The sequence below is a fragment of the Mesorhizobium sp. Pch-S genome (genome assembly GCF_004136315.1).
Classification (GTDB): domain Bacteria; phylum Pseudomonadota; class Alphaproteobacteria; order Rhizobiales; family Rhizobiaceae; genus Mesorhizobium.
Genome location: NZ_CP029562.1, coordinates 853,532 through 968,874 on the forward strand (window position 1 = coordinate 853,532; position 115,343 = coordinate 968,874).

Annotated in this window: 94 protein-coding genes and 1 pseudogene (2 of these 95 running past the window's edge); 37 read left to right on the forward strand and 58 right to left on the reverse strand. The window is 63.5% G+C overall.

Annotated features, from left to right (window positions below):
• The 8 genes in view from paaA to paaZ are tightly spaced (at most 38 nt apart) and all read left to right on the forward strand, a layout consistent with a single transcriptional unit that may run on beyond the window.
• On the forward strand, positions 1 to 64 hold the 3' end of the coding sequence (gene paaA, locus C1M53_RS04040; RefSeq protein WP_129411067.1) for a 1,2-phenylacetyl-CoA epoxidase subunit PaaA. 935 nt of this gene lie to the left of the window's left edge; the window shows 64 of its 999 coding nt (coding positions 936–999); its start codon lies beyond the left edge, outside the window; its stop codon occupies positions 62 to 64.
• Positions 65 to 82: 18 nt separating this feature from the next.
• Entirely contained in the window at positions 83 to 496 is a 414-nt protein-coding gene (locus tag C1M53_RS04045; RefSeq protein ID WP_129411068.1) for a hypothetical protein, read from the forward strand.
• Positions 493 to 777: a 1,2-phenylacetyl-CoA epoxidase subunit PaaB gene (gene paaB / locus C1M53_RS04050; protein WP_054313507.1), complete on the forward strand. Its 285-nt coding sequence runs from the start codon at positions 493 to 495 to the stop codon at positions 775 to 777. Before C1M53_RS04045 ends, paaB begins: the two co-directional genes overlap by 4 nt.
• Entirely contained in the window at positions 777 to 1,538 is a 762-nt protein-coding gene (paaC, locus tag C1M53_RS04055; protein ID WP_129411069.1) for a 1,2-phenylacetyl-CoA epoxidase subunit PaaC, read from the forward strand. Before paaB ends, paaC begins: the two co-directional genes overlap by 1 nt.
• Positions 1,539 to 1,545: 7 nt before the next feature.
• Complete coding sequence (paaD, locus tag C1M53_RS04060) at positions 1,546 to 2,049, forward strand: 1,2-phenylacetyl-CoA epoxidase subunit PaaD (protein WP_129411070.1); 504 nt, start codon at positions 1,546 to 1,548, stop codon at positions 2,047 to 2,049.
• 7 nt (positions 2,050 to 2,056) lie between these two features.
• Positions 2,057 to 3,130: a 1,2-phenylacetyl-CoA epoxidase subunit PaaE gene (paaE, locus tag C1M53_RS04065; protein WP_129411071.1), complete on the forward strand. Its 1,074-nt coding sequence runs from the start codon at positions 2,057 to 2,059 to the stop codon at positions 3,128 to 3,130.
• The gene (locus C1M53_RS04070; RefSeq protein WP_245488437.1) at positions 3,120 to 3,887 is read left to right on the forward strand and encodes a Phenylacetic acid catabolic protein; all 768 of its coding nucleotides are present in this window, start codon (positions 3,120 to 3,122) and stop codon (positions 3,885 to 3,887) included. The genes paaE and C1M53_RS04070 overlap by 11 nt, the downstream gene beginning before the upstream one ends.
• 38 nt (positions 3,888 to 3,925) lie before the next feature.
• Positions 3,926 to 5,986, forward strand: a complete 2,061-nt coding sequence (gene paaZ, locus C1M53_RS04075) for a phenylacetic acid degradation bifunctional protein PaaZ (protein WP_129411072.1) — start codon at positions 3,926 to 3,928, stop codon at positions 5,984 to 5,986.
• 95 nt (positions 5,987 to 6,081) lie between these two features.
• On the opposite strand, the gene C1M53_RS04080 is transcribed toward paaZ, so the two are convergent.
• Positions 6,082 to 6,672, reverse strand: a complete 591-nt coding sequence (locus tag C1M53_RS04080; protein ID WP_129411073.1) for a hypothetical protein — start codon at positions 6,670 to 6,672, stop codon at positions 6,082 to 6,084.
• Between the two features lie 121 nt (positions 6,673 to 6,793).
• Complete coding sequence (locus C1M53_RS04085) at positions 6,794 to 7,252, reverse strand: Lrp/AsnC family transcriptional regulator (protein WP_129411074.1); 459 nt, start codon at positions 7,250 to 7,252, stop codon at positions 6,794 to 6,796.
• A 152-nt stretch (positions 7,253 to 7,404) separates the two neighbouring features.
• On the opposite strand from C1M53_RS04085, the gene C1M53_RS04090 reads away from it, so the two are divergent.
• Positions 7,405 to 10,839: an indolepyruvate ferredoxin oxidoreductase family protein gene (locus tag C1M53_RS04090; protein WP_129411075.1), complete on the forward strand. Its 3,435-nt coding sequence runs from the start codon at positions 7,405 to 7,407 to the stop codon at positions 10,837 to 10,839.
• Positions 10,840 to 10,847: 8 nt separating this feature from the next.
• Here the strand turns inward: C1M53_RS04090 and C1M53_RS04095 are convergent, their stop codons facing one another.
• The 11 genes from C1M53_RS04095 to C1M53_RS31595 all read right to left on the reverse strand — a co-directional run bounded on the left by C1M53_RS04095 (position 10,848) and on the right by C1M53_RS31595 (position 32,100).
• Entirely contained in the window at positions 10,848 to 11,444 is a 597-nt protein-coding gene (locus tag C1M53_RS04095) for a TetR/AcrR family transcriptional regulator (protein WP_129411076.1), read from the reverse strand.
• 24 nt (positions 11,445 to 11,468) lie between these two features.
• Positions 11,469 to 12,779 carry a phenylacetate--CoA ligase PaaK gene (paaK, locus tag C1M53_RS04100; RefSeq protein WP_129411077.1) on the reverse strand — a complete coding sequence of 437 codons (1,311 nt, stop codon included), beginning with the start codon at positions 12,777 to 12,779 and terminating at the stop codon, positions 11,469 to 11,471.
• Between the two features lie 74 nt (positions 12,780 to 12,853).
• Positions 12,854 to 13,294, reverse strand: coding sequence for a hydroxyphenylacetyl-CoA thioesterase PaaI (gene paaI / locus C1M53_RS04105; protein ID WP_129411078.1), 441 nt, complete (start codon positions 13,292 to 13,294; stop codon positions 12,854 to 12,856).
• Entirely contained in the window at positions 13,291 to 14,040 is a 750-nt protein-coding gene (gene paaG / locus C1M53_RS04110) for a 2-(1,2-epoxy-1,2-dihydrophenyl)acetyl-CoA isomerase PaaG (protein ID WP_165358313.1), read from the reverse strand. The genes paaI and paaG overlap by 4 nt, the downstream gene beginning before the upstream one ends.
• A gap of 229 nt (positions 14,041 to 14,269) precedes the next feature.
• Positions 14,270 to 16,408: a cellulose synthase gene (locus C1M53_RS04115; protein WP_129411079.1), complete on the reverse strand. Its 2,139-nt coding sequence runs from the start codon at positions 16,406 to 16,408 to the stop codon at positions 14,270 to 14,272.
• A 199-nt stretch (positions 16,409 to 16,607) separates the two neighbouring features.
• Positions 16,608 to 18,917, reverse strand: a complete 2,310-nt coding sequence (locus C1M53_RS04120; RefSeq protein WP_129411080.1) for a cellulose biosynthesis cyclic di-GMP-binding regulatory protein BcsB — start codon at positions 18,915 to 18,917, stop codon at positions 16,608 to 16,610.
• On the reverse strand, positions 18,914 to 21,109 hold the full coding sequence (bcsA, locus tag C1M53_RS04125; RefSeq protein ID WP_129411081.1) for a UDP-forming cellulose synthase catalytic subunit: 2,196 nt from the start codon (positions 21,107 to 21,109) through the stop codon (positions 18,914 to 18,916). Before bcsA ends, C1M53_RS04120 begins: the two co-directional genes overlap by 4 nt.
• A gap of 164 nt (positions 21,110 to 21,273) precedes the next feature.
• On the reverse strand, positions 21,274 to 22,221 hold the full coding sequence (gene bcsN / locus C1M53_RS04130; protein WP_165358037.1) for a cellulose biosynthesis protein BcsN: 948 nt from the start codon (positions 22,219 to 22,221) through the stop codon (positions 21,274 to 21,276).
• Between the two features lie 219 nt (positions 22,222 to 22,440).
• Positions 22,441 to 23,379, reverse strand: coding sequence for a sensor domain-containing diguanylate cyclase (locus tag C1M53_RS04135; protein ID WP_129416015.1), 939 nt, complete (start codon positions 23,377 to 23,379; stop codon positions 22,441 to 22,443).
• A 178-nt stretch (positions 23,380 to 23,557) separates the two neighbouring features.
• On the reverse strand, positions 23,558 to 30,940 hold the full coding sequence (locus tag C1M53_RS04140) for an autotransporter-associated beta strand repeat-containing protein (RefSeq protein WP_129411083.1): 7,383 nt from the start codon (positions 30,938 to 30,940) through the stop codon (positions 23,558 to 23,560).
• Entirely contained in the window at positions 30,913 to 32,100 is a 1,188-nt protein-coding gene (locus C1M53_RS31595) for a hypothetical protein (protein ID WP_165358038.1), read from the reverse strand. Before C1M53_RS31595 ends, C1M53_RS04140 begins: the two co-directional genes overlap by 28 nt.
• Positions 32,101 to 32,429: 329 nt before the next feature.
• Here C1M53_RS31595 and C1M53_RS04155 point away from each other — a divergent pair, with 329 nt between their 5' ends.
• The 8 genes from C1M53_RS04155 (at position 32,430) to C1M53_RS04190 (ending at position 42,574) form a co-directional block, all read left to right on the forward strand.
• On the forward strand, positions 32,430 to 34,160 hold the full coding sequence (locus C1M53_RS04155; protein ID WP_129411085.1) for a winged helix-turn-helix domain-containing protein: 1,731 nt from the start codon (positions 32,430 to 32,432) through the stop codon (positions 34,158 to 34,160).
• A gap of 268 nt (positions 34,161 to 34,428) precedes the next feature.
• A complete protein-coding gene (locus C1M53_RS04160) occupies positions 34,429 to 35,994 on the forward strand; it encodes an ABC transporter substrate-binding protein (protein ID WP_129411086.1) in 1,566 nt (521 codons plus the stop codon).
• 129 nt (positions 35,995 to 36,123) lie between these two features.
• A complete protein-coding gene (locus C1M53_RS04165; RefSeq protein WP_129411087.1) occupies positions 36,124 to 37,113 on the forward strand; it encodes an ABC transporter permease in 990 nt (329 codons plus the stop codon).
• Positions 37,114 to 37,122: 9 nt separating this feature from the next.
• Positions 37,123 to 38,037: an ABC transporter permease gene (locus C1M53_RS04170; RefSeq protein ID WP_129411088.1), complete on the forward strand. Its 915-nt coding sequence runs from the start codon at positions 37,123 to 37,125 to the stop codon at positions 38,035 to 38,037.
• A complete protein-coding gene (locus tag C1M53_RS04175) occupies positions 38,037 to 39,914 on the forward strand; it encodes an ABC transporter ATP-binding protein (RefSeq protein WP_129411089.1) in 1,878 nt (625 codons plus the stop codon). The genes C1M53_RS04170 and C1M53_RS04175 overlap by 1 nt, the downstream gene beginning before the upstream one ends.
• A 32-nt stretch (positions 39,915 to 39,946) precedes the next feature.
• The gene (locus tag C1M53_RS04180; protein WP_129411090.1) at positions 39,947 to 41,128 is read left to right on the forward strand and encodes a M20 aminoacylase family protein; all 1,182 of its coding nucleotides are present in this window, start codon (positions 39,947 to 39,949) and stop codon (positions 41,126 to 41,128) included.
• A gap of 31 nt (positions 41,129 to 41,159) precedes the next feature.
• A complete protein-coding gene (locus C1M53_RS04185; protein WP_165358039.1) occupies positions 41,160 to 41,918 on the forward strand; it encodes an SDR family NAD(P)-dependent oxidoreductase in 759 nt (252 codons plus the stop codon).
• Between the two features lie 38 nt (positions 41,919 to 41,956).
• A complete protein-coding gene (locus C1M53_RS04190; protein WP_129411091.1) occupies positions 41,957 to 42,574 on the forward strand; it encodes a cupin domain-containing protein in 618 nt (205 codons plus the stop codon).
• Here C1M53_RS04190 and C1M53_RS04195 read toward each other — a convergent pair whose 3' ends face one another.
• The 8 genes from C1M53_RS04195 to uxaC form a co-directional block, all read right to left on the reverse strand.
• On the reverse strand, positions 42,575 to 42,910 hold the full coding sequence (locus tag C1M53_RS04195; RefSeq protein ID WP_245488438.1) for a cupin domain-containing protein: 336 nt from the start codon (positions 42,908 to 42,910) through the stop codon (positions 42,575 to 42,577).
• Positions 42,911 to 43,029: 119 nt separating this feature from the next.
• A complete protein-coding gene (kduD, locus tag C1M53_RS04200; RefSeq protein ID WP_129411093.1) occupies positions 43,030 to 43,794 on the reverse strand; it encodes a 2-dehydro-3-deoxy-D-gluconate 5-dehydrogenase KduD in 765 nt (254 codons plus the stop codon).
• Entirely contained in the window at positions 43,791 to 44,636 is an 846-nt protein-coding gene (kduI, locus tag C1M53_RS04205) for a 5-dehydro-4-deoxy-D-glucuronate isomerase (RefSeq protein ID WP_129411094.1), read from the reverse strand. Before kduI ends, kduD begins: the two co-directional genes overlap by 4 nt.
• Before the next feature lie 22 nt (positions 44,637 to 44,658).
• Positions 44,659 to 45,432, reverse strand: a complete 774-nt coding sequence (locus C1M53_RS04210) for a FadR/GntR family transcriptional regulator (protein WP_129411095.1) — start codon at positions 45,430 to 45,432, stop codon at positions 44,659 to 44,661.
• A gap of 10 nt (positions 45,433 to 45,442) precedes the next feature.
• Positions 45,443 to 46,723 (reverse strand): TRAP transporter large permease, encoded by a 1,281-nt coding sequence (locus C1M53_RS04215; protein WP_129411096.1) that lies wholly within the window; start codon positions 46,721 to 46,723, stop codon positions 45,443 to 45,445.
• A 4-nt stretch (positions 46,724 to 46,727) separates the two neighbouring features.
• Positions 46,728 to 47,288 (reverse strand): TRAP transporter small permease, encoded by a 561-nt coding sequence (locus tag C1M53_RS04220; RefSeq protein ID WP_129411097.1) that lies wholly within the window; start codon positions 47,286 to 47,288, stop codon positions 46,728 to 46,730.
• Positions 47,289 to 47,339: 51 nt separating this feature from the next.
• Positions 47,340 to 48,266 carry a TRAP transporter substrate-binding protein gene (locus C1M53_RS04225; RefSeq protein ID WP_129411098.1) on the reverse strand — a complete coding sequence of 309 codons (927 nt, stop codon included), beginning with the start codon at positions 48,264 to 48,266 and terminating at the stop codon, positions 47,340 to 47,342.
• Positions 48,267 to 48,400: 134 nt separating this feature from the next.
• Positions 48,401 to 49,810, reverse strand: a complete 1,410-nt coding sequence (gene uxaC / locus C1M53_RS04230; protein WP_129411099.1) for a glucuronate isomerase — start codon at positions 49,808 to 49,810, stop codon at positions 48,401 to 48,403.
• Between the two features lie 210 nt (positions 49,811 to 50,020).
• On the opposite strand from uxaC, the gene C1M53_RS04235 reads away from it, so the two are divergent.
• From C1M53_RS04235 to C1M53_RS04245, 3 genes are read left to right on the forward strand one after another with little or no spacing between them, the layout of a single operon-like run.
• Positions 50,021 to 51,481, forward strand: coding sequence for a mannitol dehydrogenase family protein (locus tag C1M53_RS04235; protein ID WP_129411100.1), 1,461 nt, complete (start codon positions 50,021 to 50,023; stop codon positions 51,479 to 51,481).
• A complete protein-coding gene (uxuA, locus tag C1M53_RS04240; protein WP_129411101.1) occupies positions 51,482 to 52,678 on the forward strand; it encodes a mannonate dehydratase in 1,197 nt (398 codons plus the stop codon).
• Complete coding sequence (locus tag C1M53_RS04245; RefSeq protein WP_129411102.1) at positions 52,675 to 53,766, forward strand: Gfo/Idh/MocA family oxidoreductase; 1,092 nt, start codon at positions 52,675 to 52,677, stop codon at positions 53,764 to 53,766. The genes uxuA and C1M53_RS04245 overlap by 4 nt, the downstream gene beginning before the upstream one ends.
• Before the next feature lie 35 nt (positions 53,767 to 53,801).
• Here the strand turns inward: C1M53_RS04245 and C1M53_RS04250 are convergent, their stop codons facing one another.
• The 5 genes from C1M53_RS04250 to C1M53_RS04270 are packed head-to-tail and all read right to left on the reverse strand — an operon-like array spanning position 53,802 to position 59,336.
• A complete protein-coding gene (locus C1M53_RS04250; RefSeq protein ID WP_129411103.1) occupies positions 53,802 to 54,404 on the reverse strand; it encodes a dual specificity protein phosphatase in 603 nt (200 codons plus the stop codon).
• A 10-nt stretch (positions 54,405 to 54,414) separates the two neighbouring features.
• Positions 54,415 to 55,530 (reverse strand): MBL fold metallo-hydrolase, encoded by a 1,116-nt coding sequence (locus C1M53_RS04255; RefSeq protein WP_129411104.1) that lies wholly within the window; start codon positions 55,528 to 55,530, stop codon positions 54,415 to 54,417.
• Complete coding sequence (locus C1M53_RS04260) at positions 55,518 to 57,251, reverse strand: iron ABC transporter permease (RefSeq protein WP_129411105.1); 1,734 nt, start codon at positions 57,249 to 57,251, stop codon at positions 55,518 to 55,520. Before C1M53_RS04260 ends, C1M53_RS04255 begins: the two co-directional genes overlap by 13 nt.
• Before the next feature lie 14 nt (positions 57,252 to 57,265).
• Positions 57,266 to 58,231 carry an ABC transporter substrate-binding protein gene (locus C1M53_RS04265; protein ID WP_129411106.1) on the reverse strand — a complete coding sequence of 322 codons (966 nt, stop codon included), beginning with the start codon at positions 58,229 to 58,231 and terminating at the stop codon, positions 57,266 to 57,268.
• A 34-nt stretch (positions 58,232 to 58,265) separates the two neighbouring features.
• Positions 58,266 to 59,336, reverse strand: coding sequence for an ABC transporter ATP-binding protein (locus C1M53_RS04270; protein WP_129411107.1), 1,071 nt, complete (start codon positions 59,334 to 59,336; stop codon positions 58,266 to 58,268).
• A 194-nt stretch (positions 59,337 to 59,530) separates the two neighbouring features.
• Between C1M53_RS04270 and C1M53_RS04275 the strand changes: the two genes are divergently transcribed.
• Positions 59,531 to 60,547 carry a LacI family DNA-binding transcriptional regulator gene (locus C1M53_RS04275; RefSeq protein ID WP_129411108.1) on the forward strand — a complete coding sequence of 339 codons (1,017 nt, stop codon included), beginning with the start codon at positions 59,531 to 59,533 and terminating at the stop codon, positions 60,545 to 60,547.
• Between the two features lie 51 nt (positions 60,548 to 60,598).
• Here C1M53_RS04275 and C1M53_RS04280 read toward each other — a convergent pair whose 3' ends face one another.
• Entirely contained in the window at positions 60,599 to 62,629 is a 2,031-nt protein-coding gene (locus tag C1M53_RS04280) for a TonB-dependent receptor (RefSeq protein WP_245488439.1), read from the reverse strand.
• A 366-nt stretch (positions 62,630 to 62,995) separates the two neighbouring features.
• Here C1M53_RS04280 and C1M53_RS04285 point away from each other — a divergent pair.
• Positions 62,996 to 63,783: pseudogene (locus tag C1M53_RS04285) on the forward strand (IclR family transcriptional regulator).
• A 10-nt stretch (positions 63,784 to 63,793) separates the two neighbouring features.
• Here C1M53_RS04285 and C1M53_RS04290 read toward each other — a convergent pair.
• Both C1M53_RS04290 and C1M53_RS04295 read right to left on the reverse strand, forming a co-directional pair.
• Positions 63,794 to 65,068: an NtaA/DmoA family FMN-dependent monooxygenase gene (locus tag C1M53_RS04290; RefSeq protein ID WP_129411110.1), complete on the reverse strand. Its 1,275-nt coding sequence runs from the start codon at positions 65,066 to 65,068 to the stop codon at positions 63,794 to 63,796.
• A complete protein-coding gene (locus C1M53_RS04295; RefSeq protein ID WP_129411111.1) occupies positions 65,065 to 65,889 on the reverse strand; it encodes an ABC transporter ATP-binding protein in 825 nt (274 codons plus the stop codon). Before C1M53_RS04295 ends, C1M53_RS04290 begins: the two co-directional genes overlap by 4 nt.
• 175 nt (positions 65,890 to 66,064) lie before the next feature.
• On the opposite strand from C1M53_RS04295, the gene fepB reads away from it, so the two are divergent.
• The 3 genes from fepB to C1M53_RS04310 all read left to right on the forward strand — a co-directional run bounded on the left by fepB (position 66,065) and on the right by C1M53_RS04310 (position 69,109).
• Entirely contained in the window at positions 66,065 to 67,027 is a 963-nt protein-coding gene (gene fepB, locus C1M53_RS04300) for a Fe2+-enterobactin ABC transporter substrate-binding protein (protein WP_245488440.1), read from the forward strand.
• Between the two features lie 16 nt (positions 67,028 to 67,043).
• On the forward strand, positions 67,044 to 68,078 hold the full coding sequence (locus tag C1M53_RS04305; RefSeq protein WP_129411112.1) for an iron ABC transporter permease: 1,035 nt from the start codon (positions 67,044 to 67,046) through the stop codon (positions 68,076 to 68,078).
• A 74-nt stretch (positions 68,079 to 68,152) separates the two neighbouring features.
• Positions 68,153 to 69,109 carry an iron chelate uptake ABC transporter family permease subunit gene (locus C1M53_RS04310; RefSeq protein WP_245488441.1) on the forward strand — a complete coding sequence of 319 codons (957 nt, stop codon included), beginning with the start codon at positions 68,153 to 68,155 and terminating at the stop codon, positions 69,107 to 69,109.
• Positions 69,110 to 69,207: 98 nt separating this feature from the next.
• Here C1M53_RS04310 and C1M53_RS04315 read toward each other — a convergent pair whose 3' ends face one another.
• The 3 genes from C1M53_RS04315 to C1M53_RS04325 all read right to left on the reverse strand — a co-directional run bounded on the left by C1M53_RS04315 (position 69,208) and on the right by C1M53_RS04325 (position 73,440).
• Positions 69,208 to 70,359 carry a GNAT family N-acetyltransferase gene (locus C1M53_RS04315; RefSeq protein ID WP_129411114.1) on the reverse strand — a complete coding sequence of 384 codons (1,152 nt, stop codon included), beginning with the start codon at positions 70,357 to 70,359 and terminating at the stop codon, positions 69,208 to 69,210.
• Complete coding sequence (locus tag C1M53_RS04320; protein WP_129411115.1) at positions 70,356 to 71,351, reverse strand: sterol desaturase family protein; 996 nt, start codon at positions 71,349 to 71,351, stop codon at positions 70,356 to 70,358. The genes C1M53_RS04315 and C1M53_RS04320 overlap by 4 nt, the downstream gene beginning before the upstream one ends.
• 160 nt (positions 71,352 to 71,511) lie before the next feature.
• Positions 71,512 to 73,440 (reverse strand): heparinase II/III-family protein, encoded by a 1,929-nt coding sequence (locus C1M53_RS04325; RefSeq protein ID WP_129411116.1) that lies wholly within the window; start codon positions 73,438 to 73,440, stop codon positions 71,512 to 71,514.
• Between the two features lie 108 nt (positions 73,441 to 73,548).
• Between C1M53_RS04325 and C1M53_RS04330 the strand changes: the two genes are divergently transcribed.
• Positions 73,549 to 74,796 (forward strand): cellulase family glycosylhydrolase, encoded by a 1,248-nt coding sequence (locus tag C1M53_RS04330; RefSeq protein WP_129411117.1) that lies wholly within the window; start codon positions 73,549 to 73,551, stop codon positions 74,794 to 74,796.
• A 12-nt stretch (positions 74,797 to 74,808) separates the two neighbouring features.
• Here the strand turns inward: C1M53_RS04330 and C1M53_RS04335 are convergent, their stop codons facing one another.
• Together C1M53_RS04335 and C1M53_RS04340 are read right to left on the reverse strand one after the other, a co-directional pair.
• Complete coding sequence (locus C1M53_RS04335; RefSeq protein ID WP_129411118.1) at positions 74,809 to 76,230, reverse strand: phenylacetate--CoA ligase family protein; 1,422 nt, start codon at positions 76,228 to 76,230, stop codon at positions 74,809 to 74,811.
• Positions 76,227 to 77,318, reverse strand: coding sequence for a glycosyltransferase family 4 protein (locus C1M53_RS04340; protein ID WP_245488442.1), 1,092 nt, complete (start codon positions 77,316 to 77,318; stop codon positions 76,227 to 76,229). The genes C1M53_RS04335 and C1M53_RS04340 overlap by 4 nt, the downstream gene beginning before the upstream one ends.
• A gap of 183 nt (positions 77,319 to 77,501) precedes the next feature.
• Between C1M53_RS04340 and C1M53_RS04345 the strand changes: the two genes are divergently transcribed.
• On the forward strand, positions 77,502 to 78,953 hold the full coding sequence (locus tag C1M53_RS04345) for an oligosaccharide flippase family protein (RefSeq protein WP_129411120.1): 1,452 nt from the start codon (positions 77,502 to 77,504) through the stop codon (positions 78,951 to 78,953).
• A gap of 26 nt (positions 78,954 to 78,979) precedes the next feature.
• Here C1M53_RS04345 and C1M53_RS04350 read toward each other — a convergent pair whose 3' ends face one another.
• From C1M53_RS04350 to wecB, 3 genes are read right to left on the reverse strand one after another with little or no spacing between them, the layout of a single operon-like run.
• The gene (locus C1M53_RS04350; protein WP_129411121.1) at positions 78,980 to 79,783 is read right to left on the reverse strand and encodes a WecB/TagA/CpsF family glycosyltransferase; all 804 of its coding nucleotides are present in this window, start codon (positions 79,781 to 79,783) and stop codon (positions 78,980 to 78,982) included.
• Positions 79,780 to 81,099, reverse strand: coding sequence for a UDP-N-acetyl-D-mannosamine dehydrogenase (wecC, locus tag C1M53_RS04355; RefSeq protein ID WP_129411122.1), 1,320 nt, complete (start codon positions 81,097 to 81,099; stop codon positions 79,780 to 79,782). Before wecC ends, C1M53_RS04350 begins: the two co-directional genes overlap by 4 nt.
• Positions 81,092 to 82,246: a UDP-N-acetylglucosamine 2-epimerase (non-hydrolyzing) gene (gene wecB, locus C1M53_RS04360; RefSeq protein ID WP_129411123.1), complete on the reverse strand. Its 1,155-nt coding sequence runs from the start codon at positions 82,244 to 82,246 to the stop codon at positions 81,092 to 81,094. Before wecB ends, wecC begins: the two co-directional genes overlap by 8 nt.
• 247 nt (positions 82,247 to 82,493) lie before the next feature.
• Here wecB and C1M53_RS04365 point away from each other — a divergent pair, with 247 nt between their 5' ends.
• Complete coding sequence (locus tag C1M53_RS04365; protein WP_129411124.1) at positions 82,494 to 83,876, forward strand: hypothetical protein; 1,383 nt, start codon at positions 82,494 to 82,496, stop codon at positions 83,874 to 83,876.
• A gap of 50 nt (positions 83,877 to 83,926) precedes the next feature.
• Here the strand turns inward: C1M53_RS04365 and C1M53_RS31985 are convergent, their stop codons facing one another.
• Complete coding sequence (locus tag C1M53_RS31985; RefSeq protein WP_245488443.1) at positions 83,927 to 84,583, reverse strand: hypothetical protein; 657 nt, start codon at positions 84,581 to 84,583, stop codon at positions 83,927 to 83,929.
• A gap of 4 nt (positions 84,584 to 84,587) precedes the next feature.
• Here C1M53_RS31985 and C1M53_RS31990 point away from each other — a divergent pair, with 4 nt between their 5' ends.
• The 3 genes from C1M53_RS31990 to C1M53_RS04380 are packed head-to-tail and all read left to right on the forward strand — an operon-like array spanning position 84,588 to position 88,044.
• On the forward strand, positions 84,588 to 85,331 hold the full coding sequence (locus tag C1M53_RS31990; RefSeq protein WP_245488444.1) for a hypothetical protein: 744 nt from the start codon (positions 84,588 to 84,590) through the stop codon (positions 85,329 to 85,331).
• A 38-nt stretch (positions 85,332 to 85,369) separates the two neighbouring features.
• Positions 85,370 to 86,935 (forward strand): GumC family protein, encoded by a 1,566-nt coding sequence (locus C1M53_RS04375; protein WP_129411125.1) that lies wholly within the window; start codon positions 85,370 to 85,372, stop codon positions 86,933 to 86,935.
• A 2-nt stretch (positions 86,936 to 86,937) separates the two neighbouring features.
• Positions 86,938 to 88,044, forward strand: coding sequence for a glycosyltransferase (locus C1M53_RS04380; protein ID WP_129411126.1), 1,107 nt, complete (start codon positions 86,938 to 86,940; stop codon positions 88,042 to 88,044).
• A gap of 51 nt (positions 88,045 to 88,095) precedes the next feature.
• Here the strand turns inward: C1M53_RS04380 and doeB are convergent, their stop codons facing one another.
• From doeB to C1M53_RS04430, 10 genes are all read right to left on the reverse strand, one after another.
• Positions 88,096 to 89,136 carry a N(2)-acetyl-L-2,4-diaminobutanoate deacetylase DoeB gene (gene doeB / locus C1M53_RS04385; RefSeq protein ID WP_165358040.1) on the reverse strand — a complete coding sequence of 347 codons (1,041 nt, stop codon included), beginning with the start codon at positions 89,134 to 89,136 and terminating at the stop codon, positions 88,096 to 88,098.
• Entirely contained in the window at positions 89,094 to 90,272 is a 1,179-nt protein-coding gene (doeA, locus tag C1M53_RS04390; protein WP_129411127.1) for an ectoine hydrolase DoeA, read from the reverse strand. The genes doeB and doeA overlap by 43 nt, the downstream gene beginning before the upstream one ends.
• A gap of 39 nt (positions 90,273 to 90,311) precedes the next feature.
• Positions 90,312 to 91,304: a cyclodeaminase gene (locus tag C1M53_RS04395; protein ID WP_129411128.1), complete on the reverse strand. Its 993-nt coding sequence runs from the start codon at positions 91,302 to 91,304 to the stop codon at positions 90,312 to 90,314.
• Positions 91,301 to 92,281: a hydroxyectoine utilization dehydratase EutB gene (gene eutB, locus C1M53_RS04400; protein ID WP_129411129.1), complete on the reverse strand. Its 981-nt coding sequence runs from the start codon at positions 92,279 to 92,281 to the stop codon at positions 91,301 to 91,303. The genes C1M53_RS04395 and eutB overlap by 4 nt, the downstream gene beginning before the upstream one ends.
• A 5-nt stretch (positions 92,282 to 92,286) precedes the next feature.
• The gene (eutA, locus tag C1M53_RS04405) at positions 92,287 to 93,066 is read right to left on the reverse strand and encodes an ectoine utilization protein EutA (protein ID WP_129416019.1); all 780 of its coding nucleotides are present in this window, start codon (positions 93,064 to 93,066) and stop codon (positions 92,287 to 92,289) included.
• The gene (gene ehuD, locus C1M53_RS04410; protein ID WP_129411130.1) at positions 93,063 to 93,722 is read right to left on the reverse strand and encodes an ectoine/hydroxyectoine ABC transporter permease subunit EhuD; all 660 of its coding nucleotides are present in this window, start codon (positions 93,720 to 93,722) and stop codon (positions 93,063 to 93,065) included. The genes eutA and ehuD overlap by 4 nt, the downstream gene beginning before the upstream one ends.
• On the reverse strand, positions 93,722 to 94,381 hold the full coding sequence (gene ehuC, locus C1M53_RS04415) for an ectoine/hydroxyectoine ABC transporter permease subunit EhuC (protein WP_129411131.1): 660 nt from the start codon (positions 94,379 to 94,381) through the stop codon (positions 93,722 to 93,724). The genes ehuD and ehuC overlap by 1 nt, the downstream gene beginning before the upstream one ends.
• 169 nt (positions 94,382 to 94,550) lie before the next feature.
• Positions 94,551 to 95,402 carry an ectoine/hydroxyectoine ABC transporter substrate-binding protein EhuB gene (gene ehuB, locus C1M53_RS04420; RefSeq protein WP_129411132.1) on the reverse strand — a complete coding sequence of 284 codons (852 nt, stop codon included), beginning with the start codon at positions 95,400 to 95,402 and terminating at the stop codon, positions 94,551 to 94,553.
• A gap of 82 nt (positions 95,403 to 95,484) precedes the next feature.
• Complete coding sequence (ehuA, locus tag C1M53_RS04425; RefSeq protein ID WP_129411133.1) at positions 95,485 to 96,270, reverse strand: ectoine/hydroxyectoine ABC transporter ATP-binding protein EhuA; 786 nt, start codon at positions 96,268 to 96,270, stop codon at positions 95,485 to 95,487.
• Between the two features lie 268 nt (positions 96,271 to 96,538).
• Positions 96,539 to 97,924 (reverse strand): PLP-dependent aminotransferase family protein, encoded by a 1,386-nt coding sequence (locus tag C1M53_RS04430; protein ID WP_129411134.1) that lies wholly within the window; start codon positions 97,922 to 97,924, stop codon positions 96,539 to 96,541.
• A gap of 84 nt (positions 97,925 to 98,008) precedes the next feature.
• Between C1M53_RS04430 and C1M53_RS04435 the strand changes: the two genes are divergently transcribed.
• The 4 genes from C1M53_RS04435 (at position 98,009) to C1M53_RS04450 (ending at position 102,633) form a co-directional block, all read left to right on the forward strand.
• Complete coding sequence (locus tag C1M53_RS04435) at positions 98,009 to 98,497, forward strand: Lrp/AsnC family transcriptional regulator (protein WP_129411135.1); 489 nt, start codon at positions 98,009 to 98,011, stop codon at positions 98,495 to 98,497.
• Positions 98,498 to 98,620: 123 nt separating this feature from the next.
• On the forward strand, positions 98,621 to 100,114 hold the full coding sequence (locus C1M53_RS04440) for an NAD-dependent succinate-semialdehyde dehydrogenase (protein ID WP_129411136.1): 1,494 nt from the start codon (positions 98,621 to 98,623) through the stop codon (positions 100,112 to 100,114).
• Positions 100,115 to 100,143: 29 nt separating this feature from the next.
• Positions 100,144 to 101,523 (forward strand): aspartate aminotransferase family protein, encoded by a 1,380-nt coding sequence (locus C1M53_RS04445; protein WP_129411137.1) that lies wholly within the window; start codon positions 100,144 to 100,146, stop codon positions 101,521 to 101,523.
• A gap of 9 nt (positions 101,524 to 101,532) precedes the next feature.
• Positions 101,533 to 102,633: an alcohol dehydrogenase family protein gene (locus C1M53_RS04450; RefSeq protein ID WP_129411138.1), complete on the forward strand. Its 1,101-nt coding sequence runs from the start codon at positions 101,533 to 101,535 to the stop codon at positions 102,631 to 102,633.
• Here the strand turns inward: C1M53_RS04450 and C1M53_RS04455 are convergent.
• The 8 genes from C1M53_RS04455 to C1M53_RS04490 form a co-directional block, all read right to left on the reverse strand.
• A complete protein-coding gene (locus C1M53_RS04455; RefSeq protein WP_129411139.1) occupies positions 102,630 to 103,685 on the reverse strand; it encodes a dipeptidase in 1,056 nt (351 codons plus the stop codon). The genes C1M53_RS04450 and C1M53_RS04455 overlap by 4 nt on opposite strands.
• Positions 103,686 to 103,774: 89 nt before the next feature.
• Complete coding sequence (locus C1M53_RS04460; protein WP_245488445.1) at positions 103,775 to 104,947, reverse strand: serine hydrolase domain-containing protein; 1,173 nt, start codon at positions 104,945 to 104,947, stop codon at positions 103,775 to 103,777.
• Positions 104,948 to 105,047: 100 nt separating this feature from the next.
• The gene (locus C1M53_RS04465) at positions 105,048 to 106,064 is read right to left on the reverse strand and encodes a porin (RefSeq protein WP_165358042.1); all 1,017 of its coding nucleotides are present in this window, start codon (positions 106,062 to 106,064) and stop codon (positions 105,048 to 105,050) included.
• A 31-nt stretch (positions 106,065 to 106,095) separates the two neighbouring features.
• Positions 106,096 to 106,950: an ABC transporter ATP-binding protein gene (locus tag C1M53_RS04470; protein WP_129411141.1), complete on the reverse strand. Its 855-nt coding sequence runs from the start codon at positions 106,948 to 106,950 to the stop codon at positions 106,096 to 106,098.
• Entirely contained in the window at positions 106,947 to 107,792 is an 846-nt protein-coding gene (locus C1M53_RS04475) for an ABC transporter ATP-binding protein (protein ID WP_129411142.1), read from the reverse strand. Before C1M53_RS04475 ends, C1M53_RS04470 begins: the two co-directional genes overlap by 4 nt.
• Positions 107,789 to 108,715, reverse strand: coding sequence for an ABC transporter permease (locus tag C1M53_RS04480; protein ID WP_129411143.1), 927 nt, complete (start codon positions 108,713 to 108,715; stop codon positions 107,789 to 107,791). The genes C1M53_RS04475 and C1M53_RS04480 overlap by 4 nt, the downstream gene beginning before the upstream one ends.
• A 92-nt stretch (positions 108,716 to 108,807) precedes the next feature.
• Entirely contained in the window at positions 108,808 to 109,884 is a 1,077-nt protein-coding gene (locus tag C1M53_RS04485; protein ID WP_129411144.1) for an ABC transporter permease, read from the reverse strand.
• 3 nt (positions 109,885 to 109,887) lie between these two features.
• The gene (locus C1M53_RS04490) at positions 109,888 to 111,528 is read right to left on the reverse strand and encodes an ABC transporter substrate-binding protein (protein ID WP_207213117.1); all 1,641 of its coding nucleotides are present in this window, start codon (positions 111,526 to 111,528) and stop codon (positions 109,888 to 109,890) included.
• A gap of 384 nt (positions 111,529 to 111,912) precedes the next feature.
• Between C1M53_RS04490 and C1M53_RS04495 the strand changes: the two genes are divergently transcribed.
• Both C1M53_RS04495 and C1M53_RS04500 read left to right on the forward strand, forming a co-directional pair.
• Positions 111,913 to 112,770 carry a MurR/RpiR family transcriptional regulator gene (locus C1M53_RS04495; RefSeq protein WP_129411146.1) on the forward strand — a complete coding sequence of 286 codons (858 nt, stop codon included), beginning with the start codon at positions 111,913 to 111,915 and terminating at the stop codon, positions 112,768 to 112,770.
• 25 nt (positions 112,771 to 112,795) lie between these two features.
• A complete protein-coding gene (locus tag C1M53_RS04500) occupies positions 112,796 to 113,590 on the forward strand; it encodes a TetR/AcrR family transcriptional regulator (RefSeq protein WP_129411147.1) in 795 nt (264 codons plus the stop codon).
• Positions 113,591 to 113,596: 6 nt separating this feature from the next.
• On the opposite strand, the gene C1M53_RS04505 is transcribed toward C1M53_RS04500, so the two are convergent.
• Both C1M53_RS04505 and C1M53_RS04510 read right to left on the reverse strand, forming a co-directional pair.
• Positions 113,597 to 114,463: a carbohydrate ABC transporter permease gene (locus C1M53_RS04505; RefSeq protein ID WP_129411148.1), complete on the reverse strand. Its 867-nt coding sequence runs from the start codon at positions 114,461 to 114,463 to the stop codon at positions 113,597 to 113,599.
• A protein-coding gene (locus C1M53_RS04510) for a sugar ABC transporter permease (protein WP_129411149.1) crosses the window boundary here: on the reverse strand, positions 114,460 to 115,343 show its 3' portion. The gene runs 13 nt beyond the window's last position; 884 of the gene's 897 nt are visible here — the last part of the coding sequence; the start codon falls outside the window, past its right edge — the gene reads right to left on this strand; the stop codon is at positions 114,460 to 114,462. Before C1M53_RS04510 ends, C1M53_RS04505 begins: the two co-directional genes overlap by 4 nt.

Genomic DNA, 115,343 nt, shown 5'->3' on the forward strand with positions numbered 1-115,343 from the left:
CGACGCACTCACCGCCCATGCTGAAAAACATGCCGTTCGCAAGACGCCGGCGGCAGCAGCGTAAACCGCGATGGAGCGTACAATGGCACCCTCCCCGATCCTGAAGACACTGCTTCTGATCTGCGTCGCCTTCTTCCTGTGCATGGGTGCAGCCCATTTCCTTGGCCTCAAGGTGCCGGTGCTGTTCATCTATTTCGACACGCCTTTCTATGCCTATCAGGATCGCATCATCTCCTTCACCCTGGTCACCTATGCAGCACTGTTCTTCGCTGCCTCGCGTGACCGCGCCGTGGTGCCGTTCGCGTTGATCTCGATCTGGGCGACGGTGATCGGCCTTGCCTACATCAACCAGTCCAGCGAACTCGCCGAGGTGCTGAACGGAAGCAGCACCACGATCTACTGGCTGCAGACGGCTGCACTTGCCGCTCTGGCGGTGGTGCTGACGGGACTGTTCATGAAAGAGCGCGGCTCGAGCGCACAAAGGAGCCTGACATGACAAGCGAATGGCCCCTGTGGGAAGTCTTCATCCGCGGCCAGCATGGCCTCAATCACAGGCATGTCGGCAGCCTGCATGCGCCGGATGCCAAGATGGCGATCCACAATGCCCGCGACGTCTACACGCGCCGCAATGAAGGCGTGAGCATCTGGGTGGTGCGCTCGTCCGATGTGGTGGCCAGCGCGCCGTCCGACAAGGGCCCGCTGTTCGACCCCGCCAATTCCAAGGTCTACCGCCACCCGACCTTCTTCGACGTCCCGGACGAAGTGGGCCATATGTGATGAGCACGACTGCTACCGCCACAGCGGAATTCGCGCTGCGCATGGGCGACAACTGCCTGATCCTCGGCCATCGTGATTCCGAATGGTGCGGGCATTCGCCGGCGCTCGAAGAAGACATCGCGCTGGCAAACACCGCACTCGACCATGTCGGCCAGGCGCAGTTGTGGCTCGGCCTTGCCTGCGAGATCGAAGGCAAGGGCAAGACGGCCGATACGCTTGCCTTCCTGCGCGACGCCTCCGGCTATCGCAACATTTTGCTGGTCGAGCAGCCGAATGGCGATTTCGGCCGCACCATCATGCGCCAGTTCCTGTTCGATGCCTGGCATCTGCCGATGCTGAAGGCGCTGACCAACTCCAGCGACAGGCGCATTGCCGAGATCGCGGAGAAGGCGTCCAAGGAGGTCGCCTACCATCTCGAGCGCAGCACCGACCTGGTCGTGCGCCTTGGCGATGGAACCCGCGAAAGCCAGGGCCGGATGCAGTCGGCGCTGGATTTCCTGTGGCCATACACCGGCGAGATGTTCCTGGGGGATGCGCTGGACGAAGAGCTGGAGACTGCAGGCGTAGCCCCCGCACCTGCTTCGCTACGACCAGCATGGGATCAGCATGTCGGCCGCACGCTGGCCGAGGCGACGCTCAAGGCACCGGACAGGAACTATGCCCAGAAGGGTGGCAAGCGCGGTGTGCATTCCGAACACCTCGGCTTCATCCTGGCCGAAATGCAGTTCCTGCAGCGCGCCTACCCCGACGCGAAATGGTGAGGCCACGATGAACGTCGCCGCCATCTCTCGCCCTCGCCTCAGCCAGATCTGGTCGTGGCTGGCCGATATCCCGGATCCGGAAATCCCGGTCATCTCGGTCATCGACCTCGGCATCATCCGCGATGTCGCCTGGCGTGGCGACACGCTGGAGGTGACGGTGACGCCGACCTATTCCGGCTGCCCGGCTACCGGCGTCATCAATTTCGAGATCGAACGGACCCTGATCGAACACGGCATCGAGAAGCTCGAGCTCAAGCGTCAGCTGTCGCCGGCCTGGACCACTGCCTGGATCAGCGCCGGGGGCCGCGAAAAGCTCAGCGCCTATGGCATCGCCCCGCCCCAGGAAGGCACCGCGGCCTGCGCCGGAGCGCTCAAGCCCCTCACCGTCTCGTGCCCGCAATGCGGCTCGACGAAAACCGAGCGCGTCAGCCAGTTCGGATCGACACCGTGCAAGGCGCACTATCGCTGCACCGAGTGCCTGGAACCCTTCGATTATTTCAAGAGCATCTGAGGCGCCGATGGCCCGCTTCTTTCCCCTTGAGGTCACTGACGTCCGCCGCGAGACCCGCGACGCCGTCGTGGTGACGCTCGCCCCGCGCGCAGAAGACCGTGAAGCCTTCGACTTCACGCAGGGCCAGTATCTTACCTTCCGCCGCTCGTTCGACGGAGAGGAGCTGCGGCGTTCCTATTCGATCTGCGCCGGCAAGGATGAAGGACAGCTCAAGGTCGGCATCAAGCGTGTCGACGGCGGCGCCTTCTCGACCTGGGCCAATGAGGAACTGAAGGCAGGCGACGCGCTGGAGGCGATGGCGCCGATGGGCGCGTTCCACGTGCCCCTGCAGCCCGACGTGAGCCGGCATTATCTCGGCTTCGCCGGCGGCAGCGGCATCACGCCGGTGCTGTCGCTGATCAAGACGACGCTGGCGCGAGAACCCGGATCACGCTTCACGCTGATCTACGGCAACCGCTCGATCAACTCGATCATGTTCCGGGAGGAGCTGGAAGACATCAAGAACACCCATCTCGGCCGCTTCAACGTGGTGCATGTGCTGGAAAGCGAGGCGCAGGAGATCGACCTGTTTTCGGGACGCATCGATGCCGAGAAATGCGCGCGCCTGTTCAAGGGCTGGGTCAACATCGCCGCCATCGACATGGCCTTCATCTGCGGGCCGGAGCCGATGATGCTGGCGATCGCCGCATCGCTGCGCGAACACGGACTGCGCGACGACCAGATCAAGTTCGAGCTGTTTGCCTCGGCGCCGCGCCGTGCAAAGCATGTCGTCAAGACCGCCGTAGACGGCGCCAAGGCAGAGACCTGCAGGGCGACGATCACGCTCGACGGTTCCACCCGCGTCATCGAGATGGCGAAGAAGGGAGAAACCATCCTGGAGGCAGCCTTGGCGGCCAGCCTCGATGCTCCCTATGCCTGCAAGGCAGGTGTCTGCTCAACCTGCCGCGCCATGGTCCTGGAGGGTGAGGTGGAGATGGAGACCAACCACGCGCTGGAAGACTACGAGGTGCGCCAGGGCTATGTGCTGACCTGCCAGTGCCATCCTTTGTCGGACCATGTGGTGGTGACCTATGACCAGTGATCCGACCGATACGATGTCGCTGGACGACTATCTTGCCCAGGGCGGCAAGCTGACGACACCGGAAAACGCGCCACCGCGCTATCGCGGCGAATTGCTGCGCTTGATGGCGACCTTCGTCGACAGCGAGCTGGCGGGTGCCGCCGGCTTTGCCGACATCATCAACCAGGGACCCGGCATCAAGGAGCGCATCGCGGCCTCGCGTATCGTTCTGGAGAAACTCGACCATGCCGAGCGGGTGCTTGCCGTGATGGGCGAATTCGGCGCCGACATTTCACGCTACGCCAGCCATCATCCCTGGACCGCGCGCGTCGCCCGCGACAGCGACCTGGGCTCGGCCCGCCATGGCTCGGACATGCGGCTGGCCGTGCTGCACTATCCGCTGCAGAACTGGCTCGATGCGGTGGTGATGAACGTGCTGATGGGCCGGGCCGTCATTATCCAGCTCGACGAGTTTTCCAGGCTGTCCTACCAGCCGCTGGGCGACATCTTCCGGGCGATCCTGCCACGCGAGCGCCGGCATACGGAACTCGGCGAAGAGGGCTTGCGCAAGCTGCTGCAGGACACGATCAACAAGCCTGCCATCTTGACATCGATCGCCTACTGGCGCCCTCGCGTCGCGGCAAGCTTCGGCGCCGCCGCCTCCCAGCATTTCGACACACAGAAGAAGTTCGGCCTGCGTCATACCGGCAACGCGGAACTCGCCGCCGAATGGGCGCGCCAGGTCGACAGTTTGCTGGGCGATATCGGCCTGCGCTGATCCCCTGCCCGCCTTTCACAGTCATCGAGGAGCCAGCCATGAACGCGCCCGTCAAAAATGTCCGCCAGCTGGAATCCTACATCGCCGGGCAATGGGTCCGCGGGGCTGGCAAGGCGGTGCCCTTGCTCGATGCCGCCACCGGCGAGCCGGTGGCGCTGATCGACGCCAGCGGCATCGACCTCAAGGCCGCGCTGAGCTTCGGCCGTGAAACCGGCAACCCGGCGCTGCGCAAGATGAGCTTCCACGAGCGGGCACTGATGCTGAAGGCGCTTGGTCAGGCGCTGATGGAAGCCAAGGAAGAATTCTATGCGCTGTCGACGGCGACAGGTGCTACCCGCACCGACAGCTGGATCGACATTGAGGGCGGCATCGGCACGCTGCTTTCCTACGCATCGAAGGGCAGGCGCGAGCTGCCCAACACGCAAACGCTGGTCGATGGCGACGTCGAGCTGCTGTCGCGTGACAACAGCTTTTCCGGCCAGCACATCTTGACGCCGCTGGAGGGCGTGGCGGTCCACATCAATGCCTTCAACTTCCCCTGCTGGGGCATGCTGGAGAAGCTGGCTCCAACGCTGCTCGCCGGCATGCCGGCGATCGTCAAGCCGGCCAGCCAGACCGCGTATCTGACCGAGCTGATGGTGCGCCGGATCATCGACCTCGGCATCCTCCCCAAGGGCGCGTTGCAGCTTGTCAGCGGTTCGCTCGGCGACCTGCTCGACCATGTCGACTGCCAGGATGTGGTGACCTTCACCGGCTCGGCGGCGACCGGGCGCAAGCTGAAGGCCCATCCGGCGATTGTCGAAAACTCCGTGCGTTTCACCATGGAGGCAGATTCGCTCAACGCGGCGATCCTGGGACCGGATGCCGTTGCAGGCACGGATGAATTCGATCTCTTCGTCAAGGAAGTGGCGCGCGAGATGACCGCCAAGGCCGGGCAGAAGTGCACCGCCATCCGGCGGGTGATCGCGCCGCGCGCCAGTGTCGACGCGCTCGTCCAGGCGCTCGGCGATCGACTGGCCAGGACCCCGCTCGGCAATCCCGGCGAGGAAGGCATCAAGATGGGACCGCTGGCAAGCCTCGCGCAACGCGACGAGGTTCGGGCCCGGATCAGGGACCTGCAGGGCGACGCCGAAATCGTCGCCGGCGATCCGGACCGGCCGAATGTCGCCTCCGGCGATGCCGAAACAGGCGCATTCCTCAGCCCGGTCCTGCTCTATTGCGACAGGCCGGATGCGGCGAAGGCGGTTCATGATGTGGAGGCCTTCGGACCGGTCAGCACCATCATGCCTTACGAAACCGCCGGGGAAGCGGCCGTGCTGGCGCGGCGTGGCAAGGGCAGCCTGGTGGCATCCGTGTTCACCAACGACCCGACATTCGCACGCGATACCGTGCATGCGCTGGGGCCGTGGCACGGCCGCGTCATGATCGGCAATCGTGCGAGCGCGAAGTCGTCGACCGGCCATGGCTCACCCTTGCCGGTACTGGTGCATGGTGGACCCGGCCGCGCCGGCGGTGGCGAGGAACTCGGCGGCATGCGCTCGGTCAAGCACTACATGCAACGCACGGCAGTACAGGCAGCGCCCTGGCTGCTGTCGGAAGTCACCGGCCGCTGGATGCAGGGTGCGAAGGCCAGGCACGACACCATGCACCCCTTCCGCAAGTCACTCGCCGAACTGGAAATCGGCGACCAGCTGGTGACCGGCACGCGCACGGTGACGCTGGAGGACATCGAGCATTTCGCCAGTTTCACTGGCGACACCTTCTACGCCCATATGGACGAGGAAGCGGCCAAGGCGAACCCATTCTTCGAGGGACGCGTGGCGCATGGCTACCTGATCGTCTCCTTCGCCGCCGGCCTGTTCGTCGACCCGGCGCCGGGCCCTGTGCTGGCCAACTACGGCGTGGACTCGCTACGCTTCCTCACGCCGGTCAATCCGGGCGACACGCTGCAGGTGACGTTGACGGCCAAGCAGATCAACCCGCGCGAGACCGAAAACTATGGCGAGGTGCGCTGGGATTGCACGGTAACCAACCAGGACTCGCAGGTGGTGGCGCAGTACGACGTGCTGACCATGGTGGCGAAAAGCTGGCCGCAGTAGTTACGGCCAATTCCCAGCCTCACGCCACCTGCCGAGCGTCTCGACTGCAGGCTCGTTTCGGTCGATGCAATGTGGTTGGGACAGGCCTCCGCCTGTCATCGCGTAGGCTTGGGCAGATCGGCTTTTGCGAGCGCCGCTCTCTGTCCCGGTCTGAGCTGTTTCAGGCCGCGAAGAAAGGCCGTCGCGTTTTCGTCGCCGTAGGCCCGCTGGCTGATGGCAAACAGCAGAACGCCGCTCTTTCCGGAGGCGTCGCTGTATGGCGCATAGCGGTAGGCATTCCACTCGACGATTGCCTCGCCCTTGGAATCCTTGCCGCTGAGGATGAAATCGAGCACCACCTCTTTGGTGGCATTGTTCTGCAGGACTTCGAAATTGACGAGAGGATCGCTGGCCTTTCGCTTCTTGAGCATGTCGACCTGCGCACCGACAGCCTCGCCAACCGTGACCCCGCCCGTCACAAGCTCGACAAGCAGCATCTGGTCGTAACTCTCGACGCGCTGGCCCGCGGGCACGTATTCCTGCTTGGTGTAGTTCTGCGACGGCTGGGAGGTCCATGCCAGCCGATACGATTTCCCATCGAACGCGATGGGCCCCGGAACACCCAGAAAATCGGCAACTTCGGCGGCGGCCGGTGCTGCGATCATGACGATCGCGAGGAGCGCTGCGACGGGCAGTGGAAATCTCATGATCGTTCTCCGTGTGCCAGGGCGGTGTGGATCATATGCTGCCGCGCTGCGGGGGACCAACAGTCCGTTTCAGCGAGGACAGGTTGAATAACCCCGGCCTGGATCGACCTGGCCGCCGCTATCACACCGGCACCTGCCCGTGCACCTTGATGTCCTTCAGCACCAGGTTGGTGCGCACATGGGCAATGCCGGACAACCTGAACAGGAAGTGTTCGAGGAAGTCGTTATAGGCGTCCTTGTCGCGGCAGACGACATGCAGGTGGTAGTCAGCCTCGCCGGTGGTCGAAAAACACTCCAGCACCTCGGGCCGTGCCGCGACGCGCGAGACGAAAGTGGCGACATGATCCGCCTCGTGCCGCGACAGCATGACATGCACCACGGCCGAGAAACTCAAGCCGGCCTTCACCGGATCGACGACCGCGCCATAGCCGGAAATGATGCCGGCTTCTTCCAGCGATCTGACCCGCCGCCAGCAGGCGGACGCCGACATGCCCGCCTTCTCCGCCAGTTCCTGATTGGAGATGCGCGCATCCTGCTGCAGCAGCCGCAGCAGAATCCGGTCCGGTTCGGTGAGTTGCATTGAAAACGCTTTCCTTCGGTCAATTCTACCAATCTGATAGCCCAATTCGGTAGAGTCTACCATATTGTGCGTGCACAGAGGTGAGACTGACAGGATATTTCAAGCGGCAAGCGTAGACTGAACTGGATGGTACCCTTTCGGGAGATCCGGCCGTGGCTGACGCTGCCCCCTCGCTTGCCGACTACAATCTCAACGACCGCTACACGAACAGGGACGGCCGCGTCTTCCTGACCGGCACGCAGGCACTGGTGCGCATCACGCTTGACCAGGCGCGGCGCGACAAGGACCGCGGCCTGAACACCGCGGGCTTCGTTTCCGGCTATCGCGGCTCGCCACTCGGCGGCGTCGACCTCGAACTGTGGCGAGCCAAGGACCTCGTCAAACAGCACGGCATCGAATTCCTGCCTGCGGTAAACGAGGATCTCGCCGCGACTGCCGTGCTCGGCTCGCAGCAGGTCGAGACCAATCCGGAGCGGACGGTCGAAGGCGTGTTTTCGATGTGGTATGGCAAGGGACCAGGCGTCGACCGCGCCGGCGACGCGTTGAAGCACGGCAATGCCTATGGCTCCTCGCCGCATGGTGGCGTGCTGGTGGTGGCCGGTGACGATCACGGCTGCGTGTCGTCCTCCATGCCGCATCAGTCCGATGTCGCCTTCATGGCCTGGTTCATGCCGACCCTGAACCCTTCCTCCGTCGGCGAATATCAGGCCTTTGGCGAATATGGCTATGCGCTGTCCCGCTTCACCGGCATGTGGGTCGGTTTCAAGGCAATCTCCGAAACCGTGGAGAGCGGCCAGTCGGTGGAAATCGTTGCCGACCGGCAATTCCAGAAACCCGACTACGCGCCGCCGCCTACCGGCCTGCACTATCGCTGGCCTGACCTGCCTGGCCCGCAGATCGAAGAACGCATGGAAGCCAAGAAGATGGCCGTCTATGCCTTCGCCGATGCCAACCCGATCGACCGGCGCGTCTACGACATAGCCGACGCAAGTTTCGGCATCGTCACCACTGGCAAGGCTCATCTCGACCTGATGGAAGCGCTGCGGCTGCTCGGCCTTGACGAGAAGGCCTGCCGCAAGCTCGGCATCGACATCTACAAGGTCGGCATGGTGTGGCCGCTGGCGCGCCGCGACGCGCTGGAGTTCGTGAAGGAAAAGAAGGAGATCCTCGTCGTCGAGGAAAAGCGCGGCATTATCGAAAGCCAGCTCAAGGAGTATTTCTACGACTATCCGGGCCACAAGCCGCACTCGATGGTCGGCAAGCGCGACGAGGATGGCAACCGGCTGATCTCGTGGATCGGTGAGCTGTCGCCGCGCATGCTGGCGCCGATTGTCGCCAAGCGGCTGGACATGGTGTTTCCGAACCTGCGCCTGCTCGACCGAGCGGCATCCCTGCTGCCGGAATCGGAACGGCTGATCCAGGTGCCGGGCGCGGCGCGCACGCCCTATTTCTGTTCCGGCTGTCCGCACAACTCGTCTACCAAGGTGCCGGAAGGCTCCAAGGCGCTGGCCGGCATCGGCTGCCATTTCATGGCAAGCTGGATGGACCGTGAAACGACATCGCTGATCCAGATGGGCGGCGAAGGTGTGAACTGGGCGGCGTCCTCGCTGTTCACCGGCAAGGGCCATATCTTCCAGAACCTCGGCGAAGGCACTTATTATCATTCCGGCTCGATGGCGATCCGTCAGGCAATCGCGGCGAAGGCCAACATCACCTACAAGATCCTGTTCAACGACGCGGTCGCCATGACCGGCGGCCAGCCGGTGGACGGCCCGATCAGCGTTCAGGCGATCGCGCAGGAAGTGCGCGCCGAAGGCGTGGAACGCATCGCGCTTGTCTCCGACCAGCCGGACAAGTTCAGCATCGCGGCATTCCCCCCGGGCGTGACGCTGCACCACCGCTCGGAACTCGATGCCGTGCAGCGCAACCTGCGCGAGGTGAAGGGCGTCTCGGTGCTGATCTACGAACAGACCTGCGCCACTGAAAAGCGCAGACGACGCAAACGCGGCACGATGGAAGATCCCAAGCGTTTCGCCTGGATCAACGACCTGGTCTGCGAAGGCTGCGGAGACTGCTCCGTCGAGTCCAACTGCCTCAGCGTCGAACCGAAGGAGACGCCGTTCGGCCGCAAGCGCAAGATCAACCTTTCCAACTGCAACAAGGACTTCTCCTGCCTGAACGGTTTCTGCCCGAGCTTCGTGACCGTGGAAGGTGCGGTGCGCCGCAAGCGGCAGGCAAGCAGCGAGGATTTCAGTGCCCGGGCCGCCGCACTGCCCCTGCCGGATGCCCCCACGCTCGACCGCCCTTATGACCTGCTCGTGACCGGTGTCGGCGGCACCGGCGTGGTGACGGTCGGCGCACTGATCTCGATGGCGGCGCATCTGGAAGGCCGAGGCAGTTCGGTGCTCGACTTCACCGGCTTCGCGCAGAAGTTCGGCCCGGTGCTTTCCTTCATCCGGCTGGCAGCAACGCCCGATGCCATCAACCAGGTGCGCATCGATGCCGGCGCGGCGGACGCGCTGATCGGCGGTGACATCGTGGTGTCATCCTCGCCGAAGGCGTCGGGCTGCTATCGGGCCGGAATGCAGGCGGTGGTCAACATGGCGGAGATGCCGACCGGCGACATCGTGCGCTTGCGTGATGCCGACCTCTCGACCCGGCGCCGGCTGAAGGAAATCGAACGCGTGGCAGGAGCCGACAATGTGCGTGCGCTGGATGCAAACGCGCTTGCCGAGCGGCTGTTCGGCGATGCCGTCTTCGCCAACATCATCCTGCTTGGTTACGCCTGGCAGCGGGGCCTGGTGCCGATCGGATACGACGCGCTGCAGCGTGCGATCGGGCTGAATGGCGTCGCCGTCGATCGCAACAGACAGGCCTTCGCCGCCGGCCGGCTGGCTGCCGCAGATCCCCGCTCACTTGCTCCCGATCAGCCAGCGGCAGCAGAGAGCCTGGAAGAGATGATCGCGCGACGCGAGGCTTTTCTCGTCGACTATCAGGATTCTGCCTGGGCACGGCGTTATCGCGCGACGATCGACCGGGTACGCAATGCCGAGCGGCCGTTCGGCTCGGAAGTCCTGACTGATGCGGTCGCGCGCTCGCTCTTCAAGCTGATGTCCTACAAGGACGAATATGAGGTGGCGCGCCTGCATATGCAGACCGGTTTCTTCGCCGAACTCAAGCGCGAGTTCGATGGTGACTACACGGTCAACTACCACTTCGCGCCACCCTTCCTGGGTGGTGCTAGGGACGCACGCGGCAGGCCGCGCAAACGCCAGTTCGGGCAGTGGATCCAGATGCCGCTGCGCGTCATGGCGCGGTTGAAGCGACTGCGCGGCACGGCCTTCGACCCGTTCGGCTACACCGCCGAACGCCGGATGGAGCGAGAGCTGATCGGCTGGTACCAGGGCTTGATCGACCGGATCATCGGGCAGCTCGGTACACAGCCACCGGCCGAACTGGTCGAGTTGGCGAAGGCACCGATGGATATTCGCGGCTATGGCCCCGTGAAGGACGAAGCGGTTGCGAAGGTCAAGGCGCGGGTTGCCGCTTTGCTTGACAGCCCGAAGGAGACGCGCAAGGCAGCTTGATCCGGAGCCTACTTGAGCGAACTCACGCCATCGAGGACCAGCGACGTGACCATGTCGGCATAACCCTCGCGGTTGAGCGCGCCGCTCGGCTTGAACCAGGTGTAGGCCCAGTTGAGGATGCCGAACAGTGACATGGTGACGGGCGTGATGCCGGCGCGGGCCTTGCCGAGTTCAGGATTGATGTCGGTGAGCACATCGGAGAACGCCTTGACGATGCGGCGCTCCATCTGCTGCAGCTCGGTCTTCTGCGCTTCCGAAAGCGAGCCAGTGCCGTTGAGCAGGACCTGATGGAAATTGGCGGCGGTGCGGTAATTCTCCAGCACGCCGCCGATGAGATGACGCAACCGCTGCCGGGGCTCCAGGTCTGGACGATCAGCCTCGAGGATCGCCTGTTCGAGCTCGACCAGATGGGTTCGCCCGATGTCGAACAGCAGCAGTTCCTTGCTGGGATAATAGTGGTAGAGCAGCGCCTTGGAGACGTTGTTCTCCTGCGCGACCTGCGCCATGGAGGCGCGCTCCATGCCGAGCTTGGCAAAGACCGCGGCGGCGCCGTCGAGGATGCTGCGCCGTTTCTCGTCGAAATCCGCAGCTCTCGTCCTTGCCATCTTCCTATCTCTTTGTCCGGCGCATCAGATTTTAGGCCTGTTGTCGACGATCCGCCTGGCCTTGCCAGCCGAACGTTCGACCGAATCGGGATCACCGACCACGATCTTCGTGCTCACACCCACCACGCTCTTGATGTGGTGCGCAAGTTCTTTGGCGGAAGCAGCGCGCTGGGCGGCGTCCCCGGCGTGCGGCATGGCCTCGACATGAACCGTCATGTCGTCGAGGCGGCCGCTGCGGCTGAGCACGATCTGGAAATGCGGCGCGAGCCCCGCACATTTGAGCAGCTGTTCCTCGATCTGGGTCGGGAAGACGTTGACGCCGCGCAGGATCATCATGTCATCGGAGCGGCCGGTGATCTTCTCGATGCGCCGCATGGAGCGCGCAGTGCCTGGCAGCAGGCGGGTCAGGTCGCGCGTGCGGTAGCGGATGATCGGCAGCGCTTCCTTGGTCAGCGAGGTGAACACCAGTTCGCCCATCTCGCCATCAGGCATCACCTCACCCGTCTCGGGATCGATGATCTCCGGATAGAAATGGTCCTCCCACACATGCAGGCCATCCTTGGTCTCGACGCATTCATTGGCCACGCCGGGACCGATGACCTCCGACAGGCCGTAAATGTCGACGGCGTGCATGTCGAAATCATCCTGGATCTCCTCGCGCATGGCGTTGGTCCAGGGTTCGGCGCCGAAGATGCCGACCGCCAGCGACGACGAACGCGGATCGATGCCGATCCGTCGATACTCGTCCAGGATCGACAGCATGTAGGACGGCGTCACCATGATGATGCGCGGCTTGAAATCCTCGATCAGCGAAACCTGGCGCTCGGTCATGCCGCCGGAGACCGGCACCACCGTGCAGCCGAGTTTTTCAGCCCCATAGTGGGCACCGAGGCCGCCGGTGAACAGGCCATAGCCATAGGCGACATGGCAGATGTCGCCTGGCCTGCCGCCCGACGCGCGGATCGAGCGCGCGACACAGGTCGCCCACATGTCGATATCGTTTTTTGTGTAGCCGACGACGGTCGGTTTGCCGGTCGTGCCAGAGGAAGCGTGGACGCGCGCCAGCTTTTCGCGCGGCACCGCGAACATGCCGAACGGATAGGTATCGCGCAGGTCCTTTTTGACGGTGAACGGGAACTTCGACAGATCCGACAGCTGCCACAGGTCATCGGGATGGACACCGGCCGCGTCGAACTTGGCCTTGTAGTGTGGCGAGTTGCGGTAGGCATGGTCGAGCGTCGCCTTCAACCGCTTGAGCTGAAGCGCTGATATCTCGTCGCGCGAGGCGATCTCGATCGGCTCCAGATCACCCGGACGCGGAGACAGGTCTTCCATTCAATCCTCCCAGATCGTGCGGTACTTCCATGTCAGAGCGTCCTTTGCGCGTCCGAAAATGGACGCGCGATGCTCTATGCCGGCAGATGTGTTCCCTTGACTGTGCGCGAGTGGCCGCGGAACTCCGCCACCCGCTCGCCTTTCTGGTTCGTCACCGCGATGTCGTAGATGCCGTTGCGACCGGCGCGAGACACCTCGCGGGCACGCGCCGTCAGCCGGTCGCCGAGAAAGGCCGGTGCGACGAAGGTGACGGAGCAATGCTGCGCCACCGCGCGCTGGTTGTAGCTGTTGCAGGCGAAGGCAAAGGCGGAGTCGGCCAGCGTGAACATGTAGCCGCCGTGGCAGGTGTTGTGGCCGTTGGTCATGACGTCCGTCACCGTGAAGGAGACCGTCGCCTCGCCCGGCCCGACATGTTCCAGCTCCATGCCGAGATGCCGCGAGGCACGATCCTCCCGCCACATCGCTTCGGCCGAAGCCGTGGCAACAGCCTTCGGATCGCTCATATCGATCGTCATCTGCCCTTGAACTCCGGCGCTCGCTTGTCCAGGAAAGCGGCGACGCCTTCGGCGTAGTCGGCGCTGCGGCCGGCTCTGCGCTGCAGATCCCGTTCGAGGTCGAGCTGCTGGTCGAACGTATTGGCGGCGCTGGCATGGATGGCCTGCTTGGTCAGGCCGATGCCGAAGGTTGGCCCCGCGGCGAGGCGTTTCGCCAACGCAGCCGCCTCCGGCATCAATTGTTCGTCGTCGACGGCTTTCCAGATCAGCCCCCAGTCGACAGCGGTTTGCGCCGGCAGTGGCTCGGCAGTCAGCACCAGGGCCTTCGCACGCGCTTCGCCGAGCAGGCGCGGCAAAGTCCAGGTGCCGCCGGAATCCGGCACAAGGCCTATCTTCGAAAAGGCCTGGATGAACTTGGCCGATTTGGCCGCCAGCACGATATCGCAGGCCAGCGCGATGTTGGCGCCGGCGCCGGCGGCGACGCCATTGACCGCGCAGATGACGGGCTTGTCCAACGACCGGATCAAACGCAGCAACGGGTTGTAATAGGTTTCGATCGTGTAACCGAGATCCGGCGCCTCGGTGGCCTTGCGCGGGTCGCGATCGCCAAGATCCTGGCCGGCACAGAAGGCACGACCGGCGCCGGTCAGCAGAACGGCCCGGATCGCCGCATCATCGCGCGCCTGTTCAAGGGCAGCACGCAAAGCTTCGTGGAGCTCCGGATTGAAGGAATTCAGCTTGTCGGGACGGTTGAGCGTCAGCGTCATGACGCCATCGGCCACCGCTACCAGCAGCGTGTCGGCCACGGCCCGATCTGATTGGGTCACGTCATCTCCTCCCGGTCCCGCCAGCTCCTCCCCGGCGAAGAGGCTTGACAGTTACATAATCCGACCGGTCGGTCAATATTAAAGTCGATCGATGGGCGGACTTTGCCGGGCTCACAAGCGGCCATGCACCTGGCTACCAACGGCGCCCTCAACAGGGAGCCTCGCCGCATCAATTGCGGTTGCGCGCTCGCTCCAGGTCGCCCAGCGCTTTCAAGGCATCGCGATCACCGGTCGCGGCGGCGGCACGGAACACCTGCTCCGCATCGCCGAAACGATAGAGCTTGAGATAGGCGTAGCCACGCAGGATCATCAGGTTGATGCGTTCCGGCGCGATCCGCGCTCGCTCTTCCAGGGCCATCACCGTTTCGGGATAGCGCTGATGTTCGAAGGCGGCGAGCGCCTGTGTTTCCAGCAGCGCAACCCGGACCTCGACCGCGCGGTCCCGGCTCAGCGGCGCCTTCGATGAGGCAACCGCCGCCTGGTCGGCCAGCCCCGCACGCAGGTAAGCAAGACTCTGGCCATAGGCAGCGTCGCTGCGGGTCTGCCCCGTGCCGCCAAGCGCAACCTCGAACGCGGCTGCGGCTTCCAGCGGCCGGTTGATTTCCATCAGGCACCAGCCGCGCGTCAAAGCCTGGGTCGGCGTGAGACCTCTTGGGTCCTGAGTCTCGCGGCATCCTCGGGTCTTTGCAGGTGCAACACGCGCCTGTCTCGTTGGCGCGGCGCGCATGCCGAAGTCGGGAGCTGCCGGCGTCCGCGGCTCGCTGACCGCTCCCGGCTGAGAGCCTGGCTGCCGCAACGGCGGCAAGGCGGACGGAACTTTTCCGGTCTCGCGCGGCTTTGCTTCCGGCTCGCCGACCCTTGCGATGCGCTCCGAGCGCCCGACCCAGGCCCTCTGGATATCGCGAACGCCGGCATGGTCCGCGAGCTTCCAGCGCATCAGCGCAAGCCCATAGGCGGAAGGTTCATCGTCGGGCTTCCAGCCAAGCGCAAGCGCGAACCACTGCGTCGCCGTCTGGAACTGGTTCAACGCATCGGCATACCAGCCGAACTGCTCGGCCGAAGTCGTGTCCTTGGCTTCGGCAACGGCACGCGACATGCGATCCAGCACCTCTGCGGAAATCTGCGGCGGCGGTGTCAGGGCAAGCAGGTTGGCGACTGCGGCCAGGTAGACCTTCCGCGTGTCGTCGCTGGTGTTGCGCCATTGGAAAAGCACGCTCTCCGCCTCGGCGGGACGGCTGATGTCGACAAGCGCCAGGGCGAGCCCCTGTGCCGTTTCGGCGGAATTCTGCTTGTCATAGGCCCGGCGGAACCAGGTTTCCGCGGCCTGGGGGCTATCGCGGCGCAGATGATACCAGCCGAGCAGAACCGCGTCGGAGACGAGACCCTGGTCGTTGGCCAGCTTTTCGACCAGAGAGAGGTCCGCCGGCGCCACGACGAGTTTTGCATCGTCGCCGGCGTTGGCCAGGCTTTGCCGTGCGATGTCCGCCCGTAGCGGATCGAACTCCCCCTTGCCGTCCGGCGTTTTGCGCTCTTCGGCCAGCAGCTGATCGATATCGGTTCGCGGCAGCAAAGGCAGCGCCTTCTGCACCGTGGCAAAGCGCTCCTCGGGCTTGTCGCAGTTCTTCAGGACGTAAAGATAGGCATCGCGCGCGCGATCCTTGCGGTCGGTGCGGACAAAGGCCTCAGCCACGCGCCACAGGACGTCGACATCGCCGCAGGTCAGCAGGCTGGCATTGGTTGCGGCCAGTTGCACGACCTTGTCATATTGCTTGAGGTCGGAGGCGCCGATGAGCTGGTCACGCGCCTCCGCGACAGCCAGCCGGTCGAGCAGATCCTGCGGCACCTGCCAGCCGGGCTCGGCAGCCTGCCTGTCAGCAACCGCTTTCCTGACGGCGGCGAACTTGCCCTCGGAATAAAGCTTCCACATCGCCTCGAGTTGCAGGTCGCTCGTCGGCCCCGTTGCGAGCGGGTTCTTCGGCGGTAGCCAGTTCGGGTACAACGCCTTCAGCCGGGCAATTTCAGCTTCGAGCCGTTTTGTGTCTCCCTTGGCGGCAAAGTAGCGCAGCGCCGTTTCATCGACCTTCGCGGACTGTTCAGTCGTGCCGGAGGAAGAATTTCCGCCACCGGCCTGCGCCAGGACAACGTCCGCGGGAGTATCGGGCTCCGGCTCGGCCGGCTCGGTTTTGACCAGCGAAGAGGTGCTCTCTGAGCCCTGGCGCGGCAGGAACCGATCGACCAGACCCGGGCTGCCTAGGGCGACCGCCCCGAGAATGGCCACGCCGGCCGGGAGAAGGATGAGCGGCCTCATCGGTGCCTCATCCGGCTCGCTGCCGGCCGTGCGCGATCAAAGCCGCCGCTCCGCCGGTCCCGCTGTTTTCCCGATATGACAATCCGAACCTGTCGCCTTCTCTTCCGCCCTGCCCGGCTCCCTCCCGGAAATGTCGATGATTCGTCGAACAGGATCGAGCCGTTTTTCAGGCCGACCCTTGCCTGGTGCCGAGCCCACCTCATGATCGCCGCCCGGTCGAGCTCAGCAGGCCGGCTGTGGCCAGGCCCAGGACGATGGACAGCAGGGCAAGGACCAGCGCGTAGAACAGCGCGTTCGCCGACAGCCAGTTCGCGATGATCAGGCGGTAGTTGGAGATGGAGAAAGGTAGCGTTTCCACAAAGGCGGTTCGCGCCGCCGCCTGAACGGTGACCTTGGCATCCTTTGCATCGATAGTCGTGATGCGCCCGCCCAGTTGCCGCCAGACCGCCTGGTTGGTCAGCATGTCCATTCCCGAACGCAGCTTGCTGGCATCAGGTGCCGTAACCAGTGTCCAGGTTCCCGAGCCGCCGGGGCTGCTTTGCTGGGCGACGAGCAGCGTTGAGTTACCCGCCGGCGAATAGGGTGCATCGGTCCGCGGGATCAACCGAAGTGAACTGCCGGAGAGATTGAAGGTCCGGCTCAGCCAGTCTTCCAGTGCGCTGACCTGCCCGCGCCAACCGCTTCCACGCAGCTTGTCGCGCCATTGGTCGAAGGTGACATCCGTGTCCGATCGTGTCGAACTGACAGCCTCCCCCCACGCGGCCCGGCTGTCATCGGCGATACCGACTTGTGACAGCACGGCAGCAGGTATCTGCGACGCGGCTCCGACGAAGACGGCATCGCGATCGGTGATGGCTGCGGGTACCGCGGTGACATCGATCGGAATTGGTCGACCAGCCGCTGCCGACAACCGCGCCATCAGCGAAACCGCGGCAGACAGGACCTGCGGCTGGGCATTGTCCACGACCAGTGCAACCGGGCCGGCGGATCGACTGTAAGGAGCGCCCGTACCCGCGATCGCGGCCAGGTTCGGGGTCCTGCCGATGCGTGCGAAAGCCGGCATGACCATTTCAGAACTGTCGAACAGCACGAAGCGGCTGCTGGTGGATGCGGTGGCCCCCGGTGCGCAGACGGAATCGGCCTGGGTGCGCAGATCGGCCTCGATCGAGATCTTGTTATCCCCTGGCCGGAAATGACGCATCGTGACGTTGACCGGCAGGTGCCGCAGGATTTCTCCCCGGGCCGCGGTGATCGGTATCGTGGCGGCAATGTTGTCGTTGACATAGACGTCGATGTGGCTGCCGGGCAGAACCTGCTCGGAATAGGCGGCATCCAGCAGCAGCGTGATATGGCCATAGGAATCGGCGTAAAAATCGGAAGGCACGCCAACTGAAAAATCGGTCTTGAACCGCCGTCCGGAAAACTCCTGCGTCGGCACGCCGAGTTCGGAAAACCTTTTGCGGCCAGCATCGAAGAAGATCGGCACGTCCGGCATGCGCCAGGTCTGGGTGGCAAGGCTCGTACGCCGGCTTTCGGCAGGGCGATCCACCTGCTTGATCAGTTCGTCTATCGCCGAGTTGACCGCCTGCCAGTTGGGTCCGGTAATCACGAAGGTCGAAAACGCCCTGCCGGGCTCCTCGACCATCGCCGACACCGGGGTTGTGGACGCCCCCGCCGGCAGATTTGGCACCATGTGCTGGATCTCCGCCGCCGGTCCGACGATGACGGTGGCTTGCCCCGGACCAGCCGGCCGCCCCAATGTTTCACGCAGGTCGAAAGCCTGGTTTGGCATATTGGCCAATATCGCCAGCGCCTCTGCCAGCCTGACGACCGGCGCGGTTGCGACCGCCTGGGTCAAGGAAGGCACGACGAAGTTGAAGCTGGTCTCGCCGCGTTCGTCCACGCCGATGGCCCGAATGTCCTCGAAACTCTTCCAGCGCCCTGCCCCAGTCCCTTGGAAGGTGAGGAAGGTTCGGGTCGGATCGAACTGCGTCCACAGTTCATAGGTGGACTGGATCGTGCAGTCCGTACGGTGGCGCAGGCTGGCCTCAACCACGATTTCGTTGAACCCGGGCCGTAGCACTCCGGCAGGCAGAGCGGCATCGAGCTGCGCAACGCTGTTGGGAGATGATACCGGCGTGTCGATCAACCGGGTACCGTTGATCCACAGCTTCAGCCGGGAAGCCTCCGGCGCGACGACGATCGCATTCTGAAAGGCCACCTGCATGGACGCCGGCGACTCTGCTTCCTGCGGTGTCAGGTAGACTGCCCATGACCGCCGCGCCGTCTCTCCCGCCAGCACCAGTTCTCCAAAGGGTATCAGGTAGCGGCGCTGATTTTCGGCGCCAGGCAAGACAGCCTGGCTGCCGGTAGTCGGCCCTGATGGATCGGCCGGCTTCGCCGGTGCTGTCGGCGCCGGCGCTTCCGGCGACATGTCGAAGGGCAAGGGCTGTGCTGCTGCCGCCGCCGTCGACATGAAAAAGGCAAAGGCCGCATGCCGCCATCTCATGGCTGATGCCCCGCGGCTTCACCAGCAGCCTTGATTTCCGTCCGGCCCCGAAGGTCGCGGAAGAAATAGACCAAGCCGCGATAGGTCTGGAAGAGCGCCAGCCTGAGGAACCAGAACGTGCCGCGCAACAGGCCGGGATTGCCACGGCGCGACAGCTGGAATTGCTCCCACTGCCTGGAGTTGGCGAAGATCAGGTCGGCGACGAGCCTATGGTGCCGGGCTTCCTGCGGCATGTAGCGGCAGCCGATGGCAATGCCGTCGGTCGTCCGTTCGAAATTGCGGATCTTGACCGGCAACGCGCCCTCGGTGTCGTCGGCAAATGTCATGAACCGCAAGGTCGCGTCCGCTCCCTTGGCGAGGTCATCGAGTTCGGCGCCGGGCACCACGACACGCGCACCATTGGCGGACACGTTCTCGATCGTGCCCTTCAACCATTTTCCGTCGTAGTTGAAATCGCAGCGCCGGCTCACCTTGACGCGCCGTGTCGCGGCCCTTTCGCCGCGCTCCGAGACGACGCCAAGGGCGCATCCGGCCATGATCAGGTTAAGCAGGTTCCAGCCGCCGACGACCAGCGTGACATCGGCCTTGTAAGGTTCAGCGTAAACCTTGTAGGCGGTCATCGCGACGGCAGCCAGCAGCACCGCGAAAATCACGAAGAAAGGCCGCCCGATTTCGGAAAGCCGGCTCTGTGCGATGGACTCGTCCTTCGCCGTCACCTTGAAGGTCGGCTTGCTCGGATTGATCATGACGGAAACGACCGCTGGCAGCAGGTGTACCGTCTGCACATATTCATAGAGTTCGGAGATCCAGGGCCAGCGGAACGCGCCGTAGAGGTAGTTCTGCATCATCAGGTTCACGATCATATAGGCGAGCGTGTAGGCCATGAACTCGCCGCCGGACGCCGTGAATATCTGGAGATCGAAGAACAGATAGAAGAGCGGCACGAACAGGAAGATCGCCCGTGCGAACGGGAACAGCCAGAACAGCGTCGATGACATGTAGCAGAGGCGTTGCGGAAACGAGAGGCCGCGCTTCAGCGGCGGGAAGCGGAAGCGCAGGATCTGCATCATGCCTTGCGCCCAGCGGCTGCGCTGTCCGATGAAGGAAGCGAAGGTGGCGGGCTGCAGGCCGGCGATCAGCGGGCGATCGACATAGACGCTGTGCCAACCACGCGAGTGAAGCTCGACCGCCGTCTCGCAATCCTCGGTGATCGAGACGCCGCTGAAGCCGTTGGTCTCGAGCAAAGCGGCCCGCCGCAGCACCGCCGCCGAGCCACAGAAGAACGCGGCATTCCATTTGTCGAGACCACGCTGGATGACGCCGTAGAACATCTCGTTCTCGGAGGGCATCTTCTCGAACGTCCTGAGATTGCGTTCGATCGGATCCGGATTGAGAAAGAAGTGCGGCGTCTGGACAAGGAACAGGCGCGGGTCCTCGTCGAAATAGCCGACCGTCTCCTTCAGGAAATCACGTGCCGGCGCATGGTCCGCGTCGAAGACGGCGATGAGTTCCCCGGTCGAATGCTCCAGGCCGTTGTTCATGTTGCCGGCCTTGGCATGCTCGTTGCGTTCGCGCGTCAGGTAGCGTGCACCGAGATCGCTCGCCAGCTGCTGCAGTTCGGCATGTCTTCGCTGCGCATTGTCGGCCTCGGCAAGGCGATCGGAATTGCGCTTCTGCAGCGTGCCGCCGTCGTCGAGGAGCCAGACGGTGAAGCGATCCTTCGGGTAGTCCATCGCCATGGCGGCTGCGATGGTGTTCGCCAGCAGCGCCGGTTCCTCGTTGTAAGTCGGAATGAACACATCGACGGTCGGCAACCTGCCGTCGAATTTCGCGCGTGACGGCCGGGACGGCAGCGGTTGCGCAACCACGAACAGGCTCAGCGCCAGCATCATGACGCTGTACATCTCAGCGAGATAGAGCAGGATGCCCGGAATGAAATTTTCCGGCTGGTTGATCGGCGGCAGGGTGCTGGTGGTGCGCCAATAGACGTAGCGCATGACGATCGCGGTGCCGAAGGCGAGCGCGATCAGGCGCCAGATCCCGTCCGGCCGAACCAGCTTCAGGATCATCATCGCGAGGAGAACAGACAGTCCGGCGACCAGCTGCGTTTCAAGGCTGATGGGAAGCGTCACAAGCCCGAGCACGGCCACGGAGGCGATCGCCCACTGCAGTACGATCAACAACCCACGCATCAGACCTGTCTTTCCATCATTTTCAAACCTCGCCGCTGCGGTCATCGCGCGACACGCGGATTCGCCGCGCCTTCCAGGGAGCCGATTCCCGCCTCCCCTCAATCAATGACCGATGCAGGTCTCCGTTGCCTGCCTGCCCGCAGATATGGTTAGCGATTCCTTTCTCATTGTTTGCAATTGGGACTGGCCGGGTCACAGGGTGGAGGCGGCACGATCACCGCCGGCTGTACCGACGCCGGCGCGTTTTGAACCCGAACGGTCGGCAGCCTCGTTGCACCTTGCGGCGTTGCCGCGCCGGGCGGCGGAGGCACGACCGGTCCGGTCGCCTCCGGCTGCGTGGGCACGCGTTGTGGTGCGGGTGCAACCTGTCTCGGCCGCACGACTCGCTCGACCGCAGGGGCCACCGGCGTCGTCACCGTCGCGAACTTCTCCGATGCCGTCGGATAGACGGGGGCGCCGGACCTGCCGAGCGAAGCATCCGGTGCATTGACCTCGCCATAGGGGTTCCAGCCGCTCGAACGGAAGTAGGACGAGATGGTGAAATCATACATGGTCTGCAGGAGGCGCTCTTCCGGCAAGGCCTGATCGCACAGCCGCAACCTGATCTGGACAGAGCCCTTGTTGCCGATGAGCGTCTGCGTCGAACCGGTCGACGTCAGGCGCTGCCAGGCATAAAGACAGGTATCTCCCGACGATGAGCGCCCGACAGCGTAGCCGAAGGGGCCATAGCGGTTCTGCACGTAATAAGGCGATCGGGCCATGCGAATGCCAGGGAACAGCTGCCGCATCTCGGTGCCAATGTTGCTGGGCGGCAGGAACCCCGCCCGCAGTTCCGTCTGCCCTGCGGCCTTGCGATCAACCGGGCCGAACAATTGAACCCGCAACATGTTCTGGCCAGGAGAGTGCGCGGAGGTCGACAGCGCGATCTCCTGCTGAAGCGCGTTGGCATAGTGCCGTTCGATGATCCCGGTTATCGCCGGCCCGCCTGGGCCAGGATAGGCAAAAGCCTTTTCGGCTGAAACCATTTGCGTATCCGACAGCGAACCGATCTGGGTCTGCTGGGCACAGCCGGCCAGCGCAAGTCCCGTCATTATGCCGGATAAAACCAGCATAGGAGGCCGCACTCTTCCTGTCTTTGCTGCAGGCAGCCTGCTTTTGAGCAAAGTTCGCATGGTGGCGAAGCTAAGAGATTCGGCGCGTTCAACGAAGCGCGAAAGCCAACCCTTTAGCGGTTCATCACATTTTGATGTGACCTGAGTCGAAATTACCACATTCGACCGACAGCGCCGCCCGGTCGCCGCTATCCATCGGCGGAAGGTTATGTGGTCGGATCAAATCGCGGCCGCCGGTTCGTTTCTGGGTTCGCCTTCTAGGCAGATGCGGTTCCGGCCGCCAAGCTTTGCCCGATAGAGAGCCTTGTCGGCACGTTCATACAATCTGTCGAGCGTATCGCCGGGCCGGGCCTGGGCAATTCCTGCCGAAAACGTGTAGCCGAAGGCGGGATCTATGCTCAGCGGCTTTGATTGACGGACCTGCAAGAGCATCCTCTCGACGATGTTTTCCGCATCCGGAAGGCAGGCTCCTGGCAAAACGAGCGCAAATTCCTCGCCGCCGATCCTTCCCATGCTGTCGAGCCGGCGCACCATGCCGTGGATCGTTATGGCAAAGTCTCGCAACACGATGTCGCCGGCGGCATGGCCAAAGCGATCGTTGATGTTCTTGAAATTGTCGAGGTCGAGGATCGCCAGACAGCCACAGTTGTTGTCGGGCACGGCGGTCGCCCTTGCGATGATTTCTTCGGCCCGCGCCAGCACGAAACGGCGGTTGGGTATGCCAGTGAGCTCGTCGGTCTGGGCGACCTTGAGGGCAAAGTCGCGATCCTGCCGAACCTTGCGCTCCGTCGCCCTTATCGACGTGATGTCGCTGGCGATGCACAGCATCCATCCCTCGGTATCGACGGTTTCCGTCATCCAGAGCCAGCGCCCGTCGAAGAGATCCGTCTCGAAGGCGCGGAAACCAACCTTTCCGCGCCTGGCCTGGGTCGACACCAGCCATTCCTCGAAGCTGGCTGCCCGGATTATCGTTCCTCGCGACAGGGCAAAATTCCGACGCATGATGTCCGCCCAAAGCGGCATCTCGCCGGGATCGATGAAATACACTTCGCGGAATGCCCGATTGGCATATCTCAGGCGATCGGAACCATCATAGAGCGCCACCAGGGCACCGGAAATTTCCTGGACCTCCGATAGCCGAAGAACGATGTCTTCCATCATCAGTCGCTGCAAGTCCCCGCATCGAACAGTACGTTAGCATACTATCACGTGCGACTGGATTGCGTTGGTTTGATGTCAATCGACATGAACGAACCGTCACCAGCACGGCTCCTGCCCGTATGGAAATACGTGTCGGCTGGCAGAACCACCAGATGGTTCTGCCAGCCGCTCCCCGTCACCATTTCAAGCCGATCTTTGCGGTTCCAGCGATGTTCTGGACATTTCCGGAGAGTTCGCCCTGGAGGCTGGCCGCGGCGAAGAAGCCGTTGGCGGTGGCGTATTCAATGCCGGCGTCGAGCAGCGCGCTGTAGCGGTTCGGATTGGCGCCTTCGATGCTGAAGGACGTGCCGGGCAGCGCCTGGAAGCCGGCAACGAAGCCGATGCTGTCGCCACCATTGATCGCCAGGGCTGCGCGGCCCGACAGCGTGAGTGTCGCATCGTTGTCGAGGCCGATGCCGTGATCGAGCCTGGCGCCGAGTTCGGTGCGGGTGACGGTGGTGGTGTTGCCCTTGTAGGTCAGCCCGAAATTGCCTGCCCCGGTCTCGCTGTAGCCCGGCATGCGGTAGGCGATCGCCTGGAAAGCGGCATAGGGGGTGAGTGTCGCCAGCGCGGTCTCGATGTCGTAGCCGGCCTCGATGCGTCCGGAGAAGGCGTGCGCGTTGAAATCGCCTGACAGCGATTTGCCAAGCACGGTGCGGCCGGTTTCGACGTCGTAGAAGCTGTAGGCAGCGGCAGCCGCGACATAGGCATTTCCGAACTCCTGCCGGCCGAAGACACCGGCATTGAAGAAGCGTGCGCTGCCGCTGCCGAGCTTGTCGGCCAGCCGGAAGTCGGACGAGCCGCCGCCGAGCGCGATGCCGATGGTGGCATCGTCCCATTTGCGGGCAATGCCGCCTGCCAGTCCAAACGTCTTGAGATCGGTGTCGTGCGAGCCGGCAGCGGCGTCGCCACCGATCTCGGAGGTGCCGCCATAGGCGGCACCCCAGCTGCGCCAGCGGCTGTCGAAGACTTTTGCGACAGGCCCGGCAAGCCGATCGGATTTGGCGCCGAGCGCTGCGAAAGGCTTGTCGCCATCCGCAACCGGCTTCTCGTCGGCGAAAGCTGATGCGGTGTCGCCGGAAGCAATACCCTGCCCGCCACGGCCCGCCAGCGCCTCGCCCGACAGCAGGCCGAGGAACTGATCGGTGCCGTGGATGCCTGAGCTGATGGCGCCGGCCGTCGGCTCGCCGGAGACCAGCGAGAGGCCAGCGCTGTCGAGGGCGCCGAACTCGGCCAGGATACCACCCTTGGCATCGAAATAGCCGACGATGGCATTGGCCACCGAGCGCTGGTTGCGGTTGAGCGGATCAAAGGCCGGCCTGCCGCCGGGATTGCCCGGTTCACCGGGGTCTCCAGGCTTGCCCGGTTCGCGTATGTCGAGATCGAGTGCGAGATAGGCGTTGTTGCCGTCATAGGCGAGCTTGTGCTTGAAGCCGGTGGGTGCCGTGCCGGTCAGGCCGGCGAAGCTGGTGCCACCCAGCCCACCCTGTGCATTGAGCAGGGTGTAGGTCTTCTGGATATAGGTGGCTGCCGCATAGTTGGTGCTGACGGTGCCGCCCGACAGATTGGCAGTTCCGCTGACATTGGTGCGGTCGGCGGAAGCCGGATCGAGCTCGACGGCATAGGTCGAGCCGGCGCCCATGACCAGGTTGCCGGCAATGGTGACGGTGCCGATCGAATTGCCGGGCGCCAGCGTGCCGCCATTGTTGACAGTGACCGAAGCCAGTGTGCCGGTGCCACCGAGCGTGCCGCCTGTTTCGACGGTGATGCCGGACGAGGAGGCGATCGAGCCGTTGACCGACAGCGTACCCTGCTTGACGAAGGTCTGGCCGGTATAGGTGCTGGTTCCCGACAGCATCAGCTTGCCGCTGCCTGACTTGGTGAAGGAGCCGCCACCGGAGAGACCACCGGAGAAGGTCGAGTTGCTGGTCTCGTCGACGGTGAGGTTGCCACTGCCGAGCGCAACCGACCCCGCACCCGACAGCGTGCCGATGATCTGGTCGAGACCGCCGAGGTCGAGACTGGCACCAGCCGCCACCGACACCGCGCTGCGTGCCGAGAAGGAATGCGCGACACTGGCGCTCAGCGTGCCTTGCGACACCGTGGTGGCGCCGGTGTAGTCGTTCTGCCCCGACAGCGCCAGGGTTCCCGCCCCTGTCTTGGTCAGGCCGCCGGCACCGGTGACGTCTGAAGCGACGCCTGCCGCAAAGCCATTGCTGTCGAAGCTGCCGCCGCCTGCCTGGAGCGTGACGGCCCGGGTAGCCCCGACATCGAAGGTGCCATCGTAGCGCAGCGTACCGCCATCGAAGGTCAGCCCGCCGGCGGCATCGCCGAGATTGCCGTCGCTGGCGACGGCGATGGTGCCCTTGTTGAAGACGGTGCCGCCCGAATAGCTGTTGGCGCCCGCAAGCACCACCACGCCGGTGCCGTTCTGCACGACCTGGCCATGGCTGCCGCTCCGGTCTGAAACGACACCGGAGAAGGTGTAGGTGTCGGAGCGGTTGAAGGCGAGCGTGCCACCGAGCTGCACATCGCCGAGGATCGAGCCAGTGGTCCCGCCATTGCCGAGCTGCAAGGTGCCGGCCTCGACCACCGTTCCATCGCCATAGGTGTTGTCATTGGTCAGGATCAGTGTGCCTGCACCTGTCTTGTGCAGCGTGCCGGGATCGGTGGCATCGGCGATCACGCCGGCAATGGTCATGGTATGGCCGTTGGTGTCGATCGTGCCATAGCTCGGGCTGACCTCGAAACGGTTGGCAAAGGTCAGGCCATCCGCTCCAGCCTGGAACAGGCCGGCATCGTTCAGCAACACCCGGCCACTGCCGACAGAACTGTTGTTCGTCACGATGAGTTTGCTGCTGCCGGGGGCTCCGAAATACCCCACGGTGGTACCGCCGGTGTAGGTGTTGATGCCGGTCAGGGTCAGCGTGCCGCCGCTCAGCGTCAGCGAACCGCCAGTCGAAGTGTTGAAGCAGTCGGTGCCTGTCGTCCCGCAATCGCTGATGACGCCGGAGAAGGTGCCGTTCGCATTGCCGATGCCGAGGTTCCTGCCCCCGAGATAGACCTGGCCATTGCCGGTCAGCGATTTGATGCCCGGGCCGGCGCCCGTGCTCTGGTCGGAAATGTCGAAGACGCCGTTGGCGACGACACCGGAGGAGGCAAACAGGCTGCCGTCGCCGGAGAGCTGCAAGGTGCCGCCCTGCTCGATCGTCGTCGAGCCGGTGAACATGTTGACGCCGGAGAACATCTGCTCCGCGCCATCCGCGATCACGACGTTGCCGCCGGTGCCGCCACCGATGCCGCCATCGCGGATCGAACCGCCGAACAGAGAGCCTTTGGTTATGGTGAGCGTCTTCGAACCGAGAGCCACGATGCCATTGCCTGTCGCACTGAACAGGCCGGCAACGCGCGCGCCCGCCGTCGTCTGCGAGATATCGAGCGTGCCATTCGACATGAAGCCTACATAGGCGGAGCTTGCGATGGATCCGCTGCCCTTCAGCGCCAGCGTGGCACCGCCATAGATCTCGGTAGCGTTGGTATAGGTGTTGACGCCGGACAAGGTCTGCGTGCCGCCCTCGATCGACAACCCACCGGTACCCTTGATCGTACCGGCGAAATCGGTCGAACCATTGGTGATCACCAATCCTTTGCTGCCCAACTCGACCGTTCCGGAAGACGTCCCGGCAAGACTGGTGATCGCCGCGATTGGCATCGACCGTCCTGAAATGTCGAGTATGCCGTTTTCAATGTTCACGACGCTCGACATACCGATGTTGCCGAGGCCCTTCAGTGCCAGCGTGCCGCCCTTGATCGTGGTGGCGCCGGTATAGCCGTTGACGTTCGACAGGATAAGCGTGCCGCTGCCGAACTTGTCCAGCCCGATGCCGGCGGCACCGGTGAGTACCGAGGCGATCTCGGCCGTGGCCCCGGCGTTGACGTTGACGAAGCTCGCCGCGCTGTTGTTGGCGCTGTCGCCGGTGAGCGTCAGGTCGTCGCCTTCGAGCTTGTAGCCGTCGCTGGCGAACTGGATGCCTTCGAAGCCGACAGGGCCATTGACCTTCACCAGCCCGCCGGTGCCGGTGAACACAGCCACCGAACCACGCCACTGATCGTTGAAATCGGCAGCGCCGGGAGCCCCGGTCCAGTTGGTTCCGCCGGCACTCCAGATGCCGGCGCCGCCATCGACGGTGCCGTTGCCGATGCTGTCGGCGCCATCCCAGAACTGCACGATCTGGTCGCCGTTCTGGATGAACAGGTTGACCTGATGCGGGATCGCGGTCTGGATGGTGGCGCTGGCCGGCAGGCTCGAATAGCTGCCGGAGACGGAGCCGTCGACGTTGAACAGCCGGTAGTAGCCGGAGACCGCGCCCGGCGTCAGCAGGGTGCCGCCAAGCGTCAGATTGCCGGTGACGTAGACGAGGTCATTCAGCGGGCCGCCGACGGTGCCCGGCGCGCCGAGTTCGAACAGGCTGGTCGAGCCTGCCCCGAGGGTGAGATCACCGGCGACGGTCAGCTTGCCCGGGCTGCTGCCGGCCGACAGCGTGCCGTTGACGATGGTGCTGCCGAGCGTGCCATTGCCGCCGATCGTGGCGCCAGCATCGACGGTAGTGCCCGATGACGAAGCGATCGAGCCGTTCACCAGCAGCTTGCCGCCGCTCACCGTCGTTGCGCCGGTGTAGGTGCTGGTGCCGGTGAGTGTCAGCGATCCCGCACCGATCTTGGTCAGGCCACCGCCGCCGGTGATGCCTTGCGAAATGGTGGTGTCGAAGGTGTCGGTATCGATGGTCCCGCCTCCGCCATTGAGAGCGATCTGGCGCGTGGCAGCGAGATTGAACGACGCTCCCAGCTTCAGCGCACCGCCATCGAAGGCCAGAGCACCAGAGGCATCGCCGAGATTGGCATCCCTCGAAGCCTGCACGACGCCTCCGCCAAACGAGGTGCCGCCGCTATAGGTGTTGTCGCCGGAAAGGGTCAGCACGCCTGTGCCGATCTTGGCCAGAGAACCACCAGCGCCTGTGGGGCCGTCGACGATCGTCCCGCTGACCTCGGTCGACAGATCGTTGGAGCCGACCGTCAGTTTCTTGGAGCCTAGATAATAGGTGCCTGCACCTTCGATTGAGCCGACGGTCGTCCCCGCCGAGGTCAGATCTCCAATATGGAAACTGCCGCCATCCTCGATGGCAAAACGCCCGCCGCCACCGCTGCTGGTGTCACGGAATTTGACAGAGCCGCCGGAGTTGACCGTGATGGTCGCGTTTTCCGCCGTGCTGCTGCCTTTGAATTCCACCGTTCCCCGGGCCGTGATGACAGCCGTGCCCGCGGTGCTGGTGTCTGAAAAAGTCGTGATGCCGTCGCTCTCGATCCGCGCCCCGTCGGCCGTGCTGCGGTCCTTGAAATTCATGGCCGACATGTTGCGGATATGCGCCTGGTCCGCCGAGCTGTCGCCGGTGAAATTGACCATCTGCAGATTGAAGATCTCGGCGTTTCCGGCCTTGCTGCTGTCGTTGAAGTTGAGGACGCCGCTGCTGTTGTTGATCTCGGCGGAGCCGCCCGTGGTGTTGTCGTAGAAATTCAGCGTGCCGGCGTTGATCCTGATGCTGTTGCTGCTGCCACCGGCGCTGGTGGCATTGCGGAAATTCGTGGTGCCGCTGCTGGTTATGGACAGGGCGCTGCTCGGATCTACATTGACGATGTCGAAGGTGCCGCTCGCGGCGACGTCGACGGACCCGGTGATCTTGCCTGCAATGCCGCCGGCACCAATCGTGCCCAGCTGCAGCGTGCCGGCGTTGATTGTCGTGCCCCCGCGATGGCTTCCGGTACCGGTCAGCGTCAGCGTGCCGGTGCCGACCTTGCTAAGTGCCAAGGTCGGAGAGCCAGCAACGCCATCCTGGATCGTGCCGTTGAATACGGTCGAGCTGCCATCGCTGCCGACAGATAATGTCGCGTCGGAAATGCCAGTGTTGGTGACGACCCCGTCACCGGTCAGGGAACTGATCTCCTGATTGAACCCGCCGAGATCGATGGTCGCGCCGCCTGCGACGCTGAACGCCCCAATGGATGAGAACGCGTTGGAGGCGCCGCCGCGCAGCGTACCGCCGGAGACCTTGGTCGGCCCGGTATAGGTGCTTGCGCCCGAGAGCTTCAACGTGCCATTGCCGGTCTTGACCAGCGAACCGCCGGTACCGCTGATCGTCCCGCTGACCTCGGTCGAGAGGCCGTTCGAACCGACGGTCAACTCGTTGTCGCCAAGCAGATAGGAACCACCGCCGGCGATCGAGCCTGCGCTGAGTTTCTTGTCGCCGTTGGAGCCGGTCGAGCCGGAGAAATCGACGCTGCCGCCGCCATTGCTGATCTCGGCATTGGCGGCATTGCTGTTGTGGAGGAACACGACGCTGGAATTGTTGATGATCTTGGCGCTGGCGGCCGTGGTGGTGGAGCGGAATGTCAGGTTGCCGTTGTTCGTGATCTGAGCCGCACCGCCTCGACTCGCATCGTAGAAGGTGAGTTCATTGTTGTTGGTTATGACTGCAGAGCCGGCGTTGCTGCTGTCATAAAAAGACAGCGTACCATCATTGGTGATGCCGGCGAGCTCGGCGGTACTGGTGTTGTTGAAATTCAGCAGAGCACCATTGTTGTTGTTGATTGTGGCAGCGCCACCCTTGCTGTTGTCGAAGAACTGCAGGGTGCTTTTGTTGGTAATCGCGCGACTGCCGGCGGTGCTTGTGCCGTGGAACTCCAGCGAATCGTTGTTGGTCGCGGTCCCGGCGCCGGCTGTGCTGCTGTCGTAGAACTGCATCTCTCCGTTGTTGACGAGCGTGGCGCTGCCGGCACTGCTTCCGTTCAGGAATTTCGTTGTGCCCGCATTCGTGATGCCGCTCATGCCCGAAATGGAATTGGCCACTGTGAACGTGCCGGCGCCCATCACATTGACCTGGCCCTGGATCGTGCCTGCGGTGCTCGTGGTGCCGAGTTGCAATTCGCCGGCATTGACCCTGGTGCCGCCGGTATAGGTGTGGCTGCCGGTAAGGATCGTTGTCCCGGGACCGCCTCTGCTCAGATACGCTGCACCGGAAAGCGTCGTGCCGACCGTGCCGCCGCCCCACAAATTGAATGATGTCGCAGCTTCGATCGTGCCGGCGCCCGAGACGGTGCCGCCATTGAAGGCCAGGGTTTGCAGGCTGAGCTTGCGGCCGGCAGCAACGTTCAAGGTCGCAGTGTCGGCGTTTGTGAACGTCAACACGTTCACCATGTTGCCACCGGTGAGCGACACCTGGCCATTGCCCTGGTTGTTGATGTTGCTGACCTGCACGTCGACGTCACCGCCCAGAACCTTGATCTGGCCACTGTTGTTGACGCTGAATCCAATGCCTGGGGAAAGTTTCGCGACGCCGCCAGGGCCGTTGAAGTTGATAACGCCAAGGGCATTGTTGTTGATGTCGCCATCGTCCATCACGACGCCGTCAGTACCGACATTGATGGTGCTGTCATTGTTCAGGGTATTGCCTGTGCCCCAGAGCACCGCGCGGGCAGCCAGGTTGATCGACCACCGGCGCTGTTAAAGATCGTGCCGGCAGACAGCATGTTCTCTTCGCCGACATTGATTGTGCCACCGGCATTGTTGAAGCTCGTGAAGCCGGTCGCCGAATCCGCACCCAGGCTGAGCGTCGCGCCGCCATTGATCTTGAGAACATTGCTGTAGGTACCGGACAGCGTCGTAGTGCCGCCGGCCAGTTCTATCGTGCCGACGATCAAGCCTTCATTGTGGATGCTGTTGGTGCCGCCGGTGAGATAAATTGCCTGACGCCGGGAATTGTTGCCGGCATTCATGCCCCCCGATATCGTGCCACTGGCGTTGTTCGTGATGTCGAGGTTCGAGCCGGCGATGCCGAAACCGCCTTGCCCCTCGGCGCCCCTGACGCTGGGGTCGGACATAACGAATTTACCACCCAGAGCGCCTTTTCCGCCCTGGATGGTGCCGTCGTTGACGATCGAGGTTTTGATCGCACCGGCCGCTGTAACGCCGTTGCCACCTGAACCGCCGGCGCCATTGTCCGTCGCGTTGACGCCGTAACTCCACGATGTGTTCGCGGCGCCTCCTTGGCCACCGTTTCCGCCGTTGACCGTAACGCCACTGCCTATTGTCACGGCCAGGTCGGCAGCCGCGCCTGTGACGAAGATGCCGCTGCCGCCGCCGCCGCCGCCGCCGCCGCGGCCGACCCGATAGCCGCCCTGGGTTTCGCCCCAACCCGCGCCACCCGCGCCACCGGCACCACCCTGAAGATTGGAAAGGACTGAGATGCTCGTGCTGACGGCCGTCCCGGCGCCGCCGGCACCGCCGCCGCCGCCGCCCGCACCGAGGATGTAGCCCCCGCCGCCACCACCACCGGAATCCGATGCGCCTCCAAAACCACCGGGTACAGCGTTGCTCGTGTCGCCATTGGTGCCCTGGACACCGGTAGCGACACCGTTTCCTGAGAGACCGGCGTTCCCGCCTGTTCCGGGTGTGTTGTAGTTCGGAGCGTTCGTGCCGGCAGAACCGTTTACTCCGTCCGCCAGCACTCCCGTGGCCGCAACAATTGCCAGCGGCGCTACCGAGGCAGCCAGCAATGCCAGGCGCATGACAGCCGACCGCAGCGCAAGCCGGTTGGTTTGCGCCAGATTGTTCTTCCCAGAAATCACGAAAATGCTCCGCATGCTTTGGCGGTGGAACTGGAGAGGTGCGACCGACACGTCAGGCGCCGTGGATGCACCCGAAAAAAGTCGAGGGAAGGAAGCGCGTTGTCTTCATCCGGAAGGTGAGCAAACCGCCACTCCGGTCGGGAGAGATCGCTCTCGACATCCTTGATTTCAAAGTAACTTCCCCGCACAACAAGCCCTGCCCTGAAACGGCATCCCGAGCCTTCATCTCATTGAAGGGGCGGATAGGTCCTGAAGCGGCGCCGAAGACTTTCTGAAGATTTTCTGATATTTGAACGATACGCGGCGCAGCCGTGGAAAAGGGGAAGCACGTGCTCCGGTTCGCCGGCTTTGAGCTTGATCAACGACGCGCCGAGCTGCGCGATGCCAGCGGCAGCCCGATAAGGCTGCGGCCGAAGTCGTTCGACATGCTGCACCTGTTTGCGGCCAATGCCGGCCGCGTCGTCACCAAGCAGGAGCTGATGGAGGCGATCTGGCCGAATGTCCATGTCGGCGAAGACAGCCTGTTCCAATGCATCCGCGAGATCCGCACCGCACTCGCCGACGACGGGCGCAGCCTGATCAAGGTCATCTCCGGCCGTGGCTATCTGTTCGATGCCGAAGTGGCGGGTTTGCCGGCCAGCCCCGATGTCCAGGCCGGGCCGGACACCGTTGCGACGGAACACGAACGGACAAGCGCGCCAGACGCTGGGACCCAGCCCGCGCCGACGGCACACCGGCAGTCGTTTCGCGGCATGCGCGGCTGGGCAGCCATCGTCGTCAGCTTTTGTGCGCTGATCGGTTTTGCCGTCGCGGCGCAGGCGATCGCACCAAGGCTGATCTTTTCACGCAAGCCACCCGTGGTGATGGTGATGCCGATCACCACCGCCAGCGACGATGCCCAAACGGTTTCGACGGCGGGAAACGTGACCGAGCGCCTGAGCGATGGCCTGGCCAGGATCGATACGATCCGGGTGGTGACATCGCGGACAAAGCCGGCGGCGGCATTGCTGGCTGGTGTCTCCGCTTCCGTTGCCGATGCCGATTTCCTGGTGAATGGCGAACTGGAACGCAGCGCCAATGCCTGGACATTGGAAGCGCGCATGACCGATACGGCGACGGGTGAGGTGACATGGACGACCTCGGTTTCGGTCGACAGCGCCCAGACCGAACCGACCATCCAACAATCCAGGCTTACAGCCGGTCTCGGCCATGAGCTCGCCTTGCGCATCAACGCGTCGCTCTATCCCGACACCAGGGGAATCGCGCTCAGCTCACCTGTCGACAACGCCAAGGTCGTGGTCGAGCAGGCCATCGCCTCCATCAACCAGACCACGCGTGAGCGCTTCGCAACCGCGCAGGCGATGCTGGAAAACGGCCTGACCGGTGAGCCCGACAATGTAGACCTGCAGGTGACCCTCGCGGCGCTGCAGACACGCGGCATCCAGATGGTCTGGTACAGCCCGGCTGAAATGACCGCCGCGGAATCGCGAGCACGATCCCTGCTGGAGCGGGCGCTGCAGGTAAAACCACGCTATCTGCCCGGTATGGAAGCCTACTGCCGTTTCCTGACCGCCACCAACAACTTCGTCGAAAGTCTGGTCGCCTGCGCGCGCGTGCTGAACCTCGACCCGTGGAACGGTGGCGCGCTCTATCAGCTTGGCCTGACGCAGCTTCAGCTCGGCCGCACCGAGGATGCGCTTGCGACGTTCCAGCAGGCAGATGTCATCGACACCCCTGCCGTCTCCCGCTGGACCTGGAAGATCGGCATCGGCTGGGCGCATCTCATGCTCGGCCACAATGACCAGGCCGTGGAGTGGATCAAGAAATCCATCGCCATCACGCCCGCCTCGGGCCGCCCCTATCTGCTGCTGGCGGCAGCGCTTCAACGCGCCGGTCGCCCCGACGAGGCAAAGGTCGCCCTGGCCAAGGGGATGGCGCTGCGCCCGAATTCGACTGCGCTCAACGTGCTGCCGCCGGAGCGCAACGCCAGCCCGGCTTTCGTCGAGACGAGCGTCGGCATCGTGCAGACGATGGTCGAGGTCGGGCTGCCGAAGAACTAGACTTTCGACAGTGACCCCATAGCGCCAGGCCTGCGAAATCCTGCACCCAATTCACGGGTAGCGCGGCCCGGCCTTTTCGCCATTTCGCCAAAAAACGACAACCTGCCCCTCCCTCCCTTCTGACCCGGCTCGCTCCGGGTACGGCTCCTCCGCAGACGCGAAAAATTCAAGACGCATGACTTTTCATTCAAGTCACTTGACAATCACTCATCATAGTTGAATCCTTCACGTGCTAAGTTTCTGACTTTGCACAAATGGGAGGGGAAAAATGAAAACGACCAGGCGTATGTTCCTGGCCGGCGCGACCGCGCTTGGCGCAGGCTCACTCATCGTCGGACCGACAGGCAAAATGGGCCGCGCCTTCGCGCAAGACGGCAAGACCTTGTCCTTCGCGGCGGCCGGCACCGTCACCAGCAGCTGGGACCCGAGCTCCCACACGGTAGCACCGCAGATCACCGCCGAAGGCTTCCTGTTCGGCCATCTGACCAAGTGCCCGATGACACCCGAAAATCCGGGCGAGATCCTTCCCGACCTCGCGGTCGAATGGAAGGTGATCGACCCGTTCACCCTGGAGTACAAGCTGCGCCAGGGCGTCACTTTCCACGACGGCAAGGAGTTCAAGGCCGAAGACGTCAAGGCGACCTACGAATATGCCTCACAGCCGAGCCGGCCTGCTTCGGCCTGGTATCCGGGGCAGGTCGAGGTCGAGATCGTCGACGACTACACAGTACGCCTGAAGACCGAGAAGTTCGGCTATCCGGCGCTGAATTTCTGGTATGTCTCCGCCTTCCTGCCGATCCTGTCGGCCAAGGATATCGCCAATCCGGACATGCTCAAGCAGCGGCCGAACGGCACAGGGCCCTTCCGCTACGAAGCGACCAAGGGCGACCAGATCATCTTCAAGGCGTTCGACAAATTCCATGACGGCAAGCCGCAGATCGAGACCGTGCTGTGGAACTACGTGCCCGACGCCAACACGCGCGTGCTTGGCCTGCTCAACGGCCAGTACCACCTGACCGAGCGCCTGGAGCCCGAGCAGTTTGCCTCGCTTTCCAAGGAGGCCAGCATCACCACGCAGCGCGGCCTCTCCAGCGAAAACAAATACCTGCATTTCCGCTGCAACAAGCCGCCTTTCGACGACGTGCGCGTGCGCCTGGCGGCGGTCCATGCCATCGACCGAGAACAGGTCCTGGCGGTGGTCGGCGATGCGGGACAGGCCTCCAATTGCCACATCTCGCCGGTGAAATTCGGCTACACCGACGTTGCCACCTATCCGAAGTTCGACCCGGAACTCAGCCAGAAGCTTCTTGCCGAAGCGGGCTTCCCGAAAGGCCAGGGCCTGCCGGAGATCGAATACATCACCTCGGTCGGCTTCTATCCGAAGACCCGCGAATATGGCGAACTGATCACCGCCATGCTGCAGGAACAGGGCTTCCCGGTGAAGCTGACGACGCTCGAGCCGGCGGCCTGGGAAGAACAGCTCTACCGGCGCGCCGACGGCCAGGGCCCGGGCCACATCGTCGATGTCGGCTGGATCACCGGTTCGCCGGAGCCCGACCTGGTGCTGCGCCCGAACTACCTGTCGAAATTCGCGCTGATCAACGGTGTTTCCGACCCCGAGATCGATGCGGCCCTCGACAAGGAGCGCAATGCCGCTTCGACCGACGAACGGCTGAAGATCCTGCAGACGGAGACCCTGCCGCTGATCGCCGCCAAGGTGCCGAGCATCTCGCTGTTCTCTTCGGTGTTCCTCAGGGCAATGTCGAAGAACCTGCAGGGTGTCTACTTCTACCCGAACGGCCCGATCGATCTCAGCAAGGCGACACTCGCCTGAACCTGGCAGACGCGTGCGGCACCGCTGGTGCCGCACGTCACTTTGTCTCGCGCATGGTCTTCGGGATCATGCTCCGCGCGGCGCCGGTCGATCCGGCCGCCGGCTGCCTTGCTGCCTGAGAAAGAGTTCATGGCATTCGCGATCGAATTTTTCCTGCGACGCATCGGCCAGGGTCTGGTCATCGTGCTTCTCGTCGCCTTCGTGATTTTCACATTGCTGCGCATTGTGCCTGGCGATCCGATCCGCATCATCCTCGGACCGATGACACCGGCCAGCGTGCTCGAGGAAACGGCCAGGAACCTCGGCCTGCGCGATCCGATCCTCGTCCAGTTCGGCCGCTTCGTGACGCAGGTGGCGAGCGGCGATCTCGGACGGTCGTTCATCCGCGGCGTCCAGGGTGGCAGCACCGGAGGGTCGCAGGACAGCGCTGGTTTCGATCCGGAAAGCCGGGCTTCGGTCGCCGAGCTGATCGGCACCGCCCTGCCTTACAGCCTGCAGCTTGCCGCTCTCGGCATCGCCTTTACCTTGCTGGTCTCGGTGCCGATCGGCCTCGCTGCCGGCCTGCGCAGCGGGCGCTGGCCGGACCGGCTCGGCCTCTATGTCAGTTCCTTCCTGGTATCGCTGCCCAACATCTGGGTCGGCGTGGTGCTGATCTTCCTGCTCTCGGCCAAGACCGGCCTGCTGCCGGCGATCGGCTACAAGGGTTTTGCCTATACGATCATCCCGGCGATGGTACTGGCCATCGAGCTGTCGCCGGTGCTGATCCGCGCCATCTCCGTTTCGGTCGCCGCCAATCTCGGCGAGACCTATTTCGACGTCGGCCTGGTGCGCGGCCTGTCGCGACGCGCCATGATCGCAAAACATGTGCTGCGCAATGCCGCCGTGCCGCTGCTCAACCTGTTCGGCGCCCAGATGATCGGCATGCTGCTCGGCGGGCTGTTCGTGGTGGAATACATCTTCAGCTATCCCGGGCTCGGCATGCTGACGATCAATGCCGTCTTCCAGCGCGACTTCCCGATTATCCAGGCCGTCGCGATCCTGGCCAGCGGCGCGCTCGTCGCCATCAACATGCTCGTCGACTTCGCCTCGACGACCATCGACCGCCGCTTGAAGTTCTGAGGCCGGCAGATGAACAGCACCACCGCACAGGCCACCTTGCCAAAAAGCCGACCAAGGAGCCGGGGCGTCACCGCCCGCATCCTGCACCGCGCCTGGAGCTATACCGAGATGCGCGTTGCCGCATCGGTGTTCCTGGCACTCGCGCTGCTCACCCTGCTGGGGCCCTTCATCATCGATGCCTCGGCCACCAAGATGAACGTGACCGACAAGTTCCTGCCGCCGATCTTCATGGAAGGCGGCAAGCTGCCGCATTTCCTCGGTACCGACCAGCTCGGGCGTGACCTGTTGCTGCGCTCCCTGATCGGGCTGCGCAACGCCTTTGCCATTGGTGTTGTCAGTGTCGTCGGCATATTCATCATCGGCTGTGCCATCGGCATCTATGCCGGCTATCGCGGCGGCTGGGTCGACGTGATCCTGATGCGCTTGACCGACGTGCAGATGTCGATCCCGGTGGTCATCCTTGCCATCACCATCCTCGGCATGTCGCGGCCGTCGCCGGCATCGGTGATCGCGGTGCTGATCCTGGCCAGCTGGCCGGTCTATGCCCGCGTGTCGCGTGGCGTGACGCTGTCAGAACGCCAGAAGGAATATGTGCGCGCCGCCAAGATCCTCGGTGCCAGCGACCTGCGCATCATGGTTCGCCACATCGCCCCGAACATCCTGCCGCCGATCGCCTTCGTCGCGGTGCTCGACGTGGCGCGCATGATGATCTTCGAAGCGATTTTCGGTTTCATCGGCATCGGCATCCAGCCACCGACCCCGACCTTCGGCACCATCATCTCCTCGGGCACGCAATATCTGCTCAATGCCTGGTGGATCACCATCGTGCCCGGCGTACTGCTCGCGCTGGCGCTCAGCAGCCTGAACCTGATGGGCGGCGTGCTGGAGCGGGCCCGCAACCAGATCCTGCAGGGAGGCGCGTGATGGGCAAGATCATAACGCTCCCTGCCGCGACTGCCGGCGAGCCGCTGATGGCCGTGCGTGGCCTTTCGGTGGCCATCGGCAACGCCACCGGCGAACGGCAACTGCTTTCCGACATCGACCTGACGGTGAATGCACGCTCGGTGCTGGGCATCATCGGCGAAAGCGGCTCCGGCAAGACCATCCTGTCGCGCGCACTGGTCAACTGGTTGCGACAGCCGCTCAGGGTCACCGGCGGCAGCGTGCATTATGGCGGGCGCGATCTCCTCACGCTGCCGGAAGCCGAGATGGCGCGGCTGCGCGGACGCGAGATCGCCTATATCGGCGCCAATCCGACCAGCGCGCTCGATCCCACCGTACCGGTCGGCCACCAGATCCTGGAAAAGCTGCGCACCGTCTCGCCGCAACTTTCACGCGAGGCGGCACGCAAGCGTGTGATCGACACGCTCGATGCCGTGCGCATTCCCTCACCGGCCCAGCGCTTCGACGAGTACCCCTTCCAGTTCAGCGGCGGCATGATGCAGCGTGCCCTGATCGTCGACGCACTGGTCTCCAACCCCAAGCTGCTCATCGCCGACAACATCACCCAGCCACTCGACGTCACGGTGGCGGCGCAGATCCTGCGCCTGCTGCGCGACCTGCAGAAGGATTTCGACACGGCAGTGGTGTTCATTTCCTCGTCGCTCGGCATCGTGTCCGAGATCGCCGACGACCTGATCGTGCTCGACCGCGGGCGCATCGTCGAGCACAGCCCGGTTGCCGACCTGCTGCAGAAGCCACAGCACGCCTATTCACGCGAGCTGATCGCCAAAGTGCCGAAACTCTGGTCGATCGGCGGGACAATCCCCAAGCCATCATCGGCCGATGTCGTGCTCGATGTGCGCGATGTCGAGAAGACCTATGAAGTCCGTGACCGCAAGGCGATCTTCGCCCATCGCAAGGTCAAGGCCGTGCGCGGCGTCTCCTTCACCGTCCGGCGCGGCGAGAATTTCGGCATCATCGGGGAATCGGGCTGCGGCAAGTCCACGCTGTCGCGGCTTTTGAGCTGCCTCGAGGCACCAAACAGCGGACAGATCCTGTTCGAAGGCCAGGATATCGCCACGCTGCGGGGACAGGACCTTCTCGCACTGCGAAGGCGGTTCCAGCTGCTGCTCCAGGACCCTTACAACGCCATCGCCGCCCATTGTTCGATCGGCCGCACCATCGCCGAACCGCTGCTGATCCATGGGCTCGGAAGCCGGAGCGAGATCGAGGCCAAGGTCAAGGCGGTGATGACCGAGGTCGGGCTCTCGGAAACGCTCTACGATCAGCTCCCGGTCGGCCTCAGCGCCGGCCAGCGCCAGAGGGTCAACATCGCCCGCGCGCTGGTGCTGGAACCTGAGCTGCTGATCCTCGACGAGACGCTGTCGGCGCTCGACCAGGTCGAACAGGCGAAACTGCTCGACCTGTTCGAAACGCTGCAGACCAGACGTGGCATCACCTATGTCTACATCTCGCACGACCTCGCCATGGTGCGGCGCGTCTGCGCGCGCATCGCGGTGATGTATCTCGGTCGCATCGTCGAACTGGCCGACAACGAGACCATGTTCGAGCGTTCGGCGCACCCCTACACGCGGGCGCTGCTCAGCGCCGTGCCGACGGTCGAGCACAAGCCGTACAGGATGCAGACCTACCTGCTGGAGGGTGAGCCACCGGATCCGATCGATATCCCGCCAGGCTGCAGCTTCCGCACCCGCTGTCCGTTCGCCTTCGACCGTTGCGCCGTGGACGATCCGGTTCGCGGGGCCGACGTCGGCGTGAATACCAGCGCCTGCCATCTGCGCGCCGACAGCCTGCCACCGGCAGAGGCCGCAGGCGCGTCGAACGGAGCACCCGCGTGACCCTCAATGAAAACCAGAATGGAGGTCGGCGCATGGGTTCGGCCGAAGCTTTCTTCCGCGACCGCCAGCCGGTCTATGCCGGCTGGCGCCAGCATCTGCATCAGTTCCCTGAAGTGGCCTTCCAGGAGCACAAGACCGCCGCCTATGTCGCGGAACGCCTGAGCGAAATGGGGCTTGCGGTGGAGACGGGCCTTGCTGGAACCGGACTTGTCGCGACGCTCGAAGGCGATGAGCCCGGACCGCTGCTCGGCTTGCGCGCGGACATGGATGCGCTGCCGATCCTCGAAGAGAGCAAGCTCACCTATCGCTCGCGGCACCAGGGCGTGAGCCATGCCTGCGGCCATGACGGCCACATGACCATGCTGCTTGCAGCCGCCGACTATCTTTCCCGCCACCGCCTCGCCGGCAGCGTGCGCTTCATTTTCCAGCCCGCCGAAGAAGCCGAAGGCGGGGGCCGCAAAATGGTCGAGGAAGGCCTGTTCGAGCGTTTTCCTGTCGATGCCGTCTTCGGATTGCACAACTGGCCGGGCCTGCCGCTCGGCACCGTCGCGGTAAAGCCCGGGCCGATGATGGCGGCGATGGATCTTTTCACCGTCACCATCAAGGCTTCCGGCGTGCATGCGGCATTGCCGCATCTCGGCACCGACGCCATCGTCGCAGCCGGCGCGCTGATCAGCAGCCTGCAGTCCATCACCAGTCGCGCCGTGGATGCCATGCAGCCGGTGGTGGTGTCGCTGACACAGATCCATGGCGGCAATTCGCTCAACGCCTTGCCAGGAGAAGTCGTGCTGCACGGCACCGTGCGGGCGTTCTCCGAACAGGCACGGGCAACGGTGCAGCAGCGGCTGGAGCAGATCGTCAACGGCATTGCCATCGCACATGATGTGAAGGCAGCACTCGCCTTCACACCGAAATATCCCGCTACCATCAATGATCCGGGTGTCGCGGCTGCGGCCGCGGTCATCGCCGCCGAGACCTGGGGCGAGCAATCGGTGATCACCGAGTTCGAGCCCAGCATGGCGTCGGAGGATTTCGCCTTCATGCTCGACGCCAAGGTTGGTTGTTATGCCTGGATCGGCAACGGCAACCGCACCCCGCTGCACAATCCGGGTTTCGACTTCAACGATGCGCTTATTCCTTACGGCGCGCTCTATTGGACCGCGCTCGTCAATTCCTGGCCCAAAACGACAATCGGAACAGCCGCACAGGCGTGACCGCCCTTTGCACAATGAGGAGAAGAGACAGATGAGACTTGCTGGCAAACGGGCATTGCTGATCGGCGCGGCAACCGGCATCGGACGGGCCTGCGTCGAGGATTTCGCCCGCAACGGAGCCGCCATCGTCGTGGCCGACATCAATGAACCGGCGGCGGCGGAAGCTGCCGCACTGGCGCGCTCGCACGGCGCCACCGCCCACGGCATTGGCTGCGACGTGCGCGACGAGGACTCGGTGCGCAATGCGGTCGACTATGCCGAGCGCGAACTCGACGGCATCGACACGCTGGTCTTCCTGGCTGGATTGATGCGCACCGGCGCCGTCGACAGCGTCGAAGCAGCCACCTGGGATGCGATCTTCAACGTCAATGCCCGCGGTACCTTCCTTGCCGCAAAGTATGGCGCACCGGCCATGAAGCGCGCCGGCGGCGGCAGCTTCATCACCACATCGTCGCTCGCCGGCCTGCGCGGCGCGCCGGGCATGACCGCCTATGCCGCGGCGAAGGGCGCGGTGATCGCCTTCACCACTGCGCTCGCACAGGAGCTGGCTCCGGCCAACATCCGCGTCAATTCCGTGCTGCCCGGCTGGATCGACACCCCCTTCAACACACCGGCCATTGACTATATGGGTGGCGTCGAGTCGCACGGAGAGGTTGTCCGCCGTATCGTGCCGCTCGGCAGGCAGGGAACGCCGGCTGAAGTTTCGCCGATTTATGTATTTCTCGCCTCCGAGGAGGCGCGCTACATTACCGCCAAATCGATGATGGTCGACGGCGGCATGGCGCACTGAGCCGGCAATCAAGTAACGGACCAAGGAGGTCCGACAAAATGATGGATGCGGCAGGGTCGGTGCTCGACCAGGAAATCGAGAACCTGTCCGACGCCCGGCGCCGGGTCGGCATCAAGCTCAAGCTGGCGCGTCAGACCAAGGGCCTGACGCTGAAGGAGCTTGCCCGGCGCAGCCGCTGCTCGGAAAGCCTGCTCTCCAAGGCGGAGAACGGCAAAGCCCTGCCCTCGCTGCCGCTGATCCACCGGCTGGTACGGGTGCTGGAAACCAACATCAGCTGGCTCTTTGACGAAACCGAGCCGGAAGACACGCCAGTCTTCCGCGCCGGCGAGCGACCGGTGGTGACGCTCGACAACCGGCCGGGTGATGGCGCCGGCGTCTCGTTCGAGCGCATCATCCCCTACAAGGGCGGCCACTTGCTTCAGAGCACGATCCACCACATCGATGTCGGCGGCAAAAGCGGCGAGGCGATCACCCACGAAGGCGAAGAGACCGGTTACGTGCTGCGCGGCAGGATCGACCTGAACCTCGACGGCGTCGTGCATAGCCTGCAGGCAGGCGATGCTTTCTGCTTCCGTTCACACGTGCCGCATTCCTACCGCAACACCGGTGACGAACCAGCCAGCATTCTGTGGACCTGCACGCCGCCGACCTTCTAGCTAGATGAAGTCGGCCCGATGCGGCGTGAAACTGTCAACAAGACGGCCCGCTTCAAGCGCCTTCACGCCATGAACCAAGTTAGACGGCACGATGAAGCTATCGCCGACACCGAGTGTCTGCGTCCTGCCGTCGATGGTCACCTCGAAGCGCCCCTCGGCGATATAGCTTGCCTGCACATGCGGGTGCGAATGCAAGGCGCCGACGCCGCCCTTCTCGAAGCCGAACTCGACCATCATCAGTTCATCGGTGTGAACCAGCACCCGGCGGCGATTGCCATCCGGTGTGGCAGTCCATTGACGATCGACCGCGCGGGAAAAGACCTCGGTCCCTGTCACAAGCTGAACTCCTTCTGATGAGAGCGGAATACGACCGGGTTGAATCCGCATCCCGCTCTATCTCTTTCTTGAAGCATGATCTTTTCCGAAAACCGGTTCCCACTTTTCGGGATCATGCTCTAGCGGGCGAGCCAGCCGCCATCGACGGGCACCACAGCGCCATGCATGTATTTCGAGGCTGGCGCCAGCAGGAAGACGGCGGCGTCGCCGATGTCGCCGGCTTCGCCCCAGCGGCCGGCCGGAATCCGGCCGAGGATCGCGGCATTGCGGTCGGGATCATTGCGCAGCACCTCGGTGTTGTTGCTGACGATGTAGCCTGGAGCGATGGCGTTGACGTTGATACCCCTGGCCGCCCATTCGTTGGCCAGCAGCCGGGTGACGCCAAGCACGCCATGCTTGGCGACGGTGTAGGAAGCAACCCGGATGCCGCCCTGGAAAGACAGCATCGAAGCGATGTTGACGACGCGCCCCGTTCGGTTGGCGGCCAGTACCCTGCGGGCGAAAGCCTGGGTCAGGAAGAACAGCGATTTCAGGTTGACGTCCATCACGTCGTCCCAGTCCTGCTCGCTGAAGTCGATCGCATCCCCACGGCGGATGATGCCGGCATTGTTGACGATGCCGTCGATCGGCCCGTGTTCGGCCCAGGCCGCGGCCAGCATCGCCGCCGCCGCCGCGTGATCGGACAGGTCGCAGGTGATCGGCGTAAAGGAAGCACCAATCGATGCCAGATGCGCAGCGGTCTCGTCCATGGCGGAGCGGCCGACACCCAGCACGTGGGCGCCTGCCTTGCCGGCCGAAACGGCGATGCCCTGGCCTATGCCCGTGTTGGCGCCGGTCACCAGGATGCGTTGCCCCTCCAGGCTGAAGGCGGAAAGATCGCTCACCGCAGCTCACCAATATCGACCGGGTCGACATCGGTGTAGTCGACATTGTCGCCCGCCATCGCCCAGATGAAGGCGTAGTTGGAGGTGCCGGCGCCGGAATGGATCGACCAGCCCGGCGACAGCACCGCTTCCTCGTTTTTCATGACGATGTGGCGGGTCTCGTCCGGTTCACCCATGAAATGGAAGACGCGGGCACTATCTGCGAGATCGAAATAGAGATAGGCCTCCATGCGCCGGTCGTGCACATGGCATGGCATGGTGTTCCAGACCGAGCCAGGCGCCAGCTGCGTCATGCCGACGACCAGCTGGCAGGTCTTTACGCCTTCCGGATGGATGAACTGGAAGATCGAGCGTTCGTTCGAGGTCTGCTGGCTGCCGAGGTCAAGCCGCCTTGCATCGGCGATGCGGATCAGCTTTGCCGGCAATTCCTGATGCGCCGGCGCGCTCAGCAGATAGAACTTCGCCGGGGTCTGCGGATCGACCGATGCAAAGGCAACCGTTTCGGTGCCCTTGCCGACATAGACCATGTCGCGGGTGCCGACTGCGAAGGTCCCGTCGCCTGCCTGAACGGTGCCGGTGCCGCCGATGTTGACGGCGATCAGCTCGCGCCGGTCGAGGAAGTGCTTCGTTCCGGTCGGCTTGATCGCCTCCAGCACCAGCGGGGTTGCCAGCGGCACCGCGCCACCGACGACCATGCGGTCATAGTGGGTGTAAGTGAGATGGACAGCACCGGCATGAAAGAGATCGCCGATATGGAAGTTGTGGCGCAACTCGTCCGTGCCCATGGCCGCTGCCGCATTGGGGTCGATGGCATAACGGGACGAATAGCTGGTGACTGTCATTTCGGGATGCTTCTCTCTGCGGTCAGGGCTTCTTGGGTGACTTCTCGGCGGCCAGATACTCCGCCTGCTGGGTGGTGAGGCGCTGGCGGTAGCGATCCTGCGCGGCGATCAGATGCGCGCGCATGGCGACGCGCGCCGCATCGGGATCGCCGGCCGATATCGCCTGCAGGATCAGGAGATGCTCGCGCTGCAGGCCGGTCAGATATTCGTTCGACAACACTTCGACCGAATACCAGGGCGAGGCGCGGTCGCATGGAATGGTGCGGTCGCCGAGCGCGTCGAGAATCTCGACATAGAATGGATTGTTGGTGGCCGATGCGATCTCGCGGTGGAAGGCGAAGTCGGCCTTGCCGGTCGGCTCACCCAGATGCAGCAGGCGGTCGAATTCGAAGAAGGCTTCCTGGATCAGCGCTTCCTGCGCGGCGTTGCGGCGCAGCGCGGCCAGCCCCGCGCTCTCGATCTCGATGCCCATGCGCACTTCCAGCACATTGATCGCCTGGCTGACCTTCTTGATCTCCTGGCTGAAGGACGAAAACGTCAGCGTGGGATGTTCGAGCACGAAGACGCCGGCGCCCTGCCTGGATTCCACCAGGCCGTCGGCGGCGAGGCTTGCCATTGCTTCGCGGATCACGGTGCGGGAAACGCCGAACGTCTCCGTCATCTGCCCTTCCGTAGGCAGCTTCTGGCCAGGCATGATCTGGCCGCCGACGATCTGGGCGCGCAAGGTTGCCACCACGCGCTCGGCGAGCTTGGGCTTGCGTTCGATGCGCAGGTCTTCGACTGTTTCTGATGCCATGATGAAACGCCTATCTGAATACGCTCGGCAGCCAGAGCGAGAGCGCGGGTATGTAGGTGACCAGACCTAATACCACGAGGCCCGCGGCATAGAAGGGCCATATGGAGCGCATCGCCTCCCAGACCGAAATCTTGCCGACGGCACAGGCCACGAACTGCACCGCCCCCACTGGCGGCGTGTTCAGCCCGATGCCGAAGTTGAGGATCATGATGACGCCGAAATGCACCGGATCGATGCCGTAGGCCACCGCCACCGGCAGGAAGATCGGCGTGCAGATGATGATGGTCGGTCCCATGTCCATGAAGGTGCCCAGCACCAGCATCAGCACATTGATCAGGAGCAGGATAATGATCGGGTTGTCGGAGATCGTGTTCATCCAGGCAATCAGCGATGCCGGCACGCGCATGAACGCCATCAGCCAGGAAAAGGCTGCCGCCATGCCGATGATCAGCAGCACCATCGCCGTGGTGCGCACGGCACCGAAGGTGGCATGCACGAAGTCGTTCCAGGTCATGCGGCGATAGACGAAGGTGGTGACCGCGAGGGCGTAGAGCACGGCGATGCAGGAGCTTTCCGTGGCGGTGAAAACGCCCGAGCGCACGCCGCCAAAGATGATGCCGATCAGAAGCAGGCCCGGGATCGAGATCAGGAAATACTGGCCGACCTTGGCAAAGCCTGGAAACGGCTCGGTCGGATAGCCGCGCGAGCGGGCGACGAAATAGGCCGTCACCATCAAGGCGGCGGCATAGAGCAGGCCGGGGATGACGCCGGCGGTGAACAGATCGGCGATCGAGATCTTTCCGCCCGCCGAGATCGAATAGATGATCATGTTGTGCGAGGGCGGCAAAAGCAGCGCGATCAGCGCCGCCATCGATGTGACGTTGACGGCATAGTCGGCGCCGTAGCCACGCGCTTTCATCTGCGGGATCATGACGCCGCCGACGGCGGCAGCCTCCGCCACCGCCGAACCGGAGATGCCACCGAACAGCGTAGCGGTGACGATGTTGACCTGGCCGAGGCCGCCGCGGATGTGGCCGACCAGCGAGGCGGCGAAGGCGATGATCCTCTGTGCGATGCCGCCGCGCACCATCAGGTCGCCGGCGTAGATGAAGAACGGGATGGCCAGCATCGAGAACACGCTCATGCCGGAGTTGAGGCGCTGGAAGACGACCAGCGGCGGCAGCCCCATATAGAGCACCGTCGCGAAGGAAGCGACGCCGAGGCAGAAGGCGATCGGCGTGCCGATCAGCATCAAAAGAGTGAAGACACCGAAGAGGATCAGCATTTCCATCGTATCAGGCCTTCACTTTGGCGGTGTCGAGTTCGGCAGCGACTTCCGCCGGCGGCAATTCATCGAGGATGTCGTCGATCGGCTGGCCGGCGAGCCGCAGCACCATGCGCTCGAGCGAAAACAGGCAGATCAGGGCCCCGCCCGCGACCAGCGGCACGTAGTCCCAGCCGCCCGAGATGCGCAGCGACGGCAGCGTGGTGTTCCATGTCAGCAGGACCAGCTGCGACCCGTACCAGACCATGCCGATGCCGAAGGCGAAGGCGACGACATCGGAGATCATGCGCAGCCATGCCTTGCCGCCTTTCGGCACGACATAGAGCAGCACATCGAAGCCCATGTGGTAATTCTCGCGCACGCCGACGGCAGCACCGAGGAAGATGAACCAGCTCATCAGCATGACGGCGCCAGGCTCGGTCCAGCTCGGCGAGTCGTTCAGCACATAGCGGCAGAACACCTGCCAGGCGACGATGATCGTCATCGCCACGAGGCCCGCGCCGGCCAGCCACAGCGACAGCGTGCTCAGCCAGGACAGGGTCCGGCCGGTCTTTTCCAGTCTTGCCGACATGGTCTCGCTCCCGGAAGCGGCAGGCAGGCCGAGGCCTGCCCGTCGGCTGCGTCACTGCACGGCCTGAACGTCTTCGACCAGTTTCTTCAGAACTGGATCGGTGACGTGCTTTTCGTAGACGGGCTTCATGGCGTCGATGAAACCCTGCTTGTCGGGAGAGGTGATCGCAGCCCCTGCCGCCTCCACCTTGGAGCGGGACTCGGCGGTCTTGGCGGCCCACAATTCGCGCTGCCTGGCGACGCTGTCCTTCGCCGCCTGTTTGAAGATCGCCTGGTCTTCCGGCGTCAGCTTGTCGAAGGTCGCCTTGTTCATCACGAACACTTCCGGAAGGATGGTGTGCTCGTCGAGGGAGAAGTTCTTCGCCACCTCGAAATGCTTGGCGGTGTCGTAGCTTGGGAAATTGTTCTCGGCACCGTCGATGACGCCGGTTTCGATCGCCGAATAGACTTCGCCGTAAGGCATCGGCGTGGCGTTGGCGCCCAGCGCCGCCACCATGTCGACGAAGATGTCCGACTGGATGACACGGAACTTCAGGCCCTTCATGTCGGCTACCGAATTGATCGGCTTCTGCTTGTTGTAGAAGGATCGCGCGCCGGCGTCGTAGAATGCCAGCGCCACCAGACCAGCGGGCTCGAAAGCTGCCTTGATCTGGTCGCCGATGGCGCCGTCCATCACCTTGTGCATGTGGTCTTCCGAGCGGAAGATGTAAGGCAGGGCCGGGACGATGGTTTCCTTTACCGTGCCGTTGAAGGGCGCCATGGAAACGCGGTTGAGTTCGATGACGCCGGAACGCACCTGCTCGATCGTGTCCTTCTCCTCGCCGAGCTGGGCCGAGTGATAGACCTCGACGGCATAACGCCCGGCCGTACGTTCCTTGACCAGCTCGCCGAAATATTTGACCGCCTCGACGGTCGGATAGCCATCCGGGTGCGTGTCTGACGATTTCAGCACCGTCTGGGCAAAGGCAGCGCCAGTCATCAGCGACGCCGTCAGCAGTGCAAGGCCGGCCAGAGCATATGAACAAAGCGCTGTAGTGTTTCCGCGTTTCCGTGGAAAACGGAAACGCTCTGGTTTCGAGATATGCAGCATTGGTTCCTCCCTCTTATAGTTGGCTAAAGTCGATACGCCCTCTTCGCCAGCGTGTAGGCCAGCTCCGGCGCCAGCTCGCGTGCCTCATCCTCCCTCAGGCGATGCTCCGAAACGAGGCGGGCGAGAAAGGCGCAGTCGACCCGGCGCGCCAGATCATGACGGGCCGGTATGGATGGAAAGGCGCGGGTGTCGTCGTTGAAGCCGACGGTGTTGTAGAAACCTGCGGTCTCAGTGGTCATCTCGCGGAAGCGGCGCATGCCTTCCGGGCTGTCATGGAACCACCAGGCCGGCCCGAGCTTCAGCGCCGGATAGACACCGGCCAGCGGCGCCAGTTCGCGCGCATAGCTCGTTTCGTCCAGCGTGAAGACGATGACGGAAAGGTCGCGCTCGAGACCGACCGCGTCGAGCAGCGGCTTCAGCGCGGCGACATAGTCGGTGCGGGTCGGGATATCGAAGCCCTTGTCGCGGCCGAAGCGCTGGAGCATGGCGGGTGAGTGGTTGCGCCAGGAACCGGGATGGATCTGCAGCACCAGCCCATCGTCCAGGCTCATCCTGGCCATTTCCGTCAGCATCTGGGCACGGAACAGCCGATGCTCACGTTCGTCGGACGAACCGGCGCGGATGCGGTTGAACAGCTCCTGTGCAGCGGCCGGCGAAAGATTGGCGGTCTCGGCCGTGGCATGGCCGTGATCGGTCGAGGTGGCGCCGTAGCTTTTGAAATAGGCACGGCGCTGGCGATGGGCGTCGAGATACCCGGCCCAGTTGCCGGTGTCGCACCCGGTGATCTCGCCGAGGCGGTCGAGATTGGCGGCAAAACTTTCGAAATCGGGATCGACCACAGCATCCGGCCGGTAGGCGGTGGCGACGCGGCCCAACCAGCCGCTGTCGCGGATCTGCCGGTGCCAGGCAAGATCGTCCAGCGCGCCGTCGGTGGTGGCGATCACCTCGATGTTGAAACGCTCGAACAGCGCGCGCGGCCGGAATTCCTGGCGCTGCAGGCAATGAGCGATGGCGTCGTAGTGGCGGTCGGCATTGTTCGCGGTCAATGGCTCGCTGATGCCGAAGAGATCGCTGAGCACGTAGTCGAACCACAGCCGGGTCGGCGTACCGCGGAACAGGAAATAGTTCTCGGCGAACAGGCGCCAGATCTTGCGGCCATCCGCCTCGACCGGTGCACCATCGAGCGTCGGCACGCCAAGGTCCTCCAGCCTGATGCCCTGGCTGAACAGCATGCGGAACACATAGTGATCCGGCACGATCAGCAGTTGCGCCGGATCCGAGAAAGGCTCGTTGAGCGCATACCAGCGTGGATCGGTGTGGCCGTGCGGGCTGACGATCGGCAGGGATTTGACGAGGTCGTAGAGCTGGCGAGCGATGCCGCGAACCGAGGGCTCGGCCGGAAACAGCAAGTCTGGATCGACAAGCGAATTCATGGACCCTGCCGCTCCTCCTTCGGCCTCTTAAGGGCTAGGATCAGTCAGAAGTAATGTCAACATACAAAAACTATAATGTTGTATGATAAGTTGTTGCACCCGTCCAAACCGCAGTGTACGCAACGGACATGACGCTGCTGATGACTGGAGGCGCCTTTTCGGCGACAACGGCAGCTTCGGGAGGGATGCCATGAACCAGCGAGCCACCACGTGACGGCACTGTCCGACGCGTCGCTGACCGCCCTGCCGGCGCATGTGGCGCGGCCGCGCTATGACCGTTCGGCCATCGTGCCGGGCATCGTGCATCTCGGCGTCGGCGCCTTTCATCGCGCCCACCAGGCGACCTATGTCGATGATTGCCTCGCCGCCGGCGAAACCGGCTGGGGCATCATCGGGGCATCGCTGCGCAGCACCGACACACGCGATGCCATGGCGCCGCAGGACTGCCTTTACACGCTGGCTGTGCGCAGCGGCCAGGGCGAGGATCTGCGCGTTGTCGGCTCGATGCTGTCGTTGCTCGTGGCACCCGAAGACCCGGCACGGCTGGTCGATGCGCTCTGCCTGCCCTCGGTGCGCATCATCACGCTGACCGTCACGGAAAAGGCCTATATGCGCAACGCAGCCGGCGGGCTCGACTTCAACCATTCAGATATCGTCTGGGACCTGGCCAATCACGATCAGCCGAAGACCATTTACGGCTTCCTCGTCGAGGCCATCCTGCGCCGGCAGGCAGCAGGGATGCCCCCCTTCACCGTGCTGTCCTGCGACAACCTGCCGGCCAATGGCGAAACACTGCGCCGCCTGCTGCTCGAATTCGCAAAGGCCCGTGGCGCAGGGCTTGCCGCCCATATCGACCGATCGATCGCCTTCCCTTCCAGCATGGTCGACCGCATCGTGCCGGCAACGACCGATGCCGACCGCGCACGCGTCAGCGCTGCGCTCGGCGTCACGGATTCCTGGCCGGTGCTCACCGAACCGTTTTGCCAATGGGTGATCGAGGACCGCTTTCCGGCCGGTCGGCCGGCGTGGGAGCGCTTCGGGGCCACCATGGTGGAGGATGTCCGCCCCTTCGAAGACATGAAGCTTCGCCTGCTCAATGGCTCGCATTCGGCGATCGCCTATCTCGGCCTGCTTTCCGGGCATGAAACAGTGGCGGATGCGTTCGGTGCCCCGGCGATCCGGCGCTTCGTACAGGGCCTTTGGAACGAGGCCATCCCTACTTTGCCGGCAGGGCTCGATACGCAAACCTATACCGGCAGGCTGACCGCGCGCTACGATAATCCGGCGCTGCAACACCGCACCGCGCAGATCGCCAATGACGGCAGCCAGAAACTGCCACAACGCATCGTGGCAACGGCGACCGAACAGGTTCGACGGAACGCCCCGGTCGATCACCTGACGCTGGTCATCGCCGCGTGGATCGCGGCCTGCGATGCACGCGGCCGCACACCGGATGCCGGCCAGTTCTCCGACCCGCTCGACGCAGGACTTGCCACCATATTCGCCGTCTCACAATCTGCTGCTGCCACCGTAACGCAGGTCTTCGACCTTGCCGGCTTTGCCTCGGGCCAGGCCGAACGGACGGAATTGCAGAACGCGGTGATCGCCCATCTCGAAACCATCCGCGCCGCTGGCATCGGCGCCGCAATCACAACTGTCTCGGGGGAATAGATGGAACAGACCTGGCGCTGGTTCGGACCCGACGATCCCGTCACACTCGCGCATGTGAGGCAGGCCGGCGCCACCGGCATCGTCAGCGCGCTGCATCACATGAACGATGGCCGCGTATGGCCCGACGACGAAATCGCCAAACGCAAGCAGGAGATCGGGCGAGCCGGCCTGACCTGGTCGGTGGTCGAAAGCATCGTCGTGCATGAGGAGATCAAGACCCGCACCGGCCGCTACCGCGACTGGATCGACAACTACAAGCAGTCGATCCGCGCCGTCGCCAAAGCCGGCATCGGCACCGTCTGCTACAATTTCATGGCCATCACCGACTGGACGCGCACCGATCTCGATTTTCCCATGCCGCATGGCGGCACCGCATTGCGCTTCGATGCCGTCGACTTCTGCGCCTATGACGTGCTGGTGCTGCAACGTCCCGGCGCCGAGGCCGACCATCCGGCCGAACGCATCGAGGCAGCTCGCAAGCGTCTGGCCGGCATGAGCGAAAGCACGCTGGCAACGCTGGAGAAAAACCTGATCGGCTGGGTGCCGGCGCGGGAATTCATCTTTGACCGCGCCAGCTTCCGGCGCGCGCTCGATGTCTATCGCGACATCACGCCGGACGGTTTCCGCGACAACCTCTTCGCCTTCCTGCGCGAGATCGTGCCGGTGGCCGAGGAGGCCGGCGTGCGCATGGCGATCCATCCCGACGATCCGCCCTTCCCGATCTTCGGCCTGCCACGGGTGGTTTCGACGGCTGCCGATGCACGCAAGCTGCTCGACGCCCACCGCTCGCCGTCCAACGGGCTGACGCTCTGCGCCGGCTCCTACGGCGCCAACGCGGCCAACGATCTCGTCGCCATGGCCGGGGAGTTCGCGCCTGACATCCACTTCGCGCATCTGCGCAACGTCACCAAGGAGCCAGACGGATCCTTCCACGAAGCCGAGCATCTCGAAGGCGACACCAACATGGTGCGGCTGGTGGCGGCGTTGATGCGCGAGGAAGCGCGGCGCAAGGCCGAAGGCCGCGCCGACTGGCAGATCCCGATGCGGCCCGACCACGGCCACGCCATCGTCGACGATATCGGCAAGAAGGTGAACCCCGGCTATTCCTGCATCGGCCGCCTGAAGGGCCTGGCGGAGCTGCGCGGCATCATGCGCAGCTTCGAGACTTTTGGCATTCCGGGCAAAGACGCCCAATGAAGAGGCTTCGCCTCGGAATTGTCGGGCTTGGCATGGCCTCGGCACCACACGCCCGTAGCCTGCTCGACCTTGCCGACCGCGTCGAGGTGGTCGCCGCCTATAGCCCGTCACCAGCGCGCCGCGAGGCTTTCGCGAACAACTACGGCCTGCCCACCTGCGACGACCCCGCCGCGATCTTCGATGATGACAGCATCGACGCCGTGCTCCTCCTGACACCGCCCAACACGCATCTCGAACTGGTGCGGCGGGCGGCAGCGGCCGGCAAGCACATCCTGCTCGAGAAGCCGCTGGAAACCAGCGTGGAGCGCGCCGAGGCCCTGGTTTCTGCGGCTGATGCCGCCCGCGTGAAGCTGGGCGTGGTGCTGCAGCATCGTTTCCGGCCGACCGGGATGGCTCTCGCCGAATTGTTGCGCGGCGGCCGGCTCGGCGCCCTCGTCAGCGCATCGGTGCACCTGAACAACTGGCGCCCGCAAAGCTATTATGACCAGCCGGGGCGCGGCACCAGGGAACGCGACGGCGGCGGCGTGCTGCTGACCCAGGCCATCCACACGCTCGACCTGCTGATCTCGGTGGCCGGGACACCAAGCGAAGTGACCGCCTATGCGGCGACCAGTCCCGTGCATCGCATGGAGACCGAGGATCTGGTGGCCGGCGCCATGCGCTTCGACAATGGCGCGATCGGCTCCATCACCGCCACCACCTCGGCCTATCCCGGTCACCCGGACGCCATCGACATCATCGGCACCAAGGGCATGGCGCGTCTGGAGGGCACGACGCTGTCGGCTGCTTTCCACGATGGCAGCGACTTCCACCTGGAAGACGAAGGCGCTGGTGGCGGCACCGGAGCCGATCCGATGGCGTTTTCCCATCAGCATCACCGCGCCGTGCTGGCGGACTTTCTCGAGGCGGTTGCGACAAGCAGCCAACCCAGGGTCAACGGCCACGAGGCGCTCAAGGTGCATCGACTGATCGATGCGCTGCTGCGCTCGGCCGATACCGGAACCCGACAACAGGTGGAAGCGCCAGAGCATGATCCCGAAAAGTGGAAACCGGTTTTCGGAACAGATCATGCCCCAACAAAGAGATAGAGCGGGATGTCGATTCAACGTAATCGCATTCCGCTCTAGCCTAGCAGCACCCGGCCATTTTCCGGCGACCGGTTCCATATCGCTGCTGCCTCGCGGCAGAGATCCAGCATCGCCGGCTGCGGCTGGGTTTCGTCGAGCCCCCGGCATGACCGCACATGGAGCAGCGCATCCTCGAAAGCCGGGAAGCGCTCGGGCCGCGCAAGGTGCAGATAGAGCGCGATGGTACCGGCGGAACGGCTGCGGCCGCCGCGGCAATGCACCAGCACATTGCCGGACCGGTGCGGCGGATAATGCGCCTTGCCCGGGCTCTGCTGGTTGATGATGCCGTGCAGGACCAACACGGCGCCGAGCAGATGATGGGCAATATTGCCCGGGCCGTCGATCAGGCCGATATGCGTGCGCCTGACGACCGAACCGTCGCCCAACGCCAGCGGTGGCATCTCGACGTTCACTGCCAGATTCATCGTCGAGGTGACGCCATTGCGCAAAAGCAGATCGGCATCGTTTGCCGCGACCGCGTTGCCGATGAACAGCGTCTTTCCGTTACCGTCGATATCCGCAAGCACCGGCAGCAGCACCGCCAGGCGATCCTCCTCTTCCTCGGTCATCGGCCGGTTGTCATTGTGGTTCATGTTCATGCTTGCAGTCCTATTCCGCCGCTTTCAGTAACTGGTCTCGACCGACAGGCAAGGGGATGACCCTTGTCCGGCAGAGGCGCTCGCCAAGCCATTGTTCGAGCAGAGGCATCTCCTCAAGCCGCACGAAAGCCGCCACGACTTTCCCGGCACGGGTGCGGGTGACGAGGTCCATCGTATCTTGCCACCGTGGGTGGACATTCCAGCGCAGCCATCGCGCTTCACCACGCTGCAGCATGTCCCAGGCAGGGGTCTGCGCCGGAACGTGGCCGGAGAACAGGAAACGAAATCCTTCGTTACGGCGCAACAGGAGCTGTGCCGCCAGTCCGGTTTCGGCATTAGCCTCGGTCGCCACGATCACCTTGTCCGCAGACCACTCGTCGGCGGGAGGCATAGAGCGGAGCAATTCAGCGATGCCGGCACGGCTGTCCGCGCTGATGATGCCGTCTTCGTCGCTGGCGAGTGACTGCATTTCCCGGCGCACGACAGGACAAGCGATCGCCTTCAGTCCGAGCCGGCTCAAGGCCAGCATCATCTCCGGCCCCCTGCCACCGGCCGGCACGCAGAGAACCGCACCGGGCGCGGCGAAATCGGCAATCGCTCCGACCTGTGAAGAAAGCGCCTCGTCGAAATCGCCATAGGACGCATCGGTTATGAGGCAGCCTGCGGCAGGCGGCTCGTCGAAAGGCAACAAGAGCGATTCCGCGCTCCAGTCGCCCATGTAGAGAACGCCGCCACAACAGGCGAAATGGACCCATATCCCGCCGGGCGCGTGACCGTTTCGGCCGACGGTAACCGGCAGACCGGCGATTTCGGCTTTGCCGCTGACCGGCAGCTGCACACGTCGCTCCGGCGGAAGCACCGCTCCGGAGATCTGGCTGAACGTCCGGCCTGTCGCATAGACGGGCGGATTGCCGAGCTGGGCTGCGAGGTCGAGCGAGCCGACATGATCGATATGAGCGTGGGAGAGGCAGATCGCGTCGACAGGCCCGACCTGCGAGAGATCGGGTTTCACGCCGGGCTGCGGGCCCTCACCCAGATCGAGGAGAATGCGGCAGCCATGCATCTCCAGCAGGAAGGCAGCCGGAAGCTTGCCGCCCTGCCCGCTGACAACCGTCAATTTTGCCAAGGCAGCACCCCTTTCGGCAGGTAGCGCGAGAAGCGGGTCGCCACCAGCATCAGCATCAGCACGGCCGCGATCATCAGGCAGCCGACTGCCGCAGCAAGCGTCGATGACCCGCCCTCCTCGAGGAAGACCACCATGGGACCGATGGTGCGGGCATTGGACGACACGAGCAGGATCGAGACCTGGATCTCGTTCAGGGCACTCATGAACACCATGACGCCGCCGGCGACCGCCGCCGGTGCGACCAGCGGGATGATGACGTCACGCATGCGCGCCAGGAAACCCGCGCCAGCCACCTGGGCCGCCTCCTCCATGGCCCGGTCGATCTGCGCGAAGCCGCCGAGGACGGGGCGCAGCGCGAGTGCCAGGAAGCTGGAAAGATAGGCGGCGAGAATGATCCAGACGGTGCCGTAGATACTGAAACCGAGAAACGGCAGCGGCTTCAGGAAGAACAGGATCATCGCCACGGCGAGAATGATGCCGGGCAGCGCATAGGCGAGCTCGCTGAAGAGATGCAGCAGACGCACCAGCGGGCCACGTTTCCAGACGATGAAATAGGCCATGAACAGCGATACGACCATCAGGATGACGACGGTGACGGACGTCAGCAGCAGGCTGGTCAGAAACGCGTTGCGGATCGAAGCCTGGTGGACGAGGGCATTGGCATAGTTGACCAGCGTCAGCGTCTTCCAGCTGAGCTCCTGTCCGAAGCCGTTGACCAGGGAGGTCGCGACGAGCGCCGACAGAGGCAGCGCCATGGTCAGGACGATGAACAGCCAGCTGGCTGCCTCGACGGCGGGACGCCAGCGGCCAAGCCTTATCTCGAGCGAGCGGCCGATGCCGTCGACGCGTACATCGCCACGCTGGCCGAGCCAGCCGCTGACGGCGACACCGACGATGGTCAACGTCGACAGAAGCAGGGCCAGAACCGCCATGTCGGCAAGCGCCGATGGACCGTAGCTGTTCATCTGCTGGTAGATCAGCGTGATCAGGGTGGGATATCGCGCCGGGATGCCCAGCATGGCCTGGATGCCGAAATTGCTGATCGAGGACACGAATGCCAGGGCAGCGCCCGCAAACAGACCGGCCCGCGCCAGCGGCAGGATGATGGTGAAGATCAGCGGCCAGCTGGTCGCGCCGGCAGCACGCGCGGCTTCTACCAGTTCGGCAGGCAGACGCCGAAGGGCTGCCCGCACGGTCAGGAACACCAGCGGCGCGTGATAGAAGCCCAGCAGCAGGATGATGCCGCCCGGCGAATAGAGCGGATGGCGTCCGCCATCATGCAGCGAAAGACCCAGCAGACCCAGAATCGGGCTCGACGGCGAAAAAGCCTGCACCCAGGCAAGGGCCGTCACCTGCGGCGGGATCATCAGCGGCAGCACGAAGGCGAAGACCCAGGCCGTCTTGAAGCGCATGTCGGTGAGCACGGTCAGCGCGGCGGCAACGGTGCCGAGCACCATCGCAAGCAAAGTGGACAGCAAGGCGACGACCAATGTGTTGGTCGAGGCGGTCAGGACCTTCTTCTTCCACAGCAGTTCGGCGACGTGGCCGAGGTCGATCACGCCGGCCGGCGCGATCGCGGTTATGGCAAGGCGCAGCAACGGCGCGAAGGACAGGCCGGCGACGAAGATCACCAGCAGCCCCAATACCACCCATTCAGCCTTGGGAAGAAGCGCCGGCAACCGCCGGCGCTCCTCGACCTTTTCCATGGCTATCAGCGCCATTTTCTATCTTTCTATCAACCGCCGAAGATCTTGGTGAACTTCTCGCGGGTCTCCTTGTCAGTCGCCACGGCCTTGTCGGCGTCCATCGGCAGGAGCTTGATCTCGGACAGTTTCGGGAAGCCGGCGGGCGGCGTGATCGACGGATCGATCGGCAGGTTGCCTTGGGTCACGACGAGTTCCTGGCCTTGCTTGGACAGCAGGAAGTCGATGAACTTCTTTGCACCTTCGGCATTCTTGGCGGTCGACATGATGGCGACCGGCTCGGTGATGAAGGAGACGCCATCCTTCGGGAAGATCAGGTCGACGGGCGAACCCTTTGCCTTGGCGCGGATGACGTCGGCGTCGGCGATGATGCCGTATTTGGCGAGACCGCTGGCGACGGCCTTGAGGGCCGGACCATTACCGCCTTCCGGCGCGATGTCGAGCTTGGCGAGGCCTTCATAGAACTCCCAGCCGATGCCCGGCACATTGACGACGCTGTGCAGATGGTTGAGCGCCGCACCCGAATAGAGCGGGCTCGGCACGGCGATCTGGCCCTTGTTGTCTTCCGTCAACAGGGCGCTCCAGGTTTCGACCGGCTTGGCCTTCTCGGTGTTGTAGGCGATGCCGGTGGAGATGATCTTGGTGCCGAAGAACGTCATGTCCTTGTCGTAGGTGCTCTTGTCATACGAGCCGACCGGGGCCTGCGGATAGGCCATCAGGCGGCCTTCCTTCTTCAACTGGCCAAGGTTGATGGTGTCGGCGACCAGGAGCACGTCCGGCTTGACGTCGCCGGCTTCGATTTCAGCGCGCAGCACGTTCAAGAGCTGGCTGGTGCCGTTGCGGGTCCATTCCACCTTGATGTCGGGATACTTGGCCTGGAAGGCGTCGACGGTCTGCTGGGCGATCTCGGGCGACTGCGACGTGTAGAGGGTCAAGGTTTCGGCGTTGACGGCCGTCCCGCTCAACAAGACGAGCATGAGGGCAGTGGTAAGGCGCATAAAGAACTCCTGTTGCTGTGAGAGAAGAAACCCGTCAGGCAGCGGCGGGAATGACCCAGCCATCGCTGATGCAGACCTGGATTGAGTCGTCCGATGGGATGGCGACATCCGCCGGCGCGTGCAGCGTCAGCTGCAGATCCGGCTCGGCGGTGACGAGGAAATCAACCTGGCTGTGATTGCCGCGATAGATGACCCGTTCGACCTTGCCGGCAAAGCCGGCTTCACCCGGCTGCGCCAGGCGCATCGCCGAGGTGTGGACGGAGAGCCTGGCCGAAGAGCGAACCTGCTCGCTCCTGCGGGCCCGGACACGATGGTCCTTGCCGAAGATGCTGACGATGGCGGCCTCAGCGTCAGGACGCACATCCTGCACGGGCAGCACCTGGCCGTTGCCGATGAAACGGGCGACCATCTCGCTCTGCGGCTCGCGATAGAGATCGCGCGGCCGGTCGAACTGCACCAGCCGGCCGCGATCGATCACCGCGATGCGGTCGGCCAGCGCCATCGCCTCGGACTGGTCATGCGTGATGTAGACCATGGTGGCGCCGGTATGCTTGTGGAAACGCACGAACTCGTTTTCCATCGACGCGCGCAGATGCACGTCAAGATTGGCCAGCGGCTCGTCCAGCAGCATCACGGACGGCCTGGCTGCAAGACAGCGTGCGAGGGCGACCCGCTGGCGCTGACCGCCGGACAGATCGGAGGGCGCGCGTTCGGCCAGAGCTTCCATGCCGACGACAGCCAGCGCATCACGGCTGCGCTGCAGACGCTCCTGCGAACTCGCGCCGGCGATCTTCAACGCGTAGCCGACATTGTCGGCCACGCTCATATGCGGCCAGAGCGCATAGTTCTGGAAGACAATGCCGATGTTGCGCTTCTCCGGAGGAACATTGGCCTCCCTGGAGGAAACGACGCGGTCGCCGAGCTGGATGGTGCCTTCATCCGGCGTTTCGAAGCCGGCAAGCAGGCGCAGCAGGGTCGTCTTGCCACAACCGGATGGCCCGAGAACCGCGATGAATTCACCGTCGACGATGTGCATTGCGACGCGATCGAGAACGCGTTTGCCGCCATACATCTTCGACAGGTCACTGATGACGATATCGGCCAAGATGGCTTTCCTCAACAATTTGAAAAGAAAAGATTTTTTCTTGATTTCGTACTCTGGACAATCGCATTGCAACTTCATAACAATGCTCTTGCACACGTGTGCAACCTAACCAGCTTGTGCTTCAGTTTTATGACGACAAAGACAAAAGTTCAGATTGTTCGCCGGTCCCCGGCAGCCCCGATGGAGCATGGACAATGAAGAGCGGCTTCATCACCGCGGCCGACGTTGCAAGGGAAGCGGGCGTTTCGCGTTCCGCTGTCTCGCGAACCTTTACTCCAGGCGCCAGCGTGTCGAAGGACGTGCGCGAACGCATCCTGCATGCCGCCGAAAAACTTGGCTACCGGGTCAACAGGCTGGCGCAGGGCCTGCAGATGGCGCAGTCCAATCTCGTCGGCGTGGTCGCCGCCAACCTGACATCGCCCTTCAACACCGCCTTGCTCGATGGCATCAGCGCGGCGCTGTTCAAGCGTGGCCTGCAATGCATGCTGTTGAATGCCGAAGCCGCGCGCGACGACATCGGCACCCTGGTCAATCAGGTTCTTGAATACCGGGTGCGCGCGGTGATCATCCTTTCAGGTGCGCCACCCGAAGAGATCATCGAAGCCTGCCTGCGCAACGACGTTCGCCTGATCCTGATCAACCGCGGCACGCTGCCGGGGAACGCCGACAAAATCGACACCGACGACCTGACCGGCGGACAGCTCGCTGCCGACCGCATGCTGGCGGACGGGCGCCGCCATGTCGCGATCGTGCGCAGCGGCAACGGCAGCGTCAGCCAGAGACGGCGCATCGAGAGCTTCGTTGCCCGCATGAGCGAGGCGGGAGCCAGGGTCACGCCGTGGATGAGCGGGCCGAACAGTTTCGAGACGGGGCACGAAGCCGCCCGCAAGCTTCTGGCCGATCGTTCGATCGACGGTGCTTTCTGCGCGACGGATCTCATTGCGCTCGGCTTCCACGACACCGCCCGCTTCGAGCTGGGCATCCAGGTGCCGCGTGACTTCTCCATCATCGGCTTCGACAACATCCCGGAAACCGCCTGGCCGTCGCACGGGCTGACCACGGTCAATCACCCGATCGACGCTTTCATCGAAGCCATCCTGAACTGCCTCGACGATGAGCGGCAGTTGTCCGAAGGCGCGCTGAACTTCACGATACCGGTCGCGCTGATCGAGCGGGGCACGACCGGCGCCTTCGATGCGCCATCAAATTAGCCGGCAGGCGGCCGCGACAGGTGCTCTGCGGCCGCCCTCCCCCGCAACGGGCTAGAAGCTGCCCTTCACGCCAACACCGAAGGTGCGCGGCATGGTCATGCTGGCCTCGACACCGCCGATGCCGCGGTTCTGCTGCATGTAGGTCGGCGCGCGTTCGTCGAAGATGTTCTTGACGTAGCCATAGACCTGCAGGTGCTCATTGAAATTGTAGCTCGCCCGGGCATCGGCGATCGTATAGGGCTCGATCAGATAGCTCGGCGTGTTGGCGGTGTCGGAATAGTACCTGTCCATATGGCGGACCTCGCCGGACAGGTTGAACTTTTCCGTCACGTCCCAGCTGGCGCCGAAGCTCAACATGTAGCCGGGCGACTTGGCGAACTCGTTGCCCTCATAGCTGACATTGCTGGAAATCCTGTCGATGCGCGTGCGCAACAGGCCGGCGCTCGCCTTCAGCGTCAGATTGTCTAGGACACGATAGTCCGCCCCGATTTCCAGCCCGTAGGCATGCGCCTTCTCGGCGTTGATCGTGTAGGATTGCGCGACGCCCGAGGAGATCACGACCGGGATCGTGTACTGGGCGTTCTTGAAATCCATGTAGAACAGATTTCCGTTCAGGGTGAGCGTGTCGTCGAGCAGGTTGGCGCGGGTGAACAACTCGTAGTTCCAGAGCGTCTCTTCCTCGAATGGCATCCACTTTCGCGCATTGAGGTTCAGCGAGACGCCGCCGGGATTGTAGCCGCGGTTGACCATCGCGCCCACGGTCAGGTCGGGCGTCACGGCATAAGCCAGCGAGACTTTCGGCAGCACGGCACTGAAGGTGGTGTCGAAGTTCACCGGCTGCGGTGCAAAGACCGACCTGCCGGCGCGCTGGATCTGGTCCTGCTGATAGCGAAGGCCGCCGGTCAACGTCCACACATCGGTCAGCCGGTAGCTCGCCTCGCTGAAGAGGCCGAGATTCTGTTTGGTGTCGTCGAAGGTCGACAGGCCGCTGAGATAGAGCACCTCGTCGCTCTTGGTGTGCGCATAATACACACCTGCCACGCCGCTCAAGGCATCGCCTGGCTCGCCGAAAGTCACCCGCGCTTCATTGGAGGCGTTCTTCTGCTCGACATCGGCATCGCCGTTGTTGACGAGGCCGGTGGTGCGATGCACGGACGAAGCCGAATACTGGGTCTGGTTGAAGAACTTGAAGCCGTTGCCGACGTCATAGCTGATGTCGAGGATGCCGGTGTTGGTGTCCTGCTTCCAGGTCGGCATCGTCGTGGTGATGTGATTGAGATCCTCGAACGGCATCGATGCCGCTTCCTGCGACGGCCGGTTCGAGCCGTTGTGCGAATAGGTGAATTTCGCCTCCAGGCCTGGAATTTCGGCCGGCTGCCACAACAGCTTGAAGCAGGCGTTCAGCGCCCGGAAATCCTGGTCGGTGTCGCCGTGCTGGAACTTGGTGCTGATGTAGTCGATGAAGGTGTCGCGGCCGGAATAGTCCACCGCCAGGCGCGCCGCGAGCTGGTTGTCGACGATCGGGCCGGACAGCATGAACGAGGCCCGCTTCGAATTGTAGCTGCCGATCTCGGCCTGATAGGCGCCCTCGGTCGTGAAGGTCGGATCCTTGGTGTTGACGATGATGGCGCCGGCGATAGCGTTGGCGCCCTGCGAGGTCGTCTGTGGTCCGCGGAAAACCTCGATGTTGTCGACGTCCCAGACCGACGCGGCGCCGAAATAGAACTCGTTGTAATTGAGGTAGTGCCCGTCCAGATTGATGGTGGCACGCGGCACCGTACCGCCCCAGAACGAACCCTGCCCCGTGAGGGGGCCTTGCGTGTCCTGACCACGGATGATCGGCGTGCTGACGGTGTCGGTGTAGACGACATTGGGCACGTCGCGGACCACCTCGGAAACGGAAGCGTCGCCGGTCTTTTCCTTGGCGATCTGTTCGCCGGTGATGACCGAGACGGAAGAGGCCGTGTCCTTGAGACTGCGCGCGATCTTTTCGCCGGTGATGACGATGCGTTCGAGCAAGGTACTGCTTTCAGCCGCGGCCTGCGGTTTTTGCTGCGCCGACGCCGCGGTCGCCGCGAACATCGAAACAATCGAAAGCGTGCTGGCGCCCACTCTTAGTGAGGCAAGAAAATGAGAAGGCATGAAGTCCCCGATCGCCCAAACAAGAAACGCTGGCTGGGAACGGACCGTGGCTCGCGGATTGAATGATGAATTCCACAATGCATAGCGCATTCCGCATGTCAACACGAAGAGTGCCTCTGTTGATCGAGGGTGCCTATGTTGCCACAGGCAAAGGCAGCGGCTGGGGAGTGTGATTGATCGCGGGGCCGAAGCACCGTAACGTCGCCGCGTCGTTAGCCGAGATAAGGCCCTCGTTCATTCCAGCCCTGATCTTGCCTGCATGATTGCCCCAGCCACGCTTTTGCCGCCCGGTACGGAACAGAACTTGTGAAATCAGACCACTCCGACGACGACGGCAGCAGTGCCGGCAAACGCTCGACCACCATCCAGTCGGTATCCATCGCCGCCCGCTTCCTCGATATCCTGGCGCGGGCCGATGGCCCATTGGCGCTGGGCGAAGTTGCCCGGCAGGGACGCACTGGCACCTCGACGGCGCATCGCTACATGCAGAGCCTGGTGCGCGAACGGCTGGTTGCCCAGGACCCGATGACCGGCCGCTACGATCTGGGGCCGGCCGCGCTCAGCATCGGCATCGGCGCCTTGCGGCGTATCGAGCCCATCGAAGTCGCAGCACGGCTGATGAAGACGCTGGCATCGGAAATCGCGGCAAGCTGTGGTGTCGCGATCTGGACCGACCAGGGCCCAACCATCATCCGCTGGTATCGCAGCTCGGATTTCTCGATCAGCACCGTCTCGCTCGGCGACGTGCTTCCGCTCGACAACACCGCGTGCGGCCTGGTCTTCCAGGCCTATCTGCCGCGCGAGACGGTCGCTGCGGCGCGCAAGCGGCAACCTGCCGCTTTCAGGGGCAACCCGCCCTCGAGGGAGACGCTCGATGCAGCGCGCGAGGCCGCCGGCGTCGAACTCAACGAGCATCTGTTTTCGCTGCTGACCGGCAAGGCAGCGCCGGTGTTCAACGCGCAGAACGAGATCGCCTGTGTCGTCACCACCGTTTCCTTCGTGAAAACGGCCGAAGCGACCGGTCATTGGCAACCTTGCGCGCCATGGCCGCGCAGGCCTCGCTCGAATCCGGAGCCTCCCGCGGCAGCGTGTGAGGTCGGCATTTCAGTGGATACCCAGGTGCTCCCGCAAGGTGGAGCCTTCATAGTCGCCGCGAAACAGGCCTCGCCGCACCAGTTCGGGAACCAGTTCTTCGAAGAAAAGGTTGAGCGAATCCACCGAACCGCCGGGGAGCGCGATGAAGCCGTCGAGTGCACCCGCCTCGAAGCGCTCGACGATGTCATTCAGGACATCGTCGACCGTGCCGACGGAAACCCAGTGCGCCGAACCAACGACCTCGGGCCGTGCCAGCACCTCCTCGATTGTCGGGGCGTTGGCCGCAATGAAGCGGCGCAACAATTCGGCATGCGTCCGGCTGCGAACCGGATGATCGGAAGCCGGCAACAAGTCTGCGGCGATGCGGCTGCCTGGCGCGAGAGCGCCGGCATCCAGTCCGAGCACGTTCTTCAACGCCTCGACGCGACGTTCGCGCGTCAGATGCGCATGGGCGCGTTCATGCAGCTTCCAGGCTTCGTCCCGGGTGCCGGCCAGGAAGAAATAGAGCCCGGGCAACACGCGAACGGCATTCGCCGAGCGACCCTGCTGTACCGCCCTGTTGCGTAGATCGGTGCGCAGTTCGATACCGTCGCTCATGTCCGGCATGGCGGCAAAGGTCGCGTCGGCGACAGAGGCAGCAAAGCTGCGGCCGATCTCGGACGCGCCAGCCTGAAACAACGGCGGCGGGCCGGCCTCGTGTCCCGGAACGTTGAGCGGCCCCTTCACATGAAAGAACTCGCCGGCGTGATCGACCGCCTGCACCGATGCCTGCGGCGAAGCACCGGGATAGCTTGCCCAGAGTTGGCGTACGAGATCGGTGAATTCCGCCGCCTTGCGATAGCGGACTTCCGGCGAAGGCATCGGTTCGTTGCCAAAATTCTCGGCGCCCTCGATCGACGTCACGATGTTCCAGCCCGCCCTGCCATTGCTGATCCAGTGCAGGGACTGGATCTGGCGCGCAACGATGTAGGGCGGGTTGAAAGTGGTCGAGGCGGTGGTGACCAGCCCGATCTTCTCGGTCTCCCGCGCGATGGCGGCCAGCATCATCGTTGGATCAAGCCCGACATGGGTCGGCGAATGCGCCACCATCGCCTGGTTCATGACGAGATAGTCCGGCCTGAAGACGAAATCGAGCTTCGCCCTTTCTGCCAGCCGGGCAAGTTCGACATAGTATTCCACCGGCCCCATGCCCGCCGACAGCGCCTCATCGGGGTGAGGACGCTGTCCCTTGAGCCAGGTGGGCGTCAGGCTCAGTCCGATATGCAGTTTGCCGTCCGTGCTCATGCCGATTGTTTTCCGCTGTCTGGAGTATGAATTGCGGGTGCTGGCCGGCCCTTCGGAATGACCAGCGGCGTCGAAGAGACCGGGTCGGCGATGATGACCGAAGGCAGGCCGAATACCGTTTCGACCAGCTGTTCGGTGACGATTTCAACCGCCTTGCCCTCCGCAACGATCGCGCCATCTTTCATGGCGATCAGATGGGACGCGTAACGGCAGGCATGGTTGAGATCGTGCAGCACGGCAACGACGGTGCGCCCCTGGCGGTGAAGGTCGGCCAGAAGGTCGAGCAGTTCGATCTGATGGGCGATGTCGAGGAAGGTGGTCGGCTCGTCGAGCAGCAGGATCGGTGTTTCCTGCGCCAGCACCATGGCGATCCATGCACGTTGCCGCTGGCCGCCGGAAAGCTCATCCATCAAGCGGTCGGACAGATCCGTCATATGCGTGGCTTCGAGCGCGGCGGCGACGGCTTTCTCGTCGGCCTCCGACCATTGCCTGAGAAACGACTGGTGGGGGTAGCGGCCGCGCGCGACGAGATCCGCAACCGTGATCGCGTCGGGGGCAACCGAGCTTTGCGGCAGCAGGCCAAGCCGCCGTGCAACTTCCTTTGCAGGGAATTCGCCAATACTCCTGCCATCGAGAACCACCCGGCCGGCCGAAGGCGCCAGCAGTCGCGACAGCGCACGCAAAAGCGTGGACTTGCCGCAGGCGTTCGGGCCGATGATGACCGTGAAGGAGCCTTCGGGGATCGCCACCGACAGTTCGGCCGAAACCAGACGCCTGTCGTAGCAAAGCGTCACGCCATCGGCTTGCAGACGATGCGCCATGTTGCCTTTCCTTGCCTGAGTGCATGCCGGAAGATTGCGACTTCTATGTCGCATTACGGAATGCATATTGCATTGCGGGATACAACGCTTATTGTGGAATAAACAAGTCAAGTTTAAAATCCGCTGCGATGACGCAGGCTGCGCCACAGCTCCCGAAAATCCCGAACAACCGCCGATGATGATGCCGATCCAGAAACTTGCCCTTGCCCTGGTGACCGTTGCGACGATCGCAACGCTCTCCGTTCGCGCTTTTTCGCAGGAGCAACAGTGGCCAAGATCAATCGTTCAGGGGCAAGAAACGCTGACCTTGAAATCGAAGCCGGAACGGATCGTCTCGACCACGCCCAGCATCACCGGCATTCTGCTGGCCATCGGTGCCCCGGTGACGGCAAGCGCTGCTGCGACACCCACGATACTGACCGATGACAAGGGCTTCTTCTCACAATGGGCGGCTGCTGCCGACGAGCGCGGAGTCGAGGTCCTCTACCCCAATCTCAACTTCGATATCGAAGCCGTCATCGGCCGGGAGCCTGATCTGCTGATCGCCTCCGCGACAGGAGCCGACAGCGTCGCCCAGCACAAGTCGGAGCTTCAGGCACAAGGCATCCCGACGATGGTCGTCAACTATTCGAACCAGAGCTGGCAGGAGATCGCGGTAGAACTCGGCAAGGCCACCGGCCTCGAGGCGGAAGCGAGCGATGCCATCAAACGTTTCGACGACTATGCCGCGCAGGCCGCGATCTCGATGACGCGCCCCAAAGGCAAGGTCAGCGTCGTCGGGTACAACATCGGTGGCAGCTATTCGATCGGCCGACCCGAGAGTCCGCAGGCAAGGCTGCTGACGGCCCTCGGTTTCGAGGTGGCGGGACTGCCGAAAGAGATCCAGCGCGATGTGACACGACGTTCGGACTTCGACTTCATTTCGCGTGAGAACCTTTCCGCTGCCATCACAGGCGACAGCGTCTTCCTGCTGCGCGGCACCGAAAAGGATGTCGATGCCTTCATCGCCGATCCCATGCTCGCCAACCTTCCTGCCGTCACAGGCAGGAAGGTCTATGCGCTTGGGCCGACCTCGTTCCGCATCGACTACTATTCGGGACGGCAGATGATCGACGCGATCGCCGGGCACTTCCGGTAGCATGGCTTGTCCGGGCATGCGGGAAGCCGGGAAACAGGCCCGGCTTCTTCAACGAAGGCGACATTACTGGGGGCTTGCATGTGCAAGTCTCGCGCTTGCGGTTGTCGGTCTGTTCAGCCTGGCTGTCGGTTCGCGCCCGGTTCCGCTTGCCACGTTGTTCGAGACGTTCCGGGCCTATGATGCGCTCAACGACCTGCACCTCGTGATCTGGGAACTGCGTGTACCACGCACCCTCGTGGCGATCCTTGCCGGGCTTGCGCTGGGCACCGCCGGCGCCATCATGCAGGCGACCACAAGAAACCCACTCGCCGAGCCGGGATTGCTCGGCATCAATGCCGGCGCGGCAACAGCCGTGATCACCGCGATCACGGCGTTCCACCTCACGGCCATGATCCACTATGTCTGGTTCGCCTTCCTCGGCGCGGGCCTGGCAGGGGTTGCCGTCTTCATCCTGGGACGTGCCCATGAAACCGGTACCAATCCCGTCCGCCTCGTGCTGGCCGGCGCCGGCCTTTCCGTGATGCTGGGCTCGCTGACCGGCATCATCATGCTCAACGCGCCGCTGGAAGTGGTCGACGACTTTCGCCACTGGTGGGCAGGTTCCATCGAGGGACGAGGGTTCGATGTCGCAGGCGTGCTCGCCGTCGCGGTCACGATCGGTCTTGCGATTGCCCTGTTCATCTCAAGGGACCTGAACGCCGTAGCGCTCGGCCGCGATCTTGGCGAAGCGCTGGGTGTCAGGCTTGGCAGAACATGGATCCTCGCCTGCCTGTGCGTCATGCTCCTGGCGGGGGCTGCGACAGCGGCCACCGGGCCGATCGGCTTCATCGGACTGGTCGCCCCGCACATCGCCCGTCTCATCACCGGCCCCGACCATCGCTGGCTGCTGCCCTTTTCAGCGCTGTTTGCCGCGATCCTGCTTTTGTGCGCCGATATCGTCGGCCGCGTCATCGTTGCCCCCGCGGAAGTCGCGGCGGGGATCATCGCCTTGCTCATCGGCGGACCGTTCTTCGTCGCCGTGGTGCGCAGATACCAGCTGGCCCGGCTATGAGGCGGTCGTCCATCGCGCTCCGGATCGGCGGCTTCTCACTGCAGCTGCGCCCACGCGCTGCGGCAGTTTGTGGCGTGCTCGCGCTGACTGGCTTCGCACTCGGTGTCCTGCTGCTCGGAACCGGAACGCTGCATTTCAGCCCGTCCGAGGTGATCGACAGCCTGCTTGGTGTCGGCGGCAATCCGACGGCGGAGCGCATCATCCTGCGGGTTCGGCTGCCGCGCCTGGCAACAGCGATCCTGGTCGGGGCTGCGCTCGGCATGGCAGGCGCCATCTTCCAATCCCTGTCCCGCAACGCCCTCGGCTCGCCCGATATCATCGGTTTCACCACGGGCGCCGCGACAGGCGCCATCCTGCAGATCGTGCTTTTCGATGCGGGCCCGCTCGGCGTGTCGCTTGCGGCATTTGCCTCCTGCATCGCGACCGCCGTCGCCGTGCTTCTGCTTTCCATGAAGCATGGAGCAACCGGCGGCTATCGGCTGGTTCTCGTCGGCGTCGGCACTGGTGCGATCCTGTCCGGCGTCAACACCCTTCTCCTGGTGAAAGGCGGTCTCGATCAGGCTGCGGCAGCCCAGCTCTGGCTGGCCGGCTCCCTCAACACGCGCACATGGGCGCATGTGATACCGGCCGCGATCGGTTTCGCCGCGATCGTTCCGATTGTCGTTCTCAATGCACGCCAGACGACGCTGCTGGAAATGGGCGACGACATAGCGAGCCAGCTCGGCGTCGTTCCGGAACGCACGCGACTGACTATGCTCATGGCTGCCGTCGGGCTTACGGCAATCGCCACCGCCGCCGCCGGTCCGATCGCTTTCGTCGCGTTGGCCGGACCGCAGCTCGCCAGGCGCCTGACATCGTCACCTGGCCTGCCACTGATGAGCGGAGCACTGATGGGGGCGGTTCTGCTTCTGCTTGCAGACCTGATCAGCCAGCGCGCGCCTTTCCACGTCAACATGCCCGTCGGGCTGACCACAGGCATGCTGGGCGGATTCTACCTGCTCTGGCTGCTGACGCGGAAAAGAACCGTCTAGAGCGTTTCCCTCTTCCGGAAACGCACCAGTTCCTTACTGTCACGCAATTCCGACTGAACCGCTACGCAATTTCCGAGAATTGCGCTGGCCAGCCGAACTCAGGCGGAGTCCTCGGACGAGCTGTCCTGCTGCTCCGATCCGCTTGCGCGCCTGCTCTTGATGTTCTGGCGCAGACGGTCGGCGAGGGAAACCAGCGAACCCAGCAGGGTGCGTGCGCCGAGGACGGATTGAAGCGTCACACCCTCGGTCGCAAACCGGCTCTTGAAGGCATAGCCGCCGCAGAGGAAATCGACCATCCGCAGGCCATTGTCGATCGACCATTGGATGTATTCGACGATCAGGCCCACACCCGGCGATGCCCGGCTGAACTCCGGGTCATAGGTGGTGACGAATGCCATCATGACGTCATGCTGGACGATGTTGATGGAGACCGCGACCATCGCGCCATTGCATTCGATCACAAAAATGCGCAGCACGCCGGCGCGGGCGAGCACATCGACCAGCGCCGCGAGTATGGGTTCGCCTTCCTGGAAAAGATCGGATTCACGGGAGTGCTGTGCCAGCCATCTGCGCTTGAGTTCGGATAGCCGCTCCAGCACCGGCTCCAGCGGTTCATCCGGCGGGAGCAGGCGGAACGTCACTTCGCCGGCCTCTTCGAGCATCTTGAGGCCACGCCGATAATTCTGGCGGGTTTTCTTGGGATGCGTCGCCAGCCATTCGGCTCCGCTCGCCCACTCCCCGGCGACACGATAGCTGACCTCTTCGCGATGATTGCGGCGCAGCTTGATGCCGTTGGAAACTCCCGGTGCGAAGATCCTGTGGGCTGCCGCATCCGGCAGCAGGCGGTTGATGAAAGCGACATCGAAACCGCCTTCGGACCAGATGCGAGCCCATACGTGCTCGAGAGCCGATTGCGAACATTCCGGCGCCACCAGAATATCCCCGTAATCGGAATAGCTGTTGGCAGCCCATTCCAGGAACCGAAGGCCCTTTCGCCGGCAGGTCGCCAGGGGGACGACAGCGACCAGCCTGTCGTCATTCCAGACCAGGCCGATCTTCAGTGCGCGCTTGCTGCGGTCCGCCACCGTGCTCCACCATGCCGAAATCCAGCCATGGCTTTGAAAGATCAATCCGTCGGTGCGCTGCCACAGACTTGTCCAGGCTGCCTCGACCGCCGCAAGGCGATCGGCCGAGCTGACAATCTCCAGGCGCTCCACCCCGATTGTGCCGATCAAAACAGTTTCATTCATGGCTGGAGAGGATCCTGCGGCTGCACCACGTCGGCAGGGCGCTTCCTGAACGGTCGAATGAGATGACCGGCCATCTTCCTGAGGGGCAGCACATAAAGCCCGTAGAGCGATTGATAATCACGCACATCACGGTCCATCAGGCCGAATTTCAGTTCCTCGTCCGGATCCGGCACGAAATGCGTTCCGAACAGGCGATCCCAGAATGAGAAAAGCAGCCCGAAATTCTTGTCGTAGTGACGCGGATTCACACTGTGGTGCACCTGGTGCCAGTGCGGAGAGAGGATGACGTTGTCCAGCGGGCCGAAGGAGATCTTCAGATGGGTGTGGCGGACAAAGTCCATCATCAGGATGTTGCGGATGACATAGACGTTGACACCGAAGACAGCGATCTCGACGGGGTTCAGCGCGATCAGGCTCCATATGCCGAAGCAGGTTCCCGGGATGACGCCGTCCCAGGCGCGGTTCATCAGGTCGTCCAGCGGATGAACGCGGTCCTTGGTGATCCCGACCATCACTTCCGCGGAATGGTGCACCTTGTGCAGTTCCCACAGGAACGGGAAGCGATGCTGGGCGACATGGTAGAGGTAGTAGGAGATGTCATAGGCCACCAGCATCGATGCGGTGAACAGGACGAGCGTCACCGGTCCGGCCGGCCCTTCGATGAGCGGCCCCGAAATGCCAAAGAGCCAGCCGAGGGTCTGATTGGTTGCGTAGCCCATGGCGGCGATGAAGGTGACGCCGGCGGGAATGAGCAGGAACGGCATCATCAGCTTCTTGGTGATCCAGAACAGGGCGTCCGCCCGCGCCGATGGGTGCAGCATCACTTCCGCCGGAAAGGCGAAATCGAAGAAGTCCCGGAACGACTTGTCCTTGACGGTTCGCCAGTAGACCACCAGCGCGCTGCCCAGCGCCGTCGCCAGAAGAAGGCCGAGCGTCACGTAGTCGATGTTCGACAGCTTTGTGGTGACCACTCTGACGAGTTCTGAAAACATCGATATCATGGCCTCCCCGGTTGTGAATTGGCGATCCGGCTAGATGTGAAACGCAAATTTGCCGAGCCGTCGCATGAGGCTCGCACTGCGAAAGCGGACATACATGCCGCTCCGATTAGCAGAACAACCGTGTCGAAACTGCTAAACCTTTGAATGCTTTTTAAAGGATGTCGGACTGCACGGAAAGCCGGGGTGGGACCGCAAGGTGGATGGCAACTCCGTCCCTGCCGACCTCGCCCCGCCAGGCAAGCCGCGGTGCCGGTTGCCTGACACCGAAACGTGGCGAGACCCAGCCGCCCTGGCCAGGCGCATCGCCGCCGGCGCGGATATCGACCGCGCCATCCGGAAAGCGGATGGTCAGCAGCGTCTCCTCGCCGCGTGATACCCTGACCGTGCCGCCCTCCCGGCTTGCCTCGAGGCCGGCCGCGAGCTGGAAGACGATCTCAGCCTTATGGCTGCCGCCGAGCAATTGGTCGGTGATCCGGATGCCGTCGACCTCGCCGGTCACGGTGCGCCGGTGTACGACGCCGAAGCGGGCCTTGTACCCGTCATGGCTGGCACTGAGCTTCCAGGGCAGCCCGTCCTGGCTCTCGACCAATGTCGCGCGCGCCTTGTGCGACCAGTTGAACGGACCCGAAATGATGCTCTGGCTCTGCCCCTCTATGTTCAGGGTGTTGTGCGCCGGCGTGGAGCGGAACCAGTTGCGCCATTCGCGCCCCGAGCCGTAGAGCCAGGTGCCGGGGTCGACCAGCACCGGCTCGTCGTCGATACACAAGGTGAGCGACAGCGCATCGGCATGGCCGTGCGCTGCGATCGAGAGATAGCCAAGCGGGCCGTGATCGTATGTCAGGTCGATGCGGCGACCGTTCATCGTCCCATGCCAGACGGAGAGACCGCCTTGCGCGAACGTGCGCAATCCATCCGGGGTCGGTGCCTGACGCGATGGAGCGCCAAAGAAAAGCGCGCGAAAATCGCCTGGCGCCGGAGCATCGCCCGCCATGCCGAGATAACCGTGGATGGCGGCCGCGACCGAGCGGACATAATCAGGCTCGTCTCCCAGCGTGAGCGCCCGCCCCTCATCGTCGTCGCCGAAGCCGCCGCCCCGCGCAGGAAGCCAGCCCGCGAACTCGGCGAAAGCGGCCAGGCGCGCATCGACGGAGGTGGGAAACGGCGATCCGGCCTGACGAGCCGCGGTGGCGCAGAGCAGGATGAGCTCGGCCGTGAAGGCCGCATAGGTCGGGGTTTGCTCGGCGCCAGCGCCATCCGCGAGGATCTGCTTGTCGACTTCGGCGACAAGCGCTGCACGCGCGGAGACGGATTCGGAGCCGAAAGCCAGGCTGATCAAATATTCGCCAGCCAGTTCCGCGACGAGATGGTTGTTGGCGGACGAAAACCGGGAGGGGAACCGCGGCAGCCAGTAGGCACTTGCCGCCAGTATTTCGCCTGTCTTGCCGCGTGTCGCCACAGCCAGTTTGTCGCCTGCAATATCCAGCGTCACGATCAGGCTGATGGCGCGCAAAGCGACCTCGATGCCGGAAGCCCAGGCCACTCCACGAAACGGCGGATTGGCGGCATGCCAGCTGTCGATGGCGGCCTCGATGGCCTCCAGGCATTTGCCGTCGCCCGAGAGCAGCCACTGCACAGCCAGTGGCGGCAGTTGCTGCAGCCGGTTGAACTCCCAGACATATTTTATGTCGCCGCGGTCGCCGGCCGACCGGAAGTCGACATCGAAGGCATGCACTTCCGGACCCGGCCAGAGCGTGCCGCTGACCGGATCGAGGCGCCAGGCCTCGGCGGCAAAGAGACGATGGCGATCGCGCGGCGGCCATGTCCGCCCGAGTGCGGAAAAACGCCCCTCAAGCGTGTCCGCGGCGGCGGCCGTGATGGCCTGCCGTTGGTCCGCATTCGCGTTTGCCTGTACGGCGCCCCTCAATCCGTGGAACACGGGATGCAGTTGGGGTGAACCATAGCGCTGCCAGCCATCGTCGCGGCGCCTGGAAACAACCTTGCGGCGGTGCTCCCCCAGCCGGTGCAAGATCTCGGCCGGGCTCATGCTGCGCAACCGGTTGATGTACCAGCCGATCCTCATGCAAGCTCCGCCACAGTTATGCTCCATGCCGCCGGGACGCCATCTGACCGCAATGCTTCCTTTGCATTCCCCCGGTTAATATCTTCGATAATGATACGGAGATTGGCGATGAGAATAGTGGCGTTTATCGCAATATGGGCACTCTCGCTGATCACAGCCGCCAAAGCCGAACCTATTGCCTTGCAAAAAGGTGTTGGCGTGCACGGATGGCTGAACTGGTCTCCGGTCGAACCAGACCGCTCCTACAAATGGCCGCCGTACCGAACCGAAAAGCAATGGCTGGGCGCAGGCAGGCCCCTCTCCGACTGGCCCGACGGCGAGGTCTTTGCCAGCATCCGGTCCATGGGGTTTGATTTCGTCCGCCTGACCGTCGACCCGGGGCCCCTGCTCGCCAGCGATGGCGCCAGGCGCCAGCAGGCCCTGGACATCCTTGCTTCGGCTGTGGCGCACGTCACGTCGAACGGGCTCAAGGTGGTCTTCAACCTGCACAGCGTCGAACAGGTTCCGGCCTACGGTCTCAGGATGTTTTCCGGCAGCGCCGACAGTGAGGACGTCGCCCGCTATCGCGCCATGGTCACGGCAGTGGCTGCCATGCTGGTCGGGGTCGGCACCGACAAGGTCGCCTTCGAGCCCTACAACGAGCCGACCCACTATCCTTGCGATGCAAGCGGCAGCGACGACTGGCAGCGGATCATGTCGGACACGGTCCGCGATATCCGTGGGGTCAGTCGCGACCTCACCATCGTCGCGACGGGTGGCTGCGGCGGCAGCGTTGCCGGACTGGTCAACCTGAAACCCGACTTCGACGATCCCAATCTCTACTACAGCTTCCACATGTACGAGCCGCACAGCTTCACGCATCAGCGGCCGGACGGTACAACAACGACCTTTGCATCGGGCCTGCCGTGGCCCGCCGACAGCGGCACGCCGGAGATCGTGATCGAAACCCTCGGCGCACAGATGGAGGCTGCCGGTCTCAGCCAGGTCGAGCGCATGATGAATACGGTTTCGGCGCGCGAGAGGATCGCCCAGTATTTCGCCGAAAACTGGGGACCGAGCCAGCTCGAGGCGGTTTTCCAGCAGGCGGCTGATTGGGCCAAAGCCAACAACATCGCAAGCAAGCGGCTGTTCATGGGTGAATTCGGCGTCATCCTGATGTCCGCCGATGGCCGCATGGGAGCCTTCGATGCCGATCGCCTTCGCTATCTGACGGTGGTGCGGCAGCTGGCGGAGCGCTATGGCATGCCGTGGTCGATCTGGGAGTTCACCAATCCCGACGGGATGACGGTCATTCAGCCCACAGGACCTGCGCTTCCGGACCGTGATCTGTTGAAAGCGCTGGGTCTCGTGCCATGAGACCCGCGGCTCCTATTCGAAGTCTGCCATGTTGAGACGCTGCTCGACAAAGGCGCGCTTGCCGGCACGCCCCCAGGCAATGCGCTCGACCTGTTCCGCCGAAAAACGGATGGCGCCGTGGGTCTGCCCATTCAGGTTGGCGATCAGCCGCTCGGCTGGATCACCAATCGCCCCATCGACCGGAATATAGCGAACCACCGCCTCACCCGGCGTATCCTGATAGAACTGGAATTCCTGCAATCCTTCAAAGAAAATCGGATCCTCCGGCGCCAGTGACAGACTCACCACGTGGCTGCCGTCGGCGGCGATCAGATAATCGATGTTGCGGCGCGGCATGATGGCGTCGACCCGCAACCGCTGGCCGTTTTCAGCACTGGGCAGTTCGAGCAGCCGGGCACGATCTCCGGTATCATAGCGAATGAACGGCATGCCGGTGGACAGGAAGCCGGTCCCGATGAGCCGTCCCAGCTTGCCGGGCTCCACAACGGGCGCGTCATCATCGTCGACCAGCTCCGCCAGCCCGTAAAGCGGATTGAATTCGTAGCTGTCCATGCGTCCGGGCATTTCAACGGCGAACAGCGCCTTTTCACTCAGGCCGTAGAAACAGGCAAAAGGTACCTCGCCGAGCACGGACTGGATGCTGGCACGCTGATGAGGGAAAAGAGGTTCGGAAATCGGCATGATGCCTTCGATGCGCAGCTTCGGTATCCGGCCGAGCTTGCGCATATGCCGGCAGAACAACTCGATCGCCGAAGGATAGCCGTAGAGGAAGCGAATGCCGCGCTCGTCGATCAGGTCGAGATACAAGGCGGCGTCCTTGACTGTCATCGGAAACACCGAAAGCCGTAGCTCGCGCAACGCCGGCTCCCACTCGTACAGGCGTTTGCCCTGGGCATCGAGGCCAAAGCCACGGAAGCAGGCGCGGGCTGTCTGCTCGCCATAGCCGATGCGCGACCACGCGTCATAGACGAAGGCGATCTCGCGGGTGCTGCGATCCTTGTCCAGGTAGAAGACAAAGGGCTGCTCGGTGTGATTTCCGCTGGTCGTGGCTTCGTCGAGGTTCGATGCCGGCTCCGCCAACACGTCGTTGCCTGCATCGCGCAGAGCCTGTTTGGTGAGTACCGGCAGACGGCCGAGGTCAGTGAGCTGCAACGTCGCAAGGTCAAAGCCGGAACCAAAGGCCTTGTCGATCAAGCCGCGATAGAAGGGGCTGCCCGCATGCGCTTTCTGCAGCAGCGCCCGCAGCGCGGCCAGATGCGCATGCCCGGCATAGGCAGGATCCGCAGCCGCCTGGGTGATCTGTTCCCGCCATGAACGATATGTCGCACCGAACTTCATCGCGGTCGGGACGCGCGCCACCAGCGGCGCCAGGAGCCGTCGCAGAGGCTCAGGGCTGCGCACATAGGCGCCGCGCGCGATGTCGAGCAACTTCATGATCTTGCCTCCCGTCGCTTGCCGATCAACGCATCGCGCCACACGCGCTGCAATGCCATTGCGAACGGAGCAATTTCCAGCCGCTCGCGATGCACGGCCTTGGCGGCCTCGCCAAGGCGCGTCCGCAGTGCCGGATCTTCGACCAGGCGCGTCAACGCTTTCGTCAATGCCACGACGTCACCGGGAGGAACCAGCAAACCATTCTGCTCATCGGTCACAATATCTTCCACCGCCCCAACCGGCGTCGTCACCACAGCGAGGCCGCTGGCCATGCCTTCGATGACCGATACAGGCAGATTTTCGGCAAAGGAGGGAAGTGCCAGGATGTCGGCGGACGCGATCAGAGCCGCAACCTGATCGGGCCCAACCCATCCAGGAAGCTGGATGCGATCCGCGAGGCCGAGTTCCGTCAGTCGCGCCCGCGTCTCCTCGACCTCGCCGTCTCCGGCGATCGTGGCACGCCAATGCTCGACGGACTTCATGTTCGCCAGGGCATCGCACAGTTGCGGCACGCCCTTGCGTTCGCCGATACGACCCAGGAACAGGATATGAATGCCGTCACCACCGCCGACATGCGCCAGCAACGGCGTTTCAGTAGCGTTGGGCACGATGACGATGTTGCCGGCCGCACCCGGCGCGCGGCCGGCAATGAAGTCGCGCCAGACCCTGCCCAGCACGACGACCCGGCTGGCATGTTCGAACATGCTTCGGATGCGGCGGTCGAGAAAACCGCCATCCCCACTCCAGAAAGACCTGTATTCCGCGCCATGCAGATGCAGCACGTAAGGAATGCCGAGCATGCGCGCGCACCTGGCAATGACCAGCTTCCGGTAGGTGCTGCCCATGCTCGCCACGTTGATGTGAATGACATCGGCGCGCCCGGCGAGGCGCGCCGCAAGCATGCGCAGACAGAAACCGAGCGTGTAGAAGACCGAAAGTCCGACATGTCCCGGACCGCGGGTAGCGATGAAGCGCACGTCGATGTCCGCGCTGTCCTGCCGTTCGAGCTGCAGCTTGAGCGCGCCCATCAGCCGGTCGATGCCGCCTTGCCCCAGCCCCCCCGAGGGCGTTGCGACCAGGACATGCATTTTTTGATGGCTTGCGGAAGGCTGCAACATGACACCATTGCGGATAACACACGCGACCCAGCCGTAAAGCAAAGGTCTCAAATAAAGCTTATGGCCGAAGTGATATGCTGTTCTTTAGTGCCATGATGCTGGATTTCCCGCCTCCCAACGGTTAATCAGGCGGAATTGTCCGGGGAAAACCCTTTGCTGCTTCGCTCAACGCTTATATACGCCCCGGCGATCCTGCTGACACGCATTTCCGCTTTGCTCCTGCTGGTCATCATGACCCGCATGATCGACCAGAACCAGTATGGCCTGCTGACGCTGGTGGTTACGGTCGGCGAAATGACGGATGTCGCCGTCACCAGCTGGCTGCGCATTTCACTGCTGAGACTCGGCGGCAAGGGCGACATCAGCAAGGGCAGCCTGATCCTGGCGGGACAGGTGCTTCTGGCCACGACGACCATTGCACTGGTCATCTCCGCGATTGCCTCGGTGCTCATCGTGCCGGAGCATTGGGGCGAGTTTGCCTTAGCCGTCGGCAGCTACCTGATCGCCGGCTCCATCGGCCGCTTTGCCTTGACCGTCCTGCAGATGCAGCAGCGGCATTCGGTCTATTCGATGCTCGAAGCCTTGCGCAGCCTGCTGCAGCTGGTCCTGCCGATCGCCGCCGTCTTCCTGTTCCAGCGCTCCTTCCTGGCGGTGTCCCTCGGCTCTAGCCTCGGCATGCTGATTGCCGGTATCACGGCGGGCATCGTCGCATCCCGACACATCGTTCCGGGTCCGTCACGCTTCACGCGCCAGGAGTTTTTTGCCTTCGGCGCTCCCCTGGTCATCATGGCCCTGGTCGGCTTCGGTCTGAACAGCGCCGAGCGACTGTTCCTCAAGGTCTATTACGACGCCAGCGCCGTGGCGGTCTTTGCTGCAGCTTATGCGTTGGCCCGACAGCCGATCGACATGATTGCCAATGCAATCAACACCGGCGCCTTCCCGGAAGTGGTGAACCGCTTCGACGAAGAGGGGCCCGAGGCGTCAAGCCGTCTGCTGTCGCAACTCATGGCCCTGATGATGCGCCTTTGCCTGCCGGTCGCGGCAATGCTGGTGGCGCTCAGCACCGACATCACACGGCTCATGCTGCCTGCTGACTATCATGGCCGCTTCGGCCTGCTGTTTCCGGTCATCGCCTTCAGCGTGCTCTGCACCAATCTCGCAACCTTCGTCTATGGTGTCGTGGTGCACGCGCACAAACGACCCTGGTTACTGATCATCGTCAATTTCGTCGGCTCGGTCGGGACGATTTCGCTGTCTTTCCTGCTGATCCCCACCATGGCGGAACTGGGTGCCGCCCTGGCTCTGGCGGGCGGATCGGTCGCGGCCCTGGCGAGTTGCATCGTCATCGCCCAAAGGCTGACGCCGGTGCCCGTGCCGTGGCGCGACATCGGCGTTTCCGTCATCATCTCCGCGAGCACTGGCGTGGCTGCCGCCCTCACCGCGGCCCTGCTCAGCCATGCGCCGCCGATCCTGCCGCTGGCAGCCGGCGGCAGCGCCGGTACCGCGACCTTCTTTGCGCTGATCTGTATGTTCTATCCGACCGAGGCGATGCTGTTCATCGACAAGGTCAAGGCGCGACTGCCGATCCTGCAAGGCAGGAGGTAAAGGCCGCGCTGCTATCCGAGTACGGCCTAGGAGGTTGCATTCCCGCGTATGCGACGGTGCCAGAACTCCCGGCAGAGCAGCCATGCATAGGCGGTGTTGGTGTCGTAGTAACGCCGCCACAAGCGCCGAGGCTCCTGTGCGACGCGAAACAGCCACTCCATGCCGAGTGCCTGAACCAGTCTCGGCGCCCGGGCGACCTTGCCGCCATAGACGTCGAAGCTGCCGCCCACGCCCATCACGAAGCTCGGCTTGAGATCATCACGGTAACGCTTGAGGAAACGCTCCTTTCTCGGTGTCGGCATCGCCACGAACAGGCAGTCCGCGCCCGAGGCATTGATGGCATGGACGATCTCCGGCTCCTCCTCGGCCTTGAAATAACCATTGCGCTTGCCGGCAATGACCAGGCTCGGATGGTCGATCGCCAACTGGCTTTCCACCGCATCGAGAACATGCTGTTCGGCCCCCAGGAGAAACGGCCGGTAGCCCTTCCTTGCACACAGGGCGAGCACGTTGATCATGACATCGACGCCCGTGACCCGCTCAGGCAGCTTGACACCGCAGAGCCGGGCGCCCCAGAGCACTCCCTTGCCGTCGACATTGATCAGATCCGCCGTGATCACATCGTCGCGCAGCTCGGCGTTCTTGCGCATGTTCACGAGCTTGGCGACGTTGACGACGACGTGGTGCAGCGGTCGATGCGCGGCCATTGCCTCGTCGGCGACGGCGAGCGTCTCGGCCATGGTCAAGGCATGAATCGGCGCGTCGAGAAATTCCCGACGCCGTGATGCCAACAGGGGATGTTGTGCCCATGCAGCATCATGCATGGTCATGCGGCCTCTCCAGCCCGCTCCGGCGCGGACTTCTTGCCTTCGATGCGGGCATCGGGCTTGCGCGCCTTGCGCCAAGTCCAGAGACCTCTGGTGTCGACCAGCTTCTTGTCCTTGAGCGATTCGGGGTCGACGAAATTGAACTGCCGATGATCGACCAGCAGAACGACGATATCGGACTGATCGATGGCAGAAAGCGCGTCGGTGAATGCGATGTCGTGGCCTTCGAGCTCGCGTGGCAGGGCGCGCGCATTGGGCTCTGCCGCGACGATCTTGAGGTTGGGGATCCTGGACAGAAGTTTCACCACCTCGACAGCCGGGCTCTCGCGCATGTCGTCGATGTTGGGTTTGAAGCTCAGGCCAAGGCAGGCGATCGTCTGCTGACGGTTCGGGTCGAGCAATGCCTCGATATCCCTGACCACCGACAGCGGGCGCTCGGAATTGATGCGGCGCGCCGAACTGATCAGCCGCGTGCTGTTGGGTGCGGCGTCGATGATGAAATACGGATCGACCGCGATGCAATGGCCGCCGACACCCGGGCTCGGCTGGAGGATGTTCACACGGGGATGCCGGTTGGCGAGATCGATGACCTCCCAGACATTGAGCGACAGATCCTGGCACACCGCCGCGAGTTCATTGGCGAAGGCGATGTTGACGTCGCGGAACGCGTTTTCGGTCAGTTTCACAAGCTCGGCACTTTCGGCCTGCGTTATGAAGAGATCGCCGGCGACGAAGCTCGAATAAAGTGTGGCGGTTCGTTCCGACGACTTGCGCGACAGACCGCCGATGGAGCGGTCGTTGTTGATGAGCTCGGTCAGCACCTTTCCCGGCAGCACGCGCTCAGGGGAGTAGGCGACCAGTACGTCCGCCTCCTCGCCATGCGTGACGGGAAATTTGAGATCCGGCCGCAACTCGGCAAGCAGGTTCGTCATGACGCGTGTCGTGCCGACGGGCGACGTCGATTCCAGCACGATGAGATCATCACGCTTCAGCACCGGAGCGATGCTGCGAGCCGCAGCAAGCACGTAACTCACATCCGGCTTGTGGTCTTCGGTAATCGGAGTCGGAACGGCGATGATATAGGCATCAGCCGGCTGGGGGGTATTGAAGGCCTTGAGCTTGCCATTGGCGACGACCTTCTGGATCAAACCGTCCAGGTCGGGTTCGACGATGTGGATCTCGCCACGATTGACCTTCGCCACCACCGCTTCGTTGACATCGATGCCGATGACATCGAACCCGCGGCTGGCAAAGATGGCGCAGGTCGGCAGGCCGATGTAACCCATGCCGATAACGGAAACGGTTCTGATTTCAGCCATGGTGCTGTAGTTCCTCAATGATCCGGATCGCGGCGAGGCCATCGCCATATGGATTGTGTCGCTCCGCCATACCACGATAGATGCTCTCATCATCGAGCAAGCTATTGGCATTGGACAGAATTTTTTCGATGTCGGTGCCAACAAGCCGTGCGGTACCCGCGGCGACACCTTCGGGGCGCTCTGTATTCTCCCGCATCACCAGTACCGGCTTGCCAAGCGACGGCGCCTCTTCCTGCACGCCGCCGCTGTCGGTCAGCACCAGATAGCTCTGCTTCTGCAGATACAGGAACGGCAGATAGTCCTGCGGGTCGATCAGGTGGATGTTCGCCACGCCGCCCAGCTCCTTCTCGACCACCAGCCGCACGTTGGGGTTTGGGTGGACCGGGTAGACGATCTGCACATCCTTGCGCATCGCCAGTGTCTTCAGCGCGCTGCAGATACGCTGAATGCCACCGTCGAAATTTTCCCGCCGGTGACCGGTGACGAGGATCATCTTCTTCGTCGGGTCGATGAAAGGAAAACGCGCGGCAAGCCTGGCGTTCATCTCGGCATCGGCGTCGATCTCGCTGGAGAAATGCAGCAGCGTGTCGATGACCGTGTTGCCGGTCACGAAGATGGTATCGGCGGCCTTTCCTTCGGCAAGCAGATTGTCGCGCGCTTCCGCAGTAGGCGCGAAATGCCAGGTGGCGATGTCGCCGGCGATCTTGCGGTTCAGTTCCTCGGGAAAGGGGGAATTGATGTTGTGGCTGCGCAATCCGGCTTCGATGTGGGCGACCGGAATGCGCTTGTAGAAGGCGGCCAGCGCCGCGGTCATCGCGGTGGTGGTGTCGCCTTGCACGAGCACGATGTCCGGCCTGGACTTGTCGAGCACGTCGGCCATGCCGAGAAGCACGCGCGAAGTCACGTCGAACAAGGTCTGGCCCGGTTGCATGATGTCGAGATCATGATGTACCGGCAGACCGGTCAGCTCGATGACTTGCGCCACCATCTCGCGATGTTGGCCGGTGACGCAGATTTCGGTTATGAAGTCCGGGTGGGCCAGTGCAGCACGCGCAACCGGAAAGCATTTAAGCGCTTCAGGTCTTGTGCCGAACACGATCAACAGTTTTCGTTTGCCGTGCGACTTGGAATGCGAAACAGTGCTCATGGTTGACCTTGGCCGCCAAGGTCCGCGTTGCCGCCCAGCCATGTGACAATAGCGTCAGGAAGCGTCTCCCCTGTGGAAAATATTACCACTTGATTAATGGCGAATCCCATGCCCCCTCGAGTATCCCTTGCTAAGAACTATACCTGCAGATATCAAAACAGAGTCACTTTAAAGAGAATACCTGGGCTTGGGTAACATTTTAATTATCAGCCACGCCGGCTCGTCCCGACGCTGGGAGAATGAGCTTATGCAGCGGCTGGGCGCCTCGGGCCACGTTGTCTCGAGCCGGCCTGCAATGGTGGCTGCGCCCAGAACTTTGGCGCTCGATGCCGTCCTGGCCATCGAGAGTTGTCGTTATGGTTCTTCATTGGCAACACGCGCAAAGCCGCTGCCTTCCGTAGATCTCGGAGCGCCGGACCTCGTCATCGACCTCACGGCCTCCGCCACGGCGCAGGCTGCTCCAATCCTGACGCTCGAGTTCTGCGGCAGGAGCACCTTTCCTGTCGGCATCACGGCCTTCCTGGCCGGCGGCCCCGCGCCTGAACTTGCTGCCCGTCTCGATGGCGTCGTGGTGGCGCGGGCCCGCCCGATGCTCTCGGACAAGTTCTGGCTTTCCCGGACATCGAACGACCTGCTTGCCGGCGCCATATCGCTGATCATGCAGAGCGTTGCCCGTTTCTTTGCGGGCAAGATCGAGCCGCTCGCCGACAGAGTGCGGCCCACCGGAAAGGATGGCAGCTTCATCCGCCACGCTGTGCCCTATTTCTGCAAGGGTGTGGTCAATCGCGCCGTGCAGAAATACCAGCAAAGACGACGCCCGTTCTACTGGCAGGTTGCCTACCGGCTGATCGATGGGCCGGGAGTTGCCGAAGTCGGCAAATTAGACGGCTCACCCTTCAGCGTTCTTCCCGACGACGGTGAACGTTTCTACGCAGACCCGTTTGTCTTCGAGCACGATGGCCGCCACTTCCTGTTTGTCGAGGAATTTCCCTATGCGACGGGCCGTGGCGTGATTTCCGTCGCCGAGCTTGGCGACGACGGCACGTTCGGCGTTCCACGGATCGTACTCGAGGAAAAACACCACCTGTCATATCCGCAGGTGTTCGCCCGCGACGGCGAGATTTTCATGATCCCCGAGAGCGGTTCGGCGCGCGAAGTCGTGCTCTACCGTGCCGAGCAGTTTCCCGACCGGTGGATCCGCGACACGGTGTTGATGAAAGACAGCGATTTCAATGATGCGACGCTGCTCGAAGCCAATGGTCGCTTCTGGCTGCTGGGCACCGAACGATACGGCTTCGGCAGCGCGTCGGATACACTGGCTATCTACAGCGCCCCTTCACTGCGCGGACCATGGGCTGCCCATGCCCTGAACCCGATCGCCGTCGATCACTCGGCAGCCCGGCCTGGTGGCGCCATTTTCCGTCACGGCGCAAAGCTGATGTTGCCGGTTCAGGACGGCTCGCGCGCCTATGGCGGCGGTCTCGGCCTGATGAGCCTGGACCAGTTGGACGACAGCGACGTCCGCTTCTCGCCACCGCGTCCGATCTGCCCCGGACCGGCATGGGCACGTGCCGGCATCCATACGCTCAACCGCGCAGGTCGCGTCGAAGTCGTGGATAGCGCCGGCTAAGTCTCTGCCATCAAGCCGGCGGTTGCTGCCGACGAAGCGGATCCACCGGATCAGCCGGCTCGAACGCGGGCCTGTTCGAAGGTAACCGCGGGCGGAACCTCCTGCGGCTTCCTGGTGGCAATCAGCAAGACCACCATGATCGTCACATCCGGCGTCTTCGACGACAGGGCGTTGTTCGACAGCGAGGCAAGCAGGAAGACGGTGGTGGCGACCCTCGCCGGCAGCGGCGCTTCACGCAGCAGCTTGAAGATGAGCCAGAGGATCAAGGCGAAGAAGAGTATGGCTATGGGCACGCCGAACAGCAGGCCGAAGACCACTGGCGCGCTCTCGATATGGGGCAGCCCCAGTTGCTCGTTCACGATCCTCAGCAGCTCGTTGGCGTCCATCCCGAACAGGATGTCCTTCCAGCTGACCAGTCCGAAAACCTGGTAGATCGTCACGCGCGCCATGAAGTTCGCGTCGAAGATCGTGTTGTCGAACCGGCTCAGGAGGCCGGCGGAAAGCATCCCGGCGACCATCGCCACGCCAATGACCGCGGTAAACAGCAGCACGACGAACTTGGCCTCGCGTTGATGTTCGGTCGTCAGCCGGGGCCAGCGTACGAACATCAGCAGGATGAATATCTCGCCCACGGTCAGGATGAGGGCGGTGCGCGCGCCCGATGCGGCGGTGCCGACAAACAGGATCAGGATCGAGAGCACCCGCACCCATATGCGCCAGCGGGTCGAAGCCGATTGCGATGGCGCACTGCCCGCCCAATGCCAGCGGATGTCCCGCCAGTCCGATTGGCCTGAACACCGGTTCGCTTTCGGTGAAGGGCAGAAGACGATGCTGGGTGGCGACTTCCATGATGCCGATCGCGGCACTCAGGATCAGCGTCACGAGCACCACGTCCCCCAATGCTCGTCTTGCGTCCTCGTTCAGGGCCAGCATCATCAGGCCGGCGGCGCCGGCCACCAGATAGGTGTCGACCACAAAACCCGACGCACCGGCGCGGCCGGCGGCGAAAAGGTAAGGCACCAGAACGAAGACCAGCACCGAATAGCGGAGCAGTGCCTTGAAGACGCTGATCTCGTCGCCACGCAACAGGAAGGGCCGGCTGAAAAGGACAACCGCGCACAGGAAGAAGATGGCGTAGGTGCCGAGATGGAGCTTCTGATAGAAGGGGCCGCCGTCTTCCGTGTAGTTGACGACCATATTCATCAGTTGCTGCGACACGGTGAAACGGATCAGCAAGGCGGCGGCCGCGCACAGGAAAAACAGAAGCGTCAGCGCGTTCTGGCGGCGCATCCGGCTGGACAGCTGTTCCGATCCGGCAGTCAGGCTGCTCATAGCCTATTCCAATTCACACGATGGTCCGGCACCAGATCCGCAGGTTCGCCGGACGGTCGGGACATGCCGGTTATCAAGTTATGTCCAAACATGGAAAATAAAATGTTAACGATGTTTCTGTAAGCCATCTGTGCGAGATGAAGAATAGCAAGGGTTAGCACATGTCCGCGGGTACCCGCCCACCTACTTCTGCGGCGGACGCCGGTATCAGCCCTTACGAGCGCATCGAAAATGCGCGGCGCGCCAGCGCGGCAAAGCTCCAGCAAGGTACCTCGAGCGCGGCTCGCGCGCTTACGAATCCCCCGCCGCATGCGCCACAGCCGCAGGCAGCCGTGCCGGTCGCCACGGTGACGCTGGACAAGATCGGGACTTTCCTCGAGCTCGATTTCCGCCGCCTGTTCGTCTGGCTGCGCTCCGGTCTTCTGCTGGCATTCCTGCTGGCTATCGTCGGCGCGATCGTCGGCGGCGCCTATTCGATGCTGGGCAAGCAGCTGTATACGGTGACCACGGATATCCTGATCAATCCCGCCAATCTGCAGGTCATCCAGAACGACCTCTACCCTCAATCGGGCCAGGTCGATGGCCAGATCCTGACCACGCGCAGCAAGCAGCGTATCCTGACCTCGGGAAGCGTGCTTTCCGGCGTGGTCGACGAGCTTGAACTCTACAACGATCCCGAATTCTTCGACGCCAGCCGAAGCGCCGGCAAAGCCGACGCTCCCAAAGCCGACCCGAAACTCGCCGCGCAGAAAAGCCTGGCGCTGAAGGTCAAGACGAGCGGGGACGAAAGGTCGTTCGTGACGACGCTCACCGTGTCGGCGCAAACTCCGGAAAAAGCCGTCAAGATTTCACAATCCATCGTCAAGCACTTCCAGGAAGAACTGGCAAGCGCCGAGGCTTCCGGCGCCAGTCGCGCCGCCGCCGCCCTCGATACGCGCCTGGGCCAGCTCAAAAGCGACGTGCAGGCCGCCGAAGAGAAAGTCGAGGCCTACCGCCGCAGCCACAGCCTGTCCTCCAGCAACGGTCAGCTCGTCAGCTCCCAGACGATGACACAGCTCAACAGCCAGATCGGCGAGGAACAGTCGCGCGTCGTCGCCGCGCAGGCGAACTATGACGCCCTGGTCGCCTCGGGTATCAATGGAACCCCATCCGCCCCCGAAACGTCGGAGGCCCTTGCCGCCTTGCGTGACAGGGCAAACGGTTTGCGGCAGCAGATCGATTCGCAGGCCATGACATTCGGGCCCCGCCACCCGACGATCGTCCGTCTCAAGACGGAACTGGAGACCGTGGGCACGCAGCTGCGAGCCGAATACGCGCGGACCGTCGACCAGGCCAAGGTCAACCTGAACAGGACGAAGGCCTCGCTGGCTTCGCTCAACGCCAAGATGAACGACCTGCAGGGCCGGGTCTTCGCCGACAACGAGTCGGAGGTCGCCCTGCGCGAACTTCTGCGCGATGCGGCATCGAAGACGGCGATCTATGAGAGCTTCCTGTCGCGCGCACGGCAGATCACCGAGCGCGGACAGATCGACACCACCAACGTCCAGGTGATTTCCACCGCAGTGCCCCCGAACAAGCGCTCGTGGCCACCCAGCACGACGATCCTGGTCGGTGCGGGAGCGGTCGGCGGCTTTGGCCTTGGCATGTTACTTGCCATTGCCTGGGGCATCCTTCGCGACATGCGCCGTCCGCCCAGCCGCCGGGAACCCAGCATCGCCGGCGCCTGAACATGGCAAAGCGCATCGTTTTCCACATTGCCAGCCTGAGGGGCGGCGGCGCCGAGCGCGTCTTCGTCCTCATGGCCAATGAGCTGGCATCCCGTGGCCACGACGTCACGCTGTTCACCTGGAATGCCGAAGGGCCCAACGCTGCCTTGCGCTCGCCTGCCGTGAAGCTGATCAATCTCAGCTTCGCCATTCACGGCGAAGGCTACAGCAAGGCCGACACGCTGAAAGGCGTGGTGCAGGGAGCGCGCGTGCTGAGGCGGCTAGCTCCTGACGCGGTCTTCAGCGCTCCCGAATTCGCCAATCTGCTGATGGCGGTGGCACTGTTGCTGGCACCAAGCCGGGCCAAATTCTTTCCAAGCTTTCATGCCGCAGCTTCACACACGTCCAACAGGATCGGTGCCAGACTGGCGGGCTATCTCTCGTCGCTGGTGGCGGCACGCGCCACCAGCGCCATCGCTGTCTCCGAAGGCGTCGGTGGCGACCTGGTGGCAAATGGCTTTTCCAGATCCAAGGTCACCGTCATCAACAACCCGCTGCCATCGCCGGCCCCACTCCGGGAGCACAACTACCCCTGGCAAGCAGAACTGAAGGCCATGGGTGACGGCCCGGTCATCATCACGGCCGGACGTCTTGTTCCCGTCAAGGACCATCGGACCTTGCTGCAAGCCTTCGCAAGGCTGCGCGCCAGCCGGGATGCCCGTCTCGTCATCTTCGGCGAAGGTCCGCTGGACGCTGAACTGCGTGCCTATGCCGGGGAAATCGGTATCGCGCAGGATGTGCTGTTTGCCGGCTACGTCGACGATCCCGCAGCCTGCTATGCGGTTGCCGACCTGTTCGCGCTGTCGTCGACAAGCGAGGGCTTCGGCAATGTCCTGGTCGAAGCCATGGCTGCCGGTGTCCCGGTTGTCTCCACCGATGCGCCACACGGCCCGCGCGAAATCCTTGGCGACGGCCGTTTCGGCAGCCTGGTGCCGGTTGGCGACGCCAATGCCCTGGCGGAAGCCATGGGCAGGATGCTCGATCGGCCGACCCCCGCCGCGGCGCTGTCAGCCAGGGCCGCGGATTTCACGATTGAAAAGATCGGCGACCGTTACGAAGCGCTGCTCTAGACGGAAGAGAGGTGCGCCCGCTCCCTAGCAGGCTCTCTCCACTGTATCGGCTTACCGCTCCACGACCGCCACCACCGACACACAATCCCCGGCCTTGACCAGGCCCGGGAAATGCCGGGCGGTCAGCAGGCCGGAAATCCTAGCCCTGATTTCCTGCGGCGCCTGTCCGGTGCGGCCGGTCGAATGAATGCGCGCAACGACAGCACCGGCCTCGATGGGCTCGCCGAGATCGACCATGGTCTCGATCATGCCGTCCTCCTCGGCAAAGCAGAAGCAGTCGCCGGAAGGCATATCGAGCCAACGTGTCGGCAGCTTCTCGACCGCACCGTCGACCATGCCTTCGTGGCGCAGCACATTCAGGATGCCGCGCCTGGCGATGCGCACGGTTTCGGCCCGCGAGGTACCGCCACCACCGAGTTCGGTGGTGACAAAGACCTTGCCCATCTCCTCGGCAGCACTGTCGTACATGCCGACCGCATCGATCTCGAGCATCTTCATCGAAAAAGGCGCGGAGAACGCCTCGACCGCCGCGAAGGCGCGGGCCTCCTGTTTCTTGTCGGGCAGGATATGGGCGGCGCAGAACGGCACGAAATCCAGGGTGCGCCCACCGGAATGGAAATCGAGGACGATATCCGCGCGCGGCAGCAGTTCGCGCTGGAAATAGTCGGCGATCTTCTCCGTGACCGTGCCATCGGGACGGCCGGGGAAGCTGCGGTTCATGTTGCCCTTGTCGATGGGCGATGTGCGCGTGCCGGCGCGGAATGCCGGGTAGTTCATCGCCGGCACGATGATCACCGAGCCGGCGACGGCTTTCGGATCGAGCGTGCGGGCGAGTTCGTAGAGGGCGAGAGGCCCCTCATATTCATCGCCATGGTTGCCGCCGGTGAGCAGCGCGGTCGGGCCGCTGCCGTTCTTCACCACGCAGATCGGGATCATCACCGAACCCCAGGCGGAATCGTCGCGGCTGTAGGGCAGCCGCAGGAAGCCGTGCTGGACGCCGTCGCGGTCGAAATCGACGGTCGCGGAAATGGGAGAAGACCGCGACATCGTCAGTCCTTCACCACCAGCTTGCGCGGTACGTTGGCCAGGCATTCGACCCCGGTCTCGGTGATCAGGATCGATTCCGTGATCTCCAGTCCCATCGTCTCCAGCCACAGTCCGGTCATGAAATGGAAGGTCATGCCGGGCTTCAGCTCGGTGCGGTCGCCGGGGCGCAGGCTCATCGTGCGTTCGCCCCAGTCCGGCGGGTAGGAGATGCCGATCGGATAGCCGGTGCGGTTGTCCTTGACGATGCCGTACTTCTTCAGGACGGCAAAGAAGGCGTTGGCGATGTCCTCGCAGGTGTTGCCGGGCCTCGCTGCCGCCAGCCCAGCCTCCATGCCTTCCAGCGTCGCCTTCTCGGCGTCCAGGAACGCCTGCGTCGGCTTGCCGAGGAAGACGGTGCGCGACAGCGGGCAGTGGTAGCGGTGATAACAACCGGCGATCTCGAAGAAAGTGCCCTCGCCCGCCTTCATCGGCTTGTCGTCCCAGGTCAGGTGTGGCGCGGAGGCATCCTCGCCTGACGGCAGCAACGGCACGATCGCCGGATAATCACCACCGAAGCCGTCTGCGCCACGGATACCGGCATCATAGATCTCGGCGACGAGATCGCATTTGCGCATGCCGACTTCCATCTTGTCGACGATGCGCTGATGCATCGCTTCGACGATGCGGGCGGCTTTGCGCATGTAGTCGATCTCGGTCGCGCTCTTGACCGCGCGCTGCCAGTTGACCAGCGCGGTGGCGTCGACGAAACGCGCATTGGGCAGGTGCTGCTGCAGCGAGGCGAAAGCCTTGGCCGAGAACCAGTAATTGTCCATCTCGACACCGATCCGCTTGCCATCCCAGCCGCGCTTTGCAAGCAGACCGGCGAGATAGTCCATCGGGTGGCGCTCGGTCGACTGCACATAGTGATCGGCATAACCGATGATGTTGTCGTGGTTCAGATAGGCGGTGCGCTTGGCGCCGTTGGCGTCCTGGCCGCGCCCGTACCAGATCGGCTCACCATGCGGCGGCACGATCACTGCCTGGTGCACGTAGAAGGACCAGCCGTCATAACCCGTCAGCCAGGCCATGTTGGAAGGGTCCGAGCAGATCAGCACATCGACACCCTTGGCCTCCATGGCCGCGCGTGTCTTTGCGAGGCGTTCCGCATACTCCTCGCGCGAAAACTTCAAATTGGGCTGCATTCTTCCAGTTTCCTCGTTTTGGCTCTTGGTGGAGCCGCATCAGCTTTCAAAAATCGTTCCGGCACCCGCCGCCCTCGCCCGATCCCGCGCCAGCGTTGCTATGGCGGTATCCTGCACGCCCGTGCCGGTGAGATCGGCAAGCGTGATATCGGCCGTGCTGCGCCGGCCATGCTTGCGGCCTGCGATGATCTGGCCGAGTTCGGTGACCTCGGCATCGGCCGCCATCACTGCCGCATCGATGGCGTGGTGCAGCTCGCCGAGCCGGCGCGTCTGCCGGGCGCTGTCGGCGACGTAGAGATCGGCCATGCGGATCACCGCCGGCGCGATCTCGTTCTTGTGCTCGGCGTCGGAGCCCATGGCTGTGATGTGCTGCCCCGCCGAGACGAAGCCGGCATGGATCAGCGGTTCGGTCGCCGGCGTCGTGGTGACGATCACGTCCACACCGGCTGCCGCCTCCGCCGCGTCGGACTCGGCGCGCACATCGATGCCCAGCCGCTCGCGCAGTTCGCCGGCGGCCGTCTCCGCCTTTGCGATATCGCGCGCCCAGATGCGCGCTTGAGTGATCGGCCGCACCAGCTTCAGCGCTTCGAGTTGCAGTTTCGCCTGCATGCCGGCGCCGAAGATGGCGGCGCACGCGGCGTCCGGGCGAGAAAGGTGTTTTGCCGCCACCGCACCGGCGGCTGCGGTGCGGATATCGGTGAGATAGCCGTTATCGATCAGGAGCGCTTCGGTGACGCCGGTCGTTGCCGACAGCAGCACCATCAACCCGTTGGTACTCGGCAAGCCGAGCCTCGGGTTGTCAAAGAAGCCGGGGCTGATCTTGATGGCGAAAGCATCGATGCCAGGCACATAGGCCGTCTTCACGTCGACTTCGCCGCGATGCTCGGGAATGTCGAGCCTGAGGATCGGCGGCATCGCCACCTTTTCCGTGGCCAGCGCGCGGAAGGCATTTTCCACGCAGGCCACGGCCTCGAGATCGAGCTTCACAAGGCGGCGCAGGTCTGCTTCGGTGAGGATGGTCATTGGCCTCATGCCGCGAGCTCCTCCTTGCCGCACACGATGTCGCGATGCAGGCCCATGTCGATGTTGCGGCCGGAGAGCACCAGCACGACCGGGCCTCGCGGCCTGACCTTGCCGGCCAGCAGCGCCGCGATACCGACCGCGCCGGCGCCTTCGACGATCTCACGCTCCTGGCTGTAGGCGTGGGTAATGCCGGCAGCGATTTCCGCCTCGGACAGCAGCACGACATCGTCGAGCAGGTCGCGGCACATCGAAAAGGTCAGCCGGTTGTCGAGACCGATGCCGCCGCCGAGCGAGTCCGCCAGGGTCGGCATTTCCTCGACCTGGACCGGCCGGCCGGCATCGAGACTGGCTTTCATCGCCGCGCCGCGCTGCATCGAAATGCCGATGACTTTCGCGTGCGGCCTGGTGCCTTTCACCGCCGCGGCAATGCCTGCCGCCAGCCCGCCGCCGGACAGCGGCACCAGCACGGTCTCGACGTCGGCAACGGCGCTGGCGATCTCGAGGCCGAGCGTACCTTGCCCGGCGATCACCGCCGGATGGTCGAAGGGCGGCACCATGACCAGCCCTTCCTCCGCCGCCAGCCGCTCGACCTCGACCTGGGCATCATCCTGGCTGTTGCCGACGATGCGGATCTCGGCGCCGAGGCGGCGGATCTCCTCGACCTTGTTGGCCGGAACCAGCCTGGACATGCAGATGACGGCGCGCATGCCTTCGAGCCGCGCGGCAAAGCTGAGCGCGCGGCCGTGATTGCCGGTCGAGGCGGCGACGACGCCGCGTTTCCTGTCTTCGGCGTCGAGCCACGCGATCGCATTGGAAGCGCCACGCAGCTTGAAGCTGCCGGTCGTCTGGCGATGCTCGAGCTTGAGGTACACCGGGACATCGAGGCGCTCCGACAGGGTGACGGAGGCTGCGACCGGCGTTGCAGCGATCTTGCCCGCGATGCGATCGCGCGCGACCAGGATATGCTGGAAGGTGACGCTGTCCATGGCTGTCAGCCGCGCGGCAATGGGCAGGTCATGAGCCGGCCCCATTCGGGATGGGCGCTGTCGTCGCCGCAAAGTCTCAGGCAATTCCAGGCGGTCGCCTGGTTGGAGGTGACGACGGGGCGGCCGATGGCTTCTTCGATCGCCACAGCAGCAAGCGCCGAACGCAACGCAGTACAGGACACGAACAGTGCATCCGCATCCGGATGCATGGCCTGGCGTGCCAGCTCGACAAGCGTCGAAGGCGCGATGCGGGCCATCTCGCGATCGTCGTCGAAGCCGAGGCAGGTGAACGACGCTATGTTGAAGCCGTGACGAACGAAATACTCCGCCATCGGCCGGCTGGTCTCGATCGTGTAGGGCGTCAGCACGCTGATGGTTTTGGCGCCCAGCCCCCTTAAACCCTGCATGGCCGCCATCGGCGGCGTCACCACGGTCACGCCGGGCTTGGCGGTTTGTATCGCAGCCTCGATCTCGAGGTCGCCGATCACGACCGAGGCCGAGGTGCAGGAATAGCAGATGGCGTCGAGCTTCTCGTCCGGCAGGATGAGGGCGGCAGCCTCGGTCAGGGCCGGCTGCATCTTGCGCAGGTTTTCCGGCGTGGTCGGATTGGCGTAGGCGACGCGCGCGACATAGACGCCGATGCGCTCGCTCGCCACCATGCGCCGGTAGTCCGGCTCGGTGGTGTGATCGGTTGCCAGGATGATCAGGCCGACACGCCTTTCCAGCGGGCGCGGGTCCAGCGCCGGGCGCTCCGGATGGAGATGGATATCAGGTGCCATGTCTATCTCTCCACCTTGCCGTAGCGCCGTTCCAGCCACCGCAGCAGCACCACCGAGAACAGGCTGATCACCAGGAAGAAGGCGCCCACCAATGTCATCGGCTCGACATAGCGGTAGTAGGTGTTGGCGACGCTCTTGGCCTGGTTCATCAGTTCCAGCACCGTGATGGCCGAAAGCAGCGGCGTCTCCTTGAACATGGCGATGAAATAGTTGGCCAGTGCAGGGATCATCGGCGGGATCGCCTGCGGCAGGATGATGTGCATCCAGGTCTGGCGGGCGTTGAGATTGCAGGCCTTGGCCGCTTCCCATTGCCCGCGCGGCACGTTGTCGATGCCGGCGCGATAGACCTCTGCCGCATAGGTGCCGTAGTGCAGGCCAAGTCCGATGACACCGGCGGTCAGCGGGGGCAGCAGCAGGCCGAAATCAGGCAGCACGTAGAAGATGAAGTAGAGCTGGACCAGAAGCGGCGTGCCGCGGATGAATTCGGCAAGGAAGCCGACCGTGCGCGAGACGAGACGGTTCTCCGAACGCCGCAGAAGCGCGATGGCGAGCCCAAGCACGGCCGCCAGTACGGAGCCCAGGATGGTCGCCAGGATGGTGATCTTCACGCCCTCGAGCAGGGTCGGCATGATCTCGCGGACGAAGGCCCAATCCCATTCCATTACACGCGCACTCCATCGAGACCGCGCGACAGGCGGCGTTCCAGACTGCGCGTGCCCCAGGAAATCAGCATCGCCAGCACGAAGTAGATGACGAGGATGGTGGCGAAGGGCACCAGTGTGTTGCCGGTCTGGGCGCGCACCACCTGCGCCTGGAACGTCAGGTCGGCCAGCGAGATCAGCGACACCACCGACGTAGCCTTGAGCAGCTCGATGGCGTTGTTGCCGAATGTCGGCAGCATCACCAGGAAGGCCTGTGGCAGGATGACATGGCGCATGCCCTGCCAGCGGCTCAGATTGAGCGCCGTGCAGGCTTCATACTGTTCCTTGCCGATCGACTGCACGGCGCCGCGCACGACTTCGGCGGCGTAGGCGCCGACATTGAGGCCGAGCGCCAGCACGCCGGCCTGCAGCGGCGTCAGTTCGAAGCCCAGCATGGGCAGCACGAAATAGGCCCAGAACAGCTGGACGAAGATCGAGGTGCCGCGAAAGAATTCGATATAGACGGTAGCCAGCGCACGCACCGCGAAGAAACGCGACAGCCTGCCAAGCCCGGCCAGGAACGCCATGATGAGCGCCAGCACCGATCCCATCAGCGTCAGCTTGATGGTGACCAGCGCACCTTGCAAGATCAGGTCAAGATATCCGGACCAGTCGATCATGGGGTCTTCCGGTTGGTGAAAACGAGCCGTGCTTCCTGCCCCTGGCGGAACGAAGCTGCCGGCCGGCCGGCGAGGAACTGCGCGAACCTTTCAAGGCTGGCGTTGCCCCTCATCCGGCCCTTAGGGCCACCTTCTCCCCGCGAACGGGGAGAAGGAAAAGCCGCATCACTCACTTGGCCGCGCAGAGCTTGTCGCGCGTCGTCGACAATGCGGCCTTGGCCGAGAAGCCGTAGGGCTCGATGATCTTTGCGAACTCGCCGGACTCCTTCATCTTGGCCAGCTCGACATCGAAGGCGTCGCGCAATGCGGTGTCCTTCTTGTTGAAGGCGGCGCCATCGCAATAGACCGGCGCACCCTGCACCGGCGCAATGACCTCGAGGTTCGGATCGTTGGCCTTCTTCATCAGGTCATTGATGGAAAGTACCGGCAGCGAATAGGCATCGATGCGGCCGTCCTGCAGCATCTTGATGCCGCTCTGACCATCCGGCACCACGATGACGCGTTCGCGCGGCACGCCGGCATTCAGCGCCAGCTTCTCCTCGGTGCCGCCACCCGGCGCGCCGATGGTGGCGGCGCTGTCCTTGGCGACATCCTCATAGCTCTTGAAGCCCTTGGGATTGCCCTTCTTCACCAGCATGGCTTCGGCGTCGCAGAGCACAGGCTCGGAATAGGCGACGGCAGCGCAGCGCTCGGGTTTCATGAACAGGCCGGCCGTCACCACGTCGAAACGTCCGGCCTGCAGGCCCGGTATCATCGCGCCATATTCGGAGATCGACGCCGCGACGTCGGCAACGCCGAGGCGCTTGAAGATCTCTCGGGCGACGTCAGGGGCAGCGCCCGAAACCTTGCCATCCGCCGCCACCGCCGTGTAGGGCGGCTCGTTGGCGATCGCCAGGCGGGCAAAACCCTGGCTCTTCAGCTGCTCGAGTTTGCTGTCGTCAGCGCGGCCACCCACGGTGGTGGCGGCCAGCATGCCCAGCGCGAAACCGGCGATTGCTGCCGTGGTTGCGAATGTCCTCATTGTTCCCAGCTCCATGTTTTTTCGGTTTTTGTTGATGGTGGTGATGCCGCCTACGCGGCAACCATTCGCTTTCCGCCGCCGATCAGACGCGATGACCGGCCGCAATGATCTTCTTCAGGAAGCTCTGCGTGCGCTCTTGCTTGGGATGGCGGAAAATGTCGTCGGGCTTGCCCTCCTCCACGATCTTGCCGCGGTCGAAGAACAGCACCCGGTCGGCAAAGTCGTGGGCAAAACCCATTTCGTGGGTGACCAGAAGCATGGTCATGTCCGTCTCGGCGGCGAGCTTGCGCATGACGTTCAGCACCTCGCCGACCAGTTCGGGATCGAGCGCCGAGGTGACCTCGTCGAAGAGCATGATCCTGGGCGACAAAGCGAGCGCGCGGGCGATCGCCACACGCTGCTTCTGGCCTCCCGACAGTTGTGCCGGCATCGCCTTGGCCTTGTCGGCCAGGCCGACCATGTCGAGCAGTTCCATCGCCCGCTTCTCGGCGGCGGCACGCGGCATGCCCTTGGTCAGCATCGGTGCCAGGGTGACGTTGTCGAGCACGCATTTGTGGGGAAACAGGTTGAAGAGCTGGAAGACCATGCCGATCTTCTGGCGCATCCTGGCGAGATGCCGTTCGCTCGCCGGCACCAGGGAGCCCTCGCGCTCCATGTGGTAGAGCTGCTCGCCTTCGACCTCGATGTGGCCGCCATCGATGCGCTCGAGCGTCATCAGGATACGCAGGATCGTGGTCTTGCCGGAGCCCGACGGGCCGATAAGCGCCAGCTTCTCGCCGGGCATCACCTGCATCGACAGCCCGTCCAGCACCTTGAAGGCACCGAAGCTCTTCGAAATCGCGTCGATCTTGATGATGGGCGCGGCCAATCGTCTATCCCCGTGTTGGAGAACTCTTCTTTCCCGGAGCGTTTGCGTTTTTCACGGAAACGCGGAAACGCTCTAACTCTTCCACGCAATCCCGGACGCAAGACCGCTGCGCGTTTTTGCTGGAATTGCTCTAACGATGGGGAAGCAACAAAATCATGTCAATTGACAAAATAATCTCATGACAATTTTTCTAAACTCGCCTGTTCCATTATGGAACACCGAGCGTCGTCGAGAAACGCCGGTACCTAGTCGCGAGATTTTGCGAAGGTCAGATCGCGAGGAGAAGATGCTCGGGATCGCCGAGCAGCAGGCGCGTGACGACGCCAAGGCCGGTGCGCAGTTCGCTCTCGGTGGTCGACCCGATCGAGATGCGCACCGCCGGATGCCAGGGGGCTTCGGAAATTCGGAACGATGCGCCCGGCGCGATCGCCACGCCCTGCAGCCGCGCCTGCGCCACGAACCCCTCCTCCGCCCGATCCTCCGGCAACGGCAGCCACAGGTGCAGTCCGTCGGCATGGGCGTGGAACGTCACCCCGGCCAGGGTCTCCGCGGCGATGTCATGGCGCCGGCGCACGGCAGAACGCTGCCAGCGCACCAGTTCCATGGCGGTGCCGTCCGCCACCCATTTGCTGGCGATCTCGGCCACCATGGGCGTCGCCATCCAGTTCGACACCAGGTGCCGGTTGGCCACCGCCGCCACATAGCGGTCGGGCGCAGCGAGGTAGCCGATGCGCAGGCCGGGCACGGTGATCTTGGAGAACGACGTGACGTACAGCGTGCGTTCCGGCGCGAAATGGGCGACCGGCGGCGGACGATCCTCCAGCAGCGGGCCGAGAACATCGTTTTCGATGATGGCGATGTCGTGCTTGCGCGCCACCTCGGCGATCTGCGAGCGTCGGACACTGCCCATCAGGGTGGCGGTCGGGTTGATCACCGACGGCTGTACGAAGACGGCACGGATGTCTGAAAGCTGGCAGGCCTGGTCGAGCGCCTCGGGCACGATGCCATGGTCATCGATCGGCAGGCCTTCCAGGTGAAAGCCGAGATAGCGCGCCAGCGGCACCAGCGTGTGATGGCCGATCGCCTCGGTCACCACGGTGGAACCGGGCGGCGCCACGCTCATCAGCGCCACCGTCATGCCGGCGGTCGCGCCGTTGGTGAGGGTGATGTTCTGCGGCGAAGCATCCAGTCCGCACAGCTTCAGCCATTCCGCGGCCACCGCGCGGTGACGCGGGAAAACCATGTTCGGCCGGAACGACAGCGCCGAGCTGGCCGGAAGTGTCTCGGCCAGCCAACCGAGCGCCTGCTTCAGCTTCTCCAGATGCATCGGCTCGCAGACCGGCTTCAGGATCGACAGGTCAATCACCTCGCCCGGCCGCTCGGGCAGATAGGGCGGATCCGGCTCGCGGCGCTGCGTCTGCACGAAGGAGCCTCGGCCGATTTCGCCGGCGATGAGCCCACGCCGGATCAACTCCTCATAGGCGCGGCTGACCGTCTGCACCGACAGTTTCAGCTCATCCGCCAGCGCCCGATGCGTCGGCAGGCGTTCGCCATTTGCCAGCCGGCCGTCATGGATGGCGCGCGCGAACTGGTCGGCCAGCGATAGATAGGCAGGACGGCGGATCAACGCCGGATCGGGACGCCACAATGTCATGACTTCATTAGAGATCGAAATCAGTGCAATTGACAATCGGAATCATGCGCCTGCATGGTGTTGGCGACAGGAAAAGCGACGCATATGACCGGACTGAAACTCGACGCCATCGATCTGAAGATCCTCGACGCCATCCAGCGCGACGGGCGCATCACCAAGCTGGCGCTGGCCGAGCAGGTGGGATTGTCGCCGACGCCGTGCTGGATGCGGCTGGCGAAACTGGAGAAGGCCGGCATCGTCTCTGGCTATCACGCCCGCATTGCCATGCGCGCCATCGCCCCCATCGCCACGGTGCTGATGGAAGTGACGCTGGGGGCGCACAGGCAGGCCGACTTCGAGCGTTTCGAGCGCGCCATCCGCGACATTCCCGAGATCGTCGCCTGCTGGTCGGTCGGCGGCGGCGTCGACTACCTGCTCAAGGTGATGACCGCCGATATCGACGCGTACCAACGCCTGGTCGACGCACTGCTGGAGCGCGAACTCGGCATCGACCGCTACTTCACCTACATCGTCATCAAGACGGTGAAGGACGAGGTCGCACTGCCCTTGCCGGAGCTGCTTGCAGGCAACTGAGGGTCGCTGAATCTCTCTTCCATCCCGCCAGAAGAGAGATTTTCTCTGCCAGCCGCATGCGGAATGGTCTTTCTCTCGCATCGCTGTCCCTAGACTGCAGGCATCCGACACGGAGGCCCTGTCATGTCCGCCCATTTCGCCCCGCATCAGCGCCATGAAGCGCTCGACGGCCTGACCGACCGGCGGCTTTACCGCGAACACGCCTATGTCGACGGCCATTGGACCGCGAGCGACATCGCCGCCGGTTTCGAGGTGACCGATCCGGCCACCGGCGCAAGCCTGGCCTGGGTGGCCGCCCTCGATGCCAGGCAGACCGGCCAGGCAATCGATGCCGCGGCCCGCGCCCTGCCCGGCTGGAAGGCACTGCTGCCGCAGCAGCGTTCGGCCGTCCTGCGCAAATGGTTCGAACTGATCATGGCAGCCAAGGATGATCTCGCTTTGCTGATGACGCTTGAGCAGGGCAAGCCGCTGCAGGAATCGCTGGGCGAGATCGATTATGCGGCCTCCTTCGTCGAATGGTACGCCGAGGACGCGAAACGGCTGAACGTGGAGACCGTCACCAGCCACCTGCCCGGCGCCGAAATGGCCGTGCGGCGCGAGGCGCTCGGTGTCGTCGGCGTAGTGACACCGTGGAATTTCCCTTCCGCCATGCTGACGCGCAAGGCGGCGGCAGCGCTTGCCGCCGGCTGCACCATCGTTGCCCATCCTTCCTCGGAAACCCCGCTCTCGGCGCTTGCGCTTGCCGAACTCGGCGAGCGTGCCGGCCTGCCGGCCGGTGTGTTCAACGTGGTCACCGGCGATGCCGCCACCATCGTCGGACAGCTCTGCGCCGATGCACGTGTCCGGGCGATGAGCTTCACCGGCTCGACCGAGATCGGCCGGCTGATCGCCGCGCAATGCGCACCGACGATGAAGCGCCTGATCATGGAACTGGGCGGGCATGCACCGCTGATCGTCTTTGCCGATGCCGACCTCGACAAGGCGGTGAAGATCGCCGTCGACGCCAAATTCGCCACCTCGGGACAGGATTGTCTCGCCGCCAACCGCATCTATGTCGAACGGCAGCTCTACGACCGCTTCTGCGCGGCCTTCACCGAGAAGGTCTCCGCGCTGAAGGTCGGTGGCGGCCTCGCCGCCGACAGCGACATCGGCCCGCTGATGCATGAGCGGGCGGTGAAGAAAGTCGACGAACAGGTGAAGGATGCCACCGCCAAGGGCGCACGCCTGCTGTGTGGCGGCGAACGTCATGCGGCGGGTGCGCTGTTCTACCAGCCGACCGTGCTGGCCGATCTTTCGGACGACGCGCTGATCATGCGCGAGGAGACGTTCGGCCCGGTGGCGGCGATCACGCCCTTCGATGCCGAGGACGAAGTCGTCGCCCGCGCCAATGCTTCCGAATACGGTCTCGTCGCCTATGCCGTCACCGAAAACGGCGCGCGCCAGCGGCGGCTGGCGAGCGCGCTGGACTACGGCATGGTGGCCGTCAACCGGGTCAAGATCACCGGTGCCCCGATCCCGTTCGGCGGCGTCAAACAATCCGGCCTTGGGCGCGAGGGTTCGCGCCACGGCCTGGAGGCCTTCACCGACCTCAAATACATCTGCTTCGATCTGGCGTGAGCCGGCGGCTGAGACAAAAAGGAGACGACATGCTGCAACAATCCAACGAACTCACCGCCTGGGATCGCGACCACTTCTTCCATCCCTCGACCCATATGGGCATGCATGCGCGTGGCGAAATGCCAAACCGCGTCATGGCCGGCGGCGAAGGCGTGACCGTATGGGATACGGCCGGCAGGAAGAGCCTCGACGCCTTTGCCGGGCTCTACTGCGTCAATGTCGGCTATGGCCGCCAGAAGATCGCCGATGCCATCGCTGAACAGGCCAGGAGCCTTGCCTACTACCACGCCTATGTCGGCCACGGCACCGAGACCTCGATCAAGCTTGCCAAGATGATCATCGACCGGGCGCCGCAGGGCATGTCGCGCGTCTATTTCGGCCTGTCGGGCTCCGACGCCAACGAAACCAACATCAAGCTGATCTGGTACTACAACAACGTCCGCGGCAAACCGGAGAAGAAGAAGATCATCTCGCGCTGGCGCGGCTATCACGGCTCGGGCGTGATGACCGGTTCGCTGACCGGCCTTGCCGGCTTCCACAACGCCTTCGACCTGCCGCGTGCGCCGATCCTGCACACGGAAGCCCCCTATTACTATCGCCGCGCCGACCGCTCGCAATCGCAGGAGCAGTTCTCGCAATATTGCGCCGACCAGCTCGAGGCGCTGATCCTGGCGCAAGGACCCGAAACGATCGCTGCCTTCATCGGCGAACCGGTGCTCGGCACCGGCGGCATCGTGCCGCCGCCGGCCGGCTACTGGCAGAAGATCCAGGCAGTGCTTGCCAAATACGACATCCTGCTGGTCGCCGACGAGGTGGTGACCGGCTTCGGCCGGCTGGGCTCGATGTTCGGCTCCGACCATTACGGCATGCAGCCCGACCTCATCACCATCGCCAAGGGATTGACCTCGGCCTATGCGCCGCTCTCCGGCGTCATCGTGCGCGACACGATGTGGAAGGTGCTGGTGGAAGGCTCCGACAAGCTCGGCCCGGTCGGCCATGGCTGGACCTATTCGGCGCATCCGATCTGCGCCGCGGCCGGGGTCGCCAATCTCGAGCTCATCGACGAGATGGGGCTGGTGAAGAATGCCGGCGAAACCGGCGCCTATCTCAACCAGCAACTGGCAAAGGCGCTCGGCGACCACAAAAATGTCGGTGAGGTGCGCGGCGAAGGCATGCTGGCGGCGGTCGAATTCGTCAGGGATCGCGAAGGGCGCGTCTTCTTCGACGCCTCCGAGAAGATCGGGCCGCAGGTGTCGGCTGCCCTGCTGGAGCGCGGCGTCATCGCCCGGGCGATGCCGCAGGGCGACATCCTCGGCTTCGCACCACCGCTCTGCCTGACCAGGCAGGAGGCCGACACCATCGTCGAGAAAACCGCGGATGCGGTGAACAGCGTCTTTTCAAAGATCTGAGGCCTGGCCATGAACGCGATTGCCAAACCTTTGCCCGACGCCATGGCCGCCGTGCTGTTGACCGGTCATGGCGGGCTCGAAAAGCTCGTCTACCGCACCGATGCACGGGTGCCGAAACCCGCCACCGGCGAAGTGCTGGTCAAGGTGACGGCCTGCGGCATGAACAACACAGATGTGTGGGTGCGGCAAGGCGCCTACGGTACGGAAGAGGATGCCGCGGCCGTTTCCACCTGGCGCCGCCAGGGCAATACCCTGACCTTTCCGCGTATCCAGGGCACCGACACGGTGGGGGCGATCGTCGCCGTCGGCGAAGGCGTGTCGCCCAGGCGGCTCGGCGAACGGGTGATGGTGGATTTCTCCATCTACAACCGCGACGACGATTCCCTGGCCGACATCGACTATATGGGCCACGGCCGTGACGGCGGTTACGCCGAATACCAGGTGGTGCCGGCAGAAAACGCGCATGTGGTGAACACCGAGCTCACCGATGTCGAGCTGGCGACCTTCTGCTGTGCCTACCTGACCGGCGAGCAGATGCTGGAACGGGCCAGGCTGAAAGCCGGCGAGCGTGTGCTGGTCACTGGTGCTTCCGGCGGTGTCGGCTCAGGCATCGTGCAGCTGGCCCGCGCGCGCGGTGCCATCCCCTATGCGGTGGTCGGCAAGGGCAAGGAGCAGGCGCTGCTCGACATCGGCGCGGAGAAGGTCATCACGCGTGGCGTCGCCGATCTGCCCGGCGCGGTTGCCGAGGCGACCGGCGGCGAGCCGATCGATGTGGTGGCCGACCTCGTCGGTGGCCCGGCCTTCAACGACCTGCTGCGCATCCTGCGACCGGAAGGCCGCTACACCACGGCCGGCGCGATCGCCGGGCCGGTGGTGCAGCTCGATCTCAGGACCATGTATCTGAAGCAGCTTCAGTTGCACGGCTCCTCGCAAGGCACGCGCGCCGACTTCCGCCGCATCGTGCGCTACATCGAGGAAAAGAAGATCAAGCCGCTGGTCGGCGGTGTCTACCGACTCTCGGATTTCCACAACGCCCAGACCGACTTCATGGCCAAGGACTTCGTCGGCAAGCTGGTGGTCGTGCCCGACGCGATGTGGGAGAGCGCCTAACCGATCGTCCGCTCCAGGACACCGACCCAGTTCTTCCAGGCGATCTTCTCGATGAGGTCGCTTCCATAGCCGTGGCGCCCGAGCGCCTCGATCAGCCGCGGCAGGCCCGACACGTCGCCGATCTCCGCGGGGATCGGCGCGCCGTCGAAATCCGAACCCAGGCCGACGCCGTCCTCGCCCAGCCGCTGCAACATGGCGTCGAGGTGGCGCAGCATGGTGTCGAGGTCGGCACCCTTGCCGTCCGGTCCATCGGGATGGAGGAACTCCACGGCGAAGTTCAGCCCGACCATGCCACGCGTCTCACGGATGGCATCGAGTTGCCAGTCGGTGAGGTTGCGCGCATGCGGGCAGATCGAATGCACGTTGGAATGTGTCGCCACCAGTGGCGCATCGCTGATGGTCGCGACATCGCGGAATCCCTGTTCGTTGATATGCGACAGGTCGACCAGGATGTTCAGCTGGTTGCAGGCTCGGACCAGCGCCTTGCCGGCATCGGTCAATCCCGGCCCGGTGTCGGGCGATGACGGATAGCGGAACGGCACGCCGTGGCCGAAGATGTTGGGGCGACTCCAGACCGGACCGAGCGAACGCAGCCCGCCCGCGTGCAGCACATCCAGCATGACGAAATCGGCGTCGATCGCTTCGGCGCCCTCGATGTGGAAGACGGCGGCGATCACATCGCGTTCCATGGCGGCGCGGATGTCGGCCGCGCTGCGGCAGACGGCGAGAGCGCCCGCACGCTCGAGCCTGAACAGGATAGACGCCATGGCAAGGGTCGGCAAACGCGCTTCCTCCATCAGCAAGGGTGGCGGCAAGGGTTCGTCATTGCCCAGCACCGATGCGGTGAAGTCGGGATCGTCTTCCCCCGGCGAAGGCGCGAAGACGGCGAACATGCCGCCGGCGAAGCCACCCTTGCGGGCTCGCGGCAGATCGATGTGCCAGGTGGCCGGCGCGCCTTGCGTGAAAAGCCGCGCCTTGTCGGTTTCAGCCGAGAGATGCAGGTTGAGCAACGAGTCGTTGTGACCGTCGAAGACGGGAATGAGATCGGGCATGATTGTCTTGTGCTTTGCGTGTTGGATCGGAAGCGCGCCGGGCAACAATCAGCGCACTTCCAATTTCTCTCTTCGATTTCGATCCTGGCCTATCGAGCCAGCTTTGCGCCGACGAGCAGGTCATCGGCAACCGAAGCCCGGAACTTGCGATTTTCGTCCGTGCCGTCGATGTTCATCAGCACGGCCACCGCCTGGCTCTTGTCCTTGCTCAGAACGACCATGTTGAGGGCGCCGTTGTCGCTGCCGGTGTGTCCGACGGCCTTGTGGGTCGCGGTCTCCTCTTCCGTCCAGCAGAGGCCCTGATAGGGATAGATCTTGCGATCCACCTGCCGGCGCAACATGTTGCGGACCGCGGCCTGGGAGAGGATGGCCTTGCTACCCGTTTCCTGTCCAAGCATCGCGTGCAGCGCCTTTGCCAGATCGCTGGCGGAGCAACGCAGCATGCCGGCAGGCACGTCTGGATAGCCCTGCTGCGGCAGCGCGACGAATTCTCCCTTTTCATACTGGTAGGGCGTGGCGAGAACGTCGGGCGCGAAGTCCTTCAGATACCAATGGGCGTTCCGGATGCCGAGCGGCTCAAGCACGTTGGCTGCAACATAGGCAGGGAATTCCTGCTTGCTGACATGCTGGACGATGTAGCCCGCCAGGGCGATCGCGATATTGCTGTAGTCCCACTTGGTGCCGGGCTTTCCCTTGAGAAACGATTTCGGCGAGTAGGCACTGCCGCCTTCCGCAAGATAGCCTTTCAGCAAATCCGGCAGGCTTTGGGTCGGATCGCCAGGGAATGAAACGAAACCATAGCCCTCATCGGAGATGCTCGATGTATGGGTGACAAGTTGCTTCACGGTGATCGGCAGCTTCGGATGACGAGGATTCCGGACCTTGAAATCAATGAAATCATTGACGTCGCCGTTCAGGTCATAGCCCTTGCGCTCGAACAGTTGCACCAGGGCGGAGACGGTGAACAGCTTGCTGACCGACGCCAAATGCATCGGCGTGTCGGCGGTGAGCTTGCGCTGCTTCCCGAGGTCGGCGAAACCGAACGCTGCCGTGTAGCGCGTGGCATTGTCCTTCGTCGTTATGGCCACGGACGCACCGACGACATGGGCAGTCTTCATGCGATCCGGAACGCTGGCTTCGAAGTCGCGCCGCCAGCTTTCGAATGACGGCTTCGGCTTGTCGTCTGCCAAAGCGATTTGCACGTGCGGCATGAACAGTCCCGCCATTCCCATCTTGAGCAATGAACGTCGCGTTGAAATCATGATCAATCTCCTTGTCTGGGTCTCATTCTCCGGGTCGGACCCGCGGTTTCGGAACGGCTGACGCTTCCCGTCAGCCGATGATGAAGCGTTGATCCCGGCATCAGAAATCGCGTTGAATGCTGAGGATGCCGGCAAGCGCATCGCCGGATGTCGCGGACCTGCTGCCGAATGACGTGTAGTCGAGCTCGGGCGTGACGATCAGGCCCGGGACCACTTCGTAATCGGCGTTGAACGCCAGGGCGTATGTTCCCGAATCCGCATAGGCGATTTGGCTGTTGAGCGTCAGTTTCGGCGAAAGGCTGGCGGACAGGCCGCTCCATGCAGCGTAGGTGCCATCCCATGCTCCATAGTAGTTCGGCTTTTCAGGATCGGACTGATAGCCGCCCATGACGAAGGCGGTGAATGGGCCACCCAACCGGATATCCATCCGCACCTTCGCCGCGATCTCCTGGAACACCGAGTCGTAGCCGAGGACGGTTGCGATCGCTCCCCAGTGCCTTTCGAGCTTCAGCCCCCCGACCAGATGCGGCATGTAGCCATCGATCAGATGGTCCTGCATATCGGGCGTCTCGGGTCCCTCGCCCTCCTCTTCGTCCTCAACCTCTCCCTCCTCGCTGTTCTTGTCGGCGCTCGCGCCCTGCTCCGCTCCGAACATGGCGGAAAGCCCGTCACCGAGCCGCGCCGTATAGCTGACCTGATTGGTCATGCCGCCGGCATAGGGAATGACGTCGTCACTCGAAACATTGCCGGCCGATCCCAGCCAGACATCGAACTGCGAGTCCGATGCGCCGATCAGCAGCCCGCCCAGCTCGATCGTCGCCGCGGAAAAGCTTGCGCCTTCATTGGTGCCGTCGGTGAAGTTCTGCTCGATCTCGAAAAATGTGTTCAGGCTTCCCAGTTCGGTTTCCGATCGGGCATCGGCATTCAGCTTGGCCTTGGTATGCTGGCCCCAGCTTTTCTTGCGTTCGCCGGTGTAGACGTCGGCACCGGCAGAGATTTCGTAGCTGACATAGCCGCCGATCTTCAGGCAGACGTCGCTTTGCGGGAGCTGGACGAACCCCGCGCCCATGACGTCGCAGGCGCGGAGGTATTGGGCCGGCTCGGGATCGGACATCATCTCCGTTTCCGCTGCGGCGGGTTGTGGGATTTCAAACAGGAGTGCGCTCAAGCCCCCCAGAACCAGACCAGATTTCATTGTCTTCCCTCTGTTGGTTTTTCATTGGCTTTGTTTGAAGTCTCGAAAGTTCGGCATCCCTCGTCGCCCTGACGAAGCCTTCGGAGGCCTTGAGCAGGCGTCTTGTGTAGTCCTGAGTGACGGTGTGGGAGACGAGGTCGGTTGCGGCGAGCTGTTCGACCGCCTCGCCGTTCTGCATCACCATGAGGCGCTCGCACATGTGGTTGATGACGGCGAGATCGTGGCTGACCATGAGGTAGGTCAGCTTGCGGTCGCGCCGCACCTCTTCGAGCAGGTTCAGCACCTCCGCCTGCACCGAGGCATCGAGTGCCGAGGTCGGCTCGTCGAGCAGCAGGATCGACGGTTCCAGGATCAGGGCTCGCGCGATCGCCACACGCTGGCGTTGCCCGCCAGACAGCTGGTGCGAATAGCGGAAGCGGAAGCCGGAGCTCAGGCCAACCTCCTCCAGCGCACGCCGGATGCGGGTCTCGCTGTCACCGATGCCATGGATGGCTAGCGGCTCCTGCAGCAGCCGGTCCACCGTCTGGCGTGGATGCAGCGAACCATAAGGGTCCTGGAACACCATCTGCACCTGGCGGTAGAAGGCCTTGTCTCGTTTACGACCGAGTGGCTTGCCGTTGACGCTGATGCTGCCCGAGGCAACCGGGGCAAGGCCGGCAATGGCGCGCAGCAGCGTCGACTTGCCGGAGCCGGATTCGCCGACCAGCCCGAAGGATTCACCCGGCTGCACCGCGACACTGACGCCCTTGAGCGCCCTGAAGTGATCGAAGACGACCTCGACCCTGTCTGCCTGAAGTGCCGCCGTCATGCCGCCCACTCCGCCTTGCGTGCCAGCACCGGCAGCGGATGCCGGTCGTTGCCGATCTTGGGCATGCAGTCGAGCAGGCCTTGTGTGTAGGGATGTTTTGCGTTGGCCAGCTCCGAGGCCGGCAGCTGTTCCACCACCTTGCCGGCATACATGACCACGACACGGTCGCAGAAGGAGGAGACGAGCCGCAGATCATGCGAGATGAAGATCAGGCCCATGCCACGCTCCGCCACCAGCCGGTCGAGGATGGCCAGCACATCGAGCTGCACCGTCACGTCGAGCGCCGAGGTCGGCTCGTCGGCGATCAGCAGCTCCGGATCGGCAATCAGCATCATGGCGATCATGGCGCGCTGGCCCATGCCGCCCGAGACTTCATGCGGGTAGAGATCGAAGACACGCTTCGGATCGCGGATCTGCACGGCTGCCAGCATGTCGAGGGCACGTTCCCTTGCCTCGGCCTTCGAGACCTTCTCGTGGGTGCGCAGGGTCTCGACGATCTGGCGGCCGATGCTGATGACGGGATCGAGCGAGTACTTCGGATCCTGCAGGATCATGGCGACGCGCTTGCCGCGCAGCGCCCTGCGCTCGCGGGCCGGCAGCGACAGCAGATCGATGCCGTCGAACTGCAGCCTGTCGGCGCTGACCTCGGCCCTCGGATCGGTGAGGCCCATGATGGCGCGGCCGGTCTGGGACTTGCCGGAGCCGGATTCTCCGACGATGCCGAGGCGTTCGCGTCCTACCGAGAAGGAGACGCCGCGCACCGCTTCGATGATACCGGTGCGGGTGGGAAAGCGGACCTTGAGGTTGTCGACCTCGAGCAGGTTCTTCTCAAGAGCACTCATTGGCCCGAGCTCCTTGGATCGAGCGCATCGCGCAGGCCGTCGCCGAGCAGGTTGAAGCCGAGGCTGACGATGAGGATGGCCATGCCGGGCATGGCAGCCACCCACCATTGGTCGAGGATGAAACGACGACCCGATGCGATCATTGCGCCCCATTCCGGCAGGGGCGGCTGCGCGCCCAACCCGACAAAACCCAGGCCGGCTGCCGTCAGGATGATGCCTGCCATGTCCAGGGTGACGCGCACGATCAGCGAGGACGTACACATCGGCAGGATATGGCGCAGCACCACCCGGACAGGCGATGCGCCCATCAATTGCACCGCCTTGATGTAGTCCGAGCCACGCACCATCAGCGTCTCGGCGCGGGCGATGCGGGCATAGGGCGGCCATGAGGTGATGGCGATGGCGATGATGGCGTTCTCGATGCCGGGTCCGAGCGCCGCCACGAAGGCCAGCGCCAGGATCAGCTTCGGGAAGGCCAGGAAGATGTCGGTGATGCGCATCAGGATCGCGTCGGTCCAGCCACCGGCGTAACCCGCCACCGCACCGACCAGCAGACCGACGGGCGCCGAAATGACAGCGACCAGAACCACGACGAACAGTGTGAGGCGCGAGCCGTAGAGGATGCGCGAATAGATATCGCGCCCCTGATCGTCGGTGCCCAGCCAATGCCCTGCGGAAGGTGGCAGCAGGCGAGCGGTCTTGAGATCACCCACCACCGGCGAATAGGCCGTCAGGTAATTCGCGAAAGCCGCGACGAAGACCAGCGCCAGGATGATGAAAAGCCCCAGCATGCCCGGCTTGTTGGCGACAAAGCGCCGCCAGGTCGCATAGGCGCGGCCAAGCCTGGCTTGCCAGCGCGAGGCGGGCTGATCCGAAAGCAGCCACTCGCGACGGGAAAGCACCGATGATTGCGCCGTGTTCATGGCAGACAGGTCCAATGGATGGCGTGCACGGGTTCTTCTCCTCGTCGCGGTCCGAAATCAGCTGTGGAAGTGGCGGGCAGCGGCCGGTCGGCTCACTGCGCCTTGGTTCTTGGATCGAGCAGCCGGTAGAGCTGGTCCGAAATCAGGTTGATGGCGATGAACACCGAGCCGATGACGACGGTGCCGCCAAGTACCGCGTTCATGTCCGCATTCTGCAGCGAGTTGGTGATGTAGAGCCCGATACCCGGCCAGGAGAACACCGTCTCGGTCAGCACCGAACCCTCCAGCAATCCGGCGTAGGACAGCGCGATCACCGTCACCAGCGGCACGGCGGCGTTGCGCAGCGCATGCCCCCAGATGATACGCGTTTCCGAGACGCCCTTGGCCCGTGCGGCAATCACATATTCCTGGCTGAGCTCGTTCAGCATGAAGGAGCGTGTCAGGCCGCTGATATAGGCCAGCGAGAAATAGCCGAGCAGCGCGGCCGGCAGGAAGATGTGCCGCATGACGTCCCAAAACACATCCCACTGCCCCTGCATGGCCGAATCCAGCAGGTAGAAGCCGGTGGTCGGGGTGAAGGAATATTCGTAGGCGATGTCGAGACGGCCGGGGAACGCCGCCCAGCGCAGCTTGGCGTAGAACAGCACCAGCGACAGCAGGCCGAGCCAGAAGATCGGCACCGAATAGCCGATCAGCCCGATGACACGCACCACCTGATCGACCAGGCTGCCACGCCGGACCGCGGCGAGCACGCCGAGCGGGACGCCGATGACCGCACCGATGAGCGTGCCGATCGTCGCCAGTTCGATGGTGGCCGGGAAGACGCGGCGGATATCGTCCATGACCGCATTGGAGGTCAGTACGGACCTGCCGAAGTCACCGGCAAGCACACCCTTGATGTAGATGTAGAATTGCTGGATCAGCGGCAGGTCGAAACCCATTTCGCGCCGCGTCCGTTCGACGACGCTGGCCGGGGCACGATCGCCGACGATTGCCAGCACCGGGTCGATCGGCATGACGCGGCCGATGAAGAAGGTCACCGCCAGAAGGCCGAGATAGGTCATGACGGCAATGACCAGGAAGCGGGCGACAGGCGCCAGAAGCGCGAACGCACGGGTGCCGTCAGCCTCTGCTCGCGCTTCGGCTGCACTCAAGCCACGGGTTGCCATCGGTTATTCCTTTGTGACGGCGCCGGCGAAATTGGTGTCGGGGCTGGGCCCCAGCTTGAAGCCCTGCACGTTCTTGCGCAGGCCGGCGACCTCGGTCTGCTGGTAGATGATCGCGAACGGGCTGTTCTCGAGCACTTCCTTCTGCAGGTGCCGGTACATCTCGACACGCTTGGCGGGATCGCTCTCCAGAAGTGCTGCTTCCGTTTCCTTGGTCAGCTCCGGCACGTCCCAGGCATTGCGCCAGGCCAGCGTCTGATTGTTGCTGTCATCGGCGTTGTTGGGATTGGATGCAAAGGTCTGGGCATTGGAGTTGGGATCGAAATAGTCCTGGCCCCATTGTCCGATATAGATGTCATGGTTGCGGGCGCGGTATTTGGTCAGCGTCTGCTTGTCGTCACCGGGAATGATCTCGATCTTGATCCCGGCTTCGGCCGCCGTCTGCTGCACGGCCTCGGCAATGCCCGTCACCGGCTGGCTGTTGCGCGTGTCCATGGTGACGGAGAAGCCGTCCTTCAGGCCAGCCTTCTCAAGCAACTCCCTGGCCTTGGCGACGTCCAGCTTGAATGGTGTCTCATCCAGCTCGCCCAGCACGCCTTTGGGCAGGAAGGTCTGGTGGACATTGCCGATGCCCTTGATCAGCGTGTCGCCGATGGCGCTGTAGTCGATCAGATATTTGAAGGCCTGCCGCACCTCCGGCTTGGCCAGGTTCGGGTTCTTCTGGTTGAGGCTGATGTAATAGACCGTGCCCTTCGGCGCGCTGGTCAGCGCAATGTCTTCCTTCCTGGCCACAGCCTCGAGATCGTTCGGCTCGAGGTTGCGGGCAATGTCGATGTCGCCAGCCTCGAGCGCCAGCCGCTGGGCGGAGCTTTCCTTCATGTGGCGATAGATGACGCGCGCGAGCCTGGCCTTCTCGCCCCAATAATTGTCGTTGCGATCCATGACGACCGCCTCGCTGGCGCGCCATTCGCGCAGCTTGAAGCGACCGGAACCCGCCGAATGTGTCTTCAGCCAGTCATTGCCGAAATCATTGTCGTATTTGTAGTCGTCGCCCGGCGTCATCGCCTTGGCGTTTTCGGATACCAGTTTCCTGTCGACCACGGCGCCGACGCTCGACGCCAGGCAGTTCAGCACGAAGCTCGGCGCATAGGGCTTGTCGACGGTGAAGACGAAGGTCGAGGCATCCGCCGCCTTCGCCTTTTCGCCAACGTTGTCACCGGTCAGTCCGAACTGGCCAAGGATGAAGGCCGGGCTCTTGTCGAGCTTGATGACGCGCTCGAAGGAATAAGCCACGTCCTCGGCGGTGAGCGGGTTGCCGGAGGCGAATTTCAGGTTGGGCTTCAGCTTGAAGGTGTAAGTCAGCCTGTCGTCGGAGACAGTCCAGCTTTCCGCCAGATCGCTCGTCACCTTGGTGGTGTCGGCCAGGTCGAAACGCACGAGCAGATCGTAGATATTGGCGTTGACCTCGGCAGTCGACAATTCGAACGCCTCGCCCGGATCCATGGTGATCATCTCGTCAAGGGCATAGGCTTCGACCAGCGTATCGGCAGGCGTCGCCGCGAACGCCGGAACCACCCCCATCAGCAGTGCAGACATCGCTGCGCCCGCGAGCAGGCGACGCGAACGACAGGCGATCTTTTCCATCATCATGATCTCTTCCCTTGATTGCCGGAGTTCCCCACCCCGGGCGCGGCTTTGATATCCGTCTGAACCGAGCCTCCACCCGGCAGGCACACCTCCAGCGACGGCTGCTCCCAAGCAGCCGGACCGATTTCGGCAACCCTTGTCCCGAACGTTTTTGTTCAGTGGACAATAAACATTATGTATATACTTTTCCCGGTGTCAATCGTGCTTTTTTGCGGTTGAAACAGAGCCGGTTCTTGCCGTGTGTGCTTGATTGTGCCCTGTGATGCCTGAGGCGGCCTGTGCCTTGCCCCATGGTGAGGTCAAGCTATTTTGACAGAAAACAAACGTCAAGCATGATTATGTTAGAAATATTTCATATCTGAAAAACTTCGATGCGAGATGGGAATGACTGAATCCGTTCGCCAGCGACTGACCGAAAGCCTCGCCACCGCCACCAGCGCGAACAAGGCGCTTGCCACCTACATGCTGGCGAATCTCGGCGGCCTGCCCTTCGAGACATCGGCGACACTGGCCGCCAAGGTCGGCGTGAGCGAACCGACCGTGGGACGCTTCTGCCGTTCGCTCGGCTATGCGCACTTCAAGGAACTGAAAGAGGATCTCAGGGACGGCATCCGCGACAAGCCCTGGCTGGCCGGCGAGCGCCTCAGGGAATTCCGTGAGCGCAGCCACAAGGGCGACGCGCTCGCCCGCAGCCTCGATCTCGAGATCGCCGCTCTGCTCCGGATCTACGAGATCGCCAAGACCCCCGAATGGGAGCGCGCGGTCAAACGGCTGGCAACGGTGCCCCAGCTCTTCGTCGCCGGCTTCCAGACCGAGCGCGGCATGGCGCAATACTTCGCCACCCAGATGCAGTATCTGCGCCCAGGGGTTCAGCTGGCCGACATCGCCGGCGGCAATTTCAGCGAAATCCTGCTGGCGCCACAGACGTCGACGGCACTGGTGCTGTTCGAAGCGCGGCGTTATTCACGGCTGACATTCCTGCTGGCGCAGGAGGCACATCAGGCCGGAATACCGATCACGCTGATCACCGATGCCTTTTGCGACTGGGGTCGCGATCTGGCCAATGAGATGTTCGTGGTGCCGACCGAGTTGGGCATGTTCTGGGATTCGACCGCGCACATGGCCAGTCTTGGCAATCTGCTGATCAACGGCGTCTTCAACGAACTGGATGCCTCCGTCGAAGAGCGCATGAACAGGGTCGCCGCCTTGCACGGGAAGTTCATCGGGTTTACCGGCGACTGACGGAGTGTCGAAACAGCAGGAGGCGATGAGCGGTTTGCCGAAGAACTCCAGTGCGCCGTCACCAGACGGCAAAGACAGCGCGGCCGCGAAGCCGGCATCGGAGAAGCGTTATGTGGGCCGCGCCGCAGCCATCGGCCTGACCCGGCAGCGTGTGGTCGAGGCGGCGATCGCCCTGATCGACGACGAGGGCCTTGCCGGCTTCTCCGTTCGCGCGCTGGCCCGCCGGCTCAATGTCTATCCCGCCGCGCTTTACTGGCATGTCGGTGGTGACAAGACCAACCTGCTGGCCGAAATCTCGGGTTCGCTGATCGCCAGCCTGATGCGGCCCGAAGACCTGCCGGACGACTGGCGCGACACCATCCGCATCCTGTTCCGGCGCTTCCGTGCCAGCGTCCACCAGCATCCGCGCGCCGCCCCCCTGTTAGGTCCGCACATCCGCTCGAACGGCGCCCCGAATGCGCCCTGGGTCGAGGTCATCCTGAAGGCGCTGACGCAGGCCGGGTTCGAGGGTCAGCCGCTGATCGACGCCTTCAACGCCGTGGTCGGCGCATTGGAAGGCTACATCACCATGGAACTGGCGGCCGATGGCGCGACGGAAGGGTCCGAATGGGTAAAGGCTTTCGACGCCGGTCTCGATACACTGGAAGCATCGCGCTTTCCGCTGGTCAGGCAGCACCTGCCGCAGATGTACAACCGCTCCTTCGTCATGCGCTGGAAGAGCGGCGACGTCGCCCCGCTCACCGAAGGCTACGACTTCCTGGTCGAGACGCTTATCCTCGGGCTTGAGGCGCGGGCCGGCTCGAAACCGTCTTCAGCCTGAATATGGTCACCCCTTGACGGCGCCGGCGGTCAACCCGGCGACGATCTTGCGCTGGAAGAACAGCACCAGGACGATCAGCGGCAGGGTGACGGTGACCGAGGCGGCCATGATCGGGCCGAACGGATATTCATAGCGCGAGTTGCCAGCCAGCAAACCGATCGCCACAGGCACGGTGCGGCTTCCTTCCGTCAAAGTGAAGGTGAGCGCGAACAGGAACTCGTTCCAGGCCAGGATAAAGGCAAGCAGGCCCGTGCTGACCAGCGCCGGCCCCATCAGCGGCAGCAGGATGCTGGTAAGGATGCGCCAGTGCGAGCACCCGTCCATGATCGCCGCCTCTTCCAGCTCGCGCGGAAACTCGCGGATGAAGCTGGTCAGCACCCATGTGGTGAAGGGCAGCGTGAAGATCAGATAGGCGAAGACCAGCGACCAGACGCGGTTGTAGAGGCCGAACCAGCGGATCAGTTCGAACATGCCCGACAGCACCACGACCTGCGGAAAGATCGAGATCATCAGCACGGTCAGGAGCAGCGAACGCCGCTCCGGGAAACTGAGGCGGCCAAGCGCATAGGCCGCGAGCGTACCCAGGCCCAGCGACAGCGCCGTCGTCGAGACGGCGACACAGAGCGAATTGAAGATCGAGGTGGCGAAGTTGGCGTCGCGGAACAGTTCCTTGTAGTGCCGGAAGTCCAAGGCAGGCAGCAGTACCGATTCGTAGAGTTGCGCCCCCTGCTTGGTCGAGGACACGATCGCCCAGTAATAGGGAAACAGCACGTAGAACAGCAGCAGCGCGGTGACACAGCCAAGCGCAAGCTGGCGCACCCTTCGCATCGTTCTGTAGTAGGCGGCCGAGCGCCGTTTGATGCGCGTGTTCATCGGTCAGCCGCTCCCGAGCGATCGAGCCGCATCGCGCCGACGATGAAGATCGCCACGAAGGCGATCAGCAGGAACACCATGGTCGACGCGGCGGAGCCGACACCGAGTTCCTGGTTGTTGATCAGCCTGTCGCGCGCATAGATCGACATCGTCATGGCGTTGACGTTGGCGCCGGCCAGCACATAGGCGAGGTCGAACATGCGCAGGGCATCGAGCACGCGAAACAGCACCGCGACGCCGATGGTCGGCGCCAGCAGCGGCAGGGTGATCGACCACAGCCGCTTCCACCACGGAATGCCGTCGACCTCCGCCGCCTCGAAGATCTCCTCGGGCAGGATCTGCAGGCCGGCCAGGATCAGAAGCACCATGAACGGCGTCGTCATCCAGACGTCGATGAAGATGACGACGCCGAGCAGCAGGGAACCGTTCGCGACCCAGGCGACGCCGTGATCGGCGAGGCCTAGCCCGACGATCGCGCGGTTGACGACGCCAAACTGGTCGTTGAGCATCCATTCCCAGATCTTGGTCGAGACGACCACCGGCATCGCCCATGGCACCAGGATCGCCGCCCGTACCAGTCCACGCCCGGGAATGGCGCCATGCAGCAGAAGCGCGATCGCCAGCCCGAGCACGGTCTCGATGGCAACCGAGATCGTGGTGAAGATCGCCGTGTTGCGGACCGCCCGCCACCAGACCGGGTCGCCGGCTACCTCGACGAAATTATCGAAGCCGACCAGGACGTGATTGGCGCTGTCGTCGAGATAGGCATCCGTGAGGGAAAAATAGAGCGTGCGCGCCAGCGGCCAGCCCGCCACCAGGACGAGGACGGCGATCAGCGGCGCGACGAACAGCAGCCCAGAAAGATGTTCACGCCGTTCGA

What these genes read in the sequence shown, in the direction of transcription:
- C1M53_RS04045 (WP_129411068.1), top strand. Translation starts at nt 83, where the DNA reads ATGGCACCCTCCCCGATCCTGAAGACACTGCTTCTGATCTGCGTCGCC.
- paaB (WP_054313507.1), top strand. Translation starts at nt 493, where the DNA reads ATGACAAGCGAATGGCCCCTGTGGGAAGTCTTCATCCGCGGCCAGCAT.
- paaC (WP_129411069.1), top strand. Translation starts at nt 777, where the DNA reads ATGAGCACGACTGCTACCGCCACAGCGGAATTCGCGCTGCGCATGGGC.
- paaD (WP_129411070.1), top strand. Translation starts at nt 1,546, where the DNA reads ATGAACGTCGCCGCCATCTCTCGCCCTCGCCTCAGCCAGATCTGGTCG.
- paaE (WP_129411071.1), top strand. Translation starts at nt 2,057, where the DNA reads ATGGCCCGCTTCTTTCCCCTTGAGGTCACTGACGTCCGCCGCGAGACC.
- C1M53_RS04070 (WP_245488437.1), top strand. Translation starts at nt 3,120, where the DNA reads ATGACCAGTGATCCGACCGATACGATGTCGCTGGACGACTATCTTGCC.
- paaZ (WP_129411072.1), top strand. Translation starts at nt 3,926, where the DNA reads ATGAACGCGCCCGTCAAAAATGTCCGCCAGCTGGAATCCTACATCGCC.
- C1M53_RS04080 (WP_129411073.1), bottom strand. Translation starts at nt 6,672, where the DNA reads ATGAGATTTCCACTGCCCGTCGCAGCGCTCCTCGCGATCGTCATGATC.
- C1M53_RS04085 (WP_129411074.1), bottom strand. Translation starts at nt 7,252, where the DNA reads ATGCAACTCACCGAACCGGACCGGATTCTGCTGCGGCTGCTGCAGCAG.
- C1M53_RS04095 (WP_129411076.1), bottom strand. Translation starts at nt 11,444, where the DNA reads ATGGCAAGGACGAGAGCTGCGGATTTCGACGAGAAACGGCGCAGCATC.
- paaK (WP_129411077.1), bottom strand. Translation starts at nt 12,779, where the DNA reads ATGGAAGACCTGTCTCCGCGTCCGGGTGATCTGGAGCCGATCGAGATC.
- paaI (WP_129411078.1), bottom strand. Translation starts at nt 13,294, where the DNA reads ATGACGATCGATATGAGCGATCCGAAGGCTGTTGCCACGGCTTCGGCC.
- paaG (WP_165358313.1), bottom strand. Translation starts at nt 14,040, where the DNA reads ATGACGCTGACGCTCAACCGTCCCGACAAGCTGAATTCCTTCAATCCG.
- C1M53_RS04115 (WP_129411079.1), bottom strand. Translation starts at nt 16,408, where the DNA reads ATGAGGCCGCTCATCCTTCTCCCGGCCGGCGTGGCCATTCTCGGGGCG.
- C1M53_RS04120 (WP_129411080.1), bottom strand. Translation starts at nt 18,917, where the DNA reads ATGAGATGGCGGCATGCGGCCTTTGCCTTTTTCATGTCGACGGCGGCG.
- bcsA (WP_129411081.1), bottom strand. Translation starts at nt 21,109, where the DNA reads ATGCGTGGGTTGTTGATCGTACTGCAGTGGGCGATCGCCTCCGTGGCC.
- bcsN (WP_165358037.1), bottom strand. Translation starts at nt 22,221, where the DNA reads ATGCTGGTTTTATCCGGCATAATGACGGGACTTGCGCTGGCCGGCTGT.
- C1M53_RS04135 (WP_129416015.1), bottom strand. Translation starts at nt 23,379, where the DNA reads ATGGAAGACATCGTTCTTCGGCTATCGGAGGTCCAGGAAATTTCCGGT.
- C1M53_RS04160 (WP_129411086.1), top strand. Translation starts at nt 34,429, where the DNA reads ATGAAAACGACCAGGCGTATGTTCCTGGCCGGCGCGACCGCGCTTGGC.
- C1M53_RS04165 (WP_129411087.1), top strand. Translation starts at nt 36,124, where the DNA reads ATGGCATTCGCGATCGAATTTTTCCTGCGACGCATCGGCCAGGGTCTG.
- C1M53_RS04170 (WP_129411088.1), top strand. Translation starts at nt 37,123, where the DNA reads ATGAACAGCACCACCGCACAGGCCACCTTGCCAAAAAGCCGACCAAGG.
- C1M53_RS04175 (WP_129411089.1), top strand. Translation starts at nt 38,037, where the DNA reads ATGGGCAAGATCATAACGCTCCCTGCCGCGACTGCCGGCGAGCCGCTG.
- C1M53_RS04180 (WP_129411090.1), top strand. Translation starts at nt 39,947, where the DNA reads ATGGGTTCGGCCGAAGCTTTCTTCCGCGACCGCCAGCCGGTCTATGCC.
- C1M53_RS04185 (WP_165358039.1), top strand. Translation starts at nt 41,160, where the DNA reads ATGAGACTTGCTGGCAAACGGGCATTGCTGATCGGCGCGGCAACCGGC.
- C1M53_RS04190 (WP_129411091.1), top strand. Translation starts at nt 41,957, where the DNA reads ATGATGGATGCGGCAGGGTCGGTGCTCGACCAGGAAATCGAGAACCTG.
- kduI (WP_129411094.1), bottom strand. Translation starts at nt 44,636, where the DNA reads ATGACAGTCACCAGCTATTCGTCCCGTTATGCCATCGACCCCAATGCG.
- C1M53_RS04210 (WP_129411095.1), bottom strand. Translation starts at nt 45,432, where the DNA reads ATGGCATCAGAAACAGTCGAAGACCTGCGCATCGAACGCAAGCCCAAG.
- C1M53_RS04215 (WP_129411096.1), bottom strand. Translation starts at nt 46,723, where the DNA reads ATGGAAATGCTGATCCTCTTCGGTGTCTTCACTCTTTTGATGCTGATC.
- C1M53_RS04220 (WP_129411097.1), bottom strand. Translation starts at nt 47,288, where the DNA reads ATGTCGGCAAGACTGGAAAAGACCGGCCGGACCCTGTCCTGGCTGAGC.
- C1M53_RS04225 (WP_129411098.1), bottom strand. Translation starts at nt 48,266, where the DNA reads ATGACTGGCGCTGCCTTTGCCCAGACGGTGCTGAAATCGTCAGACACG.
- uxaC (WP_129411099.1), bottom strand. Translation starts at nt 49,810, where the DNA reads ATGAATTCGCTTGTCGATCCAGACTTGCTGTTTCCGGCCGAGCCCTCG.
- uxuA (WP_129411101.1), top strand. Translation starts at nt 51,482, where the DNA reads ATGGAACAGACCTGGCGCTGGTTCGGACCCGACGATCCCGTCACACTC.
- C1M53_RS04245 (WP_129411102.1), top strand. Translation starts at nt 52,675, where the DNA reads ATGAAGAGGCTTCGCCTCGGAATTGTCGGGCTTGGCATGGCCTCGGCA.
- C1M53_RS04250 (WP_129411103.1), bottom strand. Translation starts at nt 54,404, where the DNA reads ATGAACATGAACCACAATGACAACCGGCCGATGACCGAGGAAGAGGAG.
- C1M53_RS04260 (WP_129411105.1), bottom strand. Translation starts at nt 57,251, where the DNA reads ATGGCGCTGATAGCCATGGAAAAGGTCGAGGAGCGCCGGCGGTTGCCG.
- C1M53_RS04265 (WP_129411106.1), bottom strand. Translation starts at nt 58,231, where the DNA reads ATGCGCCTTACCACTGCCCTCATGCTCGTCTTGTTGAGCGGGACGGCC.
- C1M53_RS04275 (WP_129411108.1), top strand. Translation starts at nt 59,531, where the DNA reads ATGAAGAGCGGCTTCATCACCGCGGCCGACGTTGCAAGGGAAGCGGGC.
- C1M53_RS04280 (WP_245488439.1), bottom strand. Translation starts at nt 62,629, where the DNA reads ATGTTCGCGGCGACCGCGGCGTCGGCGCAGCAAAAACCGCAGGCCGCG.
- C1M53_RS04290 (WP_129411110.1), bottom strand. Translation starts at nt 65,068, where the DNA reads ATGAGCACGGACGGCAAACTGCATATCGGACTGAGCCTGACGCCCACC.
- C1M53_RS04295 (WP_129411111.1), bottom strand. Translation starts at nt 65,889, where the DNA reads ATGGCGCATCGTCTGCAAGCCGATGGCGTGACGCTTTGCTACGACAGG.
- fepB (WP_245488440.1), top strand. Translation starts at nt 66,065, where the DNA reads ATGATGATGCCGATCCAGAAACTTGCCCTTGCCCTGGTGACCGTTGCG.
- C1M53_RS04305 (WP_129411112.1), top strand. Translation starts at nt 67,044, where the DNA reads ATGCGGGAAGCCGGGAAACAGGCCCGGCTTCTTCAACGAAGGCGACAT.
- C1M53_RS04315 (WP_129411114.1), bottom strand. Translation starts at nt 70,359, where the DNA reads ATGAATGAAACTGTTTTGATCGGCACAATCGGGGTGGAGCGCCTGGAG.
- C1M53_RS04320 (WP_129411115.1), bottom strand. Translation starts at nt 71,351, where the DNA reads ATGTTTTCAGAACTCGTCAGAGTGGTCACCACAAAGCTGTCGAACATC.
- C1M53_RS04325 (WP_129411116.1), bottom strand. Translation starts at nt 73,440, where the DNA reads ATGAGGATCGGCTGGTACATCAACCGGTTGCGCAGCATGAGCCCGGCC.
- C1M53_RS04330 (WP_129411117.1), top strand. Translation starts at nt 73,549, where the DNA reads ATGAGAATAGTGGCGTTTATCGCAATATGGGCACTCTCGCTGATCACA.
- C1M53_RS04335 (WP_129411118.1), bottom strand. Translation starts at nt 76,230, where the DNA reads ATGAAGTTGCTCGACATCGCGCGCGGCGCCTATGTGCGCAGCCCTGAG.
- C1M53_RS04340 (WP_245488442.1), bottom strand. Translation starts at nt 77,318, where the DNA reads ATGCATGTCCTGGTCGCAACGCCCTCGGGGGGGCTGGGGCAAGGCGGC.
- C1M53_RS04350 (WP_129411121.1), bottom strand. Translation starts at nt 79,783, where the DNA reads ATGACCATGCATGATGCTGCATGGGCACAACATCCCCTGTTGGCATCA.
- wecC (WP_129411122.1), bottom strand. Translation starts at nt 81,099, where the DNA reads ATGGCTGAAATCAGAACCGTTTCCGTTATCGGCATGGGTTACATCGGC.
- wecB (WP_129411123.1), bottom strand. Translation starts at nt 82,246, where the DNA reads ATGAGCACTGTTTCGCATTCCAAGTCGCACGGCAAACGAAAACTGTTG.
- C1M53_RS04365 (WP_129411124.1), top strand. Translation starts at nt 82,494, where the DNA reads ATGCAGCGGCTGGGCGCCTCGGGCCACGTTGTCTCGAGCCGGCCTGCA.
- C1M53_RS31990 (WP_245488444.1), top strand. Translation starts at nt 84,588, where the DNA reads ATGCGCCAGCGGGTCGAAGCCGATTGCGATGGCGCACTGCCCGCCCAA.
- C1M53_RS04375 (WP_129411125.1), top strand. Translation starts at nt 85,370, where the DNA reads ATGTCCGCGGGTACCCGCCCACCTACTTCTGCGGCGGACGCCGGTATC.
- C1M53_RS04380 (WP_129411126.1), top strand. Translation starts at nt 86,938, where the DNA reads ATGGCAAAGCGCATCGTTTTCCACATTGCCAGCCTGAGGGGCGGCGGC.
- doeB (WP_165358040.1), bottom strand. Translation starts at nt 89,136, where the DNA reads ATGCCTGGCCAACGTACCGCGCAAGCTGGTGGTGAAGGACTGACGATG.
- doeA (WP_129411127.1), bottom strand. Translation starts at nt 90,272, where the DNA reads ATGCAGCCCAATTTGAAGTTTTCGCGCGAGGAGTATGCGGAACGCCTC.
- C1M53_RS04395 (WP_129411128.1), bottom strand. Translation starts at nt 91,304, where the DNA reads ATGAGGCCAATGACCATCCTCACCGAAGCAGACCTGCGCCGCCTTGTG.
- eutB (WP_129411129.1), bottom strand. Translation starts at nt 92,281, where the DNA reads ATGGACAGCGTCACCTTCCAGCATATCCTGGTCGCGCGCGATCGCATC.
- ehuD (WP_129411130.1), bottom strand. Translation starts at nt 93,722, where the DNA reads ATGGAATGGGATTGGGCCTTCGTCCGCGAGATCATGCCGACCCTGCTC.
- ehuC (WP_129411131.1), bottom strand. Translation starts at nt 94,381, where the DNA reads ATGATCGACTGGTCCGGATATCTTGACCTGATCTTGCAAGGTGCGCTG.
- ehuB (WP_129411132.1), bottom strand. Translation starts at nt 95,402, where the DNA reads ATGAGGACATTCGCAACCACGGCAGCAATCGCCGGTTTCGCGCTGGGC.
- C1M53_RS04430 (WP_129411134.1), bottom strand. Translation starts at nt 97,924, where the DNA reads ATGACATTGTGGCGTCCCGATCCGGCGTTGATCCGCCGTCCTGCCTAT.
- C1M53_RS04435 (WP_129411135.1), top strand. Translation starts at nt 98,009, where the DNA reads ATGACCGGACTGAAACTCGACGCCATCGATCTGAAGATCCTCGACGCC.
- C1M53_RS04440 (WP_129411136.1), top strand. Translation starts at nt 98,621, where the DNA reads ATGTCCGCCCATTTCGCCCCGCATCAGCGCCATGAAGCGCTCGACGGC.
- C1M53_RS04445 (WP_129411137.1), top strand. Translation starts at nt 100,144, where the DNA reads ATGCTGCAACAATCCAACGAACTCACCGCCTGGGATCGCGACCACTTC.
- C1M53_RS04450 (WP_129411138.1), top strand. Translation starts at nt 101,533, where the DNA reads ATGAACGCGATTGCCAAACCTTTGCCCGACGCCATGGCCGCCGTGCTG.
- C1M53_RS04455 (WP_129411139.1), bottom strand. Translation starts at nt 103,685, where the DNA reads ATGCCCGATCTCATTCCCGTCTTCGACGGTCACAACGACTCGTTGCTC.
- C1M53_RS04460 (WP_245488445.1), bottom strand. Translation starts at nt 104,947, where the DNA reads ATGATTTCAACGCGACGTTCATTGCTCAAGATGGGAATGGCGGGACTG.
- C1M53_RS04465 (WP_165358042.1), bottom strand. Translation starts at nt 106,064, where the DNA reads ATGATGTCCGATCCCGAGCCGGCCCAATACCTCCGCGCCTGCGACGTC.
- C1M53_RS04470 (WP_129411141.1), bottom strand. Translation starts at nt 106,950, where the DNA reads ATGACGGCGGCACTTCAGGCAGACAGGGTCGAGGTCGTCTTCGATCAC.
- C1M53_RS04475 (WP_129411142.1), bottom strand. Translation starts at nt 107,792, where the DNA reads ATGAGTGCTCTTGAGAAGAACCTGCTCGAGGTCGACAACCTCAAGGTC.
- C1M53_RS04480 (WP_129411143.1), bottom strand. Translation starts at nt 108,715, where the DNA reads ATGAACACGGCGCAATCATCGGTGCTTTCCCGTCGCGAGTGGCTGCTT.
- C1M53_RS04485 (WP_129411144.1), bottom strand. Translation starts at nt 109,884, where the DNA reads ATGGCAACCCGTGGCTTGAGTGCAGCCGAAGCGCGAGCAGAGGCTGAC.
- C1M53_RS04490 (WP_207213117.1), bottom strand. Translation starts at nt 111,528, where the DNA reads ATGATGGAAAAGATCGCCTGTCGTTCGCGTCGCCTGCTCGCGGGCGCA.
- C1M53_RS04495 (WP_129411146.1), top strand. Translation starts at nt 111,913, where the DNA reads ATGACTGAATCCGTTCGCCAGCGACTGACCGAAAGCCTCGCCACCGCC.
- C1M53_RS04500 (WP_129411147.1), top strand. Translation starts at nt 112,796, where the DNA reads ATGAGCGGTTTGCCGAAGAACTCCAGTGCGCCGTCACCAGACGGCAAA.
- C1M53_RS04505 (WP_129411148.1), bottom strand. Translation starts at nt 114,463, where the DNA reads ATGAACACGCGCATCAAACGGCGCTCGGCCGCCTACTACAGAACGATG.